Here is a 115343-nt window from a genome sequence, read left to right as displayed (position 1 = left end):
CGTCATATGCACGATCAAAATTGACACCGATCAATTCGCCATGCGCATTCATAATCGGCGATCCTGAATTGCCGCCTGTCGTATCCATATTATACAATATATTGACAGGTACATCATTCATATCTTTCTTCATATAGCTACCAAAGTCTTTGGCCAACCAAGCTTCTTTGATCTTGTGCGGATAACCAAACTCTGGAAGTCCAGAATTTCCTTTTTCCAACAAACCTTTGACGCTAGTAAAGGGATGCATATAGGTAGCATCTGCCGGACTGTAACCCTTAATATTACCAAAGGTCAGACGCAAGGTAGAATTGGCATCGGGCACAAAGTTTTTATCCATAAATTGTTCGCGCACGGCTACATAATCACCCATTAGCTTGTTCAATGCACCTTCGCGACGTTTTTGCTCGGCCGTGAATTGCGCATATTCTTTGGCCAAATCGCGATGCAAAGTCAATACATCGTCTTTATAGCCTAAAATACTGGCCGGTGAGGCAATGATTTGACGGAAGGATGCCTCGTTATTCAATTTGCTGCTGCCCAATAATTGTGCAATCCACGCACCTGTCGTATCACCTTTAGCAAGAGCGGTATTTTGTAAAAATTTCAAAGAATTCGCACCTTGCATTTTTGCGCCTTGTGCGAATAGGTGAGCGGCAATTTGCTGATCTACACCCAAATGATACGCTTCGAACAGTTCGGGAATTCGTTTACTAAAGTTGGTGATATTTTGATCGTATAAAGCTTGCTGTGCTTTTGGCGAAGTTTGCTGCGCCAAAGCATCTTGGAAAGATTGAAAGTAACTGACGATATCAAAGGTCTTCACACCGTGATACACATTATTCATCCAAAGCTCTTTAGGAGCATCTGCAAACACCATATTATAGTGTTGTTCGATGTCGCTCATCAAGGTGCCATAAGCAGATTTTAACGCTGGTTTGCTGTCAATAAATTTGGCTAATGCGGCATCATCATCTATTTTACTCTGAATGAGATTGGTATTGCGCAGGCCTTTCAGCTTGCCCCGGTAGTTCTTCAATACGTTGGCGTTACGTTTGATACGCGTAGCCAAAGCCAATTCCACAGCTTTATCACGCTTGCCAGCAGCCTCCATGCGTTGATTTTCAAAATCATATAAATCCGAAGTGTACGGCAACAAGAATTTCTCTTGATACTCAATGTATTGTGCCGGTCTGTGGCGGAATGTGCGACCTGGATAACCCAAGATAAATACAAAATCATTCTCTTCTACGCCATTCGGATTGACCTTCAAATGTTTCTTTGGTTCATACGGCACATTGTCTGTCGAGTAAGGTGCAGCCGAGCCATCTTTAGCTACATAAGCGCGCAAGAAAGAATAATCGCCGGTATGGCGTGGCCAAACCCAGTTATCTGTTTCGAAGCCAAATTCGCCAATATTTTGCCGCGGTACGTATACCAATCGCACATCTTCGATGGTTTTGTATTTAAACAAGACATAGCTCTTTCCGATAAACATTTCGGAAACTTCGGCTTTTATAGTCGGATCGGCTTGCTCTGCTTGTTTTGCCAATTCGCTTCGCTTTTGATTGATGACTTCGATGCGCTGTAGCGGATCGCTGATGTTTTTTACCGCTTCTAATACTTGTTTGGATACATCTTCGTACGAATCAGTGATACGAATCGTCAAACCTTTTGCTTCGATTTCTTGTTCTCGTTGCTGCGCCACAAAACCATTTTCTAAATAGTTGTGTTGCGGTGTGCTGGCCAATTGGACGGCACTGAAAGCACAGTGGTGATTGGTGATGATAAGGCCTTTGCCAGAAACAAAAGAACCTGAACATCCGCCAACGCGTACCAAGGCGTCGACCAAGCCGATGTTTCCAGGATTGTAAATATCTTTTTCCGAAATTTTTAATCCAGCTTTCTTAAGACCTGCGCGATTGAGATCGCTGAGTGGGAACATGCCTTCGTCGGGAATAGTTGCGGCAAATTGAAAAGCGCTGGCGCCGAGCAGCAGTGCCGTCAATAATACTTTGTGTGAAATCATAAACTTGTAACCATGTGTTGTTGGATTTCAAAAATACGAATTCTTTCTGTAGTAGAGGATTGTCTATAACTAATGCTTTTTTACTTAAATGGAAATATTTTTGGACTAAAAATGATTAACTTAGTATAGTTTAAATTTATAATATGACGCTTGTTCAATTAGAATACATTATAGCAGTAGATACCTATCGCAGCTTTGTGGCGGCAGCTGAAAAGTGTTTTGTGACGCAGCCCACACTCAGTATGCAGATACAGAAATTGGAAGAAAATCTAGGGGCAAAAATCTTTGATCGCAGTCGGCAGCCCGTCGTACCGACCGAGATCGGTGAGCGCATTATCAGACAAGCGCGTATTGTGCTTACGGAAAGCAAAAAAATCGGTGATATTTTGCAGGAAGCATCCGGCCAGCTGGCTGGAGAATTTCGAATAGGCGTTATTCCGACGGTAGCGCCATATTTATTGCCACCAGTAATTGCTTCTTTTGCCAAGAAATACCCAAAGTTGAAAGTACAGATTTGGGAATATACAACCGAAAAGATCGTCCAAGAGCTTAAAAATGGCACCTTGGATTGTGGTATCCTATCGACACCGTTACAAGATTCTGCTATCGCCGAATTACCGCTCTATTATGAAACCTTCGTGGCTTACGTATCTGCCGAAAGTAAATTGTATGGGAAAAAGTTGCTCCAGACGAATGAAATTGCCGATGATAACCTGTGGTTGCTGAACGAAGGCCATTGTATGCGTGGGCAGGTGTTGAATATTTGCAAATACAGACAAAGTCAATCCGCGGATGCTACCTTCGATTATAATACGGGTAGTGTAGAAACGCTGAAACGCATGGTCGACATCAATGGCGGCATTACCATCTTGCCCGAATTGACGATTCTGGATTACGGCGAAGATGAATTGCAGCATGTGCGGTATTTCAAATCTCCAGAACCTGTGCGCGAAATCAGTATCGTGATGACCAAAAACTTCAGTAAGCAAAAAGCAATAGAAGCTCTGAAACAGGAAATATGGCGTGCAGTACCCGAGCGGTTTAGATCCAAACGTCGTATGGATGTGCTCGGATTCCGGCACTAAGCACAAGACTTAATCGCGCAATGACAGCAATTTGCTGACGTACTTCCCAATGATGTCAAATTCGATATTGACCACGGTGCCCACGGCGATGTGCGCGAAATTTGTATGTTCTTTGGTATAAGGAATGATTGCTACCGAAAAGCGATTTGTACGCGAATTTACGACCGTGAGGCTAATCCCGTCCACCGTGATCGAACCCTTCTCAACAGTAATATTGTTTAACGAAGCATCGTACTCAAAGGTGAGGAGTGTGCTTCCGCCCTGGTCTTCGATATCGACGCAAACCGCAGTTTGGTCTACATGTCCTTGTACGATATGACCGTCCAAACGACCACCTGCGATAGTACAACGTTCTAAGTTCACCACGTCATTTTCTTTGAGATTCCCCAAGCTGGATTTCAATAACGTTTCTTGGATCGCGGTGACGCGGTGCGTCTGCTGATCCTGAGCTACCACCGTCAAGCAAACTCCATTGTGAGAGATGCTTTGATCGATCTTCAAATCTTTACTGATGTCGGATTGTACAGTGAAATGAATATTTTGATCTTCCTTCTCGATTTTCAAAATCGTACCTAAGCCTTCGATGATTCCTGTAAACATGATGTTATTTTATACAAAGCTATTCATTTTTAATAGAAGAATAAATGATTTGCCGTCATAAAAACTGTATGAATGATCAGCGCAATCACCTTAAATCTCTTCTATATGCTATCCTGAGTCCGCGCTACAAACATTTTAGATGTCTCATTCGTTTTCTTAGAAATAATCTACCACTATGCGCGCAATCTGGACAGGAGCAATCGGTTTTGGACTGGTAAACATTCCCATCAAAATATTTAGTGCTATTCAAGAAAGTCAACTGGATTTGGATATGCTGGATCGGAAGGATCTATCCAATATTCGGTACAAACGAGTGAACGATAAGACGGGCAAAGAGGTTGCTTGGAAAAATATTGTAAAGGGATATTTGTTGAAGGACAAATATGTAGTGATCGAAGAAGCTGATTTTGAGGAAGCATTACCCGAGAAAAACAAGATGATTAATCTGCAGACTTTCGTCAAGGAGCGCGATATTGATACCATCTACTTCGATACGCCGTATTATTTGGAGCCACAGAAAGGCGGGGAGAAAGCCTATTCTCTTTTGTATAAATCGTTGGAAAAAACAGGCCACGTTGGCTTAAGTACGTTCGTGATGCGTACGACAGAAAACTTGGCTATTGTGCGGCCGTATGAAGGAATGCTGTTGTTGAACAAATTGCGTTTCGAAGAAGAAATCCGCGCGACATCAGATCTTAAAATTCCGAGTACCCGCATTGCCAAAGCAGAGATGGATATGGCAACCAAGCTAATCAAGCAGAACAGCTCGGACTTTGATATATCTGGCTTTCGCAACGAGTATAGCAAAGAATTGCTCAAGATCATCAAGAAGAAAGCGCAAGGAAAGCGCGCTAGCATCCGCAAAATCAACGTCGATAAGGAGAATACCAAAGCTTCTGAATTGTTGGCAAAATTGAAAGCTAGTCTGGCTTAAAAGGAGGCAATGGCTTTCTTCAAGTTGGCTTTCTGCTCAAAAATATCTTTCCAAGGATCTTGTTGCGATTCTATTCTGTTCATTACGGTTTGTATCGTAAATTGTGCAATGCTTAAATCCTCATTCACCTCATCCCATTCCAACGGTGTCGAAACGGTAGCGCCCGGTTTAGGACGTACGGAATAGGGCGCTACGATGGTTTGCGCGCGTTTATTCTGCATAAAGTCCAGATATATTTTCTTTTTTCTTTTGGAGGGTGACCGCTCCACGCTGGTGCTGTCTGGATGTTGTTCGTGTACCAATTCGGCTAGCATTTCCATAAAATCACGAATGACATCAAAACTATATTGCTCGGCCACGTAGATGTAGATGTGCAATCCTGTCGATCCCGATGTTTTGATAAAGTTGGGTACGCCGGCTTGATCCAATATATCGTGCGCGGTATTGGCTACGGCGACGACTTCTGTGAAATCTGCGCCATTTGGATCCAGATCCAATACTGCAAAAACAGGTTTTGTTTTCTTGCGATACGTGGCCAACCAAGGGTTGATCTCGATAGATCCCATATTGGCAATCCATAATAAAGTCGGCAGGTCATTGCATATCAGGTAATTTACCAGGTTGCCGGTGGATTCAGATTCTAGCGCTACGGTTTTTAACCAGTTTGGCCCGGTATTTTTGTCTACGTCTTTTTGAAAAAAACCTGTTTCTTTAATGCCATTGGGAAAGCGATTCATCGAAATAGGCTTATCTTTCAAGTAGGGCAACATCAGCTCGCCGACTTGCTCATAATAGTTCAATAAATCACTTTTTGTGATCCCGTCATCAGGCCAATATATTTTCTTTTGGTTCGATAAGGTTAGTTTCTTTCTACCGAAAGTCAGCTCGCGCTCATTCCGTATTTCTTGTAGCGGTATCACCCTGCTGATATCTTGAATCTTCTTATCGTGACGCAAAGCTTTAAAAACGGGGTGTCGAAGATGATTATCCGTTGTCCACTCACTAAATGTAACCTCCGCTATTAGTTTAGGTTTTACCCAGGTCACTTTATTTTCGTTGGCCACCGCGACCGATGTCGCGAAGGGTTTTCTCGTAGTTTTGATCTTGTTCAGTTGTGCGCTCAACTCTTGCAACTGCACATCCGTGAAGCCCGTTCCTACATTTCCAATGTATTGATATTGCTTATCCTGCATGACCGCCAAGACCAATGCACCAAATCCCAAGCGACTGCCAGCAGCTGCGGTGAATCCGACAATGATGGCTTCCTGCGATTGCAAAAGCTTCAATTTGCGCCAAGCATCGGTTCGTTTGCCCGATAGATAAGTGCTATCGCTCATTTTAGCGACGATACCTTCCCAATTTTTCTCCTTGGCAACTTCCAGAGCATCCTGTTCGTTTTCGGTTTGCATACTGTCCACCAAACGCACATTAGGAATCTTAGCCTTTTTCACCCACCGTTCCAGCAGATCGCGACGTTCTACCAATGGGTATTCTCGTAGATCATTGCCATCTAGCATTAATAGATCGAATACATAATACACCAATCGGTACTTGGCAGGCAGCGGTTCTCCGTGCTGCAATAGCTGAAAGCGCGAATTTCCTTTGGCGTCTTCTGCCACGATTTCGCCATCCAATATGAGCGAGCGTTCATCCGTTTTTAGCGCATTCGCTAATGAAGCAAACTGTTTGTTCAAGCTTTTTCCATTGCGGGAGCGTAGCTGAATATCTTTTTTAGATAGGTGCGCGATGGCACGAAATCCATCTAATTTTTGCTCAAAAATCCAATCGTCATCTTCGGTAGTGGCAGTTGCCAAAACGGCAAGCATTGGTTCGAATGTGGATGAATTGGTGGCGGTTGGGTCTGCTGCTTTTTTGTTCGAATTAGTAGCTTGTTTGCGAAAACGTGTTCCTGCTGCTTTATCCGCTGCGCTGACTTCGTCTTCTGCATCATACGCTTGCTCCACGGCGTATCTGTCCTTATGTTTCAGCAGAAGCCATGCCTTATCATCCTGCGCCTGTTTCATACGTACCAAAGCAAATTCGCCCTTTAACTTTTTGCCATGCAGTACAACTTTAAGACTGCCGCTCTCTAGCTCAGCCAAAAGTTCTTTTTCCCCGTGCGATTTCTCCAAAGGAGTATAGTAACCCTCGTCGAAAATAGTGACCGTTCCAAAACCATAGCTTCCTTTGGGTATTTCGCCTTCAAAGGTGCGGTAACTCAACGGATGGTCTTCGACCATCACAGCCAGTCGTTTGTCTTTCGGGTGGAGTGAAGGTCCTTTGGGAATAGCCCAGCTTTTTAAGACGCCGTCTATTTCCAACCGAAAGTCGTAGTGTAATCGTGAGGCATGGTGGCGCTGCACGACAAAGCGCAATCTCTTTGCCGATCGCTTCCTTGTCTCATCGCCTTTGGGCTCTTTCGTTTTATCAAAATCGCGTTTCTGCTGGTATGTATTGAGCTTCGCCATATCCAAAAAACGTTTGTGCGATTGATTGGTTTGCGATTGATTCTATTCCACTACTTGCTGTCGTAGAGTGCATGATGATTTTGTAATTTGTAAACAATTTTGCCTTTTCATTTTCTACACATTCATTGTGTATTCGTCCTCATTTTCGCATCTTCGCTTACACTGGAAAAGCATGGAAGAAACGGTAGTACATCAGGACAAAACATTTACGGGAGTCGACTATTCTGAGAAGACATTGAGGAATAGAGAATTTGTAAACTGCACTTTCTTGAGCTGTAGTTTTCATAAAAGCGATTTGATGGGCAATGCTTTTGAAGACTGTACATTCCAACAATGTGATCTTACGATGGCGGTGATCGATTCAGTTGGTTTTAGAAATGCGGAATTCATCGGTTGCAAGATGCTGGGTTTGGATTTTACCCGCTGCAATATGTTTGCCTTTTCATTCTCTTTCACCGATTGTTATCTGGACTACAGCAATTTCTTCGGTACAAAATTGCGAAAAACCACTTTTACCAATTGTAAGCTCACGGAGGTAGAATTTACCGAAGCTGATCTGACGAGTTCGGCATTCGTCAACTGTGATCTTTCCGCGACCCGATTTTCCAATACCAATTTAGAAAAAGTGGATTTCAGCACAGCCGTCAACTTTGCGATAGATCCCGATCGCAACAAGATGAAAAAGGCCAAGTTCTCCGCGATGAATTTGAGCGGCTTGCTGTTTAAGTACAATCTCGATATCAATTATGATAATCATTGAGCTAGGCATAACCTATAATTGTTCTACGATTTTAACCGGAATTTTTTTCTATTCCTATTTTTTGGCCAAACAGATAAATACCTGATTTATCTAAGTTTATAACCTCGCTTTGGGTATAAATGTTATATTTACAATGCATTATAAACTAAAAGCCCATTCTTAATAGGTCATATTTTCCTTGCGTGTAGCTTATATTTACTTTTATGAGCGCGAATAGGTAAATCGTTATAGCTAATCGGAATTTTAGCACGACCGGACTGGACGATGATAAAATAAAGGCACTCATGTGCCGCTAACTATAAATTCTACATTATGAAACGCAGCAATTTCTTGCAGGCTCTGGGTATTGGGGCTTTATCGACCACGCTAGGGAAGGACTCCTATGGTCAATCACTTATGGAACGTCTAGCTGATCGCCCAGCTGATGATTTATCCCATCATACCATTCAACGGATACGATTTTCAAACGTGAGGTTACAATACCCAAGATTGGTCGGTAAAAATGCCCGCTTGGATTTACACGGTTATGGTCCGCGCGTAGAGATTTGCATGATCGATACCAATCAAGGCGCGATGGGCTGGGGTTCGCTGCGCGGAAGTCGGCGCGATGCCGAAAAGCTCAGCGCACAGTTGGTAGGTAAGAAGGTGTCTGATTTATTTATACCTGAGTTGGGCATTACGGACCCAAGTCATATTGCCTTCGATTTTGCGTTGCATGATCTTGCTGGAGTCATTCTCAACAAACCCGTTTATGCACTATTGGGACAGGAAAATCCGATTATTACGGATTGTTATAGTGGCATGATTTACTTCGATGACCTAGAACCAGCGCACCAACCCGGTGGCGTTGAGAAGATTTTGGAAGAATGTAGGTATGATTACGACCTTGGCTATCGACAGTTTAAGTTGAAGATTGGTCGTGGTCACCGTTGGATGCCGTTTGAACAAGGGCTGGCGCGAGATATAGAAGTCACCAAAGCAGTGGCTAGCGCATTTCCAGATTGTGGAATCTTGGTGGATGGTAACAATGGGTTTTCGGTCGATGAGTTTATACAGTACCTCGAAGGAATTGCCGGCGTCAAGTTATTTTGGATTGAAGAACCTTTCCACGAAACGGTGCCAGAGTATGAGAAGCTACGCGCTTACCTCAAAGGCCAAAAGCTTAATCCTTTACTCGCAGATGGAGAAGCTGATGCCGATCAACAGTTTCTTAATACCTTAATTGATAAGAAGCTAATCGATGTGCACCTGACCGATATTGAAGAGTTGGGATTTACCAACTGGCGCAAACTGATTCCAGAATTAAAGAAAACCAATACATTGGCTTCACCACATGCATGGGGATCATTGTTAAAATCCTACTACACCGCTCATTTGGCTGGTGGTCTGGGAAATGTCGTCACCATCGAAGGTGTTTCGAGTACGTCTGAAGATGTGGATCTTTCCGGTTACCAGCTAAAAGAGGGCAAATTGATTCCGCCAGCATTGCCAGGTTTTGGAATGCGATTGCTGAAAGAAGTGTAAATGATGAAAGCATAAAAGCCATTCTAGGGTGTGATTATTTGTTTAGAATGATTATAAATAATAGAGTTTTATTTGTACATTTGTTATAAATAATCTACCCTAGACATGCTTGTCAAATCACGAATTGAAGGTCTGGATACTTGGCTTTTCAAAGAAGATATTCCTGATAACTACGTTCCTAACTACAAGTTGGAAGAGAAGGAGATTGCCATTGCTGAAAAACCGATTCACTTGTTGAACAGGCAATTGGCAACCGGAGGATTGTTTATGATGCAATCCGAAATCCGTTTTGATATCCCGACACATATCTACACCGAGGTGGTGGGAGAGACGGTGACGAGTCAGTTTATCTTCTACAAGCATGCTTCGGATAAGCTCAAAGGAAAGCCCAATGCTTTGTATGGACGTAGTCGCCACAATATCCGGTATATCCCGACTACGGCTAACGAGCATGAGATCAAGCAGGATATTGATTACATGTATTTCCTGATTGTGCTGAGTAAGGATTATTACTTCAACCTGATTGACCGGCATTCGCTATTACACGAAGATTTCGTGCGGGAGATTGAACAAGGGCAGTATACCTCATTTTCATCCGAAGATTTTTTCGTGACCCTAGAAATGCGTCGCGTGATTGATGATATGGTCAACTGCCGGCAAGAAGGTGAGTTGAAACGTATCCATACCGAAGCGCGCATACTGGAATTGTTGATGTATCAGCTCGAGCAGTTGAGCGGCAATGGGCAGGAGACCGAGCTGATTCGAGGAGATGATATTCTAAAATTAGAAAATGCCCGAGAAGTATTGCGTTCGCGTTATGTGACGCCACCCACGCAAAAAGAGCTTTCTCGTGAAGTGGGTCTCAATGAATTTAAACTACGTCGTGGCTTTAAAGAATATTTTGGGATTACTGTGTACGATTACGTCACCCGATTGCGTATGGAAGAAGCCAAGCGTTTGTTATTGGTAGAAGGGCAGAGCATTAGTGAGGTATCATCTGGAGTCGGTTTCTCGCATCAAAACAACTTTAGTATCGCTTTCAAGAAGTACTTTGGCCTACCGCCTAGCGAACTGAGAGGATAGTTGCTGGCCTCGGTCAGCAGAAGATACACGCAGTCTTTAGGAGTTAGTCCGGATCACAATAGGTTGTAAGCGTTCATCAGTAGGAGACGCCGCTACTGAATCAGCACTATGAGCAATTCTCCGATTTAGATCTACCTTGATCGCCTTGGGTACGATATACGTATGTAAAGTCCGAGGATTAATCGCTACCTCCGCATCAATTGCAAATACGGTATAAATATTTCGCGAAGTCAATACCTCCGAGGCTGTTCCATCCATTAATTTTCGTCCATTTTTCATCATCAACAAACGATCGGCATATTGCGATGCTAGGTTGATGTCGTGCAAGATGGCCATCACCATCCATCCTTTGTCGGCCAGTGCCCGAGCAATAGATAAGGTTTGGTGTTGAAAACGAATATCCATCGCCGAAACGGGCTCATCCAACAATAAAAGTGCGTTAGGCTGATGCCAAATTTGTGCTAAGATACGCGCCAGCTGCACACGCTGACGCTCTCCACCAGATAAGCTGAGCACCGAACGATCTGCCATATGGCTCACGCCTGTAATTTCCATGGTTTGCGCCACGATTTCCAAATCTTCTTCGCCTGGGCGGTTGCTATAATGCGGATAACGACCCATCAACACCACTTCTTCTACCGTAAAATCCGCACTAATATGCTGCTGTTGCATCATCGTTGCACGCATTCCCGCCAATTGTAGATCGCTATAATCAGACAAAGACTTGCCATGCAGCTTTATACAACCTTCAGAAGGCACATATTCGCCACTCAACAACTTGATCAGCGTCGATTTTCCGGCACCATTCGCGCCCAAAACTGCTAGAAACTCACCCGGTCTGATACTAAAGTTAATACCGCGAAGCAAGGTGTTCTTCTTGATGGAATAATTTAAGTTTTCAGCGAATAGCATATATGTATTGTTCGATTTTTGATGGATGCGTAAAGATTAGCTAACAATTTTTTTCTTATCTCGTATCAAGATATATAGAAATACCGGCGTGCCCAATAGGGAAGTCACTACGCCGATCGGAATCTCTGATGGCATAGCGATCGTACGTGCAATAACATCAGATATCGTAAGCGTCGCCGCACCTAGAATAGCCGAAGCTGGTAGCACAAAGCGGTTATCCGCGCCGCCAAGTATGCGTATGGCATGTGGCACCAGCAGACCAACGAAACCTATTACACCAGCTACAGATACCGAAGCGCCTACGGCCATCGTTGAGAAAATGATGACCAGTAATTTGACTCGATCAGGTCGCTGACCAAGCTGACGCGCTTCCTGCTCGCCTAAGGAAAAAGTATTTAACGAGCGACCCAAAAAAGAAAGACCGATTAAGGCAATGGTGACGAAGGGCAGGAGGGTAAACACGGCTTCCCAGTGCGCACCACCTAAGCTGCCCAACATCCAAAAGGTGATAGTACGCAATTGTTGTTCGTCGGATAAATAACTAATCAATCCAGTGAGCGAACCAGCTAATGCATTAATCGCAATACCCGCCAATAACATGGTGCCGATATGTGGTTTGCCGTCGTGCAACGAGATGTGGTAGACCAACCACGTAGCTGCTGCTGCACCAGTAAATGCACCAATGGCTAAAAGATAATGACCGAAAAGCTGACCTAAGCTCACAAATAAGACGGCCTCAAAAGCAATGATCGCTGCCGCAACTAGGGAAGCTCCTGCAGAAATACCAATTAAGCCCGGCTCTGCCAATGGATTACGAAATACGCCTTGAATAGCAGCACCAGAAACGCCGAGTGCGGCGCCCACTAAGATTCCTAAAATCGTGCGCGGCCAGCGTACTAAATTTATAATGCCCACGTATAACTCTTCGACCTCCTTGCCACTAGAAAAACCAAGTTGACTCCATAAAATGCTACCCAGATCCCGAAAAGGAATTTGTACTGGTCCTAAGCTGAGTGATAGCGCAATACCGATAAAAAGTGCGACGAGGAGAAGAAGGTAGATAACGGGTCTTTTCATGCTATTTACTGCGGTAGCGCATATAGTTTTTTATTCAATTCGCGTATAGCGAGGGGTAGTCGTGTGCTAAAATTCACTAAAAGTGGCCCATCCATGGCGATGATATTTTTCTGTTTTCCAGCTTTAGTTAGGCCAATACCGGGCATGCGTAATACCGCATTGCGGCCGCCTAAACTGCTGATGCCAAAATCAAATAACAAAAGTGCATCTGGATTGGCCTTAATCAATGCCTCGGTACTATAAGGTTTAAAATCAGAGAATTCCTGTACCGCATTGCGTCCACCAGCTAGGCTAATGATGGCGTCGAGCTGGCTTCCTTTGCCGGCCACACTCATTAGACCCACGCCTTGAGCATATATAAACAGTACTTTCGGTTTCTGTGCGCGATTTGCGATTTCCTGCAAAGCTTGGTTGCTTTCCTTACCTACTTTTGTAGCTAATCGTGCGCCTTCTTCCTTGGCACCGATGGCAGCACCTACATCTTGAATAAAGCGCTGTGCACCTTTCACAGAATATTCCTGCGTGACGGTCACCACGCGTACGCCCAATTGCTTGAGTTTTCGTTGTGTTTCTGGGGTCAATTCAGCAGGTGGAGTGAGCACCAAATCGGGTTTGAATGATAGTAAACCTTCTAGCGATACTGTTCTGTCCTTGCTTACGCGCGGTTTTTGTTTGATTTCCAAAGGATATTCACTCGTAACATCTACTGCTACGATTCGCGAACCCATACCCAAGGCATGTACCGTTTCGCTCAGGGCAGCGCTTAGCGTCACGATACGCTTCGCCTGACTCCACGCCGATGGCATGCTTAGCAGCAAGGCCGTACAAAATAGAATGATCCGTCTCATAGGCTACAAAAAAAACACTTCCGATAGGCAAAAGCAAATATCAAACGCCTGAACCAGCAAAGAATACGGATTGCATATAAGAAAATACGGATTGCATATAAGCGCAGCCCAATGAGTAGGAAAAGTAATACGGATTGCATATAAACTAATACGGATTGCATATAATGGTTTTTTAGCAGGATCAACATTTTTGTGATATGGTAAGCAACGAAATCAAAGAGGCCACCAAGGTAGCCCATCAACAATTAGAAAAAACTGTCGTGATGCGATTGAAAGCAATACGTAGTCAGGCAGATTACGCGGATGTGTTAAAACATTTTTATGCCTATTTCCATGCTATTGAGCAGGCAATAAAACCTTTCATCACCGCAGAGGTTCTTCCAGACTATGCCGAACGTAGAAATTCGGATTACATCCGTCAGGATATTGAATCTTTGGGCGGCGATATGAATGATCTTCCTGCTGCGCAGGCGCCAGAGATCCACTCGGTAGCTGCTGCATTCGGCGCATTATATGTGTTGGAAGGCTCAATCATGGGCGGTCCATACATTGTACAGATGCTCCAAAAATATGGTTTGGAGACCGGATTTAGTTTCTTCTCTGGTTACGGCGAAGAGACAAGAGAGAAGTGGGCGACTTTTACGGCACATATGAATAGTGCCGCGACCGATGAAGCCGACAAGCAAACTGTCATTCGTACGGGTGAAGCTACGTTTGCGCAGTTTGAGCAGGTATTTGAACAATCTGCTGCGCGCAAAGCAGCATCTTTGGCGTAGCCAATAGCCCATGAAAAGCAAAACACAAGCTATACAAGCGCTGCTGAGTCAGGAGGGATATCTCCTGAGCCCGCAGCGCTTGTGTATTATTAAAGCCCTTTGTGAGCAAGAGCGTGTGTCGGATTTGGAACGACTCTGGATCGATCTACGCGAATCACACGCAGTGAGTTGGGCGACGGTGCATAACACGGTGCGCCTGCTAGAACGCTTAGGTTGCCTCATCAAAACGCAATATCGACAACAGCAAGGTTATGAGATAGTATTCCCCATCTATCAGCCAAAATTGTATCCTTTAACGGCAATTTTAACTAGTTAGTCGGCGTAAGCCCATGCCAAAGCGATAGGAAAATACGGATCGCATATAAAAAAATACGGATCGCATATAAACAGTTCATCGGATAATCTGGATTTTTGCTGCATGAAATTATTTAGAATCAGTTTAAATAAAATTATGCTGTTTAGTGCTTTGCTAATCAGCTGCGACAAGGATACCGATATGCCCGCTGCGCTTGAAGATGGCCGTAGTACGGTAGTGTATGATCTGGCGGGAGATACCGGTGCATCCGTCGCCGAGGGGATAGCGGGTAAAGACCGACGCACTTTCTACACCTTCTTGTATGATCTGGAAGCCAAGCGACAAATCTGGTTGCGTACAGCAGCAGATTCTGCCCAATGGTTGAAAACAGATAGTTGGGATTTGGCATTTACCGATAACTATAATAGCCGAATCTTCATCAATAATGCGACCGATGCTCTAAATCCCGGTTTTGATGGTGCCGCGACAGGAACTGCTATCGTGATGCTCGAAACGGATTATACAGCAGTAACTGAAGCTCCTTCTGATGCGGTATTTGATCAAAGTAGCTATACCGAGATTGGTATTGCCAACGGTCAAGACTCGCCGGGCTGGTATACCTACAATAGTACAACCCATATTATGCGCAGCTTGCCTAATAGAACGTACGCCTTGCGATTGTCCAACGGCAAGTACGCCAAGTTGCAAATATTAAACGCCTACAAAGGCAATCCACCAGCAGTGACCGATCAGTTTTGGCCAGCACCGTATTTCACTTTCCGCTACTTTGTGCAGCAGGATGGATCTAGAAATCTAAGTACCCGATAGAAAAACAAACCCATGTCTATTAACCAAACCAATAGTCGAAGACGCAAAAGTAGTTTTTTGCTTTTGCTGCCCGTCTTCACGCTATTTTTCAATAGCTGCGGCGAGATTTATGATCTCAACGCATTCATCTGGGAGCCTGAAATCCCGTTGAACGATTCTGTATTTAATCGAGAAATCTATGTCCACAATCTTGCGCTTGAAGGCATAGAAAGCGTTACAGGCCAACCGCCAGATTATTTAGACCCTATTTTGTTCAGTCTGGAGCGTTTCAGTATTGTACATCCTGGCTATAAAATTAGTGATCGATGGGATATCAGTATGGGCGGTTCTTTTGGCGTCACCGTGTCGGGCAATAACGGCGCACGACGGGGCTTGGGCTATGGAAGTTCATCAATCGGAGGATACGCATTACTAGATTCGATGTACAGCCAAATACAAGACTTGCCGGCTACCATGAACATTATGGAGCCAGGGCTAGCCTCGTTGGATGCACAAGGTGCAGCCGGCAGTGGTGTAGGCCCATTTGTGTACACCTTTGGTGGCAATTTTATCCGTCCAGATAAGGTGGTCAATCTAGGTAGTCAGGATCCTGTGCTAGCGCATGAAGCATTTATGTATTCGCATATGATTTATGCCTTGTCAGAAGATCTTGTGACAGCGTTTCCGAATGCACTAGATGCGAGGCGATCCGCCAAATTAAGGCCGCGAACACTTATTGTGCGTACTGCCAAAGGTAATTTTGCCAAGCTAGAATTCTTGTCTTACTACAAAGACACCTTGGATCCTAAGGAAATGAAACGGGATCAGCGTAATACACCATTTGGCTATTTCAGCTTCCGCTATATCCTGATCAAGGCGGATGAAGCGCGCTTTGGATTTGTCAAACGACGCCCAGCGATGACGATTGACGTAAGTCGGAAAACGACCACAGTACATCCTGAAATGTAATGTTTAACCGCTAACAAACAGAACAACCATACCATAACAAGTAATTACTACATATGAATACCATAAGAATCCAAACCGTGTTATTGTGCTTGCTATTGGCCGCCATGTGCGTGCTAAAATCCTGTACAAAGAATGAATTAGTACCCTACGAACGCGAGCCATTAAATAAAATTCAGGAATACAAAGTGGTGAATAACCCACAACACATGATGGGCGCGATCGATCATGAAACTAATACCATCAAAGTGTTTATCCCATATTATACCAACCTCGATTTTCTAATTGCTAATATGAAGCTGGACGAAGGAGCCACACTACTCAGAGCAGATAGTACCGTCATCAACCTATTAGAAGATGAGCTAGATCCAGTGGCTATTGGTGATACGGTGAAATATATTGTGCGTAGCGCCGAGGGACAATATCGTACGTATACGCTTACCCAAGAAGTATTGCCACATACAGATCCACTTGCTATTCTGGGCTATGGTAACCAAGAGCGTATGGGTGCATTTAATTTTGAATTGCATACGATGGAAGATGGCGATTATGATATCAATGCGAACAAAATCTTTTACCTGTTTGGCAACTTCTATTCTAGCAGCAGCTTAGGTAAGTTTATCCTGACGAATCGTGCCACAGGTGCTACACATGAAGATTATGTACGTATCGCTTCCGTCACTCCGCAAGCCGAGAATCGCTACGTAATGACCGCAAGGATAGCCTCTGAAGCCTTGTATGGTACATACGATGTGACACTGGAGCACCAAGGCCGTAGCACGATATTGCCGCCAGTAAACATTTCTTATAAACTCAACTTCGGCCCCTATTATTCTAGCAGTGCCGCTTTTGCACAAGGAGATACGATCGTATTTGACGCAGAGAACGCGACATTTGCGAAGCCAAAGCAGCTGTATGCTCGGGTAAATAAATCCACTAGAGAAGGAGACGTACCTCCAAACTTTCCAGAAGATCTCTACGGGAAAAACTTGGATATGAAGATTGTGAGTGCTACTCGCAGCCAAATTAAAGCCATATTCCCAGACATTCCGGCAGGATTGTACAAGAATTTTCAGTCGAACGTGATCAACCTGTTTGCTATTTACGAAGAAGAAGCAGGATTTGAAGAGGGCACACTTTTCAATACAGAAGTTAAGATAGCACATCCTTCTGGCTTAGGTTTTAGCGTATTGCCAAAGCAACCTTAACTATTTCATCCATCATTCAACCTCGAATTTACAAACATGAAAATAAATAAACTACTCTATCTCATACTTGCTTTGCCAGCTCTATTTGCTGCATGTAGCAAGACGGTATACGATCAAGAAACACGCCCTTATACCGACATCATTAGCTTTTATATCGAAGGTCAAGTAGCTGGCAAGCAGCAATTGCAGGGCGTCATATCCAATGATAGCATCGTGGTGTATTGGAACCCAGAAATCGCACAACCTTCGAATATTGTGCCTACCATTCAGTTAGCCGCTGGCGCGAGCATTAGCCCAGCATCGGGTACATCCGTGGCATTTTCCAACGATACAAAATATACCGTGACGGCAGAAAACGGCGACACCAAAGAATATACGTTGCGTATCAAAACGAATCGCGAACTACCGATTCTGACAGCAGTAGTGGCTTCATTTGATAATATATTTCCTATCGAAGAATACTATTGGCGCATCACACCGAATAGTCAAGCAACGTCGGGTGTATTTTTCAATATGCTGGGTGAATATTTCTTAGCAACAGGCAATAAGGAAGATATCAAAGTGTATATGCAAAGATTGCATGATGGTTATGAGGTCGATTTAGCAATCGACCAAGCATCGATCAGCAATACCAGTCTTAAAGTAGAATTGCCTAAGTTCTCCAATCAGCTGGACACTGGTAGACATCGTATTTGGGTTCAAGTAGGTGATTTGGTATCTGAATCAAAAGATATCTTTATGCGTACACCGAGTTTACAGCAGGTGACTACCGTAGAAGGTCAGCTCAAAGAACGCGGAACACCAGTACATGCTGGCCAGAACGTTACCATTAACTATAAATACGTAGATCAGTTGGAGGGCGCAATTACGCGGTATTATGACGCACACAATTTACATTCCATTTTATTGTCAGCACGTCGCTTAGAACGAATAGATACGACCATCAATCCACGTACAGGACGCCCGCAGTACACCAATGTATTTAAAGATGAAACTTTTCACATTAGCGAATTCGAAGCGACCAATACCGAAATCAAATTTAAACTTCCGGCAGGTTTCGATGGATTTGTAGGTGGTTACATACGACTAGGTCAATTATTATACAACTTCATTAATGCCGAGGGAATCTGGACACACCTGAGTTCGGGAGGAGCCACACAGTATGGACAGGCGATACTATTTGATAATTCTTTCCAATACGCACCAGATCCAGTAACAGGAAGGCTGTCCATACAAACGACTATTGTTTCCGCAAATGCTCAGTAATTACCCGTTTCTAAAAATTATTATGTACAAACATTTCGCAATAAGTGTCGTAATGCTGGCAGCGTTGTTAGGCACGATTTCCTGTACCAAAAACGAACTGATAGGATACGATCGACAACCAGAAAATCGCATTTTATCGTTCCGGATTACCAATAATTCGCAGCCAATTGTAGGCGCTATTGATCAGGTATCCAATAGTATAAAATTGTATATTCCATACTATAGCAATCTGGATTATTTGATTGCAGACGTCACCTTAGATGAAGGTGCGACACTACACCGTGCAGATAGCACCGAGATCAATCTCTTGGAAGATGAATTGGAGCCTATTCCAGTAGGTGATTCGGTGACTTACATCGTGCGAAGCAGCGAAGGACAGTATCGCACGTATGTATTGACGCAGGAAGTATTACCGCATCGCGATGCCTTATCTATCCTAGGTTATGGGAACAATGAGCGACGTACCGCATTTGGGTTTAAATTGCACACGCCGGAAGATGGCACGTATGAAACCATTGCAAATCAGGTTTTTTACACGTTCGGCAACTTTCTGTCGAGCAGCCACCGAGCCACATTTACCCTGACGAATCAGCAAACCGGTGAAGTGCATACGGATTATGTACGTAGTCTATCTGTTGCGCCGCAAGCGCAGGAAATGTATGTGATGACCGCTCGCGTTGTACCAGAAGCACTATTCGGTACGTACAATGTGCAGTTGGAGCATCAAGGTCGTACGACTGTCTTGCCACCGATGAAGATTGCCTACCGATTACCTTATACTGAAAGCTATTCTAGTAGTACCAAGTATGCGGTTGGTGATACGATCAAATTTGAGTCGGCAGATGGCACCTATCCAAAACCAGAGCGTGTGTATATGCGCATTAATCCATCCACGAGAGCAGGCGACGTGCCTGCGGGATTTGCGGAAAGCTTCTATGGCCGAGAAATACCGATGACCGTAGTAAGTAGTGATAGAGCTAGCATTAAAGTGATTTTACCCGAGATTCCGATCGGTGTATATAAAAACTTCCAAGCAAATGTCATCAACCTATTTGCGGTATTCGCACCCGAAGAAGGGTTTGTCGCCAACACGCCATTTCAGCAGGAAGTAAAGCTCGCTATACCGAGCAGCGGTGGATTTCAAATATTAGCTAAAGGCAACATTGATTAAGATCATGAGACACACAAAAATCAGCACAGTCATTTGTGCCATAGTATATACCTTATTAAATATTGGTTGTACAAAAACGGAATACGAAACCGAAATGAAGCCTTACACCGATGTGTTAAGTGTTTACTTATCGGATCAATACCTCGGTAAGGATCAACTGCGTGGCGTAATCTCCAAAGATAGCATCACCGTGTATTGGAACCCCGAATTGCAAACACCTACACAAATTACGCCGATCATTGAGATTGCCGAAGGAGCTACGATCAGCCCTGCCTCTGGCACGCCCATATCTTTCGATGGAAAAACGGTCTACACTGTGACGGCCGAGAATGGACAAACCAAAGAGTATGTTTTTCACGTGAAGAAGACACAGGAAGTGCCGGTTTTTACTGCTGTTGTAGGCACGCTAGACTATTTGAATATATTGGAAGGAAGCAGCTGGTCGGTTACTCCGCTTACACAAGAGCGATCGGGCGTTTACCTCAATTTGTTGGGAGAATACTTTTTGGCTGGAGGCAATGTGTCGGATATTAAAGTGTATGCCCAACGAGTACATGATGGTTTTGAGTTCGACTTGCCATTAGATACAGCAACGGTCACGAATACCAACCTAAGGGTCGAGCTTCCAAAATTTAGCAACCAGCAAGATACGGGTATGCATAAAATCTGGATCAAGGTAGGAGATTTAGTATCTGATTCTAAAAATTTCTTTATGCGTTCACCGAACTTTGCTTCGGGCGGTACGGTCACCTCGGTGCTCAAGCAGCATAATCAAGAAGTATACCCAGGGCAAACGCTTACATTCGACTACAACTATACTGATCGGTACGACGGTGCATTGACACGCTATTACAAGCCAGAACACTTGCATATCGTGCTCTTGGGTCTACGCGCTGTCGAAAGAATCGATACCACCGTAAACCCAAGAACAGGCGTAGAAACGTATCGCACGATTTACAAAAACAAGACGTTCCAGATCCAAGACTTTACGGCCACGGATTCCAAAGTAGATTTCGTATTACCAGCAGAGGCTGAAGAATTCGTCGGCGGTCATATTATGTCTGTGCAATTCTTATACAACTTCATCAATCAGCACGGTATCTGGACGCATTTGAGTGGTGATATGGCCGTTCAATATGGTCAAACCACCGTCATGTATAGTCAACGAGGGACGACATCGTACACCACTATTGGGTCTGCAAAAAATAGAAACTAAATGAAGTGTAAGACAGATTTGAAGAGTGCCTTAATGGTATTGGCCCTGACCCTAATCGGTTTGCAGTCTTGCTACAAACTGGAGGATCTGACACCAGATTTTGAAGATGGCGTGAGTACCGTGATCTACGATCTACCCGGAGATACGCTAGCCACCGATGGTTGGGACCCGAGCTGGGAGAGTGGCGATCTGTACTTGAGACAGCGCTTTTACAATAGCTCTTGGACGGATTCGATCCGTTTTGTTCCTGTGGGCAACGAGGTGATCAATTCTTCACGCGGCGTAGATGTGACACGTGATGGCAAGTCGGCCGACGTTTGGATGCAAGAAGTCTTGGTTCGCGAAAAGAACATACAATGGTTATCTCCAGCAACATCGCACCCTTCGGGCGCCACGGAGAACCAAGCTTATCGTAATTCTGCCGACAATCTGCACTACATCCGCCGATCCAATACCTGGTATCAGATGGAAATAGTGGTGGATAGTATCTCCAATCCAGTAGAATCCGTGACGATTGACTGGCGTGGATTTATGCAGCAAGCGCCACCCAATCCGCAAACCAACTGGGCGTACCGCAATAATCGCAATAATCGCGTTTACCGCTACAATGGCAAAGCTTGGGAACTGTTGACCAGACCGGCGGACTACCGACAGAATATGGACTTTGTAGAAGTGCAGTTTAGCAAAAGTGGTAAAGAAGCGGGCTTGTTCAGTCCCTTTATCTTTCGCTTCGCGGATAAATGGCAACATTTCCTACGAGATAATGCCGACTCCACGCGCTACCTGCGTACCGATGAATGGGATTTAGCATTTACAGGTGATATGAACAGCATGATTTACCTCAATAATGGTTTATCGCCTTTAAGTCCAGGTAACGGTAGTCCGATTCGCAGATCATCCGTCATCATGTACGAATACGGTTACGAATTTATGCATGAGGCGCCCGAAGACGAATTCTTCGACAACCGACCGGTGAATACCATGCAGATCGGTTTTGAATCGCAGTACGGGCCAGGCATCAACTCTTGGTATCAAATCGGAAATACTTTCATCGCGAAGCCATTTCCGTACCGAGCCTATTACATACGATTGGAGAGAATCGACCCGAATACGGGCGAACGTTCATTCCGATACGGAAAATTACAATTGATCAGCATGTATAAGGGCGCGCCAGAGGTATTAACGGATGCCAACTGGCCGTCGCCCTACATCACGATGCGCTATTATATTCAGCCGGATGGCAGTAGAAATCTGCGAACCAACGATTAAAAAGCAAAAAACATGAGATTGTTTACGATTACACTGGCCATTTGGCTGGTATATATGTCAGCGGGTTTTGCGCAAGAACTCACGTTGAAAGGGCGCGTTTTGTCGACGAGCACAAGTAGCGCATCAGAAGCCGTACCCGGAGCCGAAATTTACCTATTAGGTACTAATCAAAGCACCACAGCCGAAGCGGACGGTACGTATCAGTTGCGCGGCGTAAAAGCACAGAGGCTTATCGTACAAGTAAAAGCCATGGGATACCATACCCAGATAGATACATTGAAATGGACTGGTGCAGCTGTGCTTGTCCACGATGTGGTGCTGCAACGCGACAATCAGCAGATTGACGAAGCGGTAGTCACAGGAAGGCGTATCAATGCCAATATGGAAACATTGGTGAAGCTAGAGAATACCATTATGCCAGTCACCGTGATTGATCGCCGTACCATCGAATTGATGGGAAGTCGTCGGTTGGATGAAGTGGTAAAAGAGCAAACTGGTATCGCTATTGTGAATGATATTGCGGGCGGCGCACGCTCTGTCGGTGTGCAGATGCAAGGTTTTGGCAGCGAATACATCATGGTGTTGATTGATGGCCAACCGATGGTCGGTCGTAATGGTGGTAACTTCGATCTTTCACGCATCAGCGTAAGCAATATCGAACGCATCGAAATCACCAAAGGTGCCGCGGCCAATATCTATGGCGGCGATGCACTGGGCGGAACGATCAATGTGATCACCAAACAAGATGTGACCACGGCGCAAGGAATGGCCTTTGTCAATGCCGGCAAAAATGAAACTCTCGATGTCTCCTTAGATGGTGAAGCACCCATTTTAAAACAAAAAGGAACGGTATCTGGAAACCTGAACTATTATCGTACCGGCGGTTTCAATACCAATCAGGGTACCATTATCGGTACTACGGCGCCACCGTACGACAATTATGCGGCACAAAGTAGGTTGCGCTATCGCTTCAATGACAAAAATACCATGTCGGTGAGTGGCCGCTACGGTTTGCGTCGCAGTTTTATGAGTCGCAATTTCCTAGGTGCAGATTACGAAACCAATGATGTGCTGAGTGAGCAAGATCTTAATCTATTTGCTAACTATGATCGGCGCATTAGCGATCGTTGGCGCAGCATGACTCGGTATTATCTCACAAAATACAATGCCGATATGAACGTGAGCCTTTCACAAGGGGATAGCATCAGTCAGACACGCTTCTCCCAATTGTTTCACCGTTTGGAGCAACAAGTATCGTACAGCATCGATGATCACCTCGATGTGATCACAGGTGTGGGCGGTACGATAGAAGGCATCGACCAGAATATCCTGACGGATATTGATCGCATTCGTGCTATTTTCGCCTATTCGCAAGCCAATTGGCAAGTCGACCGCAAATTACACCTCACGCTCGGATTGCGCTATGACCATATTGAGCAATATGGTTGGCGCTTAGATCCCAGCATGGCGGTGCAATATCAAGTGCTGCCATCGTTGAGTGCCAAGTTTGCTTATGGTACGGCCTTCAAAGCGCCAGATATGCGCAAATTGTATCAAGTAGCCTACAATCCAGTGCAGAATAATGTATTAGTTGGGTCTTATGCTTTGCAGGATGTCATCAACCAGTTGCGCCAATCAGGGCGTATGAGCCAGTATGAACTACAGCCCGTTTATGATGAAATTCGCGGTCAAGCATTGAATGCCGAGATGAGCAAATCGTACAACTTTACCTTGATTTGGCAAGGTTTAGACAATCGCCTTCGTGCTGAAGGTTCGGCTTTTCATCACGAAATCACCAATCAGATCAATCCCGTGTTGATCGGGACGGATATTGATGGGCAGTTGATCTATTCTTACCGCAATCATGCACGTGCCTATTTCCGCGGAGCGGAATTATCGGTCAATTTTAAACCAGTACCAGCCCTGCAACTTGCCGCTGGTTACCAGTTCCTAATTGCTAAAGACCGCACCGTGGGCGATGAGATTCGCGAAGGAGGCTTGTACGACAGTCCATTGTATGATCCCAACACCGGGTATGTCAATTATCGTCCGACGGCAAAAGATTATTGGGGTATCGAAAACCGATCCGTGCATATGTACAATGCACAAGTATTTTACACCTATTCGCCCATGGATCTGAGTGCCAATGTTCGGCTCAATTACCGCGGCAAATATCCTTTTGCTGATGTGAATAACAATGGCTACTTAGATCGCTTTGATACTTTCGTGCGTGGCCATTATCTCTTAAATTTTGCGTTGGAGAAGAAGTTTCCATCCAAGCGCATTGCCGTACGTGCAACTACAGAGAACTTATTGAACTTCGTAGATCCAAAGGTGCCATCGCAACCTGGTCGGATGTATTTTGTAGGAATTACGTATCATCTGTATCGGAATGATTAAAGTAGGAAAAGCCTTTTTGCTTGCGCTGATGACTAGCATATCGCTGTGTCAAAGTAGTTTTGCGCAGGACAAAGGTGCGCTATTGGGTAAATTGACCGATGGAGATGGAGCTCCCGTAATCGGAGCGACGCTATCGCTAGAACCCGATCGTCACCAAGTGCAGAGTGGTGCAGGAGGGAAGTACAGTTTTACGGATTTATACGCCGGATTATATCATCTTACGATCTATCATGCGGGATTTAGCGTGCTCACCGATTCGGTGTGGATCGAAGCGAATCAAACCATCAACCGAGATTTTACGCTGCTGCCCGCGCAGCAGGTGATTGGTGAGGTCGATGTGTGGCGTGATGCGCACGCATCGGCTACGCCAGATAATCTCTTGCGCTCAGAACGCGCCGCGATGCCCATGCAAATCATTACCCGACAGGAAATCCAACTCATGGGCAGTCGCCGACTGGATGAGATCCTGAAGGAGCAAACGGGTATTGCTATCGTTAATAATATCGGTGGCGGCAGTCGTTCGGTTGGGGTGCAATTACAAGGCTTCAGCAGCGATTATGTCATGATTCTGATCGACGGACAGCCCATGGTAGGAAGAAATAATGGTAATTTTGATTTGTCGCGCATCAGCGTGAGCAATATCGAACGCATTGAGATCGTTAAGGGCGCTTCTTCCTGTTTGTTTGGCAGTGAAGCCTTGGGTGGTGCGATCAATATTATTACCCGACATGGTGCAGTAGAACCTCAGGCGATGGCCTCCATTCATTATGGAAGCTTGAACATGGTGGATGCTACACTCGACGGTGAAACCTCGTTCGCGCAGCAACGCGGCGTGATCAACGTAGGTGCTAATTATTACCGTACGGATGGATTCAATACCAATCCTTATCTGGAAGAAGGACAAACCAGTCCGCCGTATCAAAATTATAGCTTTCAGACGCGTGGTCGCTATCAGGTAAGTGCCAAAAGCACTGCTGGCGCGAGCATTCGCTATGGTATCCGACAATCGTTCATGCCCAAAAACTGGGGTGATGGATGGATGTCGCGCGACAATCAGCAAGAGAAAGACCTCAATGTTTCGCTCACCTGGGATCAGCGCTTGCGCAATGATTGGCAAACCATGACACGCTATTATTACACCCGATATTCCGCCGATGAGTTTGTGGAATGGCGCGATGTAGGTGCGAGTCGCAACAGTTTGCAATTTGTGCAGCAAGTACACCGATTGGAACAGCAATTTGCCAAGCAATTTGCTAATGGCTTGCAACTGACTGGTGGCGTGGGTGGCAGCACAGAAACCATGCGCGATCAGGCTCTGTTGGGCACGAGAGATTTAGTCACCGGCTTTGCTTATTTGCAGGGTGAGAAAACGATCTTTGGTCGAGCGAACCTCTTAGGTGGTCTGCGTTATGATCATACGTTGGATTACGGTGGTCGTGTAAATCCAAGTTTAGGATTTAATTATGCCCTCACCGACAAGCTTTCGTGGAAAGCAGGCGTAGGAAGTGGCTTCAAAGTGCCAGATTTTCGAACCCGCTACTTGGTATTCTTCAATCCAGCAGCCAGTTATCTCGTAGTAGGTAATGAATTGCTGCAAGAAACCCTAACTCAGTTGCAGGATGAAGGACAGATCAGTGAGATACGCCAGTATTTGGTGTCGCAGTTGGATCAAGACTTGAAAGCGGAGAAAAGTACGTCGTATCACACCGGCTTTACAATGAAATCAGGTACTTCGTTCAGCGCGGAGCTGAATGTATTCTACCATCGGATTCGCAATCAGATCAATCCGGTGTTGGTCGCGACGGGAACGAACATTAGCCAGATCTTTTCCTATCAAAACCTACCCAAAGTAGTAAATAAAGGAATTGAGGCCAATGTGAAATGGTCGCCTGTTTCGGGATTGGATCTGCAACTCGGCTATCAGTACCTCGTATCCAAAGATTTGAGTGTGATCGATAGCATTCGCGCTGGTAATTGGCCTTATAACCAACAATTGCATAATCCGAAGACGGGTGACTCCAGACCTGTACAGCCATCGGATTATTGGGGTATCGAAAATCGCTCCAGACATATGCTCAATATTCGGGCATTTTACACCTACCGACCTTGGGATACCAGCATGTCGGTACGCGTGAATTATCGGGGCAAATATCCTTTTGCAGACTTTAACGGTAATCAATTTATTGATCGTTATGATACCTTTGTTCGTGGACATTATCTGGTGAATGCACATTTGGAAAAGACTTTTCCAAAGCAACGCCTGTCGCTACGCTTTACCGTGGATAATGTATTGGACTTCAAAACGATGTTGATGCCTGGACAGCCCGGTAGATTGTTTATTGCTGGAATCACTTATCGCTTGCAAAGGCGGTAAGGTAGGTGCGGGCAGCTATCTGCCGCACCTACGTTTCATGATTTTTATTGGTGATAAGGAGAGATATTAGCTCCAGCTGCATATTCGAAAATCTTCCACTATATTCAATACATCAAGCCAAATTGCCAAAGTGGAATAGTATTTCTATAGCCGAATTCGATATTGTCTTTAACAACAAAAGCGTTCTTAATGTCATGAACTTGTTTCTGAGATTTGTTTTTTCCTCCAATTTCAAAAAAATGATCATTGATTTGAAAATCAACCGTAGGTGACGCAACCACATCGAAAAACACGCGTGTTTGATTGAGGAAGAAAGTTTCTCTCTCGTTTCCTTTATTGGCATTTTCTCTAGCCAAGCTGTGAATAAGATTTGTATTGTCCAAATAGATTTTGCTTACTTTACCTAAGCCCCTGATGCCTTCTGTCTCATTTCTAAGTTGCGCGATCATACCGGCTTCTTCAATGTATAGGCAGTAATCTGCTACGTTATTTCGGCTAACGGAAAGTATATCAGCTATTTTGGTGAAATTAGGTTTGAACGGAACACTCTTGGCAATAATAGCAAGCAAGTTTTTTAGTTTTCGACCAGTAGCGGCATTCAATCCTGCAAATAAAGGTATATCTGTTTCTAGAGTCTGATTAATTACTTGATTTAGTCGAATGTCAACATCTTCTTCGATTGCAAAAGGGTAATAACCCGTTTTCAGGTATTGGCTAAAAAGTGGTAGGGGATGTAGTAGGTCAGGAATATCTACTTTATGATCCAATATATTTTCAAGAGAATATGTTTCGGTGGAGATGCGATGGAAAAGTTTTAGATACTCTCGAAAAGATAATCCCTGCATACTATACATGACGGCTCTTCGACTCAAATCAGAAGCTCCCTTTTTGATGTCTAAAATGGAGGATCCTGTAAATACGATGCTTAAATCTGGATGATAATCATAGATCAGCTTCAACTCCTTAGACCAATCCGGATACTTGTGAATTTCATCTATAAACAGATGTTTTCCTCCTTCCTTAACGAAGTTTTCTGCTAAATCAACCAATCTATTGTGGGCAAAGTAAAAACCCTCCGCTGTAACGTACAACGTGTCTGAGGTGTTATGGTATTGCTTGATGTGCTGAAGTATTAATGTGGTTTTTCCGACTCCGCGAGGTCCGGTAAGACCTATCATTCTGCTTTTCCAATTGATTTTTTGATGTACGTACCTAACAAACTCTACGTTTGTTCCCTTTAATAATTTATTAAATTGTTCGAATAGTTGATCCATTTTTTCTTCCTCTTAGTCAAAAGTACGAAAAACGCACTCATGTAGTGCAGTTTTTTAATAAAAACGCACTTACATAGTGCGTTTTTATGGTGATAATGTTTAGTACGGTAGCTGTTTTGCTCGTGGGAATTGATAAAGCGACGCTATTCCAAGCAGTACAAGGACGTCTTTAAAGCTAAGACAGATCTACTTTTCTAAGTTTAGAAAGTTGATAGAGTTGAAAAAGTTAAAAGTATTTTGGATTGCCGGAGCCTAGTATCTCGGCTTCGCAAAAACGCAAGTCTTGCCATCGACAAACGCATCAATAAGCGCAATTCATTTGGGACAAAAACGGGACAAAGCATATCCCTCTATGCCATACATGAGCAAAAAGTGTAATTTTGCAGCTCAATTACCAAAGTAGAGAAGTTGCCCACATCGGTTGCTTTGCTAGCAAATATCTACATTGAAATGCGGTTACCTATGCCGCAATACTCCAATGAAACTAACACTGTCAAACTACAATCCTGTAAGAGTTTAGGCACATTATATAAGTAAATATACATGATATTAATTGTACAATTAATCGAAGATTACCTTGTCGGTCATCCAGTGACAAGTCTGTTAGAAGAGAAACATGTTCAAATGCTTCGAAGCGTTTTAACGAGTTTCGCTGTCCAGCATGATCCGGATGATTTAGCGGGCATCGCAGTGCTATTGTCCTATTGTAATCAAGAACTCACGGACTACAAATGGCCTGAACCCGCTATCGCAAGGATCGCAAATAAAGCACTGGAAATGTATTTTGAACGATCACAAAATACTGTAAGCGTGGAAGCTTAAGCCTATACGTTACCATACATCAAGCAACTAGACAGTAGTTGCTTCTTTAAATTCGGCTCGCTAAGTCAATATCCAAATACTGCACTCAATAGCACCTTTACTATTTCGATAGTGGCCTTTGCTGTTTTCGGGTTTTAGATTTATTATAATTGTGACAAGTTTGAGAAAAATCAAACTTAAACATTATGATAAAGCTCATCTGCACCATCCTCAGTTTCACCGTCGCTGTAAGCACGGTATATGCACAAAAAGGCATTAATTTTAATCACTTTTACTTAGCCGGTGGAAGATTAAATATGAATATTGATAGCGCTGCCAAGAATGTGTATTACGCTACTGTTTTTCCAAATCAGCCCAATACTTCCTTTAATTTTCTGCCAGAAGTTGAAAATGTTGCTGTCCAAAATTATTTTAGGAAACAAGATCGTGTAGAAAACTACCGGTATACCATTTTAGTCGATAATAAGCCGATTGTTGTCAATCAGTCGATAAAACAAGAGCAATTGAAAGATGTCATCAGGAAAGATAATGACTTCAAAGACGAATTGCTTACTTCCGCAAATCTTGGTACATTCAAAATAAAAGATAAATCAATCACCATAATCCATTATGATATTGAAAGACCGCTCGCTGCTCAAAAAGCGGTATTTTATGGAAGACCTATCCCGAAAGCGAAAATCAAAGCTCTTGCAAAACGTTTCAAAACTGACCTCGGTGTTGACTACGATCACATCTTTGATCCGAAAGACAGAACAGATCTCACTTTTCGTGAAAAGGATGATGAGTTAACGATTAAAAAGGACTGGTCGGAGATTGACTATGTATACAGTATCTCCATCAGAGATAAGCAGCAAGATAAAATCATTTTCGAATCCACGGCGTGGGAATATGGTGGAACGATTGACGTCATTGATGGCTATGAGGTTTTCCTACCTTATGTAAGAATCGATAAAAGCATTTTCAAAAAATCAGGCGATTACGAGATCATCATTCAGCCATCGATAGACTGGAAAAATTGTCTTGATTGTAATATGACCCCAACAGAAATAGAAAGATATACGACCAGACATACGCTCGCTATTACTTTAGATCAGGAGATCTACAGTCAGAAGGAATTGTTAACGTACACCTTCCTAGTAATTCTAATTTTTGGTATTATCTTTCTCCTTGTGCTTACTATCATAAAGAGAAGAAATAGAAAGGTGCTGGAAGAAAAAGAACAACAAAAGAATACTGTAAAATTGCAACTCAGTTCCATACGTTCGCAATTGAATCCGCATTTTCTATTCAATGCATTGGCTGGTATTCAAAATCTCATGAATAAAAATGAGATAGACCATGCTAACCAATACTTGGCGAAATTTGCCCGACTAACCCGTAATGTGCTCAATGATCGTGAACGGATTACCTTGGCGCAAGAAAAGGCATTGCTCGACGATTACTTGCAGATGGAGCAGTTGCGATTTGGTTTCCAGTACGACATCAAGCTTGGTGATGATGTCGATCTTGCCAATATTGAAATTCCCAGTATGCTGCTACAGCCTTTCGTAGAGAATGCCGTGAAGCATGGTATGGCGCAAAAAGGAGCTGAGGGTATGATCACGATTGAATTTGTACGACGCGCCAATGATTTACTATTCACCGTCACCGATAATGGACATGGCTTCGATACCCAACAGAAAAGTGATGGCTTGGGGCTGCTGTTGAGCCAGCGCAGGGTAGCACTATTAAATAGTATTTATAAAGAAAATCAAGTTATCTTAGACATCCGTTCGACTACCAGCGGAACCGTAGTTAGCATGACCTTAACCGATTGGCTATAGCACAATGAGAGCAGTATTAATTGATGACGAAATTTCTAATCTGGAAAACCTGCGGACTTTACTCGAAAAGCATTGTCCGCAAGTGAGCATCATTGCGACAGCGCAAACGGTATCCGCTGCTCTTGAGGTGGTGCAGAAATACGCACCTGATCTTTTGTTTCTAGATATTCAGCTAGGCGATAAGACAGGCTTTGATGTGTTGCAACAGCTGCCTGCCCGCGATTTCGAAGTGATCTTCGTGACCGCATACGATCACTATGCCATACAAGCAGTCAAATGTGCTGCCTTAGATTATTTGTTGAAGCCAATCGATATCGATGAATTGGTGCTGGCGGTCGCTAAAGCGAGAGCAAAGCTCGCGACGCAAAAACAGACCGCGCAACTTGATTTTTTGCTACAGCAATTGCAAAAACCAGATACCAGCCTAAGCAAAATAGCATTGCAAATGCAGCAAGAGATTCGTTACGTCAGCTTGTCCGACATTGTTCGTTGCGAAGCAGATAATACCTATACACAGTTCTTTCTATCCAATGGTGAGCAGATCATGGTGTCCAAATCGCTGAAAGAGTATGCGGATATGCTCTGTCCGAATGGTTTCCTCAGAACGCATCAAAGTCACCTCATAAATCCGCAATACGTTAAAAGTTGGCTAAAAGAAGACGGAGGTATTTTGCTTCTACTATCCGGCCAAAAAATTCCAATTTCCAAACCAAATAAAGATGCTGTAAGGCAAGCTTTGAGAGGAGGATGTTGATTAGCTTTCGCTGCTTGATGAAAATGGATGAATAAATTTTTAAGTTATGAAGTTAGCTTGTTTATTAATTGCAATTATACTTTTAAGTGCTTGTAACACCGAAGAGAAAGAAATTTCAATCTATTTTTCAACTAGTTTTTTTGATGATGGTCCGAATACATGGCCAGATTTTGGGAGCTATGAGGAATTAGTGCCAGAAACAATAAGGAGTCTAAAGGATATTAATGTAACGCCTGAAAAATTTGATTCGTTAGAAAGAGTCATTTCCTCCAGTTTAACAGACAATTCATCTCTTGGAGTCGCGAAGAATTCTTTAGATGGCTATTCTGAAAATATATTTATAGTTGTAGAAAATCGGGATAGTGTTTATTTCAATGGTAATGATGATTTTTTCAACGCAGGAGGGCAATATTTGTATAATAACGCTCAGCTAGCTTCTGTTATAAAATCGCTGATAAATTATAACTATCATTTTAAAGCCTACGATGCTATTGATGATGTGTTGTATTCAAAGGTGAAACTTAAAGCAAGTGATAAGTTTTAGACATAAGGAAAGTGTAAAGCTAATAATTCACTCTTATTGTATGTAAAAGTATCGATTGCACATCTGTTATATAGAACTTTAATAATATTGCTACAAAATCTGTTTTGATGAAGCTATTCGTATTTATTTGTATCACTTCCATAGTAATAATCGCTTCTTGTATTAATGATAAATCCGCCGCAACGAAGGATAGCAAGGATAATAGTTACGTGAATGAATTATCTGAATTCGCCTATCAGGGTGATAATTCTTCTCTTAGAAAAGCTGTTGATATATTAAAGAAAGAATACGGTATTGGTGACTTAGGATTCGAAGATATCAATATTTTAAATGTCAAAAACAGACAGGATAGCACATTTTTTGACTTTTCAATTGTCGAACCTAGATTCTTTGAATTGCATTCGAAGGATTATAGCGCGGCAAGCATCGGTTTCCTAACATTAGATAGTGTCGAGATTATCGTGTTTGATCAGGTCGGAATATTTGAGAAGATGAACATTTCTAAGGAAATTCATTTTGGTGTGCAAGAGCATGAATATGCTATGGTTTATGAACCGCTACTTTTTAGATTTTACCTAAAGCATAATGGACAACTAAATTTTGTAGAGGAGGAATGGTTGGATTACGGACGTAAAAAATAGTGCGAGAACATTGATTAAAGAAGAAGAGGACAAGCATTACAATGCTTATTCTACTTCTTTCGGCACATCTACTAGCGTAATGGTAAGCGCATTATGTAGTCCATTCACTAGCGGGTAATACGTGCCATCATTCCCTTTCCATTTCTTTTCCTTTGACTTTCCTTTCCTTTCTCGCGTTGTTAATTTAAATAATACCGTATTGTTACTGTAACTACAAACCCCAAGGAAACGCCTATCAAACGTTAATCATTACTGAATTATTGGTGAATGTTGGGGTAAGGGATGGAGGGTTAGCTGTAGTTCTGTCACCATTAAGTGATCACTCCTTTACGCAGATGTTCTAAACCTTTTAAAACCAAAAGACAGATAAATCGTTGTACAACAGAAGAAAAACATTTATAAACATATAAACTTGATAACTATGAAAAATGTAATTTATCCACTGGCAGTTTCTGCGATATTAGCGGCGACCGCCTGTAACAACAGTGCGAACAAGACTGACGGAACTTCTGATACCACAATGGGTGTCGCTACGACACCACCTGCGGTGAACGACGACGCGATGAGTAATGCGCAGGCTGACACTGCTTTTGTACGTAAAGCAGCAATAGGAGGTATGGCTGAGGTAGAGATGAGCAAACTGGCGGTCGACAAAAGCAGCAATGCGAAAGTAAAGGAGTTTGCGACGATGATGGTAAACGATCATACAAAAGTGAATGAGGAATTGAAATCCATCGCCGATCAAAAGAATGTGATGGTACCGACCTCACTAGATGCTGCGCACGAGCAGAAGAAACAAGATTTGATGAAGAAGCAAGGTGCGGACTTCGATAAGGCGTATATAGAAGCAATGGTCAAAGGACACGAGGATGCGCATAATGTGATGGAAGATGGTGCTAAAAACAATCTAGATCAGCAACTGCGTGATTTTGCTGCGAAAACAGAGCCTGTGGTGAAACAACACCTAGAGATGGTGAAGAAGATGCACGCTGATATGAAATAAATCGATCGTATAACACGATGTACTTTAAAGCCTCGCTCTACAGCGGGGCTTTAATAGTTTCCTTTGGTGGGAATGACATGCCGCACACCGCCGCGAGGATTTTCCATATCGCCGTGGTATCTCGGGATGAGGTGACAATGGAAATGGAAAACCGTTTGTCCGGCGCACTCTCCACAGTTCATCCCAATATTGTAGCCATCAGGCTGATAATACAATTCTATCCGTTTTTTTGCTTCTTCAATGGTGTTTGGTAGCTGTGCTTTTTCGGCCTCATTAAGTTCGAAAAAGTCTTTCCGAAGCTGGTTGGATATAATCAGCAAATGACCGGGTGCTACCGGAAATCCATCCTCGATAATAAAGAAATGTGCATCTTTATAAAGTATCTTTTCGGCAGCTATTTCTGTGAAATTCTTCATTAAAATAAAGGGTCAAGTTCTATCGGCGAAGTCCATTTTTGTACCGATAAATTTAGGGATAAATCATATTGCTTTTGCAAGAATGCAATTCTTTCCCTAACCGTTTTTCCTGTCTGATTGATGATGGTTTCACCCAAAGGGTGTTTGCTAGCGATATAAAACTCATTGCGATGGTGAAGCCGCTCTAAATAACGAAGATTAGGGATCTTCGCGCTCTTCGATAGGTTGATATTATTATCTGCCAAGACCAGATTCCAAATTCCGTTGACATTAGCACCTGATTCGCTCAGATGTAATTTGTGAACATGAGGGAAAAAGTGATCGATAACACAAGTTGAACCCCCCTTGCTATTAATCGAAATATCCTGAAAGGAATAAAAGCATTTTCCTTTCTGGTATCCATTTAAGGCTGCTCTTGCCGAACTAATATCTTTCCTTCGCATTAGGTTGTTTTGCAGGAACAGCGTTTGCAGTTCTTCGTCTATCTTTACCTCAAGCATGTTTGGATTGAGATCCAGATTCCAAGCTGTTTCTACCAGATTCCATCGCGCATCCACTTCTTCGTTGAAGTTACTAAACTGTAGACTTTCTTTCAATCGCAATAAGCTATCCGTAATGACTATGTTTTTCTTACTACCAGTGAAATCCTTTTCATAGAATAGGCGCGGGATAGACGCACCATTTACATTTTGAAATGCATCGATGACATTGACAAATCCATATTTCTCCGTGACGTGAAGTAAGTTCTCATAATCCATCTCGTCATTGTGGTATTTACGGCAAGCATGTAGAAAGGTGCTCGACTTCGCGTTCCCTTGCTTGTCGTTTTCCTTGAGATGCGTCAGTATGCTGTTCACATACATTGGTGCAAGCTCCTGCAGCGATATGCTGGTTGTTTCTTCGGAAGACAACTGTAGAAGCGCTTTGGCAAAAGCAAATTTGTAAGTAGCGGAATTCTTACCGAATAGGATAATAGCGCGCCATTGAGACTCTAAACTAGGGTCATTAGCTTGAAAAAGTACAGGCATGAATTTTCACGTCTTAGTAGATTTTGCTAAAATATCTAATAAGATGGAAAAAAACGAAGAGGTAGAAGTTTAGTGTTGATTCTGGTAACCAACCACCGCTACTTTCTCAATGATTTGATCACCAAACCTGCTGCTAGTCCGCCGATGGCATACCAAGCAACCGTCATGTATTTTGTTTTCTTGGTGCGCGTGATAGGTTTGTCATCCAAACCCATAGGCTTCGTTAAAGCCAATGCACCGACTCCGGCTACAAGTCCAGATGCCAAGCCAAGGCCAATGATATTTTTGCGACGTGCCATGCCTATCAGGCTGTAATAAGCGGCATTGCTAATCACATCTGCCGCAAGCGTCGTCAAGAATAATTTCTCCCCTTGCGGTGGCTGTACGCCGACTTTGTCGAGCCCTTTGGAAAGTGCTTCTTCACCCACTTTGTCTACGCGAGGCGCATCCTCGCTAAATTGTGCAACTGCCTGATGTACGATATTAAGAACGGCAGCGCCAACAAGGCCGCCTACGAGATTTCCCAATGTTTTTTTCATAGTATGCGTTTTACGGTGATGACTATTTCTCGAATAGCAGGCGTACGCATAGCACGCTTCTTACGAGGTCATATGTGCTAAGACAACAAGCGTATAGTGCAATTGTTTCTCTATATATCTCCTTGTGAAACTGAATGCCGCTATTGCTCAGTCTATTACATATAGCTGGAAAACAAAACGGGCGTAGATCTCTTTTAAGTAGAAAGAAAGAAACGATGATACATAAAACAAATCAAACAAGTTTGAAGGCTGAGCAAGCCGGCGACACGAGCTACGAATACTATGATGTACATTCTGATTACACGAATCTTAACGGTTCGGGCGTGTATGTAAACGGCGGACAAGAAGTGGGAGCTTGGTGTGAGGTAGACAAAACAGAGGGCAAATTTTTCGTCAACAAATCGTTGCGGATCGACAATGAGCAAATGGTACTGGGTAATTTCGCAGATTATTGCAAAATCCAATATCCAAATGTGACCTTTACCGAATTTGAAAGGGTAGACGTAGCGGCAATCTAGCCACTGCCTCTTTAACACCAAAGCCTCTTGTTGTTCAAGAGGCTTTGGTGTTTTTATGGATTGACGAGCAATTAGCCCAAGCTGAGAAAGGCCGTTAGATATGCATTAACCCGCCAATTTTCCTTTCAATCGGCGAATCATCTGTTGCAGTCGATTCAGATAATCTTCCTGCAACCATTCGCGATAGTTCTTCGTGACGTTGCCTAAGCATTTTGCATATTCTCTAATACGGATATTGATTTCCGCGTGCAAGTATTCTACCAGCTGCAAAGCTTCAGTGGTGTTTTCGCTATTTTCTAGACACATGCTAGCATGCTGCCGGATGGAGTCGCGAATGGCATTCTTCGGTTTTTCGTCTGCTGCGATCAATGCCTGATAGGCGGCAAGCATGTCGAAGGAAGTTTCCAGACTATTGGGAAAGCGTTTACGCATCTCCGGATCAATTTGTCGGATATTGCTCACCGTATGTTTCATGCTCTCATGGTAGATGTCGGGGTTTTCAAACACATGCTGCCAATCAATCTCTGCATCCCAGTTGCCAAATCGATCCGCATTATTCCCTAAATCGACCAAAGTAAAGGTTGCCTTCTTTGGCAAACGCCGCGCTCCACGCCCCACCATTTGATGGTACAGGGTGATGGATGTCGTGGCTCTATACAGGATCACGACTTGGGTTTTTGGTTCATCGAAACCGGTCGTCAAGATCGATACCGAAGTCAGGATGGCGCCCTTTGTTTTGCGATACCATTTTAGAATTTCTTCTCTCTCGGCGCTCGATGTTTTGTTGTCCAAATGGCGTATCGGGTAGCCTGCCGCTTCAAATACTTCTAGTACTCGGCGAGAGGTGAGAATCCCATTATTAAATATCAACGTCTTCTTTTTAAGCGCATGTGCTTCATAGGCTTGCAACAATAAATCGAGCATGGCATCCGAGCCGAAGAGCATGTCGGATGTGTTAATGGTAAAATCTCCATTACTACCTGTTTGGAGGCTGTTTAATTCGACGTCGTAACCATGATACTTGGGCTTGGCTAAAAATCCCTCATTAATCAACTGAGCAATAGGAGCGCCGACCACCAGTTCTTCATAAAAACCGTTCATCGGCAGATTGACATCGGAAGAGAAAGGCGTTGCCGTAACGCCAATAACGGTAGCATTCTCAAATCGATCCAATAGTTTTTGAAAAGAGTTGTGATGTGCTTCATCTACGATGATCAAACCGACTTCGTTGGTATTGATCATCCCTTCATCGATGCGGTTATTCAAGGTTTCGACCATCGCCACAAAACAGTGAAATAGATCCTTTTTGGGAATACGCTTCACTTTACTATTAATCACCTTATTGACTACGCCGCTCTCTTTCAGCGCACGTGTGGTTTGCGCACACAATTCCGTACGGTGCGTGAGTACAACTACTTTCTTTTGATACTGTTCAATATAACGCTTCGCTATTTCGGAAAATATTAGGGTCTTACCGCCACCGGTAGGAAGTTGGTACAGGATGCGGCGTTTAGCGCGGGTATCACGTGCCAGTTTGCCAAATAGCAGATCAATATCATTCTGCTGAAAATAGTAAGGTGTCCTACTTGTAGACTTTTGCTTGGTAGAGGTTTCGCTGCATTCCATAGAAATAGAACCCCGTATGGAGTCCGAATGTTTGGCTATCGCCATAATAAATTACGTCGAAGAAATGCTGTCTGAAAATAATGGTGGGGGATCGTGCAACCGAATTAGGCTGTTTTGTTTTGGTTGCTTAGCGCAGCACTTTTGGTTGCCAAATGATGAATAAAATCCTTAGCCCATTGTAGCCTATCTTTGGCATTGCTGAATTGGCTGATGGATATATCCTTTACGTTACGTAAAGTAAGTGCGATTTTTGCGATTGCCTTAATGATAGCGAGATTACCTAGTTTATCAGGAGCTACGATATGGCAGCGCTCGCTCCACAGCAATTGTATTGCTTCGGTGAAAATCTCTTCTTTCTCCTTTTCACAATAGGAGGTATGGCTAATAAGGCCATAAACAACCGCTGCGTATTCATCAAAAAATAGATCATAAGCTGCCCTGCTTTTAGCATCAACGACTTCATGAGGACTTTTTGACAAATGCATATTGACTAAATTCTTGTAAGCGCTGTTGCATCTATATGTAGACACACAGCATAGTAAGAACTCCGAAGGCGCTGATTTGTTCTTTTCCCCAAGCATATAGCATCTATTTGCTACTACGCGGAGATATTGGTGTTAGATTTCGATTTTACTTATGAAAATGCATTTGACGATGCTGAAGAAATCCATTGATACAAAATCGTATACATTTTGGTCGTATTGCCAGATTTCCTTTTCCAATGTAACAAAAAAATTATAAAATTAAAATATTGTAAATGAATGATTTACGTGTGTTTTTTCACTTAAATGGTAACGAAAATTGCAATGGTTTTTGTTAAATAATTTTTCTTGTAAAAATTATTGCGTTATTTAGCGCACAAATTTTTATGCAACCCGTTGCATAAGAAACTTAAACACATCCTAATACTAAATAATTTATACACATTAACTATGTGGAAAGCCGACAAACTTAAACTAAAATCGAGCAAATCCTGGGTTATCCCTTTGGCTTTGGTCGCGGCAAGTTATGGTCATGTACAAGCGAAACCATTCATTTACGACGAAGTTAGCGCAGTACAAAACCAACAAACTGTCCGGGGAACAATTATTGATGCAACCACAAAGGAGCCAATCCTTGGCGTAACAGTAGGAGTGAAGGGAAGTACCGGAGGTGCCCAGACGGATGCCGAAGGACGTTTCTCCTTACAGGCCTCCAAAGGTCAAGTGCTGATAGTGAGTTTCATCGGTTATGAGAAGAAAGAAGTAACCGTAGGTGACGATGCTACGTTGACCATTTCGCTGGTGAGTGCCGAAAACCAATTGGACAATATCGTCGTAACGGCGCTCGGTATCAAACGCGAGAAAAAATCGTTGGGTTATTCCACTACGACTGTGAAAGGGGATGAGTTTACAACAGCTCGTGATCCTAATCTTGGTAATGCATTATCTGGTAAAGTTGCCGGGGTAAGTGTTGCTGGAAATTCTACCGGTGTTGGTGGTAGTAGCCGTGTCGTAATTCGTGGTGCTGCTTCTATGACTGGGAATAACCAACCCTTGTACGTAGTTGATGGGATTCCTTTGAGCAACAAAAACCAAGGTTCAGCTGGCCAGTATGGCGGTATGGATATGGGTGATGGTATGAATGCTATCAATGCCGACGATATCGAAAGTATACAAGTGTTGAAGGGTGCTGCTGCATCGGCTTTGTACGGTTTCCGTGGTGGTAACGGTGTGATCATGATTACTACTAAATCAGGAAAAGGCCAACAAGGTTTAGGCATTGAAGTAAACAACAACTTTACGGTAAACAGCATTTATGATTACCGTGACTTTCAAACTACCTATGGCCAGGGAAGTCAAGGGCTGAAGCCTACTTCTGCGAGTAGTGCTTTCCAGACATACAACAAGAGCTGGGGTGCTGTGATGGATGGCAGTACGGCTGTAAACAGATTAGGCGATGAATACGCTTATTCTTACGTAGATAACTGGGATAATTTTTACCGTAACGGATTGACCAATCAGTCGTCGGTCGCTATCAGTGGTAGTGACGAGAAGTCTAATTATCGTTTAGGCTTCAATAATATCCATGAAGGCGCGATCTTGCCCAATTCAAACTCTAATCAGCGCGGTGTCAATTTAAATACAACCTATAAAATCACGCCAAAGGTGACTTTAGGAATGAATTTAAACTACATGTTTGAGTTCGTGAAAAACCGTCCTAACTTGTCTGATGGAAATGGTAATACCAATGCGACCCTGCTTTATTTAGCGAATAGTTATGATGTCAGGTGGTTAGAGGCAGCCACAGAGGCTAATGGCAACGAGTTGCGCCCAGGTGAGAGTGTTTATTTCAACAACCCTTATTTCTTACAATACAATAAGTCAAATAACTCGACTAGAAAAAGATTAACGGGTGGTTTTAACTTGCGCTATGATATTACGGACTGGTTGTATGCACAAGGAGCGGCGACGCGTGATGGATTTAACTTGGCCTTCAAGCAAATTCAACCAAAAGGTGCCGCGGCCGATCCTAATGGATTTATCAATGAATACAATAGAGAGTTTGAGGAAACGAATTTCAACTATTTAATCGGTGCAAAAAAGGATATTGGTGATTTTACCATTTCGGCAACGGTAGGTGGAAATACGTTGAAATCTCGTGAAGAAACTTGGGGTACCGATGGTGGTATTCGTCCATTCATCGTAGATGGCGTTTACAATACAGGAAACGTAGCTGCAGGAACACGTACCTTTAAAAAGTTGTACGCAGAGTATCAAGTAAACTCTATTTACGGTACGGCTGACTTTGGTTTCCGCGATTATTTATTCTTGAATTTGTCGGCACGTAACGATTGGTATTCTACCCTTGATCCTCAGAACAATGGATACCTGTATCCAGCAGCAAGTTTGAGTTACGTATTTTCGGACCATCTCAGATTACCTGAATGGATCAATATGGGTAAATTACGTCTTTCGCGCGCAGCCGCGTCTAATGGTACCGATGCATATCAACGTTTGTTGACGTACAGAACCTTGCCTTACGAGCTTTCTGAGCAACCAGTAGGTACGATTAATAATGAAACTGTTCCAAATTCAGATCTAAAACCAGTACGTATTGCGGAATGGGAAGCAGGTTTGAACTTAGAATTCTTCAACAACCGTTTAGGATTGGATCTAGCGGTATACCAAAAAGAAACAAGCGACGATATTGTTAGAGTAACAACAAGTACTGGTTCTGGATATAGCACTGCCATCAAAAACATTGGTGAGCTTAAGAATCGTGGTATAGAAGCATTAATCTATGGCGATATCATCCGTAAAGAAAACTTCAAATGGCACGGATCCATCAACTTTGGCTTCAATGATAGTAAAGTCCTGAATCTTGGTGGTCAGAATAACCTGATTTTCGAAGGAGCGCAATCAAACGGTGGTAATGCATCCATTCAAAATATCATTGGATTAGCCTATGGACAGATCGTGGGTTACAAATACAAGACTGATGATGCTGGAAACAGAATCTTTCAAGACGGTTTGCCAGTTCGTTCGGATAATGTAGAAGTTTTAGGCAATGGTGTTTATCGTTTCACAGGTGGTTTCCGTAATGATTTTAGCTACAAAAACTTCAATGTAGGTTTATTATTTGATGTGAAGCTAGGTGCTAAAATTTATTCTGGAACAAACTACAATTTGTATAGCGCTGGTTTGCATCAAGCAACCATGGAAGGCCGCGAAGGCGGTGTAATCGGTCGTGGAGTACTTGCTAATGGCGAAGTGAATACGGTTTCAGTAGATGCACAGACTTATTATCAAAGTGTGGTAAACCAAAACATCACAGAACAATTTGTGTACGATGCTAGCTTTGTGAAGTTGCGTGAGGTATCTATCGGTTATACACTACCAACCTCTTTATTAACACGATTACCATTTAGAGGAGCGACTTTCTCGTTAGTAGGGCGCAACTTATGGACGGTGCATAAAAATATTCCAAACATCGATCCAGAGTCTGCATTCAGCAGTGGCAATGCACAAGGATTAGAGTTAAATGGTAATCCATACACCCGAAATGTCGGTTTCAACTTAAACCTTAAATTTTAACAGTAGAAACAGTCTTCGGACGTATTAAAAAAAGAAAACAATGAAAAGGAAAATTTTATATATCCTAGCTGCCTGCGGTTTTAGCCTTTCCGCATGTAACGACTTTGGCGATGTCAATGTTGATATCGAAGCGATCGACGCCGATCGTATGGATTTTAAACTGATGTTTACCAACGTACAGCAATACGCTTATGGTACAGAGTATGAAGCTTGGCGTACTGGTCTAATATACATCAGTACCATGCTGCAGCACACTTCGGCAGTACAGAGTTACTGGGCTGGAGATAAATACACGTACAATGCGGACTATAACTCGGCCTATTGGGATCGTATGTATCCTAATGGTGTTCGTGATGCGGTAGATTTGTTGAAAAACTGGGAGGGTAAAGAAGAATTCAAAACAGAATATCAAATGGCTCGTATCCTGAAGGTTGTGCTATTTCACCGGATGACCGATCTTTATGGCGATGTGCCTTACACGGAAGCTGGACTAGGTGCTCACAGTAGCAATGGCTACCCAAAATATGATACGCAGCAAGCGATCTATATGGATATGCTAAACGAACTAAAGGAAGCTGCGGAAGCATTAGAAGGTGCTACCTCTTCGATAGGATCCGCCGATATCATCTATCAAGGTGATGTTGTCCGTTGGCAAAAGTTCGCGTACTCCCTCATGCTACGCTTGGGCATGCGTTTGTCTAAAGTGGATGAGGCTGCAGCAAGAACTTGGGTCAACACGGCTGTTTCTGGCGGTTTGTTTGCTTCGAACGAAGAGAGTGCCTTGGTAAGACACGTAGGCGCAGTTACGGCAAACAATAGTGCGGAGCCTTTCGGTAAGATCTATGTGCATGAAGATCCTAACGCGTATAGAATGAGCAAATTCTTTATCGATATGCTACGCAATACCAGCGATCCACGTTTATCGTTTCTAGCTACGGTGGTCAAGGATCCGACTATTAAAGTAGATGCACAAGGATTCTCTAGAGGAGATACCACCGCTGCTAAACAATTGGGTATGCCTAATGGCTACGATCAATTGGGTGGTGCTACGGATATATCCAACTCTCCGGGTTACCCTGATCCGCAACGTTTGACGAAGGATTCTTTGAATTTCTACTCGGTAGCCAACCGTTATACGTATGGTCGTATCGATGCGCCAACGTTCTTAGTGACTCATGCCGAGAATCAGCTTTTACTTGCTGAGGCGGCATACAGAGGTTGGATTGCAGGTTCTGCTAAAACTTATTATGATGCAGGTGTTACTGCAGCCATGAAACAGTTTGCGCAGTTTAATATTGCGGGTATTAGCGATGGCGCTATTCGTGCTTACCTGACGGCAAATCCGTTTAACGAGGCGACTGCTTTGGAGCAGATCAATACGCAATACTATATCAATACCTTCTCTGATGAGTACGAGTCGTTTGCCAACTGGAGACGTTCTGGATTCCCAGTGCTTACGCCAGTACAATACATCGGAAACGTAACCAATGGTACTATCCCAAGAAGATTTACCTATCCTGTTGCAGAATCTACTGTAAACATGGCTAATTATCAAGAGGCTGTCGGTCGATTGAATAATGGTGACGTGATGACTTCCCGCGTATGGTGGGATACTGCAAACTAGTTTGTAGCTACTCTTAAGTACCTACATGACGTAGGCTTCTTATAAGAAAGCGGACTTCCTTTTACTGGGAAGTCCGCTTTTTGGCTTATATAGCTTTGTACTGAGCGAAGGTGTTTTTATTGGTCGATAAAGCGAAATTATTATATAGATCGTTTGGGAGAATATTTTGTATATTGGTATTGCCAAATCTACCGTAAGTGAAAATTTTAACCAAACACTCTGATTCTAGTAAAACTAGTAGTATCGGTTACCTATATGTTTTTTTCGAAATGTAGAACGAAATACGCAATTATTAGAGACAACCCAAAAAATGAATTACACCACCAAAATGAAAGAGAGTTTGATAAAAATTTTAGGTGCTAAAATCGATAGGAAACTTTTTATTATTTCATTGACCTTAGGTTTCTTATTTACTTCTTTACTCTATATTTTAATAATACCATTGGCTTATTGGGGGCTTTTTGGAGAAGGGGAAGCCGCAGCAAATATAATGGATAGACCTTTGAATTCATTTATACTTGAATTTTGCGCATTGACTTTAACTCTTTGTATTTATGCCGCGCTTGCTTTCATGAGCTTTAGAAATGAAAAATTCAATAAAGCAAAATCATATATATTGGCTGTAATACTAATTTTTGTTATTTATATGTTTCGTTTTGAAGTAGGAAATGCTTTAATTGATTTAAATATTAAATAATGTCTACCTATAACAACATGTTTAAAAAAATGAGTTTTGTGCTAAAGTTCCCAGCTTCGGCAATACCCAAACCTTTAACGGTAGTAACGTGACGACACAACCGAAACATAACATAACTTCTGAAACAGCGACCGACTTATTAAAAGACGGACGACATTTGGCTTATATTTATGTTGATGGAGAACTTAGAATAAAAACATAACAGAATTGGAATCACAAGAAAATGAAATTAGGAAGATGGCACCCGCTAACCTGCGAAACGATAGAAGCCAATGCTAAAATACCTACAACAAATGAGGAGAACTATACTAACTGTATTAACCATCTTAACCGTTAGCTTACTGACTGGCTGCGACTTTATTACTAACTCTTTTCAATATAAAGACAAAACAAAGGAGTTTATTGAAGTACTGTTAACTGAAGATTACAACAAATGCATTAGCCTGATGGCTATGGATCATGAAAATGCTAAAAATGCCAATATTGATTCATTAAAAAGCGGTTTTTCCAGTTTCAGACAACTCATTACGAGTAATTGGGGGACTGAGCTAGAATATTCGTTTATAAAATCAGAAAAGAGATTTTCAACTGTCGAAGATAGCAACACACCGCCCAATACTACACTTGCTTTAATTGAGTTCCATAATGAGAAAGAGTTTGGTGTTCTTGAAGTTTTGTTCGACGACAAATCACAAAAGATTTTAAGTATGAAACCACTTGATGTCAAAGCACCAATTCCGACGATGACCAATTTTTGGTTATTCGGACTTATTGCTATTTGCATTCCATTGTTTAACATCTATGTGATCAGACAAATAAAGCGTAGCGACCTAAAAAAGAAGTGGATAAAATATATTGCCGTAATTTTCTTAAATACTCCTTCCATAACTTATGCTGCTGTTAGCGGATTCTCATTTCAACTTATAAACCTTCAGATTTTTTTAGGTGTGAGTTTTAGCTGGATGGGCTATCTTAATTCCTATTGGACAATTGGAATCCCACTTGGTGGATTGTATTGGTTTTGGAAACTTAGACGCAAAGAAGCTAAATTGACAGAAATTGAAATATCAACTGGACAACATATTGAAACGGAATCAACGACTGATATTGACAAACCAGTTGATTAATAAAACATTGGTGCTAACAGGGATTTGGTAACAGCGAGGCTGAACGGCATCGATTTCCGCACGTTCCCTAAGCTGCCAAACTGTTATTGATAATTATTAACAACACTTATAAACAATGGGAATAGGAAGAAGAGAATTTTTGAAACTAACAAGCTTGGCATTAGTCGGGCTGAATATTGACCCGTTGAAAGCTGTTGTTGTTAATGATAATGTCTATCTGAATAAGAAGCTTGGAATACTATTTCATAAGCCACAAAATTGGGGATTTGTCGCAATCAAAGATTTTGGAAAAATTAAAAGTGAACAAATAATTGGGGAAGGATTGGAAGAATCCGCGGAAGAAATATGGGAAGAATTAGGAGATCCTATCTGTGTTGCAACAAAGTATTATCAAGATGAACCTCAATATAAAGGGATTTTTTCACCAACAATCACACTTAACATTGCTCCAAAAGAAGAAATCGATTATTTGGGTTACGATACATTTGACGAACTGATGGAAATGTCAGCATACGGTACTTCCATGGTTTTAAAGGACTTTCAGGTTACAAAAAAATATGAACCATATTTAATTAGTAATTGCAAGTTTTACGAGTATGATGCTGAATATTTGTTTGAACATACTGAAATAATTGAACCGTTAAAAGTCGAACTTAAAGTCTTAAAAGCTGAACACAATGGATTTTATTACGACTTTAATTGCCATCAATCAAAAACGCAAAAGCAATTTGCTGATAAAGAATTTGAAGAATTTAAACAGACTATAAAATTGATGTAACTGCTCAACAAGCTTGGGTTGGGACTGGGGTCTAGTGAAGCAAGAGAACTGAAGAAATAGCATTTTGATAAAACGATACTAGAAAATAATAACAGAATGAACGATAGTCTTTTTAGACTTCTCTTTGGCGGTGTCTTTGTTATTGTGCCAGGAATTCTGCTTTTTCTCTTTTTTAGAAGAATGGGCAAAAGCCATGACGATAGTTGTTCCTTGTATTTAAGTAGACCTAAATATGTTTTATCTCTAATATCAGCTTTTATACTTGGTCTGGTCGTAATCTTTTACGAAATGTCTTTAAAGTAAACTTGGTGAAAAATATGAATTCCTCACATACAAGATTTGTAACATTAGGTAATAGAATATGGCGTTAAATCACAATCCGGTAATAATAAGACAAAAATAAAAAGTATGGATTTTAAGCTTTTTTTTACTGGCTTTGGCTTTTTAATAGTGGCATATCTGATGCATCGGATTATTAGAAATGAAGAGCCTTCTTCAGAAAAAGCAAATTGGGAAGGTCTTTCACTTACCTCTTACATTGGTTTATGGGGAAGTATTATTATGTGTGCTATGGTTGGTGTAGTATTTATCTTTCAATCCTTACCTGCTCAAATTTAACAGTAAACTACCGCATTTGAAATGATCATCAAGTCGCTCTCATTATCTTAATCAATTGGCCTAAAGGCAAATATTTTATATAGATGATTAGTATGGATATTACAATTTACTTTAATGCTAAGCGGAAATTTTTTTTGGCAGCTGGTCAATTGGTTTTTGTAACTATTGGAGGACGCCTATTTCTTCACCCAGAATTAATGACCTCTGGTTTACATCGTAATGAAACCATTATTCGAGGAATAGGTGCCATTTCATTGCTATATTTTGGCTTTATATTTCTATTTTCTCTTAAAATGTATATTAAGAGAGTGGGATTGATAATTACTCAAACAGAACTCATCGATAATTCTAATTCACTAAGCGTAGGGTCAATCCCTTGGAGTAATGTGGCAGATATTTGTCAGATTCAAGTTGAGGCTGTTGCTATGATTAAGATTAGTTTAATTAATGCTGATCTCATCATTGATCGCGAAGATAATTATATAAAAAAGCTACTTCTGAAACGCCAGAATAAGAGATTAGGTTCGCCAATTATAATTCCAATGGTAGCCTTAAATTCTTATGTAGACACATTAGAAAGGCAATTAAAAGAACAATGGGAAATGTATAAACAGACGAGCTCCGGTTAGTACGGAACGTAAAACAAATAAAGCCCTAACTTTCGTTGAGGTTTTCGTGATCCCGCTGGGAGTGGCTCAGCTGCATAATTCCCGCACGCTAACCCTGAGCCTTCTATGAATCGAACCCTGGGTTCTCATCCCAGCTATAAACGACAAAAACCTCACATTTCTGTGAGGTTTTCGTGATCCCGCTGGGATATTTTGCGTTGCTATGCCCCAAGCTCGAGTCCGCAAAGAATATGTTCGAACCCATCCCGACGCTTCTGTTCGAATCGGGCGGAAACAAAGAAAGCAACTCTTTTGGAGTTGCTTTCTTTGTGATCCCGCTGGGAGTGGCTCAGCCGCACAATTCCCGCCGCTTACCTTGAGCCTTCTTTGAATCGAACCCTAGGTTCTCATCCCAGCTATAAACGACAAAAACCTCACATTTCTGTGAGGTTTTCGTGATCCCGCTGGGATATTTTGCGTTGCTATGCCCCAAGCTCGAGTCCGCAAAGAATATGTTCGAACCCATCCCGACGCTTCTGTTCGAATCGGGCGGAAACAAAGAAAGCAACTCTTTTGGAGTTGCTTTCTTTGTGATCCCGCTGGGAGTGGCTCAGCCGCACAATTCCCGCCGCTTACCTTGAGCCTTCTTTGAATCGAACCCTAGGTTCTCATCCCAGCTATAAACGACAAAAACCTCACATTTCTGTGAGGTTTTCGTGAACCTACTGGTACGAAACTCGAACCTTTTATTGGAGGATTTGAGGCGATTGAATCAATTAAAAGATATTTCAGATCCCAGTTGTTTAGCGGATGGAAAGGCTAAGTTTAAAAAATTGTCTAAGTCCCGGTAAAGTGAGAAAATTCATAAAGGATTGTCTTTCTATCTCATGTTTTTGGGTATAATTTCATTATTTTTATTCATCGAAAAATGACAGCAACTCTTTTTTCGGAGTAGCCTTCCACTTTGGTTAACATATTTAACATAACTTTTCATCCATCCTCATTTTTAATTATCTACGTTACGGTATTACTTTAAAAGTGTAAACAACATTGCATTTTTATTAAGTTTGATTTTCTACTATCTCGGTCATTACTTTGCTCAAAAGAGACGTTAGGCTTTCCAGTTCATTCTTTGTTAGGGATTTTGAGACTTTTTTTGCAACCCGTTCTCTAAAATTTTCGGAACTATCAACAATGAATTTTCCATTATCCGTTGTGCTTAAATTGAAAACTCTACGGTCTAATGAAGACTGCTCCTGTGCAATGAGATTATTTTCAATCAAGAATTTAAGTTGTCTTGAAATTGCAGGTGGACTGATGTTAAAAGCCTTTGCTACCTGTTTTCCGGTACATTTATCGTGTCGATAAATGTACTCAATAATATTGTAGTGGGTAGCGGTGACCCCGTTAACCTCTCCCTTGCTCATATTCGCCAATATAAAGCACTGCAACTCCGTAAATATATCATAGAATTTTTGTTCGCTTTTGTTCATACCTCAAAATTAGTTAACTTTGTTAAATATTACCAAAGTTAATAAATATGCCAGGTATTATCATAGAGAATGCAAGACAAAATAATCTAAAGAATATTTCTGTACAGATACCAAAAAATCAAATTACTGTATTTACTGGTGTTTCCGGTTCGGGAAAATCGTCTTTAGTTTTTGAAACAATAGGAGCCGAAGCACAGAGGCAGTTCAATGAAACGCAAAGTAGTTTTATCAGAAACCGTCTGCAACATATAGGCGTGGCGGATGTGGATAAAATCGATAATCTGAATGTTCCAGTTATTATAAACCAAAAAAGATTGGGAGGAAATGCAAGGTCAACCGTTGGAACTGTAACCGATGTGTATGCTTCTTTAAGACTGCTTTTTTCCCGAATGGGTAAGCCATTTGTGGGATATTCCAATACATTTTCTTTCAATAATCCTTTGGGAATGTGCAAAGAATGTGAGGGGCTTGGTTTTGTACAGACGGTTAAAGTTGACAATCTTATAGACAAACAGCGCTCTTTGAATGAGGGGGCAATTATGTTTCCGACTTTCCAATCCGGTGGTTACCGTTTATTGAGATATACGATGTCCGGCTACTTTGACAATGATAAAAAGTTAGGAGATTATACCGCCGATGAATGGGATTTGCTTTTGAATGCTCCAGAACATAAACCGAAGAACCCCGATAAACACTGGGGAAAGACGGTAAAATATGAGGGTATAATCCCTCGAATAGAGAAAGCATTTCTAAAGAAACAATCAAAAGAGAACACGATCCGTAAAGAGGCTTTAAAAAATATTATCGCAACAAAGTCCTGTCCGGTATGTAAGGGAAAAAGATTGAATGAAAAGATTTTGTCCTGCAAAATAAACGGTAAAAGTATTGCGGATTGCACAGCACTTTCAATAGAAGAACTTTTAGACTTTGTTAGTTCTCTACAATCCAAAACTTATGATGTAATCCTTGCTGAACTCAAAAAAAAACTTCAAAACATCGTAAACATAGGGTTACAATATCTGACGTTGGACAGAAGAACTGATACCCTGTCGGGTGGAGAAAGTCAAAGAATAAAAATGGTAAGAAACCTCGGGAACAACCTGACAGATTTGCTCTATATTTTTGATGAGCCGAGCATCGGACTTCATCCAAAGGATTTACAAAATATTTCTTCAATCATCCAACAAATAAGGGATAAAGGAAATACTGTATTAATTGTTGAACACGACCCCGATTTGATTAAAATTGCCGATTGGGTTATTGATATGGGGCCACAATCGGGAAAGAAAGGTGGAGAAATTGTCTATCAAGGTACGTTTGATGGATTAAAAAAATCAAAAGGGAAAACAGGTTTGTACTTCGCAAAAACACCTACTATAAACAAAGCACCAAGAAGCGTAAAAGGATATTTAGAAATCGAAAACGCTAATCTGTATAATCTTAAAAATGTTAATGTAAAAATTCCCAAAAACGCTATGACCGTAGTAACAGGGGTTGCTGGTTCGGGCAAGAGTACATTGATTAACAAGGTGCTGCCTAATTTCTATAAGGAAATAACGATTATTGACCAGTCTTTATCTGCTATGAGCATACGCTCCAATCTGCTAACCTATCTAAACTTATCGGATGATATAAGAAAACGGTTTTCGATGGCAAACAACGTATCCGATAAGCTTTTTAGTAGAAATAGTGAGGGTGCTTGTGAAAACTGTAAAGGAACTGGCGTTGAAAAAATTGATTTGGCATTTATGGATGATATTGAGCAACCCTGCGAGGTTTGCGGAGGCAGTGGGTTTCAGCCAAAGGTCTTAAAGTATCATTATAACTGCAAAAATATTGTAGAGGTAATGGATATGACCGTTCAAGAAGCTATTGATTTTTTTCCCGATAACTTATATAACAAGCCTTTTGATATGTTGCTCAAATTGGGTTTAGGCTATCTTACCTTAGGACAGCGGTTAGACAGCTTTTCGGGAGGGGAAAGACAACGCCTTAAATTGACAAAAGAATTGAAGAATTCCAATAAAACAATTGTCCTTGACGAACCAAGCACGGGGTTGCATCCAAGCGATACTGAAAAGCTATTGGATTTTATGAATAGTTTAGTTGAAAATAATAATACTTTAATTGTCATAGAACATAATCTTGATGTGATTGCACAGGCGGATTGGGTAATAGATATTGGTCTTGGTGCAGGTAAATACGGCGGAAACGTATTGTTTGCCGGCACAGTTTATGACTTATTGGAAGATAATATTTCAGTAACGGCTGAATATTTACGGAAACATTTGGACAAAGAAAACAATATGAATTAAAAAAAGCCACATGGCAGTATTTGACTGTATGTGGCTTTTTGTGATCCCGCTGGTACAAAACTCGAACTCTTTTTTGGAAGATTTAAGGCGACTGAATCAATTGAAAGAAAGTCTTTACCAGTATGATATGGCGTGCAATCCCCCTAAAAAATCTAAGATTCATACTAAAGTAAGACAACTGAAAAGGTGATAGATAATTCACCAATTCTATGAACCTGTTGATACGAAAGTATTAATAGACCATCATCCTATTTCTTGGTATTTATCTCATTAATTAGTTTCAGCAAAATTGAGTCAACTGTCCCATCTTTAACGAACTTCATTACCGACTCCTTTGAACCTTCGCATAATTCAAACTTATTTTTGTTTAGTTCTTTTGTAACCATTAATATTTCTTGCTTTTTCAATATCGAGATAAATTTGTTGTATTCAATGTTTATCTTGTTTATTCCATTAAATCTGGGAGAAATAACTTTATGTTCCCATTGTCTGCCTAACCTACCGCCACTATAAAACAGCTTAAAAAATGATTGTAAAAATGTGCGTAAAGTTTTTGCTGAGTCTTCTTTCGTACTTTCCCGTAAAGCGAAGGATGAATCAAATAAAGAATCGAACGAACAGTTTATAAAACTATCTTTGGATAAAGATAGGGTAGCTGAATGAAATTCTGTGTTAAGTATAGTACAATCGACAAAGAGAGTCTTTTCGTTAAAAGTACATTTCGAAAAATTACCAAAGTTGTCTATGTATGAATTTTCTATTGTTAGATTAGAAAAGTCGAATCTTGGTGGTTTTTCTGGATTTACATTGATGATACTCAAGTTGCGGATATGTCTTTTTACACCACCGAATAACGAAATTAATAGTTCAGTATTCTTCTCAATACTATTATTAAAATATCTATGATTGATATTCAAACAAAGGTTAAAAATGTTAGCGATAGCTTTTCTTTTTGCTAATATTTCCAATGCCATTGAATCTATCTGTGATAAGATTTCATTAACTAATAATAATTCGTCGTCAGTCCATTTCTCTAAACGGTTTGCTAAATCATGATTAAAAGCGGAACCATACCAGCAACTATCTGTTATAATCTCAATAAATTTCTTTGTTATCTTGATTTCAATATTATTGTAAGTAATAAATTTGGATACATATATAGCCTTGAATTGGTCTACCAGAAAATCATACCTAAACAATAAAGTTTTTCCTACAGCCTTCAAAAATGGATGAGACTTAAATGCCTCAACCTGTGTATTATTTATTCTCTGTCCTAGACTTTTTTCTAATTCATTGTGTAAATCATCTATTTTTAATATTCCTCGATTATTAACCGAAAAATCTATAAAGAATTTTATTTGTTTATCAACCTCAATTTGATCTACCCTAATTTGCTCTCTAGTACAAACTCTGAAAATTATGTAATCTGATTTGACTTTGCTGTTTAGATATATAGAATCCAAAGCAGTATCGATTAAGTCTAGATGCTCGGCATCACTCTGTATCAATGTTCTAACAATATCCAATACATAAGGATGATAAATATATGTCTCTTGATCAGAATCCGTAGGATATCTGAAATCATCGGCAATTTTGATAGCTTTTTCACTTTTTTTTGAATCACCATCGAACGACATATTAAAGAATTCAAGAGCTAAAGTCTTGTCAAATGGTTCTAACTCTATGGTTTTAAAATTCGTGTCTACCAATTCACTTTTGTTCCAAAAAAATGATCTACACGTAATTATCACCTTGCCATTACATAATTCGGAACTGAATTCTTTAATTGAGTTTAGAAACTCTGTTATATTAAAATTAGGAATTTTAGAAATTACCTCATCTAAACCATCTATTATCAATAAAATATTACCTGCGTCAAGATTAATTCTAAAAAGCTCCTCTGACAACATATTTTGAGTGTTGCCATCTGTATCAAATTGGGCTTCGTAAAAATTGAAAATATTTAAAGTGTCAGCTTTTTTACTCTTGAGTAAGCTATCTTTAATCTGAACAGAATCAATAAACAATACTTGTAAGCCGGGATTGCTTTTTGTTAAGTCATCAGCTAAATATTGGGCAAGCGTTGTCTTTCCTATACCACCACTACCTTTGATTACAAAAATTGGTTCTTCGACGGAAATAAACCAATATTTAAATATTTCATTTATTCCAGACGCATTAAATTCGTATTTGAACGGAGGTAATACAAAATTGGAAATGCTTAAGTATTTGGAATCTTCTTCATTTCCAAATTTAGGATTACAATAATCTTTGATAAAATCATCAAGGTAAAATGTATTTACAGGTTTAAACTTATCCTGAATGTTTTTCTTTCGAATATCCCTATTGCGTTGTGTTCGATCTGGTGTAATAAAGATAATTAGGTTTTTATCTGCAAATATTTTTGAGTGTTTCGAACGAAGTAATTCGAACGTTTTGGTTTGATTTGTACCATCATATAGATACAAATAGTATGTAGTCTTTCTTGTTAAGTCTATTTCATTATACAGAACGTAACCTACTCGGTTGGATCTATCTTCTATAGAATCCATATGCGTAAACGAAGCATTTTGCTTGTAGAACCGTAATACTTTTAAAAAGTCATTATAACCTTTGAAAGTTCGTTTGTCAATTCCTTCAATTGGATAAAAAACGAATTCTCCACCTCTATGTCCAGCGACTGCTATAGGCCCGCCTTGAGGCGTTTGAAACTGATTGGTGTAATATTTACTTTTGACATACTCAATTAATTCAGAAACACGGAATTCCCTTTCGGTACTATTAAGATACTCTAGAATATATTCACAAAATAATGTGTTAGTCTCATTATCAGCATCTTTCGCCTCGTTAAAGGCAGATGTTAGTGCCCATCTTGAGCTTTTTTCAAAGTATACTGCTGATTTTTTGAACTTTCCTTGGGTTAATAAACTATTCGAAAAACAACTGTCGGAAATTAAAAAAATGTGTTTGCACTTTATTCGTTCGATGCATCCAACTATGTCCCTATTCGATATAAAGTGAGTAAAATTAGTTGCTTCATATGGAACCCAATATCCCATGTCTTCTTCATCATCTAATTCCCCATGTCCTGAATAATAGATTATTAGATTATCCTCCTCATCTAATTTGCTTGCATATTTTTTTAAAGCCGTTAGAATATTTAAACTTGTTGCTCGCTCATCGTAAACACTATATGTTTTGCTTTCTTCGAAGTTATATTTCTCTATTAGTACATCCTTAAGGTCTTCGCAATCCTTAACACAACTCAAGAGATGATCGTTTTTTAAATACTTATTAATCCCGATCAAAAATAAATGGTTTGCCATACATAATTTTTAATTAAAAAATACTCAACTTTTATATAAAAGTCGTAACTGATCACAATTGACGCTTGTTATTTAATTTTTAAATCGCAACTCTTTTCAATGACGAACTAACCTTGTTAAACTCAATATCTGCAAAATCTCTCTGTGCCTTCTCCTGTACATCAATGTCCTTCGTTTGAAGTAGGTTTGCCATATATTGAAGTTTTCTCTTGACATTTTCGATTAAGTCGGACCATTTCATGATCCATATCTCAATATTCTTATTCTCGTTTCTGAAATAAAAATATGGATTATCCTCACCTTTTTGCCTGCCCTGAATATCGAACGTAGCATCAGAATTAATTTCAGAGCTTAGGAGAAGTATTTTGAAAGAAACATCACGGCTAATTGAATTTAGCTTCTCAATTTCTCGTGCATACTTCATAACCTGAGCAATTTCTTTTGGACTAATTTTAACCTTAGGTGCTTTCAATTCAACTATTAGCACTTCTCGCCTTTTATGATCTAAAATTCTTTGATTATACATGAACAAGTCTGTGATAGATTTGACAGACCGCTCAGTGACTTCATTGATATTGTCATCTTTTTTCGACGCTTTGTATCCCAGACAGTCATCCCGCAACTGAATTAGATTTTTCTCAAGGTTTTTATCTGAAAGCAATTTTGTGGTTTCATTATATTCTTCTCCAAATATCCACAACATACGTTCAAGAAATTTGTGTAATTCTTTTCTCTCCTTTACATTTTTGGCTATATCGCTATATACCAGCTTTTCCAAGAAATCAACTTCTTCAATCTTCGTTGCTACTTTGTCCGAAAATTCTATGATATTTTCTAAATCAGTTTTTTCCAATAAGTCAGAGAACTTCGATATGAGCTTATTGTTTAGTTTCAGTATACTGTATAGAATTTTGTTAAGCTCGCCATTTGAAATAGTTCTGTCTATTAGTGGGTAGATGATTTCTCTAAGCTGGTTGTTGTCTTTTAACAAATGGTATCGATCCTCTACTAGATAAGCCAATTTATCGAACAGTATCACTTTGGATTGTGAACTCGACTTTTCTTTGTAAGGATAATATGTGTCTTTCTTTAAATTATCCGAAAAGTTGTCAAACTCTTTGTTTCTCTCCTTAAAAAAGACATTTAGCTTGTCTTTGATGAACTCTCTAACTTTTCTCCAATCAGGATCCAGATCATCAAGATCGATATTACGATAAATATCGGAAGATAGCGTTGAAGATGATACATAAATAAACCATCCTCCGACTTTAGGACTTAACCAAGTAGCATCGTATTCTAAACTCCCTGCAATTGTATTCAATCCTGCATTTTGAACTGTTAGAAAGACTTTTATTTTTTCAATTTTTTTTATTGGCATAAAGTCAAAGAGCACCTTATGATCTTTCCCCTTACTGTCTGTAAATGTTGAAGCAATTTTGATAGGCTCACTAGTTACAAAATCAGTTGGGTTAATTGGGTGTCCGTTTATGTGAAAGACGATGTCTTTATTAAAGATTTTAAGAGGATATCTTTCGAAAATTGCATCCGATATATTTTGACGCAAAAATTTGTCAATTATCTTTTTCTTTGGTTCTTTTTCTGTAACATACGAAGGATAAAGATTCGTAATAGTTACCTTATAATAGGTGTTATGGTTCTTTCCTTTTAGTAATTCCTCCTCAGTGGGGATATTAATTTCAGATACATTGATATTATTTCCAAAACTATCAAATGAAAGAGGTATTACGGCTTTCGAAAATGTTTTACTTTCGCTACAGTAACCAACCGTTTCAATTTCAATTTCTTTGCCAATCTGAAAGCTTGCAAACCGACCTATCCCTTTTCCACCGTCTTTGTTGGTAGTTCCTATATCTAAGAGTTTAGTTTCTAACTCATTGATATGAACACCCTTTCCATCGTCTTTTATTGAAATTCGTTTGATGTGGGTCGTGCTTAATTCTTCATCAGACGCATAATCTATCTCAATCCAAATATTTTTGCTTTTTGCCTGAATAGAATTATTCATCAATTCGCTAAATGCTACAAATGTGCTGATATAATTCGCAAACAACTCATTGACTAGTCTGGAATTTGTAGTTAATTTTCTCGACATTTCTAATGAAATAAGTAAACTCTATATTATAGAGGATTTTCTTAGCGAATTTATGGAAAAAAGTGTTACGAAACACTTAGATTATCAATCTAATAATAACTTATATCCACACAGTGCTAAATATAGCGATGCGCTGTTTTTTATAAAAATCTTCCCTGACTTCGTCCTGTCTCATGAAAAAAGCTCGGTACTAATACTAAAATTTGTGTAGGAGTAGTGGATTCATTTAATAAACCTTTAGTATTATGAGACATCTATTGCACAAAATAGTTTCCGATATACAGAAACAGGAACATAAATTGTCGGCGGAGGCTTCGAGTTTTATGGACGAGGCATATAGGATGACAATCTATCTGAAATCACTTCTTGGAGACATCAAAGAAGATATTATAAACGAGGGCTTCGCAACATTAGAGGACGAAATTCTTTTCTTTAAACAGATAAAACCAACTGTTCTTGGTAAGCTCATTTATTACAACAAAGTGTTTAGAATTGAAACATCCTGTCCTGCAAGCAATGGAAATATGTATGAAAGCTATTTTGCCATGCACCTACGAGACTTAAAAGAGGAATATACGGAACATGTCTGCAATTCCGATTTTTACCGCTATTACCGTTCCGGCAGAACTGATCGGGATGAGCAATACTTTACACTTGGCAAAATCAACTGCTATGACGGGTTGAACAGCTTTGTATTTGAAATTGACACTAACTTTTCGACCTACTTTGATTACAAACTAGCTAAAATCATCGCCAATGAATTAATCTATAACTATCTGACGACAAAGCTAAGCCCGGAACAAAATCCCGATGTACTGCTACAGCACGAGGAGACCAAAGATGTTTTCTGGACACAATCGAAAAATGCCCTTATCGAATTGATTTATGCACTCTATGCCTGTGATGCCATTTCGCACGGGAAAATAGGCATCCGCAAAATCAGTATGGTTTTCCAAATCCTGTTCCGTATCTCGCTGAACGACATCCATAACAGCTTCCACCGAATGAAAACCCGTGCAGGCTCACGGACATTGTTTTTAGACCAACTCAAATACAGCTTAGAGGAATATATGGACAGGGAAGACAACCTGTAATTTTTGTATTCCTAATTCGATAACAAACTTTGGTTTCAATAAACGAAAAAAAGACGTTATTCTTCTTTACGTTGTTGCACGTTGAACACTGTGCCTGCGGGGTCTTGAATCCAGTGCATATTTTCCGGCAAATCTTCCAGTTCATCACATGTTTCGACGCCGTTAGACAGTAAATAATCTGTCGCCTCAGCCACATTTGGAACGGTGAGTTGTAACCAAGTTTCCGAATGGGTATAGTTGTCAACACAGTCCAGCCAAATTACATTATTTCCGAATTTTACTTCGTGTGTTCTGGAGACGGTGGGATTGTCGATGGGCTTTTCCGAAACTTCAAGTTTCAGTATATCCCTGTAGAAAGAAACTGTCTTTTCGTATTTACCTTTAGGTATTTTAATAGCGATATTAATTCCTGCTTCAAATTTCTGATTCATATAGTCTCTGTTTTAGATAAACGATGGACTTAGCCATTCACGTTTTACACTACAAATATAACGGCTCAATGCTTTAAGTCTACTTACCATAAGGCAAGAAGTTTAATAAACCAATACTTTACACGTACTTGCCTATATGTGTCTATCGGCAAACCCATTGATTTGGACGCCGACCAATTGACCAAAAATGCGGAAAGACCCCAAAAAAAGCACTTTACACGAATTGTAAAAAAATGAAAAAAGTGCCTTTTTGATAGACACCTATCGGAAGACAGCCTGCGCCAATCGCTCCAATTTTGTCGTGTTAGAAATCATTAAAAGTATTTGTTATGAACATCGACAGAATGGAATTTATCGCATGGATGGAACGTATAATGGAGCGTTTCGATATTTTGAAAGAGTACGTCCTAAATATAAAGAAAGAACGGCACAGCATAGACGGCGAGGAATTACTGGACAACCAAGACCTGCTCCTCATGCTGAAAATCAGCCACCGCTCCCTGCAACGATACCGCTCCACGGGCAAGCTACCGTATTATACCATCAGCGGAAAGCTGTACTACAAACTATCGGATGTACACCAGTTCATTAGGGAAAGTTTTAAAGCACCCATACAGCGTACAAAAGAAAACCGATGACAAACCCTACCACGAAAAGACGGGTACGGCTATGCCGTACTTGCTTCGCCTACTTTCGGACAATGTAAACTTTAAAAATCAATATCATGAGCGAACAGACAAATGAAAATCCACAGCAATATCCCGAACAGCTTTCGGATGTGCTGTTGGTGATGGACAAGGAAAAAAAGAAAATCCAAGCCGTCACGGGCGTTGACGAAAACGGCAATCTGAAAACCGTTGATGCCAATAAGAAAAACCAAAGCCAATTTATGCGAGTGGACAGAGCCGGAGATTTGTTTACAAATTTCTTCTCCAACTTTTGGCGACAGCTTAAAGCCCCGACCCATTTATCGTTCTTCAAAGTACCTGCAAAGGAAGCGGTAGAAACCGCCAAAGAAATGCAGAAACAGGTCGATGCCCCCACCAAAGAGGGCGAGGCTGTCATGACAAAGCATGAGGTCAAAGAGCCAAAGGAGCAACAACAGGAAACCAAAAAGGATGTGGAAGCACCACAGGCGACACCGGAAACACAGCAAGCACAGGAGAAAAGCGAATACCGCTATAAGGCGGAAGATGTGGACTGGAATTATTTAGCCCAATTTGGGATAAACAAAGAGAGGCTAGAAAAAGACGGGCAATTGGATTTGCTGTTAAAGGGCTATAAGACCAATAAGGTATATCCCACAAGTGTCAATTTCGGTGCGGTTATCATGCGCTCGGATGCAAGGCTCGGTTTCCAAGACGGTGAAGTCGGGAAACCTGTACTTATGATGTACGGTGTACGCCATGAACCCAACCTCAAAGCCCCTTTCTTTGGTCACGAATTTACCAAAGAGGACAGGGAAAACCTGCTCAAAACCGGAAACATGGGGCGTGTGGTGGAACTGACCAACCGCAAAACAGGCGAAAAGATACCGTCCATTATCAGTATCGACCACCTAACGAATGAGGTTATCGCATTCCGGCAGGACAGGATAAAAGTACCCGATGAGATTAAGGACGTAAAGTTGACCGAAGACCAAAAACGGGATTTAAAAGATGGGAAAGCCATTTATTTAGAGGGGTTGGATTTTAAGAACAGCACGAACAAAAATGCCCATGTGCAGTTCAACGCCGACAAAAAATATACAGAGTTTCTTTTTGGCGATAAAGCCCCCAAACAGACACAGGAAAACGACCCGAAAATGTTCCGCAACAAAGTGTTTTCGGATGAACAGTACAAGCAACTCACCGAGGGCAAGACGATTTACGTTTCGGATTTCAAGGACGGAAAAGGAAACCCGTATAAAGGCTACGTTACGCTGAACAAAGAAACAGGAAATTTTGATTTCAGTTTTAAGAACCCCAATGCGCTGAAAAATAAGGCACAGCCTGCCGAAGCGCACAAAACACAGGTTGCCGTAAACTCCAACGGGAAAACCAACGAAGCAACCAAGCACGTCAACGAACCGCTGAAACCGGAGCAAAAAAGGCCGAAAAACAAAACGCAACAGCAACGGCAGAATGACCCTAACCGTTCGGCTAAATCCAAAGGGGTAAGAAGATAATACCATCAAAAAACATTTTTCTTTGGAAATCCCCTTTTACAGAATACGAAGGGGTTTCTCAAAGAGAAATGTTCACTACATAATCCATTAAAAAGATAATATCATGAAAGCAATCATTGCAGAAAAGCCAAGTGTGGCGAGGGAAATAGCTACCCTGTTGGGAGCGACCGAAAAACGGGATGGCTACCTCACAGGGAACGGCTATGAAGTTACGTGGGCATTGGGGCATTTGATCGGACTGGCGATGCCCGAAGATTACGGGGTATCGGGCTTCCAAAAGGAAGCCCTGCCCATATTGCCCGACCCTTTTTTACTGACGGTACGAAAGATTAAAAAGGACAAAAGCTATGTTCCCGATAACGGGGCATTAAAACAGTTAAATATTATCGAACAGGTCATCGGTAGATGCGATAGTATTATCGTGGCTACCGATGCCGGACGTGAGGGGGAACTCATCTTTAGGTACATCTATGAATACCTAAAGTGCCGGAAACCTTTCGAACGTCTATGGATAAGCTCACTCACGGAAAAGGCGATTAAACAGGGTTTTGACAACCTAAAAGTCGGAAGCGATTTTGACGGGCTATTCAGAGCCGGACAAGGACGGAGCAAAGCCGACTGGCTTGTGGGCATCAATGCCTCGCAGGCATTGAGTATTTCGGCAGGGCGTGGCGTTTACTCGCTTGGTAGAGTACAAACGCCTACGCTTGCCCTTATCTGCAAGCGGTATTTGGAAAACAAAGACTTTGCCGTCAAAAAATATTTTCAAATCCAGTTGGAACACCGTAAAGAATTTACAGACTTTAAGAGCCTTTCAAAGACCAAATGGGATGACAGGAAACTCGTTGACGATACGCTGAAATCCATTCGACGTAACGGAACAGCGACCGTTACGGCGGTGGAAACCAAAACGGTTTCGGAGCAACCGCCTTTGCTGTTCGACCTTACGGGATTGCAGAAAGAAGCAAACAAAAGGGCTTCCTATACTGCCGAGGAAACATTGAACATTGCCCAAAGCCTGTATGAAAAGAAATTTATCACCTATCCCCGTACAGGGAGCAAGTACATCCCCGAAGATATATGGTCGGAAATCCCTGCACTGGTAAGGAATTTGGAAGCCCGTGCTTCCTGCAAAGAGGCGGTCGGAAAAGTGAAATGGGGGCGTTTCAACAAACGTATCGTGAATGACGTAAAGGTCACAGACCACCACGGTCTGCTGATTACCGAAAAAATCCCGTCAGAATTAACGGCACACGAAAATGTTATCTATGATATGATTGCGCACCGCCTGTTGGAAGCCCTTTCGTCTGCCTGTACCAAAGTAATAACAGACATCGGATTGCAGGCTTTTCATTATGATTTTACACTGAAAGGGTGTAAAATCCTCGAAGCTGGCTGGCGAGGCATCAAGAAAAAATTTACAGACGAGGACAGCGAGCCTGTGCAGGAACTGCCGGAATTAAAGGTTGGCGATGAGCTGAAAATCAAAGAGGCATCCGTACTGGAAAAGAAAACCAAACCGCCTGTGCTTTACACCGAGGCAGGTCTGTTGTCCGCAATGGAAAATGCCGGAAAAGAGATTGACAACGAGGACGAACGGAAAGCTTTAAAAGACATCGGCATCGGCACACCTGCCACAAGAGCCTCCATAATCGAAACGCTCTTTAAGAGAGATTATATTCAGCGTGAAAAGAAATCCCTTATTCCTACCCATAAGGGATTGCAGGTTTACAGGGCGGTTAAGGACAAAAAGATTGCCGATATAGCCATGACCGCCGAATGGGAAATGGCATTGCAGAAAATCGAAAACAACGAGGCGGATGCAGGTGCTTTTCAGCGTGAAATGGAAACCTATGCTACTTCCATTACACGGGAACTTTTGGACACGGGTATTGCAGGTGAAAAGCAACCCGAACTGAACTGCCCTAAATGCAAGAGCCGTCAGCTATTGATTTGGAATAAGGTTGTAAAATGCCCCGATGAGGCTTGTGGTTGGCTTCAATTCCGTACCGTGTGCGGAGTCCCGTTGAGCGTTGCCGATATAGAAAGCCTTGTGACAAAAGGAAAGACCAACCTTATCAAGGGCATGAAAAGTAATTCGGGCAATAAATTCAATGCCTATATCGTCATGAACGATAAAGCAGAAACCTCCTTTGAGTTTGAAAACAGGAAACCAAAAAGGAAATAAAATAGATGCTTTGTTTTTTTTGGACGACATACAGCGTGAGGGATAGAAGCGACATCCTTTTGCGGTCGTGCAAGATCCGCAAAAGATATAGCGGATAGCCCGACCCGTCTGCATTTCTTCGATAGCCTGGGCATGGGGGTAAAATGCAGACGGTGTCACGCCCAAACCCTACTTTTCGTCTTGATCGTCCATTTTCTTGATAAGTTCCTCCCGAAGCGCATCAAGGAATTTTGTCCGGTTCATCTTCCGGTTTCTCAACTCCAAATAGGTCTGATAGAAATTGCCTAAATCCACATTAAACGTACTTTCAAAATACTTGGCTATTAATCTTATATCAGCATTACCATGTTCAAAAACACCTTGTGAATATAAAGCGTAAATCAATTCTGTTAATGCTGTTTTGCTGGCTGTCCATTGTAATTTCATTTTTGGCTCATTAACGATGTCAATTTCATTAATAATTCTTAGTTGATTTTCAAGAAAAATTTGAATTAGATCGTTTGCTATAATTTTTGCTACTTTGAAATCATGTGAGGTAGAAAAGTTATGATCTGCTTCGAAATAATATGAATCGAGACCTAGCTTAATCTCATGTTTGCCTCTTACAAAATATTTATGATCTAGGTATGTGCTGTTTGTTCTGTAATATTTATAAAAATCAAGATTGTTATCATAGAATCTTTTGAGCTTTGACAACTCATTATTGATGTATTGTTCGATAACATTTTTTGTACCATAAGGCTTTTTAACCTCTATTTTATAGATAGCATTGTAGAAGATGATTTTTGCAATAAATTTAGGTTTCAGATTTTTGAAAAAATAGATTTCTTCATCTTCGTTTTTAAAATCATTTTTAATAACATACTGCTTTAAAATAGCTAAATGTTTAAATATTAGCGTAATTGCTTTCTCTGAAGACGATATGTCAATGTTTTCGTTTAAGGAGTTTTCATTTATGTCTTCCTCCAATTTATTTAGTTGATCGAAACAAAATCTTTTCATATTTTTTTAATAAATTGAATAAAAAAGCTTCGTAGTAATAGACAAACACTCCTTAATCAATTTAATCCAGCTCTATATTCGCTCGGGCGTTGGTTAGTTTTCTTCTTAAATAATTTACTAAATGACTGAGAATGTTCAAAACCTAATTCATAGGATATTTCACTGATGGTTTTGTTGGTTGTCAGGAGCTTGTCTTTTGCCAAATCTATAATTCTGTCATGGATATATTGCTGCGTGTTTTTACTTGTTAGGCTCTTCAATAAATCACTCAGGTAACTGGGGGTCATGTGTAGCGCTTCTGCCAAGAAACTCACTGTAGGTAAACCCTTTTCTGAAATGTCGTCTTCGTCAAAATATTCATTCAAAATCGAGTCCAGTCTGTCGACCAAATCATGATGGTTCGGCTTACGAGTAAGAAATTGTCGGTTATAAAAACGTTGGGCATACGTCAGTAATAATTCGATTTGTGAGATGACCACATCTTGGCTACTCGCATCGATTCTGCTATTTAGTTCTTCTTCAATATTTCTAAATAGAGAAAGTACCAGCTCTTTTTCTTTGACCGATAGATGAAGGGATTCATGGACCGAATAAGAGAAAAAATGATATTGCCGTATTTTCTTCGCAAGCGGATATCCTACCAAATAATCCGGATCTATCAACAAAATAATCTGAGGTTGCATCAGTTTAGGAGCCGGCATATTGTTTTCTGAGTGAGACTGATCCTTTAGAGACGAAATTAGCTGTTGAGGTGACGCAAAGAACATACCGCCTTCCCGAAAATCGAACTTTGTTCGTCCGTACCGCATACTTCCTCCTGAATGGGGGTGGTAAACGATCTTATAGAAACTTAGCACGTGTGATTTGTTGGGCACATTGCCAACCAAAGGCTTGTCGATACCGTTCAATATGGTCACCAATGGATGTTGTGGTTTAGGCAGTTTTGCATATTCCATTACATCAGACAAGGTGTGGAAATACTGGTGTTTATATTTACTATTCTTCTCTGTCATAACTTTAATGATGAGCTAATTTATAAATTTTATGCTGTCCTGATGTTTTAGAACAGCATAAATGGTAGCAAACTATATTATTTATTGTGCGGATTCCGAGATACTTTCCCATGCTTTCCAGATTTCTAGGCGTTGTTGGTACACCTTTTCTATATATGGTAGATTTCCTTTACCCAAAAGTAAACGTAATGGAGGATGCTCAGCATCGACTACAGCAAAGATAGCTTCAGAAGTAGCGTTGGGATTACCACGTTCCATTGCTTTCATATTGACAGAAATTGTGTCTTTCAGATTGTCGTAGGCCTCTATTTTCTTGCTAGCTATACGTAGGGAATTCTTGCTACCAAATTCTGTCGCATAAGCTCCGGGCTCAATGATCGTTACGTGAATACCAAAGGCTTCGATCTCTTTCTGCAAACTTTCATAAATGGCCTCAAAAGCCCATTTGGAAGAGCTATAATATCCTATTACGGGTAAACTGTAATGCCCGACGGCACTGGATGTTCCCAAAATATGTCCGTATCCTTGTTTGCGAAGAATTGGTATAGTAGACTGTAGAACATTCACTGCTCCAATAATATTAGTCTCATACATCGCACGGACTTCATCAGGTGTACATTCTTCTATAGTGCCAATCAAGGAATAGCCTGCATTATTAAAAACGACATCTAATCTTCCGAAATAATCAACTGCCGCTTGGACAGCCTTTCTGACCTGTTCGGGATTGGTTACATCAACCTCCAACGTCAATATCTGATCTCCATATTTGTCTTTAAGATCACCTAGTGTAACCACATTTCTTGCAGTTGCCACAACTTTATCACCGCGTTTTAGAACCGCTTCTGTCCAGACTCTGCCAAATCCCCTTGAGGTGCCGGTAATGAACCATACTTTGTCCTGTTCTTCTTCCATTATCATATCTTTTAATGTTAAAGGACAAAGGTTCATATTTTCGGCCTTGCTGTCTGTAGCCATTTTCCTTTTAATTGTAGCCAATTCGAAGATGTCTATCCTTCAAGCAAAAGATGGTCTATGGTTTTAGACCTTAACGCTTCCTTTTTTTAGCAGTATATTTTTTTATAAAGCATCTCCGGTCACTATTTTTTGCATTTGATTAAGTAAAAAGGGTAGTTCTCAATGATTGTTTCAATTTGTACGAGTCCATATTCCTCAAATTCGTTTTGAATTGATTTTTCATCGTAAAAAAACATATTGACCCCTCCAAACTGTTCATACCTGTCTATACTGATTAACCTTCCTTGACCATAAGTTTTAGCATCTTTGGTAATGGCTGTGAAAAACATATAACCACCATCCTCCAGTTGGTTATAGCAGTCTTGAATGAACTTATTTCTTTGGTTCTCATCTAATAGATGAATTAATGCGTGAGAAAATACGGCATCATATTTCTTGTTATCAAACGGCATGTCCGTCACCGAACCGTGGTGGATTTCTATTGATTTACCATAATGCTTTATTGCCAATTCTATGGCTTTTCCAGAAATCTCAATACCGGTCACTATCATTCCTTTGCTGAGGAAAGGCTGCGCATTTCGACCATAACCAATCCCGGGTATTAGTATTTTTTGAAACTCCATTTCTGCAAATGCTGTAGCGGATAAAACAGCAGTGGTTGTGGGTTGTAATCCCCACATTTCCTGCTTGCTTTTAAAGGCTTCTTCCCAAAATTCATTCATAGACTTCTTTCATTTAGTTTTAGGTGAGGTAAAATTGTATCTGTCAACTCCTTTACAGCGACAAAAAGTGTTCGTCCGTTAGTTCTTTATTAACCATTGCCCCGGTCATATTTCCTGCTGACACAGCATTAGCCACTGATCGCATCATAGCCGTATTATCTCCACAGGCATAGATTCCTTCTACCGTTGTCTTATAAAAACCATCTACCTTAATGTGACCAAAATCGGTCAGCTCGCATCCCAAAGAGATAGGAAGTTCACAATGCTGTTCAAATGGCACGACCGCATAAAGAGCCTCAAAATCATGCTGACTTCCATCTTTAAATAGAACGGCTTTAATAGCTCCGTTTTCGTGAATAATTTCGTTTACCTCGTTTTCAATAACTGAAATCTGATGCCTTGTTAAGAGATCAAATTGTTCGGTAGTGAAATCCGCTTTACCGTTCGTGATAATCGTGAGATCATCAGTTAGATTACGGATCATCGGTGACAAATGAAAAGCTCGCTCTCCATTTGCCAAAAGGCCTGTTTTCATGTTTCGAACTTCATAGCCGTGGCAATAAGGGCAATGGATGACTGATATTCCCCAACATTCAGAAAAACCTTTAATATCCGGCATGATATCCTTTATCCCTGTAGCAAAAACCAATTTCTTTGCTGTAAACTTTTTACCTCTATCCGTAACCACTTCAAAACCTTTTTCCGTTTTCGTTCCGCTCACGACAAGTGCGTTATGATATTTTACCGTTTCATAGTTCAAAACCTGTGCTTTGCCTTTCGCTGCGATAACGTCGGGTTTCTCTCCGTCCTGCGTTATGAAATTATGAGAATGTGGTGTTTGTTTATTACACGGAGAGCCGCTATCAATGATTAATACGTTTCTTAACGAACGTCCTAATGACATCGCCGCCGATAAACCTGCGTAACTTCCGCCTACAATGATGACGTCGAATGTTGATTGTTGTTCCATAGTATTATTTTTTGTGAATGAAAGAAAAGGAAATAAGAAGATTCCTGCTACAGACAAGCTCCCTAATGAGATAAATTCAGATCTCGTTAATAGTCCCGAATCCTTATGTGAATTAGTTTTTAAATTGTTATCCATCGAGTGACTTTTTATCAGATTCTACTAAAGCTGAAAATTCTTTTTTTGACCCGTTTTGAGGGCCTTTAAACAGTATGAATAGCAAGAGTGCTGCCATAATAACGACACCTGCCCACATCGCTTGTTGCCAACCTGAAACAAAAGATTCTCTTGCAAAACGCACCAATATTTCCTCCTTATCTCCCATACTTGGAGCTATTGCCTGTGCGTGTGCAAGTCCTTCTTTGGCAGTAGCAATTACATCATGGGAAAAATCTTGCAGTTTTGTTGCCACCGACCTACTGTATCCGGCGGTTACCAATGGCCCCAGTAATGCTACTCCCAAGGCTGTTCCTAATTCTCTCGTAATATCGTTCAAAGCAGAAGCGATGCCTTGCCGGTCAGCAGGTAAAGAAGAGGTAATGGCTTCTGTAGAAGGTGTCATAGAGAACCCCATACCCAAGCCCATGATCACTAAACCGGGTAATACGGATAAGTATCCTGTCTCAACAGAAACGAATATAACCATCAGCATCGCTCCGATACCCCCTAACGCAATACCCAAAGCCATCGTGTATTTACTACCTATCCGAAGTGCCAACTTGGGAGCCAGACCCGAACTGATCATCATCAAGATTGCAATCGGCATCATGCCCAATGTAGAACGCAGACCGGACCACCCCAATACACCTTGAAAAAACGGGAACAGTACAATGAACAGACCTGCCTGAACTCCGAATACCGTAAGTAGCGAGATAGATCCACTTGCGAGACTTCTTTCCCTGAATAACCTGATATCCAGCAAGGGTGCACTGTGGTTTATTTCCCAGAGTATAAATCCAACAATACCCGCTATTCCGATAATCAAACTTACCAAGACTATTGGTGCATCCCATCCCAATGATGGAGCTTCATGTAAAGCATAGATGATACCCACAGTAGCTAATATGGAAAGTAGTGACCCTGCAAAATCAAATCGGTGACTGCTTTTTTCTGCCGAATTGGGCACAAAACGAATACTCATCACAATGGACACTATCGCGAGAACGACAGGTAAAAGGAATAACCATCTCCAGTTGGCAACGTCGACCAGCAATGCGGAGAGATACATGCCTAAGATACCACCTCCACCGGCAACACCAGTCCAGATTCCTATGGCTTTGGAGCGCTCTTCTTTTGGAAAAGTGGAGGTAATGACGGCAAGTGTTACAGGCATAATCATTGCCGCTCCAATTCCTGTAAGCAGCCGTGCTGCCAACATCATCGTAGAATTTGTGGATATTCCTGATAATGCGCTGGCTACCCCGAAGATAACCAGTCCGATAAGGAGCATTTTTTTTCGCCCTTTGCGGTCTCCGAGAGCACCCAAAGGCAATAATAAAGCTGCCAGTGTAAGGGTATAGATATTGATCATCCATAATACAGTATTTTGTGAGGCCCCAAATTCAATAGCCAACATAGGTTGCGCTACATTCAGTCCGCTTACAGATGCAATGACTGCCATTAGTGCGATACACACGGCAATCAGTATTTTTCGCAATTGAGCCGGTGTTTTTTTAGTATCTGGTTCAGATGCTGTATTTTCAATTTTGTTGATATTCATTTTTGTTTGTTTTCTGTTGGTTTATTTGTTTTTTCAACCATTTCAATCAGGGGCTGATCCAGATTTACTTCGTTGATTAACCGTTTGACATCTTTCCGTTTGACATCGCCCTTTATCAGATCAACGAGCAGATAGATGGAAGGAACGACGAACAAGGTGAGCAGCATGGAGCTTGTCAAGCCGCCGATCAATACCCAAGCTAAACCGTTCTTCCATTCCGCTCCCGCACCTGACGATAAAGCAATCGGGAGCATCCCGAAGATCATGGCGAGCGTGGTCATCAAAATAGGACGTAACCTTGCTTTGCCGCTCATAATTAATGCTTCGACGGTATTCTTACCGCTGGCTTTTAGCTGATTGGCAAAGTCTACGATCAGTATCCCGTTTTTGGCGACCAAGCCGACCAGCATAATCATGCCCAGTATGGAAAAGAAATTGAGCGTGTGCATCGTTAGCGCTAATGCCAGCAACGCACCGATGATAGCCACCGGAATAGAAAAGAAAACCACGAACGGATAGACAAATGAATTGTATAGCATCACCATAATAAGGTACACCAGCAATATGGAAGCGATCAACGCAAGGCCGAGGTTAGCGAATGTTTCTTTCATGTATTTCATTTCGCCTTCAGCATCGATATGGATGTCTTTGCCAAATTGAGCTTCACCGATAAATTGATCCAGCTCTTCGGTGATCACACTTGGCGTAACCCCCAAAACCTGAGAAGAGACCGTCACAGAAGCCATTCTGTCTTTCCTGTCCAGTTGTTTGGAAGCCATCCCATAGTTGAATAAAGCGAACTGCTCTAATTGTATGGATTGCCCTTCGGTATTGACAAACGAAAGTTTACGGAGACTTTCTTCATTCCTTCTGTCGAATCGGTCGTAGCCGATTTCGATGTCGTATTCCTTTTGCTGATCCCCGAATTTCATATCGGTATTTCCACTGAATGCGATGTTCATCGTCATTCCGACGGCATCCATCGTGAGTCCCAGATTGGCCATTTTGTCCCGATCTATTGTGACCTGCAACTCTGTGCTTCCCCTTTCTACGGACAGTTTTACATCGGATGTTCCTTTAATAGATTTAAGCTTATCGGATATCGCTTCCGCAGCGGCATAGATCTTATCGGGATCATTGCCGGATACGACAACAGAGATCGGGGCTTCGTTGGACGTTCCCATCATATTCATAATGGCGGAATTTACCTTTACACCCGGTAGGATTTTTTCTAATTCCAGTTTGGTATAATGGGCAAATACATCAGACGACACGGCTCTTTCTTCCTTGGAAACTAATTTTACGTTGATTTCGGCTCTGTTTTGTGTATTTCTACTTCCGCCCATAGAACCGGAACTGGTTCCGATACTGGAGTACACGTTTACAACCTCGGGTTTGCTGAATAAGATGGTTTCGACTTTCTTTACCGTTTCATTGGTATTTAGAAGTGTAGCACTTTGGGGTAATTCCAAATTGATCAATACTTCACCTTTGTCGCCGTCGCTGGCAAATTCTCCTCCAATAAAACCCGCACCTACCAGCATAAACGAAGCGATAATCAACCCAAAAGAACCGCCCAGTATCCATCTTTTCTTTGTCAATCCGCTGGCTAACATTTTGCCATAACTGTTGGTCAGTTTTGTTAGTCCTTTCTCGAACGCCTGTAAAATCTTTCCAAATAGTGTTTTACTGGAGGGATGTTCAATTTTCGCCAGTCGGGAAGCCAGTAAGGGCGTGAGCGTAAAGGATACAAATAAGCTCATTAACGTAGCAATAACGATAACCATGGAGTATTGCCCAAGCATATTGGAAATAATGCCGCCCACCATAGTTAATGGTAAGAACACGATCACATCCACAAAGGTGATAGCCATGGCGGTAAATCCAATTTCCTTTCGCCCATCAATAGCGGCACTTACTTTATCCTTGCCTTTTTCAAGATGACGGTATATGTTTTCCAGTACGACGATGCTGTCATCCACCAGAATACCGATGACCAGCGATATCGCCATTAACGTCAGGATATTCATGGTATAACCCAACAAATTCATGGCGATGAACACCGACAGCAACGATGCAGGAATCGATACCATAACGATAAGCGAATTCCGAAGACTGTGGAGGAATAATAACATCACGGCGGCCACGATCACTATGGCCAGAAAAAAATCAAACATGACCAGATCAGCGGCTTCCATGGTAAACTCGGAACTGTCGTTGGCAATGTCAAACTTTATTTCTTGTGCGGCATAGCTCTCTTCTATTTCTTTCAGGATAGCCTTGACGTGGTCAGCGACTTCGACAGCATTGGCATCACGTTGTTTGATTAACTGTATACCAATAGAGTTTTTACCGTCAATTCTGTTAAATGTGGTAATATCTTTCACACCATCCAAAACATCTGCTACGTCCGACAGTCGGATTTTAGACCCTGTAGCTAAATCATTTTTGACCACTAAATTCTTAATCTCATCAATAGACTGATATTTTCCTTTGAGCTTAATGCTTGTTTCCGATTGATCACTCGTTAGTTTTCCGGCAGGAAATTCCAGATTTGCATTAGCGATGGCTTGATTGATCTGTAATAGCGAAATATTATATTGATCTGCTTTCCTTCTGTTTACATTGATTTTTATGGCACGCTCTTCTCCACCAACCAAATCCACACGTGCCACACCGTTTACTTTAGTGATTGCCGGTTGGATTTCGTCCTTTACCAGTGCATACAATTCGGTGGGATCCATCTTGGCCGTTACGCCAAAACGCATGATGGGCATATCCGTCATGGAAAATTTTCCGATAGCAGGCGGTTTTGCCGCAGCAGGGAGATCTTGAAGCACTCCATTAATTTTTCGTTGACCATCCTGCATCGCCTGCTCTACGTCTGAATCCACTTTGAGCTGAACAGTCACCGAGGATACGCCGTCCAGAGAAGTTGATTTTATCGCATCGATATTGTCGATATCTGAAATAGCATCTTCAATTTTCTTGGTAATTGCGGTTTCGACTTCACTTGGTGATGCACCCGGATATACGGTTGTAATGCTGAACATGGACATCGACATGTCCGGTGTCAGTTCGTAGTTTAACTTGGAATAGCTTATGATCCCCAGAAAGGTGAGCGCTATAAAAATGACCAGAATAAAAGATGGCCGTTTTATGGATAGTTCTGTTATATGCATGGTTGTATTATTCTTTTTGTCATATTATTTAATCACTTCTACTGTTGAACCATCACTAATATTTAATTGACCGGTTACTATTATACTGTCCGTTTGGGAAAGTCCTGCCAATACCACAACATGATCTCCCTGTACCTGTCCGGTTGTTATTTTTGTTAGCACGGCTTTTTCTCCTTTGAGAATATATACCTGCGGATCCTGTAAACTGCCCACAATAGCTTTCACGGGTATCATCATAGCTTTTTGAATATCATCGTTGTGAATGATAGCTGTACCACTCATCCCAGCTTTCAAAGGATTATGTACGCTGTTGGGAATCTGAATTTCTACCATAAAACTCCTGTTCGCGTCTGCTTGTGCAGCGATGTAAACCACGGTTCCTGTGATTTTAGTGTTTGGATAGAGATCCGGTACGACCTCTATTTTTTTTCCCATAGATAGTTTGATGACCTCTTTGTCCAATAGAGCGATCTGTAGCTTTAAGGAAGAGTTGTCGACAATGTCTGCCAAGACTGTTCCTGGACTCAGATAGCTTCCAGACTGTACATATGATTTGTGGACTGTTCCTGAGATTGGCGCGTCGATAGCAGTCGACTTTTTTATAGAATTGATGGTGTTTAATCTTGCTTCGGCAGAATTGACGGCTAAGCGTTGCTCTTCCACTTCCCGGCTGGTGACGGCATTTGATGCAAGCATACTTTCCATCTTTGAAAGATCTGATTTTGCTTTTTGAAGCGTTTCTAAAGCCAACTGCCTATCTATTGTATTTTGCTGTCTCTCTATGTTTTCTGTCTCGTTATAAACAGACACTATGTTTTGTCCTTTATGAATCATCGATCCGTCTTTTAATGTAGTGGCTGTTATTCGACCGGAAATATCTGATGTCAATGTCATGGAGTTCACTGGGATAAAAAACCCACTTGAGCTATAAGTTCCTGTTAGTGATTGATATTCTGGGGAGATTATCGTCACTGGAAACACCAATGTTTTGGTACTTCCAATTTCAGCCTTGGCATCCAGTTTATTTTTATTGCTACTGAGTGTAAAAGCGATAACGAGTAGGAATCCTGTAATGATCAGGATAGGAGTGATATATGTTTTTATTCGTTTCATCTGTCTATTGAGTTGATTGCTGTTTTAAAATGTTTTCTATATTTCCGGTTACCTTGAGGAGTTCTAATTCTGCTGACTGAACTTCTAATATGGCTCTTAAAAAAGCAGTCTGCGTTTCTTTAATTTCTGTATTTGCATCCAGTAAATCTTTTAAAGGGGTATAGCCGTTTTTAAACTGTACATAGGTAATCGCATACACTTCCTCTGCTAAGTCCATACTTTCTTTTGTTGTAGCCATGTTAGATTGACTAATGGTCAATTTTGTCGTCGCATTCTTCACATCTTTATCCAGTGCTTGTTGTTGCATTTTGATATCGAGGCTGTTTTGGTGTTGTTCCAGTTGTAACTGTTTTACTCTTGAGGCCTTGTAGTTCCCGTCAAAAATGGGAATAGAGAGGTTGAGGCTTGCCAGTGAGTTGGGATACCAATTGGTGTTGGTGCGGAAGATATTCGGATTATTCTGCTGTGCCAATGTTCCATATCTAAAGTTAAATGAGAGCTTAGGTAGATAAGATTGCTTCATTTGTCTTAGATGTAATGCGGTAAACTCATCTTGTGCAGCAAGCAATTCGAGGTCTATGGATCTCACCATTAAATCTTCTCGGAGTAATCTTCCAGAAGGCAATAATTCGGAACGTATTTCGATGTGGATGGTTTCCTCTAAGGGATAGGCCATTGTATATTTTAGGAGGGTAATACTCTGCTCGTACTCCATTTCAGCATTCTGAAGCCGTGTTTGCAGGTTTGTCCTCTCCAGTTGCAGACGTTTTAAGTCAACAGGAATGGAAAATCCGTTCTGAACCTGTGATTCCATACTGGCAATCAGTGTATCTATTTTTAATATATTTCCCTTAATATCATCCTGTTGCAGAAGAGCAACCTGAGATATGTTGTAAGCAGTAGCAATATCATAGATAATCAGTTCAATTGTTTTCTGCTTATTCAACAGACTGATCCTGCTGTTTTGTCTAGCAATCTTCTGTCCGGTGATCTTTTCGAAATCGATTATCGTCTGGGTCAAATCTATATTAGCGGACGCATTATATTTTGTTCCAAACTGAACTGCCTGATCCCGTCCCGGCTGTCCGATAAATTCTCCGGGAATAATTTGTGTGATGAGTTTCAGATTATTTGTATAGGCGGCATCGGCTATAATTTGGGGTAAGTAACCAGAAAGTTCTTCTCTGAATTTTTGATTGTATATCTCCAACTCATAATCGGATTTCTGAATAATAAGATGATGCTCAACGCCATATTGGACGGCTTCCCTCAGACTAAACTGATTTTCGGTATGCTGAGCGCTAATTATAAATGGAAGCAGATGCAATAGCAGTAAAATGCATGGTATAATACTTAATTTCATTTGTTTATTTTATTCAGTTTTTATTAATTAGTTCAGTTTAAAATGAACTTTTATTGCAAAAAAAATTATTGTCTATTTTCCCACTTGTGAATAGCTAGCATGATTTCCTTGTAGACAAAATCTAAAAATTCAGTAACTTCCTTTAGGTCTTTGTTAAATTGAGGAGTTTTAGAGGTTCTGGCTTTAAGGATTTCTTTTAGGATGATATTCAAATCGTCAAATTTTTCAAAATTCTCTTTTGTCATCTGCGTCCAGTTGTTCATTTTACAACGGAAATAACGTTTCTTATCGCCCAGCTTGGTTATGTATTCGATATGATGGGTCATCATCAACCTGTTCAATGCATTACTTGTGCCGCCCTTACTTAAATTCAGTGTTTCCATAATTTCATCAAAGGTCAATTCCACCTTGTCTGCCACCAAGAAAAGACCCCATACCCGACACTCAGCCGGAGGTAGGCCATACTTCTCGTTTAATACGCCGAATTCTTCTATGAGTTCCTTTTGCTTTTCTGTCAGGACCATCTTAAAAATAATTATGTGTTCATAAATATGTTGCAAAGATAAGTAAGTTTTTTTAGTTCACAAAATACTGAACTTAATTTTTATTATAGACTAGGGTGTTCTCCACTTAGCAACTTAATCTCTCCACATATTCTATCTGCGTATTTCATATCTAGCTTGTATCTTATGTGAATTTTCGTTGTCTAGATCATTATAGTCGATAGGAGTGGATAGAATTGGTACCTTTACAAGGCAATTTTTTTCCTTATCCTACTTAGCGTTTCTGGTTGAATACCCAGATAGCTTGCCAAATAATGTTGCGGAATTTCTGCGATAAGCTGCGGTCGCTCTTTAAACAAGTTCAAATAACGTTCTGTAGGTGTATCATATATAAACGATACTTGACGGGCTATCAGATCATTCAGCATGAATTCAAACATTCTGTAAAAAGCCTTCAGAAGATCTGGGTTTTCAAAAGCTATCTGGACAGCTTCTTCATAATTGGCTTCATAGCATTGCGTTTCCCTAAGTGCTTGCATGTTCATTTTTGTAAGCGTATTATCCTTCACTGTTGGGAGGTCGGTCATGAGGACAGGTCCAAAGTAAAAACTTGTCGTATGTTCCACGCCTTCCTTTGGATAGTAGCCCCGCATCAAACCGTCGTGTATATAGTATAAGCTTTTTATATTGTCCCCCTCCCTATACAAGTGGTCAAGACGTTTGATAGGTACCGGAGTGAAAATTTCTGCAAATTTGTCAAATTGCTCCGCATCTAGCGGAGCAAAATAATTAAGAAAAGCTTTTAAAGTTTCTTTCATAGAGTCATTTGAATTCTGTGTGCAAGTTACTAAAATTGGAATTTATAGCCGAAATCGGGGAAAAAGCCCAGCTGATCTTTCTGGTCAATGTTATTGGTAAGTCTGTTGTACTGTCTTACGAATATATTTTTATTATCCGTAACATTTTGTAGGTCGACATAAAAATGATGAGACATTTTCTTGCGGCTACTGTTTAACTTCATGCCGAATTTGAAATCCATACGAAAATAGGGATCATATTGTTGACTAAACGCCATGTCGTCCTGCAAAACTTGGTATCCAGCATCTCGACTTGCTTCCAGATCGACGGGGGTATAGCGTCTGCCACCTGCTGTGCTAAGACGTGTGTCCATGAATAGTACATTTCCGCTTTTTCCCACCTGAAACTCTTTGCCGGCCAGCACGTTAAATACGTACCCATTGCTGAAAGGTGAATGGCGTTCTATACCGTCACTGCCTTTGTATTTTGCCTGAAATATGGATCCCGTGGCAAGTCCATACCATCCATTGGAAAGAAACTTCTCAATCGTCAATTCGAGTCCTCTTGTATGACCAGTGCCCTTGCTGACCAATCCAAATTTATCAATACTGAAACCAAAATCAGCCCCCTCAGTAAGTGAAGAGTAACTGCTTGGTGAATTCTCTACAGCGGCATTTTTGATGTCCTGATAATAAGCTTCAATTTTGGCTCTCCAACCATTGCCGGGTCGTAGGTCATATCCTACGACATAGTGATCGCTGCGTACTAGATCCAGATTTCGGTTTGGCTGGATAGGACTGCCATTGACATGTTGGGTAAGAAACAAAAGAGGTGCTGCTACATTTTGATGGTGCATGCCGTAACCTGCATTGAAGCTATGTATCGGGGTTAGATTCCATGTTAAGGAAGCACGAGGCTCGAAAACAAATGCCTCATTCAACGAAAAGTACTGCCCATGGATTCCGCCATTCAGCGTGAAACTTTCCGAAAGCCGATATTGTCCTTGTACAAATGGTTGAAAAATAGTGTATCTATCGTCTGTATCCATCAGTTGGACATAATCTGGATATCCGTCTCCATCGGTATCGACCTGTTGGTCTCTTGTATAGAACTCGCCGCGAAGACCATATTGCTCTAACATAATTCCTCCACGTACCGTGAGATTACTGCTGTATCTTGCATTGTAAACTGATGATAAGGTAATTCGCGATTCGTCATTGTCGACATAGCGATACGGGAGAGGGGTTGCATCAGGCGTGCCGTAGTCGAAAACACGTTCTAATTCTACTTTTTCTTTACTTGACGACGTTCCGACAACTGTTTTGATGGAGGAGTAATCGTTCAGTGCTATTAAATGCTTTAAACCCAATACGCCAAATCTTGACGTGATATCCATATCTTCATCTTCTGCTCCGAAAAGATCTTCATTTTTCTCTCTGTCGACCTTTGCACCTCGAAAACTTATTTTTGATGTTCCTGAAATTCCAAAAAGGGAAAAACGCCCAGCTTTGCCTTCTCCAAAATCAAGGTTGAAAGACAGATCTCCATAATTAGGTATGGCACCGCCAGTGCCACCTGCCCCAAATAAGCCAGCTAACCCATAACGGGCATTCAATAGGAATGATCCTTTCTTGCCCATCGGACCTTCTATCATGGCTTCTCCACCACTGAATGCACCTGCTGCAATGGTGTATTCGTAATCTGTATCATTACCTGTTCGCAATCCAATATCAAAAACACCTCCTATAGCATTACCGTATTCCGCAGGAAATGCGGAGGTTATAAAATCGGAATTTGCCATGACATTAGCGTTCAATGCGGATACCGGACTTCCCGTAGTACCCAGTGAACTAAAGTGGTTAGGATTAGATACCGGAATGCCCTCTATACGCCACAATAAGCCGGTAGGGGAATTACCACGGACGACAATATCATTGCGGCTGTCATCTGGTGCTGATACACCTGCAAAATTGGTCGCAAGCCGGGCAACATCACTGCGACCTCCTGCATATCTTGTGATCTCTTCGACACTCACCTGACGGGCACTCACTGCCGCTAGTTTGTTTAAAGCACGATCTTTTCGAGGGCCAACAGAAATAACAACCTCATCCAATGTATTAAAGCTTTCGGTCATGCGTACATCTATTGGTACATCTTTTCCACTGATGACATCAATGTTTGGTAAAATGACCTCATCATAACCTATATAAGAAATGCTTAGGGTTAAGCGGCCAACAGGTAAATTGTTTAATTTGTAGCGTCCATCTTTATCTGATACAGCAGATAAAGTAGTATCTCCCATATAGACGATAGTTGCTCCTTCGAGAGGTCGCTCTGTGATGTTTTCCATAATTCGTCCACGTATAGAACCTTTCTGAGCTGACACATTAAAAGTTGCCAGTAGTAATAATGCTAATAGTATTTTATTCATTTTTTATCGTTATTATTTTACCCTGCAAATCTCGTTAGCTGAATAAAATCTCAACGTTGACTTTAGTCAAGAAAAAAAATGTATTAAAAATTGTAATTATTCATTTTTTAGAACCGACAGAGGAGGAATTCATGAGCTCTTACTGCATCAAATGCTGTAAATCTGGGTCGTTCCTAATCCTCTCCAATTCAATTTCTACAATCTGCACAACATCCGCTTTGACCTGCCTGTAATTGGCTTCGATGACCTGCTTCATATTATCGTTGCCGTGTTCATCGGCAAAGGATAATATATGCGGTATCTGCTACGATAGTACTTGTAAAAATCGATTTTGTTGTCAAAGAACCTCTTTAGCTTTTTCAGTTCTTTGTTAAGATATTTCCTTATGGGCTTTGTTCCATAAGGCTTTTTTGTTTCAATTTTGTAAATCGTATTGTAGTAAATGAGCTTGGCTACGATAACTGGTTTCTGATATTTGAAAAAGCGAATTTCCTCATTAGTATTCTTAAATCCTCTTTTCAGAACATATTCTTTTACTTCGGATAGGTATCCGATAATATAGTGGATTACCGTCTCTAACCGTCGTAAGGAGTTATCGGTATCTACTCCAATTCGGCGATGGCTATCTCTAATTCTGATATTTTCTCATTGTAAAATTTTTCCATTCAACTGTTTGTATGAGTTAATTTCATATCAAAAGCTGACCTGTCATTTCCACAGCTTAAGCTTCAAAAAGTCATAGAATTTATAATACCGACAATATTAATTTTAAACTGATTCGCCATAAATACGAAGGCAACTAATTCTTAAGATTAACCCCAAATCTTTCAAAAAAAGCTTCTTTATATACCTCACCTAATGGAATCTCATCGTCATCATCGAGATATACCGTATGATGATCGAACGAGACGATATGATTCAGGTTGATCACATAAGATTTTCCTATTCGGTGGAAGATACTACTAGGGAGTTTTAGATGTATCGTCTTTAGGTTCATTGCAGTAATTAGTTTGTTATATTTGGTATGTAACACGACATAATCCTTAAGCCCTTCAATAAATTTAATATCTGCATACATTACCTTATGAAATTTTCTATCAGCTTTTATCATCATAAATTCGGAATTGCTGGATGCCAATACGTTTTTTTGTTGATCGTTTGTGAGTAGATGATGGTATAATTTTGCTTTCGAAATAGCCTTTGATAACCTCGTCTTTATAATCGGTTTTAACAAATAATCAATCGCTTCCAATTCGTAGCTTTTTAAAGCATATTGGGGATAAGATGTAGTAAAAATAACTAGTGTATCCTTTGGAAGGCTTTCTGCAAACTCTATCCCAGATACCAAGGGCATTTCAATATCCAAAAATATCAGGTCAACTTTATGATCTTTCAGGAATAATTGCGCTGTAGGTACATTGGAAAAAGTTCCTGACAGCTCTAGGTCGGACACTTCGAGTATCAAGGTTTCCATTTCAGTTCTTGCCAAAGGCTCGTCTTCTATTACTATACAGTTCATAAGGGTATATTTAGTTTGACAGTATGGATAAATTCATCGCCAATGATTTGAAGTTGGCAATGATCACCGTAGAGGAGTTCCAGTCGGCGCCGTATGTTCGCTAGTCCGATGCCACCCGGTTTTTTGTTCATTCTATTGCTGTATACGGTATCCTTTGAATTGGTACACGTAAAGCATAACCTGTTATTTGCTTTTTCAAAATGCACGTTTACATAAGAATCTTCCAGTCCTATAGATACACTGTGTTTAATTGCATTCTCTACGAAAATGGTAAATAAATTAGGCGGTATTAGCAGGCTATTGATTTCCTTTTGAGGAATATCTGTAGTAATGGATGTAGAAAAATTTTCACGTCTGGTCTTTTCCAGTTCGATCAGATTAGTGAGGAAATCAATTTCTGACTTAAAAAAAGTTTTATCCGCCGTGTTCTCGTACAATTGGTAGCGTAAAAAATCGGATAATTTGAATATCATACTCTCAGCCTTTTCTGTGTCTGTTCGCATCGTGACTTTGATTCCATTAAGCATATTGAAAAGGAAATGCGGTGATATCTGATTGCGTAGGATATCCATCTCGATGGCTACAGAAGTGTCTTTTAATTCATTGATTTCCGTATTGTCCAACGTCCATCGCTGAAAAAGTTTAATCATCGTGGTAACTAGGATAATGGGGATCAAGGACATCAGCGCGTCATAAAACCCTGTATGGGAAGAATCTACTGACTTTTCGAAAGCTATGTCAGAGGGTACTTGCCTTAATACCCAAGAGATTGCAAGCAAGAAAACAAAGACCAGTAAGAACAGCAGAATGAAATAACCAATATAATGTCCCCTAAAAAATAGTCGAGGTACAAGGATATAAATATTTGCGTAGCTCATCATCATCATACCTGCGTACACGGTGGCAAGATGATAATATTTATGCGGACTCGGAATATCCCGTATCAAACTGGAAAACGCCAGCAACATCAATACGCCTGTCAAAAGAAACAGGTGCCTTGCCAACCTGTATCGGTTATCAACGATGAAGTGGCTTACTTTTATGTCCTGAATTCTGGGCTTGTTGCTCATCTGAAAACATTATGGATTACCTATGACAAATATAGGCTGAAAGCTTGCCATATACTTTCATTATTATACAAAATGACTTCATTTTTATACCAATAGGGTTTTCAAAAGCATTTTGTATAATTTCTAGTTGGGTTGGTATAATTTAAAAAATCGCTGTCCCGCTTATTGTTTTCTTTGTAGAAAGGTATCGAAATAAAGGATTAAATGAGCCACTCCCACATTTCGAAAAGCACCTCGAGCATATGAAGAAAATAGAAAAAATGATATGGATAGCAGTGCTGTGTTTTTTATCCTCAAATGGACGATCACAAACAGCGGATACACTATCGCAAAAGCAGAAATTTCAGGACACAACAAATATGAGACGTAATGCTTTGGATTATGCCTCTCGGCAATTCGCAATGGTTCGCCCTTTCAATGTTGAATTCAGTCAAGTGGCTCCATATAGATATACGCCAAAAAAAGATGGGAGCTCTCTTCCGGAGAGCAAGGTTTCATCCTATCATCATATAAAAGCCAATGCAAACTTGTATTTTTTAGCAAAGAAGAAGTTGATACTCGGCGCAACCTTTTCCTATCGATACACAAGTGCGGATAATGACTTTACCGTACCCTCAAGTGGTCTTGTACAAGCAGTAAAGAATGATTTTACTTACCATTCCACGTCGCTCAACTTCACGTATATTTCCAAAATATTTACTAAACCCTTCTTCGTAAATACCAGCCTCATCGTTGACGGTAGCGAAAAACATTTTGAAAGACTAAAAGGATTGGCCATTGGCACTATTGTGCTTAAAGCGGATACGCGAACGAAATTTATGGCAGGCATCTTAGTGAACGTTGACCCTAGTACTCAGCTACCTTTGTTGCCAATGATAACGTATGAGCGTAAATTTAATAATGGAATGATGCTCGATTTGATCATGCCTAGGCAGTTGCTCGTTCGGAAGCATGTGTTTGAGCGAGGCAGAATTTCGATGGGAACAGAACTAGACCGAAACGGCTTTTATCTATACAATATTAATGAGCATTTGCCTTCACAGAAATATGAATATAGACAGATTGAGCTTGATAATGGTGTGATATATGAACATCTGATTGGAGATTATCTAATTTTGACCGCCCGAACAGGTCTAAAATGGATAGCTATAAGCCGATTGTTCGAAAAAGAGAAAACGTTTAGTGCACAATGGCTAGAAACCTCTGCGAAACCGACTGCTTATTTTAATGTAGGAATTTCCTTCAATCCCTTTGCAAAGAAAATGTTAGGTAAATAGTATATTAATTGATTTAGAATGCAAAACGTAAAGATTTTCAGTACAGATATAGAAAACAGAACACAGGTAAATGATGTAAGGTCAGCCATCTGCTCGCTAGATCCCCATAGCATCGTGACCGTTGATCTTGAAGATTGCGATAAGGTGCTCAGGGTGGAGGGGAATATTACAAATTGTGAACATATAATAAGTTTACTCTCAAAGCTAGGGTTCCGTTGCGATGAGCTAGAATGAAGTGCAACATATTTGTGCTTTTATTGGATGAAAAAAGTCAATTATATTTTTCACTATAATCGTTTTTGATATTTTGTGTAGAAGTTCTAGATCTATGTAGACTAATTACGCTATATAATGACGTTATTTATTTTCCTTGCAGTAGATGCTGTAAATCAGGGTCGTTCTTAATCCGCTCCATTTCGCTTTCCACAATCTGCAAAACGTCCGCTTTGACCTGCCTGTAATTGGCTTCAATGACCTGTTTCATATTATCGTTGCCGAGTTCATCAGTAAAGGATAATATCTGCGGTATCTTCTTATAGGCTTTGGTTTCGGCAGAAACCTTTTCGTTATCCACAACAATTTCAGCATGAAATATTTTCTGTTCGATGCGTTCATCGAAGTTGTCTGAAACAGCCCCAACGAACATTCCTTGTGTGAGCGTGGATATTTTGGATGCAGGTATAAGCGTGTCCAATTGGGTGGATATAGATGTGGATTTATCATTACGGTTTATGGTCATGCTTTGGCGTTTCTGCAACACTTTTCCAAAGCGTTCACTTAGATTTTTGGCTGTTTCGCCCACTACCTGACCGGAGAAAATATTGCCCACGGTATTTTGGATAACTTTGCTCTCCTTATCGCCATAATCCCTTATTAACTGTGAATAGTCTTGAAAACCCAAGCATACGGATACTTTATTACTACGTGCAGTTGCAATAAGATTATCCAAACCACGAAAATATATCGTAGGTAACTCGTCTATGATAACTGAACTCTTTGACTTATGTTTTTTATTGATGAGTTTTACAATCCTCGAATTGTACAATCCCAAAGCGGAGGAGTAGATATTTTGACGGTCGGGGTTATTCCCGACACATAGTATCTTCGGCTCTTTAGGGTTATTGATGTCCAGTGAAAAATCATCTCCTGTCATTACCCAATAAAGCTTTGGCGAAATCATCCGTGACAATGGAATTTTTGCCGATGCTATCTGCCCCTGTAACTGGTCTTGCGCTCCGCCCTGCCACGCATCCATGAAAGCTGAAAGATAGTTTTCGAGTTCGGGATATGAGGTGAGTATCGTAAAAACGTCTGCATATTTTTTATTCAGCAATTCAATAGCATGGGGAAACGTACAATACTTTCCGTCTTCATAGATTTTCAGAAACCAAATGATTGAGGCAAGCAATATAATTGGACTTTCAACGAAAAAATCCCCTTGCTTCAAAATCCACGACCTGTTAAGGTTAAGCATAATGGTATAAGAGGCTTCGTAGGCATCGGATATATCCGTCATAAAGGCAGGGCTTAGCGGATTGCATCGGTGGCTTCGGCGTGGGTCGTCAAAATTGATTACATAAAATTTAGGCTTTACCTTATACTTATCGGAGTGTTTCAGCAAATGGTTATAGGCAATCGTGGAAAGGTCGTCAAACTTAAAATCGTAGATATACATCGCGAACCCCTTTTCGATATGTTGCTTGATGTAGTTGTTTACGATGGCGTAGGATTTTCCGGAGCCGGGAGTACCAAGTACAATCGAGGCTCGAAAAGGGTTGACGATATTAATCCATCCATTGTTCCACTTGCCTTTGTAAAAAAACTTTGTCGGAAGATTGACCGAGTATTCATTTTCTATCAGACTGGTTTCCTGTTGGAAACTCTCGTTTTCATTATTGAAAACATCGTCCATCAGATTGTTGCGGACCAGTCTGCTCATCCATACCCCTGCCATGAGCAAGACTATGTATCCCAAACTTGTTGTAAGGATGTAAAGCGATGTGGCAACCCCTGCCGACAGCTTTAACAATGGCGTGTTCATAAAGAACAGCACAAAGCCGATGACTAAGGCGGTGTAAATCTTAGCCCACGTTATCTTTTCATTCTTTACGCCCTTAGTGCCGAGACAGCTTAACGCCAACAACAGCAATGCAAAAATCTTGGTGTAAAGCGTGTGTGAAAAAAGCCCTGCGGTACGGTTGAAATTGGTCAGTATCTTGCCGATAATTTCCAGTGTCCACCCACGTTCGGCAAAGAACCCGTAACAGAACCAATAAAAGTGCATCAGTACCAAAAGAATACTTACGGCACGCATAAAAGCCATGATTTTGGCTAATCCTCTCAAATCGTCTTCTCCCTGCATAACGAAAAATTTTAGTGATGCAGGAAATTTAGAGGCTATTTAAAAGGGCATATCCAAAGCGGTTTAGGATGGCTTTTGGTGGCTTAGTTTGACAGTAACTTTAAAAACCACAAAGACCAAGATGTTAATCCTGGTCATTGATGGTTAAAAAAAGCTATTTTTGTCTTCCCCGTTTTCGGTGTTTCTTCTTTTTCTTCATACGGTTGGCAAATGCCTGTTCCTCGTAGTCTTCACCCTGTACCTCCGGCAATAGTCCACCCAATCCGTCTATCCATAAATCATCGGTCGGCTGTTCTTTATTAAGGAAGTTAAAAAGTGCGTGGGCTTCCTCTTTCTCTACGGTGTTGCCTGTGGTCGATGACTGATTTTGTGCGGATGTTTTTTCAGCTTCTTGACGTTGCCCGACCGCTTGCTCGTTCCACCAATCATTGAAGACATTAGCCGAAAGGTTTTTACCTAAAGCTGAACCGTTCCAAACGGTACGGCTTTCGTGGTCGATAAAGGTCATACCATATATACGCCCCTCATCGTTGCGCCGTACCACGGCATTGATGCCCTGCTCCAACAGTTGCTTTTTAAAATCGACTTCATTAGTGGCGGTGTGCATCGCTACTTCAATGGTGCTTTTCAGTACGGCTCTTGTGGGGTCGGCTTTCATTTTCTCCTTAGCCTGTGCGAATTGGTTTTGCAATTCGTCCAGTCCCGCCTGTTTGCCGAAAAGGGATGCTTTAAAAGGATTGCTCGCTTTTTCTCCCTGTTCGTTCAATGCAAAATAGACAAGCCCGTTTTTAGGCTGTCCGTGCAATTCCCCTTTGACTTCCTCGGCGGTAATATTGAAAAGTGAAAGCAAGGCGTTGTATGCGCCGAGGCTTGCGTACCCGTAATACTTCGGCAGGTGTCGCACCACCGATGCGATTTGGCTCTTAACGTCTCCGGCTCTGTAATCCACCAGACGGAATACCTGCTCATTTCCCGTTCGCTGTTTTTCTGTGGCAGGTATAAGATTGTACGTTTGTTCCAAATCCCGACAGATTGCCATCGAACGTGGATGGTCGTAGCTGTCCGGTAGCTTCTTGCCGTCCAAACCCACACAGACCGTTACGATGTGGATATGGGTGCGTTCAATATCGGTATGCTTGAAAACGATATAAGGTTGGTTGCCATACCCCATGCGCTCCATATATTCCTGCGCCATTTTTACGAACTGCCCATCGCTGACCCTATCCGCAGGATCAGGGTTCAGCGATATGTGGCGCACTGGCTTTTCAGTTTTGATATTTGCGGACAGATACGGCTCAAAACACTGGTGCAGGTAGCTTGTCGAATAGGTATTATCCAACGTTTCGGGTATTCTGTTCAATAACAAAACCTGCCCGTTTTCACTATCAATCTTCTTTTGATTATAGGAAATAGCACCGTACAAATTCTCACCCTTTCCCATCTTTGCTATCATCTTATCTGTGTTTTTGCAGGTGTTCTTTTTCAAATTCCTGTGTGAGCTCAATAACTTTCCGGCACAATTCCGCCATTTCTGCCGTCTGCTTTTCCAGTTTAAAGAGGTAAGCCGATGCCTTTTTCTCCGAGAAATTACGGTAAAGTATCTTCACGATTTGGTTGTAATTCACTCCAACCGTTCTGAACTGGCTGTAAAAATTGGTCAGCCTCGTATGAAAATCGACTGCATCCATGTCAATTTTTACGGTCTTGACTGGCTTCTGAAAGATGCACGCTGTAATAAAATGTGCCATTACTTTCATTCCCGATTGCTCGAACAACGTAAGGAACTGTGCATTTTCCATGTCGTTGAGACTAATCGAATAACGGTGGATGGCAGGGTCTTTCTTAGGCTTACGACCAACTTTGTTTGTTCGGTTTCTTCTGTTGTCTTCCATATCTAAATCCATTAATAACCGAGCTTCAGCGAGCTCAACTTTAGTTAATTACTATAAACTGCGACTTCGGAGCGGTTTTCAGCCCCCTGCAAGGGCAAGTGGTTTTGAGGTGCGGAATTTATTTCGAGCATCTCAAAACATAACTTGCTCTGTTCGGGTGAACAGAAAATCCGCCCTGCGGGTCGGATTGGGTAAAGCGGAAAAAAACGGCTTTGCGCCGTTCCGCCCATAACTTCCATTCTCCAATGATTTCTCCATTCACCCCTTGCATTTAAGCCCTTACAAAGTAAGGGTAGCTTTCTCAAAGCATTGACCTATCCGCCACGACCAAACATTGCCAAAAAATGCCGTGGATTACCGCTTTAAATCAATGGAGCGGAATAACCTGCTTCTTTGCGCTATCAGTCACGCAAGCCTGTTTGCAGGCATCCGCTCCCGATGGGAGTTCTGAAAGACGGAGCGCAGGAATGCCGGAACACATGACGGCGTTCCGCTCGGCAGGCAGGAATACCGGACGGCATGAAAACTATCCGGTAGCCATTCCATCGGGCAGGACGACAGGCAAGCCATCGGTCTTGCCCGTGTGAAAGCCGGAATGACGGCACGGCTGATTGAACGAACGATGGCAAGCCCGACAGACGGGATTGTATCAAGACTGCCGGAGAGTGTGCAGGGATGACAGCCCTGTTCCATGCAGGACGGCAGGCAGTCCACGGAAAAAGAAACTTAAAAATAGAATAGAAATGGAAGCAACAAACAGGACAAAATTCATTGCTTTTTCAAGCCAAAAAGGGGGCGTTGGGAAAAGCACGTTTACAACGGTTACGGCAAGCATACTCCATTACCAAATGGGCTATAACGTAGCCGTCTTTGACTGCGATTATCCACAGCACAGCATCTGCCAAATGAGGGAACGGGATTTGAAAGCGGTCATGCAAAACGAGGTGCTGAAAAAACTGGCACACCGCCAATTTTCCACCATCAACAAAAAAGCCTATCCGGTACTGCAAAGCAAGGCTGACAATGCCCTAACGGATGCGGAAGCATTCATACAGTCCTCGACCGTTCCCGTGGATGTGGTTTTCTTTGATTTGACCGGAACGGTAAACACTTCGGGCTTGCTGAACACACTGGCAGGAATGAACCACATCTTTTCGCCCATCACGGCAGACCGTGTGGTCATGGAAAGCACATTGAGCTTTACCGATGTACTGACCAACGTCCTTATGAAACACGGGCAAACCTCCATCGAAACCATACGGCTGTTTTGGAACATGGTCGATGGCAGGGAAAAATCGCAACTGTACGAAATCTACGGCAACGTTATTAACGAGGTCGGACTACAAGCAATGGAAACACGCATTGCCGATAGCAAACGCTTCCGCAAGGAAAGCGAGGCAACGGCAAAGACCGTCTTCCGCTCCACGCTGTTACCTCCAGACAAAAGATTGATGAAAGCCTCCGGCTTGGATTTGTTCATCAGTGAATTTTTAAGAACCGTCAAACTGTAACCGCTATGGAAAATGAAAACAAGAAAAAGCCGAATGCCCCGATTGACGAGGCATATCTCATGTCCATCATGGCAGGTGAAACAAAGAAGCCCCAACAGGCGGTAGCCCCCCAAGAGCCGAGCGCAGAGCCAACAAAGGAAATGGCAACGGAAAAGCCCGTAGCCAAAGAGCGTACCCGACAAAAGAGGGCTTCCGATACGGGCTATGGCGAGCGTTTCCTCAACAGCCACACCATGACACGCCGTGGCGATAAGAGCATCTACATCCGGCAGGAATACCACGAACGGCTTTCCCGTATCGTGCAGGTTATCGGCGAGGATAAAATACCCCTGTACGCTTATTTGGACAATATTCTCGAACATCATTTTGAACAGTTCGAGAAAGCCATCACCGATGATTTCAACAATAAGTTTAAACCCATTTTTTAAAGTATTCGATTATGAACAAGACACAGCAAAAACAACCAGAAAAGGTATTGCGCAAAGCGCATTACAAATCGGCATTTTTAAGACCGACAGGGGTCGTGGCAAGATGCGGAAAATCAGTCTACATAAGCCCCGATTTCCATAAGAAATTATCCCGTATCGTCTTTCTGCTCGGCGAGGGAGAAATTACGCTTACCGATTACCTGCACAGTTTACTGAAACACCACTTTGAGGAGTTCGGAGACGAAATAAAGATTATCTATGCCGACAAGCAAAAGCCAATCTTATAGCTATGGAAACATTGATTGTAATATGCCTTATCATCGTCATCATCCTTTTGCTGAAAGATAAGGTGGTCATCCATAAGAATGTCCGCAAGGAAATAAAGCCGGAAAAGAAAAGCCCCGACCTGCCGGATATTATGGGGCTTCCCAAGCCTGTGGAACGCCACACCTTGCCACTGAATGCCACAAAGAGACAATCGGGCGAACGTGACGGGAAAGCTGATAATTTTGGAACAGAAACCTACGGGATAGGTTTTGGATTGGAAAATCCGCAGATTGAGGGAGAGCCGGATGAAGTTTTCGGGAGTATGTCCGATTTTGAAAATGAGGAAGACGAATGGGATGAGTACGGGTTTGAGGACAGCGACAATGAGTTTGCCACAGGGGTTACCTTTGATGAACTGACAACCGTAGGGGCATGGTTGGAGCAAGATACACTTGAACCTGCCCAGCAACAGAAAGCGGTGGACATAGTTCAGCGATTACAGGGAACGGAATTGTTAAATCTGCTCGAAAACTCAATGGATGGGGCTTCACGGAAGATTGCAGAGTTGTTGGACAAAAGCCTCTCCGCCGGAACGGATTTCAGTTCTCCCGATTTGCGGAAAAGTGATTTTGAGGATTTCGACATTGGGGAGTTTGTCTGAAAAGACAGCTCCCCTTTGTTTATCAACTTAAAATAATCTATCAATCTAATCATCAAATTCAATAGTAGAATACCCATAATTATATTCAAGCAAATGAGGTGTTGGACTTTTGCCATTCGGATTATAGCGATTTACCCCCCTTGATGTTTCTGAAATCAAATGCAAATTTTTTCTGGCTCTGGACGCTAAAACGTAAAGTAACTTTTTTGAATTTTCATAGCCATTTGCATCATTGAAATGTGGTACATAGTCATCGAGAAGAGCAAAACCGATAACTGTATCATATTCTTCTCCTTTTACGCCGTGAATAGTTGAGACTGTAATTCCATCTCTTTGTTTGAAAACTTTTCTGAAATTTTCAATCTCTCCAATAAAGGGATTCCCTTCATCAATAAGCCTTTGTATTCTACTTTCAGAACTCGCAAAAAAAGATGTATGATGTTCTTCAAGCAATGGGAAATTCTGAATTTGTATTTTTAGGTTTTCACAAATTCGTTCAAAGAAAGACCGTAAGTAGGTCAAACCATCACTTTCATCCACTTCAATAGAATTGCAGATTTTCAAAAATTCTTTATTTGATAAGTTTGATACATCTACCCCCGCAGCTTCAAGTTCATTCAAAACTTCTTTACTCCAACGCAAACGACGAACGTACATATAAGGCGATGGTTCTGTCAAAACAATTCTTGAAACTTTAAACCAAAAATTCTCAATATCCCGGGAAAACGGAGCCATTCCCGGTCCATCAAAACTAAAATCTGGAAGCCTAATCATAAGTTTCCTTGTAATACTTGCAATCTGTATCCATTGAGGTGCTGCGATACAAATTTCGTTAGGACTTATTCCTGCCTCTTGTACATTGAACAAAATCAATTTTGCAATTTCTTCTATCAAGTTATCTAAAGAAACTGATAAATTATACGTAATTAAACTGCTATATTCTTTCTCGTTACCGAATGCTACAATGGGGGTAGCAAATGTTTTATAATAATCAAAGTAATTTATTATAGCTTCAGAAGACCTGTAATTTTTGTCTAAACTCAATTGTGTCAAGTTAAACCCTAAAAGCTTTTCCAATTCATCCTTTGGCATCGGAAAACCACCTAAAGAGTGATAAATAGATTGGTTAGGGTCACCCACAATTAATGTTTTCGAACATCCGTTGTTTGCACTTAATATTTTGGAAATTATATGATATTGTATCTCTTTAGTGTCTTGGTATTCATCAATCAAAATAAATGGAAACAATTTGCACAGGATGGTACAAATGATTGGTTTTGATTTCAACAATTCATAGGCATAAAAAAGTATCTGCTCAAAATCCAGTTGATTATTTGCTTTTAATATCCCAAAATACTCTTGGAGAATAGCTTTTATATGCTCATTCTGATTACTATTTTTTGATGTAAACTTGTATGTGCCATTTATGGTAGCATAGTATTTGAAATCATAGAAAGTAACTTTTGGATTGCTATATTTTTTACATAATTCGGTCAAGAGCTTTTCAGTATCAAAAGAATTACAAACTTTAAATCCGTTTTTCAACCTATCAGAATACAGGTGGTAAGGTTTTAATATCCATTCCATACAGAACGAATGAATGGTTCCAATCCACAATTGTGTAGTATCAACCCCCAATAATTCCACTCGTTCTTTAATTTCATCAGCGGCATTATTCGTGTATGTAATAGCAATAACGAACTCTTTATTGGAATTTAACCTGCTTAATTCATAGGCGATTTTGTATGTAAGTGTTCTCGTTTTTCCACTACCAGGGCAGGCAATCAAGAGTACACTGTCGTTCTCTAAGATTGCAGTTTCTTGTTCCTCATTCAGACTTCCTTTTTCCCAAATGAACATAGCCTATTTCAATTTATCTATGAATGTTAATAGTTGGTCATCTGATATTATCAAGTCCAAGTCAAAAGCAAGGTCATTTAAAGTTGCTTCTTCGGCTCTATACTTTGTAAGGGTCTCCCTGCAAGATGAAAAATCCAAAGTATTATCATCATCGAAATGCTTGTTCATCCTATATTCAATGATATCGGCAACGATATTGTTAGCGTATGTTTCTTTGGCAAAAAGAATAGCATCAACGATATAATTCGGAATTTCTGTTTTAAAAGAAATATGTTTACCTAACATTATGGCAAACCAACCTTTACCTTCCTGCTTAGCCATTGTAAGGACACGCTTTCCGTAAATTGCAACATCACCATCTTCAATATCTGTTTTGGCTTGTACTCTTGTTGGTTGGTCTGTATATACTTGGTCAATTATAGCAATTACTTCATCCTCGTTACCTTCGGTTATAAAATCGACTTCAAAGGTGTAATCAGCATAAAATGCCTTTATCCAATCATTCCCTGCTTCAAAAGCATCTAATTTAGCCTTACGTCCCAATCCCTTTTGTTTAGATGCCTCGACTTTTCTTTTGTATTTTTTTAATCGGTCACTGTCGCCCTCATTAATTGTTGTATCACAAATCGCATCATCTAAATCTGTTAGAATTGCACATTTTCTTTTTATCCGGTTATCATGGAAAAGTTGGGCTACATTTTCAAACCCTGTACTTCGTATATTAATGAGGCTAATCCCAAGCTCGTCAAGACTTACACCAAATACTTTCTTGGCCATTATGGGTATTAAAATCTCCTCTGCATCTCCTTCAACCAATATTATTCCCTTTGCAAACAATAGATTGGTTCTTACAGCATCCAAATAACGCTGTATTTGATTGATGCTTTCAGGTGTTAAACCAGTTGATGGTTGATATACTTCCGCAAAATTTAATTTCTTTGCAAGGATGTTTATATTCTCAACATTACTTACTTCGGAAATTTGTGTAGAATGAGTAGAATAGATAATTTGAGTATCTCCATAATCCAATTTGTCAAATAAGGTCTTTTGAATATGGTTATGTATATGGGCTTCCGGTTCCTCAATAATAAGGAAATTGGCAAATGTGTCTTTTGATTTTCTATACTTAAACTCAAGTAATTTCAGGGTTAAAAATATTAGATTAGCACCTCCCAAACTTAATTCGTGAATACCGCCCTCATATTCCTCTCCGGGTTCTCCGATAAAAAGTTTCAATGATTGTAACAATTTTTCGGCTTCATTAGGAACACTCGATTTAATAGACAATGAAGATGGAGAATAGGTAAGACCGACAGCATCCTGAATGGTTGATTTTATATCTGACCTTATATTTTGTACATCGGGCAAATCTTCGATATTTTCATTTAATTGCTCAACCAAATCGCTGATAGGTTGGTAATCTTCCTCTTTGATTTCTCCACTTTTATTTTTCAAAAGAGTTAGTAAAGGATTAGTTCTATTGTTATGAAAATCACTTACTACATCCCTTAATGCTTGTATAAACGTGAAAGATATTTCTTTGGAAACAGATAACTGATGTGGAATTTTAGAGCCAAATTTGGAAGTATCAATTGTAGATGGAAAAATAACATTTTCAAAATCGCCTACAAGTTCTTTATATACATCAGGGTCATTAAAATCGGCAGTGCTTTTGCCAGTGAAGAAAGTTTCGTAATTATCCTGAATTGTGATGCTATCGAGTATCGCTTGTAATCCGGCAGTATCTCCTTCAGCTAATTCGGAAAGTTTTTGTCTGATGTCCGCTTTAGGACGAAAGAAAAGGTTGTAAGTAGCTTTTTTTACATAATCTTCTGCGGCAATTCCAACACCGTGAATGAACAAGGATTGTATTGCTTCTTCATCGTTAAGCTCATCAAATTCAACACTGATAATAATCCAATGACCTTTCCATTTTCCCTTATCCAAAGACCTATTAAAATCTCCATCCGTCAATTTATAAGCATATTGCAGGGAAGCATCTTCTAATAACAACCTTATTGCCCTAAAGACATTTGTCTTTCCAGAACCGTTTTCTCCGATTATGGTATTTATTCCTTTATTGAATTGAAAACTTGCATTTGCAAAATTTCTATAATTTACCAAGCTGACTTTAGAGATATGCATTAAATATAAGGTTTAAATTATCAAGTGTTTTCAAATGTACTAATATAAGACATTTTCTTTGCTCTATGCCATCCACTGCCAATTCATTCCGCTGATTTCCAGTTTCCCATAACGCTTCGATTTCCATAAGACTTTTGTTGCGAAAGCCCGCACGAGGTGGGAATTAGTAACAATTTAATTCAGTTTAATCATGGAAAAACAAAGCAAAAAAGTGTTGCTGACAGGCGTTGCGATCCTGTCGGCATTCGGCGTGTTCGCACAGGGCAACGGCTCGGCAGGTATCACCGAAGCCACGCAGATGGTGACATCCTATTTCGACCCTGCAACCCAATTAATTTATGCGATTGGGGCTGTGGTCGGGTTAATCGGTGGCGTAAAGGTGTACAACAAATTCAGTAGCGGTGACCCCGATACAAGCAAGACCGCGGCATCGTGGTTTGGGGCTTGTATCTTCCTCATCGTAGCGGCGACCATTCTCCGCTCATTCTTCCTTTAAACTGGCGTATTATGAGCAATTACAATATCAATAAAGGTATCGGCAGAACGGTCGAGTTCAAAGGACTGAAAGCACAGTACTTGTTCATCTTCGCAGGTGGTCTACTCGGTGTGCTTATCCTCGTCATGGTCATGTACATGGCAGGTGTGAACTCTTACATCTGCCTGTTCATCGGGGCAGGTGGTGCATCGCTCATCGTTTGGCAAACATTCGCATTGAACGGCAAATACGGCGAACATGGATTGATGAAAGTCGGGGCAAAGAAAAGGCATCCGAAATACATCATCTGTCGCAGAGCCGTACACCGCTATTTAAAATTCACTTCTAAATCCAGTCATTTATGAGAAATACAGGAAAAGCCACAACGTTGGAAAGCAAGTTTCCATTACTGGCGGTGGAACACAACTGCATCATTTCAAAGGATGCAGACATCACGGCTTGCTTTCGGGTACACCTGCCGGAACTGTTTACGGTAGCTTCGGCGGAATACGATGCCATTCATTCGGCTTGGCATAAGGCTATCAAGACCTTGCCGGACTATACCATTGTCCACAAACAGGACTGGTACATCAAGGAAAGCTATGCGCCGGATATTGCACAGGACGGGTTGAGTTTCCTTGCAAAGTCCTATCAACAGCATTTCAACGAACGTCCATTTTTAAACCATTACTGCTACCTGTTCCTAACCAAGACCACCAAAGAACGGATGCGGATGCAGAGCAACTTTAGTTCGCTCTGCAAAGGTGTACTTATCCCGAAAGAAATAAGGGATAAAGAAACCGTCCGAAAGTTCATGGAAGCGGTGGCACAGTTTGAGCGCATTGTCAACGATAGCGGTTTTGTGAAACTGGAACGCTTGACCGAGGATGACATCATCGGCACAGGCGACAAACAGGGATTGCTCGAACAGTACCTTACCCTGTCGAGGGAAGCCGGAACGCCCATGCAGGATATAGCTTTGGGAAGCGAGGATGTGCGCATCGGCAACAAAAGACTGTGCCTGCACACCCTGTCCGATACGGACGATTTGCCCAACACGGTATCGGCAAATACGAGGTATGAAAAGCTGTCCACGGACAGGAGCGATTGCCTGTTGTCCTTTGCCTCTCCGGTGGGCTTGCTCCTTAGCTGTAACCATATCTATAACCAATACCTGTTTTTGGATAACAGCGATGAGAACCTGCGCAAGTTTGAAAAGTCAGCCCGTAACATGCATTCACTGGCAAGGTACAGCCGTGCCAATCAGATTAACAAAGAGTGGATTGAAAGGTATCTGAACGAAGCGCACAGCTTCGGGCTATCCTCCATCCGTGCGCACTTCAATGTGATGGCGTGGTCGGATGACGCAAGCGAACTAAAACAGCTAAAGAACGATACGGGCAGTGCGCTCGCTTTGATGGAATGCAAGCCGAGGCATAACACGGTGGATGTTGCGACACTGTATTGGGCAGGCATGGCAGGAAATGCAGGCGACTTTCCGGCAGAGGAAAGTTTTTATACGTTCATTGAACCTGCGCTGTGTTTCTTCACCGAGGAAACCAACTACCAAAATTCGCCATCGCCTTTCGGTATCAAGATGGCAGACCGATTGACGGGAAAGCCCATCCATTTGGACATGTCAGATTTGCCTATGAAGCGGGGCATTATCACAAATCGCAATCGCTTCGTGTTAGGCCCATCTGGGGGTTGGCGGGCTATTCTTAATTGAGTAGCCCGCCAACCCTCCAAACTGGAAGTGGAAAATCATTCTTCACCAATCACATGGTGAGGCAGTATTATGAGCAAGGCTCTCATGTACTATTGGTCGATACGGGCAACTCTTATCAAGGGCTGTGCGAACTGATTAAGGGCAAGACAAAAGGAAAAGACGGAGTGTATTTTACCTACACCGAAAACAACCCGATAGCATTCAATCCATTTTATACGGATGACGGCGTATTCGACATTGAGAAAAGGGAAAGTATCAAAACGCTCATCCTTACGCTTTGGAAGCGTGACGATGAACCGCCGACCCGTTCAGAGGAAGTGGCGTTGTCCAATGCCGTGAGCGGTTATATCGACCGTATCAAGCAAAGCGGTGAATATCCCTCTTTCAATGGATTTTACGAGTATGTACGGGGCGACTATAAAAAGGTACTGGAAGACAAACAGGTAAGGGAAAAAGACTTTGACCTCGCCAATTTTCTGAACGTGCTTGAACCCTATTACAAGGGCGGAGAGTACGACTATCTGCTGAACTCGGACAAGCAACTTGACCTGCTTTCCAAACGCTTTATCGTGTTTGAAATTGATGCGATTAAAGACCACAAAATCCTCTTTCCCATAGTAACCATCATCATTATGGAAGTATTCATCAATAAGATGCGCAGGCTCAAAGGTGTGCGAAAAATGATACTGATTGAGGAAGCGTGGAAAGCCATCGCCAAAGAGGGAATGGCGGAGTACATCAAATACCTTTTTAAGACTGTAAGGAAGTTTTTCGGAGAGGCGATAGTCGTCACACAAGAGGTCGATGACATCATCCAATCACCTGTGGTCAAGGAAAGTATCATCAATAATTCCGACTGTAAAATCCTGCTTGACCAACGCAAGTACATGAACAAATTTGATGCGATACAGGAAATGTTGGGGCTTACAGAAAAGGAAAAATCCCAAATCCTTTCCATCAATCAAAACAATGACCCGTCAAGGCTTTACAAAGAGGTATGGATTGGGCTTGGCGGTACGCACTCCGCCGTGTATGCCACAGAGGTTTCGCTCGAAGAATATTTGGCATACACCACAGAGGAAACCGAAAAAATGGAAGTCATGCAACTGGCATCCGAACTGGACGGCAATGTGGAACTGGCGATAAAACGCATTGCCCAACAACGGCGTGAGAACGCAAATAATTACTAATCATTTAAAAAAATCAGAGACAATGAAGAAAACAATGTTACTGGTGTGTACGGCATTTATGCTTGCCGTTGCACCGTCCGCAAAAGCACAATGGGTCGTTGTTGACCCCTCAAATTTGGCATCGGGTATTATCAACTCCGCCAATGAAATCGTGCAGACCTCATCCACCGTGTCCAACGTGGTTAAGAATTTCAACGAGGTCAAAAAAGTGTATGAACAGGGCAAGGAATATTACGACAAACTGCAAGCCGTAAACAACCTTGTCAAAGATGCCCGTAAAGTTCAGCAAACGGTGTTGCTCGTGGGCGATGTGTCCGAAATGTACGTGAACAATTTCGGCAAGATGTTGAACGACCCGAATTTCAGTCCGCAGGAACTCACGGCAATCGCCAACGGTTATTCTGCTCTGCTCAACGAAAGCACCGAGTTGCTGAAAGAACTGAAACAGATTGTCACTTCTTCCTCGCTTTCGCTGAACGACAAAGAGCGTATGGACATCATCGACAGGGTTTATAAAGAGGTCAAGGATTACCATAGCCTTGTCCGCTATTACACCAACAAAAACATTTCCGTAAGCATTTTGAGGGCTAAAAAACAGAACAACACCAAAAGGGTGCTTGAACTGTACGGAACTGCTGAACAAAAATACTGGTAAGCTATGGAATGGAACAATCTTCACGAACTCCTGCGCTCGCTTTACGATGAGATGCTCCCACTGTCCGCCGATATGGCGACAGTGGCTAAGGGCATCGCCGGATTGGGCGCACTGTTCTACGTTGCACTGAAAGTGTGGCAGGCATTGAGCCGTGCAGAACCGATAGACGTGTTTCCGCTCCTGCGACCTTTCGCCATCGGGCTTTGCATTATGTTCTTCCCTACCATCGTATTGGGAACTATCAATGCGGTGCTAAGTCCGGTAGTAAAAGGCACAAATGCCATGCTCGAAAACCAAGTGCTTGACCTCAACAAATTGCAGGAACAAAAAGACCTGTTGGAGAGAGAGGCGATGCTCCGCAATCCCGAAACCGCTTACCTCGTAAGCGATGAGGAATTTGATAAGAAACTGGACGAATTGGGATGGTCGCCGTCCGATTTGGTTGCCATATCCGGTATGTACATGGAGCGTGGAATGTACGATTTAAAGAAAAGCATCCGTGACTGGTTTCGGGAACTACTGGAAGTCCTTTTCCAAGCATCCGCTTTGGTCATAGACACCATACGGACATTCTTTCTTATCGTGCTGTCCATACTCGGGCCGATAGCCTTTGCGATAAGTGTATGGGATGGTTTTCAATCCACACTTACGCAATGGCTGACCCGATATATCAGCGTGTACCTGTGGTTGCCCATCGCCGATATGTTCAGCTCCATGCTCGCCAAGATACAATCCCTCATCATCGAACGGGATATTGATATGCTTGCCGACCCGACCTACATCCCCGACACATCCAACACCGTGTATATCATCTTCATGATAATTGGCATCGTGGGCTACTTCACCGTTCCAACGGTGGCAGGTTGGGTAATACAGGCAGGGGGCGCAGGGAACTTCATGCGCAACGTAAACTCTACGGCATCAAAGACCGGAAACATCGCCGGAGCGGGAACAGGGGCTGTTGCAGGAAATATCGGTGGCAGGTTAATGAACAAATAAAAATCAAGAAGCAATGGAATTTAAGACACTAAGAAATATCGAAAACAGCTTTAGGCAAATACGGCTGTATGCCATTGTATTTGCGGTACTCTGCATTGCTGTGGTAGGTTATGCCGTATGGCAGTCCTACCAGTTTGCAGAGGCACAACGCCAAAAAATATATGTACTGGACAAAGGCAAATCATTGATGCTGGCACTGTCACAGGATGCAAGCATCAACAGACCTGTTGAGGCAAGGGAACACGTTAAGCGTTTCCATGAACTGTTCTTTACGCTCGCACCGGATAAAAATGCCATCGAAAGCAACATGAAAAGGGCTTTTAACCTTGCGGACAAATCGGCATTTGACTATTACAAAGACCTTTCGGAAAAAGGGTACTACAACCGTATCATTTCGGGCAATGTGCAACAGCGTATCGAGGTGGACAGCGTGGTCTGCAACTTCGACACCTATCCCTATGCCGTAAGAACGTATGCCAAACAGTATATCATCCGTCCAAGCAACGTGACCAAACGGAATTTGGTCACTTCATGCCTATTGTTGAACTCGGTCAAGTCTGACAACAACCCACAGGGCTTCAATATCGAAAAGTTTGCCGTGTTGGAAAACAGGGATATAGAAGTCGTAGACCGTTAAAGCCAAGATTATGGAAGCAATATCAGATTTGAACACGTTCGCCAAAATCCTTACCGCAAAAGGGTATGACGGCTATTTCCATACGCAGGGTGCGTATGCCGGAAAACTGAAAGCAAGCATCAGTGAATATCTCGCAGGTTGCCCCAAAGGTGTAGCTAAACAGGAGTTGTTGCTGACCTGCTTTCTGCAATGGGCAGGCGAAGACCTGCCCAGGGTAGAATGCCTTATGAGGGTGAAGTACCTAAACGGCAAATTCTTCCTTAACAGCATGGAAGTTGCGAAAAAAGACCGTTACGGGCAAGTGCTGAAACAATCGGAACTGACCGACCTGTCGGTCGTGACCGCTCCCAAAGCAAAGGAAGCAATCGCTATGGTCAGCCATGCACCTGCACAAAAGGCGACTTCCCAAAACAGGCGTTTCAAGCACTAAAAATGGTCAAGGCATGAAAAATCTAAGAACAACAATCAATAATTGGTTTGACAGGCTCGATGGACAGTGGCGGACGATGCCTGTTAAAAAACAGCACCGCTATATGCTACTGCTCTTTTTGGGCTATGCGCTATTGTCCGTTGCCGTGCTGTTGAAAGTGTGCTACGATGTAGCACGTTCCGATAATACCATGACGATAGAGCATATCGAGAACCCGATTAACGGGCAAAACAAATCCTCGGTTTCTCCGCAGGACAGTATTAACAAAATCTTAAAACGTAAAATGTATGAAAGACAGTGAAAACCTGCCTACCGGACAGGCAGGCAAAAGAGTAAGTTTTTTGGTCGAAGATGACGACCCGAAAAACGGAATGGATGCACCGCAGGACGGTGCGCAGAACAAAGCCGAAAAGCTGAAAAAGCCCATCATTTTTACCCTCATGGGCGTGGTATTCTTCGGCTGTATGTACCTCATCTTCAAACCGTCCTCCGATAAGAAAGCGGTTGAGGATATTGGTCTGAACGATGCCGTACCACAGGCGACCGATGCAGGGCTTCAATCCGATAAGCAAAAGGCTTATGAACAGGAAATGCTCGAACAGAAAATGCAGGAAAAGCGCAATGCGCTCCTGTCACTGTCCGACTATTGGAGCGAGGACAGTACCGCCGATCCGGAAGCGGAGCAACCGGATGAGGGCTACGAAGACGGCTACGCTTACGGCGGTGTTACACGCCGGAACAGCAACCCTGCTCTGAACAGTTACCGCAGTGCGCAAAGTACGCTGACCTCGTTCTACGACAACAGCGATTACGAAACGCAGGAACTCCGCAGACAGGTTGAGGAACTGAAAGAGCAACTGGCGGAAAAGGACGTACCGCCTGTAACGACCGTGGAAGACCAACTGGCTTTGATGGAAAAGTCATACGAAATGGCATCCCGTTACCTGCCGTCAAATCCGGCACAGACAGGTAATGTGGACACCACGTTTTCAGCAAAGAGTGCCTCGCAAAAAGAACATTTCGTGGCGTTCACCCCCGTAAGGAAAAATACGGTTTCCGCCTTGTACCGTGAACCGACCGACAGTGCTTTTTTGGCAAACTGGAACGAAACCCGAAACCGTGGCTTTTATACGGCAGGTGTTTCGGAACAGGTCATACAACCGAAAAACAGCATTAGGGCGGTGGTGCAGGAAACACAAACCGTGACAGGCGAAAGCGGAGTACGGTTGCGTTTGTTGGAAACGGCACAAACTCCCGCCCGTTCCATTCCGGCAGGAACGGTACTGACGGCTAATGCCAAGTTTCAAAGTGGCAGGTTGCAGTTAAAGGTAACATCAATCGAATTTGAGGGCAACATTATTCCGGTAGATATAACCGTGTATGACGTGGACGGACAACAAGGGCTATATGTGCCTTACTCTCCCGAAATGAATGCCCTTACCGAGATAGCCTCCAACATGAGCCAAACGGGGGGAACAAGTATCATGATGACACGCTCGGCAGGGCAACAGATGGCAGGCGACCTTTCCCGTGGCGTGGTGCAAGGGGTATCGGGGTACTTCTCCAAGAAAGTGAGGACACCGAAAGTAACCGTCAAAGCCGGTCATCAGCTATTCCTCGTTTCAAAAAATTAATGTTTAACTAAAATCAAAAAGAAAATGAAATGTTCATGTTTCCAAAAAGACAAACACACATGAACATTCCATATCTCCATTAAAAATCAAATAATATCGATATGAACGCAATATTTAAAAGCCTCATGGCAATGGTCTGTTTAACGGTCTTTATCACAGGCGCAAATGCACAACAAATTGCATCCAGTACAACAAAATTGAGCATGGGCAAGGTTGACCCTTACGAAATGCAGGTGACGTACAGCAAGACTTCGCACCTCATATTCCCGTCCGCAATCCGCTACGTGGATTTGGGCAGTGAATACCTGATTGCAGGCAAAGCCGAAGATGCGGAAAACGTACTGCGCATTAAGGCAAGCATAAGGGATTTTGACGAGGAAACCAATTTTTCGGTCATTACGGGCGATGGTCGGTTTTACAATTTCAATGTTTTTTACAGCCCCTATCCTGCAACGCTGAATTATGATTTGCTGACCATGCAAAAGTCATCGGACAGGGAAAACGGCAACGATGTTCTGTTTGAGGAATTGGGGGGCAATTCGCCGTCACTGGCAGGCTTGCTCATGGAAACGATTTACAAAAAGAATAAAAGGATTGTAAAGCATATCGGGGCAAAAAGCTACGGCATACAATTCCTGCTAAAAGGTATCTACGTCCATAACGGAAAATTCTATTTCCATACGGAACTGCGCAACAAAAGCAATGTTCCGTTCAACATTGACTTTGTGAATTTCAAGGTCGTGGACAAGAAAGTCGCCAAGCGTACTGTGGTACAGGAAAAGGCAATGAACCCGTTGCGTATGTACAAAACGCTCGGTGAAATAACGGGCAATACAACTGACCAAAACGTGTTCCTGCTTGACCAGTTTACCATCACGGATGACAAGGTTCTGATTATCGAAATCTTTGAAAAGAACGGGGGCAGACAACAGGTATTGCAGGTGGAAAACTCCGACCTCGTAAATGCTAAGCTGATAAACGATATGCACCTAAAGATTAATTAACCCAAAAAGAACGAATAATGATAAGATACATTTTTGCCGTGGTGCTTGCCATGCTAAGCATGACGGCGGTACAGGCACAGCGAATGCTCCCCAAACAAAAGGGATTGGAAATAAACGCAGGTATGCTGTCCAAAGAAATAAGAGAGAATTACTATCTGAATTTGACATTGACCGTGAACGGAAAGAACGGCAATTACTGGATATGGGGTGCGGAGTACACCCATCAGTTTTCCGGTTACAGGGATGTACAGATACCGCTCGAAGCCTATACGGGCGAGGTGGGTTACAGTCTTCAGCTATTGGGCGATGCGAGAAAGACCGTCACACTGAATGCAGGGCTTACAGCTATGGCAGGTTATGAAACCATCAACCGGAGCGAAGACATGCTACCCGACGGCTCGACTATCCTCGACAAAGACAATTTTGTTTACGGCACAGGCGGACGGCTCACGCTCGAAACGTACCTGTCCGACCGTTTTGTCCTGCTCCTGCAAGGGCGGACAAAAGTATTATGGGGTACGGATTTGAAACAGTTCCGTCCATCGGCAGGGGTTGGACTAAGGTTTAACTTTTAAAATTGATTTACGATGAAAATATTAATCAGAAAGTACGGGCTACATTTGCAGGCAATGTTCATGCTCTTGGCGATGTTGGTCTGCGCCGTGGTGCTGACCTCGTGTGAAAAAGACGAACTCGACATCAGGCAGAATTACCCTTTTGAGGTAAAGGTGATGCCTGTACCCAAAGAGGTAGCGAACGGACAGACCGTTGAAATACGGATTACCGTTCAACGGTCGGGCAATTTCAATGATGCGAAATACTACATCCGCTATTTCCAGTTTGACGGACAGGGAGCATTGCGCTATTACAGCGAACCGCCGTATATGCCCAATGACGTGTACCTGTTGCCACAGACACAGTTTAGGATGTATTACACCTCGCAATCCACCGTATCACAGTCGTTTGATATTTGGATTTCGGACAACTTCGGGAACGAAAAGCAAATAAGTTTCCAGTTTAACAGCCGTGATTAAAGACAGAAAATCCCGTCCAAAGTGACGGGATTTTTTCATTTTTTAAGCCTGCTATTCGTTGCTTTTTCGTAAATTCAAAGTGTCGAATTATAATAGCTATCGTTATGGGTGCATCACTGGTTTTAGGCATAATAGCATTGGTTTTGGGATTAGGTCTGCGTTACTGGATTAACCGCAGGAAGTTTTACAGACGTTGCCCGACCGGAGCGGAAGGCTTTTCATCGTATGAGAAATCCGTTATTATTAAAAGCTCTGAACGTTTGGGCAAATGGATAGCTTATGCTTTGATTATATTCGGTGTGCTTTTCCTGTGGAGTTATTCGAGACAGAAAAAGGCAAAAGAAAAAGCATCCCAAAATATGGAGATACAAAACCCACGATAAGTAACGATACAGTTTTTAAGGAACGGTATAGGTCTTTGCGGTCTGTGCCGTTTTTGTTTTACAATCTTCCCATGTTAAACCCAAATTGAAAAGGCGGATGGCTGTTGTATAAGAAAATCCACATTGTTATCTTTGTTATCAGAAAATATAAAAATCTTAAAGTGTTTTTGCTTTAAGTCTCGACATTTAAAACTGGTAATTTTAAACAATTCTCCGAGACAAATAAGTAAGAACGCTCATGCTATGGCGTGGGCGCTCGCTTATTCGGAGAGAGGCGTACCAGTGCCTTAATGTCGATAAGTGTAGTTGCCTGCGCTTTTTTATTATAGGCTTCGCTACTTTTAAAAACAGATATTATGGATACTGGAAAAGAAAACAAAAACAATGTCTGTGTAGCGGTCATAGATGACAATGCACAGCTTCGGGAAATGCCTGTAAAGCAACTTGAAAATTCGGGTTATACGGTATTATTCCAAACAGGTGATGGGCAGGATGCCCTCCAAAAACTAAAAGAGAACAACAGATTGCCAGATGTCTGTCTCATTGAGGAAGATTTTGCCACGGCTAAAGTTTTGCTCGAAAAGCATCCCGATTTGAAAGTCCTAATTTCAAGCACGGAAGACGACACCGAAAGCGTAACGGATATGCTAAAGGCAGGTGTTTCGGGATATATTCTGAAATTTGCAGACCCCGATGAATTGCGGACTGCCGTTAAGGCATTGAGCGAAAACAAAAAATATTTCAGTGTTGGGGTTAGTAGGATAGCAACGGAATATTTTAATGGAAATACCGGAGAGCATTATTGATGTAATTCCTAATCCCCATTTTCCTAATCATAATATTTCTTCTTTAGCCATAAACTTGCCCTCACCAATAGTATCAGTATAGGCACTTCTACAAGTGGGCCGATAACGCCCACAAATGCCTGTGGTGAATGGATGCCGAATACAGCAATGGACACGGCTATTGCCAACTCAAAATTATTCCCTGTGGCTGTAAAGGCGATGGATGCGTTTTTGTCGTAAGGAACATTCAATGACTTGTTGATAAAAAAACTCACGAAAAACATCAGCACAAAATAAATGATTAACGGAACAGCTATTTTTACCACATCCATTGGCAGTTCCAATATCTTATCGCCTTTCAGACTGAACATCAACACGATGGTAAACAGTAAAGCATACAATGTAATATGTGATATTTTAGGTACAAATTTTCGATTATACCATTCTATGCCTTTTGATTTTACAAGCGCATAACGGCTTATAAATCCTGCGAAAAAAGGAATACCCAAATATATCAGCACACTTTCGGTTACATCTTTCATGGATACGCTTACGTTGAAATCGGCTAAGCCTAATCTATTCGGTAATACGTTGATGAACAGCCAAACAAAGAAGCTGTACGTTATTATCTGAAAGATACTGTTCAATGCCACCAATAATGCCGTGTATTCCCTGTTCCCCTTTGCCAAATCACTCCATACGATGACCATTGCGATACATCTTGCCAAACCAATCAATATCAGACCTGTCATATAATCGGGTTCGTTCCGTAAGAACAGAACGGCTAAACCGAACATCAGTACCGTACCGATAACCCAATTCAGCAATAAAGATATGCCGATTACTTTGGTGTCTTTAAGTGCTTTGGGCAACAATGAATAGTCCACCTTAGCCAATGGTGGGTACATCATCAATATAAGCCCTATCGCCAAAGGGATATTGGTCGTGCCTACGGATAGGGCATCGGTAGCATTGGAAATGTTCGGAAAGAAATATCCCAAGCCTACGCCTGTCGCCATCGCAAGGAATATCCAAAGGGTAAGATAACGGTCAAGGAATTTTAATTTGGGTTGCATCGGCTAACTCTTAATCATTGAAAAAACATAGAACATTTCTGTTGCTATCTGTAAACTTCTTTCTGCATATACCTGTGCCTGTTCGGGTGAACCATCCGAAATCTTGGGGTCTTCAAATGTGATGGGTATTCTCTTTTCCGCACCTGCAATGAACGGGCATCCGCCGTCTGCCTGCGAACAGGTCATAATGGAGACAAATGCCGATGCAGGGTTGAAAGGGCTATCATATTTTTTGGAAAACCCGATGACTGGCAAGGCATTATCGCTGTATTTTAGGGCATATACAGGATTATCGGTTTCTGCAATCTTGAAAATAGTAAAACCTTGATTGGTCAATGTTTCTGCCACTTTCGGGAATAGTGCAGTTTCCTCTGTGCCACCCGAATAACAATGTACGCTCGGAATATTGAAATACGCACTTGCAACCTGCGCCCATATCTGTGCTAAATGGCTTCTGCGTGAATTATGGGTACAGATGAAATTGAGGTTTATATCCGCACCGCTGTTTGCTTTCTGCTGTACAAAATCTATCAGCGGTTGCAGTATCGTTTTGCGTTCCTCGCTTACGTTTTGGATGTCAATAATCCCCTTTATGGTTTCGACTAATTTCTTATACATGACGATTGGTCTTTAGTGTTTAGCAACATCCCGAATTAGGTGTACAGCACGTGCTGTTCAGCTCTGATAATTTTACTTTTTGTTTCTCCGCAGGAATACCGCAGGCATCACTTGCCAAGCAAGCTGTCTGCTTGTTCTTTAGGATGAAATGCTTACCGTCAAAGTCCAAGTCAAATTTGCCAATCGTTTCACTTTGGTATTCAACTTCGATTTCGGCATCTTCAATGCCCAATTTTTCTTCTGATAGCTTGATAATGTTCAATAGCTTGGTCGGCTTTAACCTGTGGTTGTAGTCGTTGGCATCCCACAATTGGAAGTTTACCGCTTTCTCTGTACGGATTACACCACCACAGTCAATAAAATGTTTGGTGATTTGTCCTATTTCCGTAACATGGAAATGTTCGGGAACAAAAGTTCCGTTCTCTAATTGGAATTCAACATTGTCCAATGTTGGCAGGATTTCTTTGATTTTTGAGAGTTTCATAACAGTACGATTTGAAAATTTACATTAAACTATATATTGCAATATAACGATAATAAGGGTCAAAAAATATTATGGACAGCAACTGTTTACTTTTACCTCTTGATTGAAAAACACATTAAATTCCGCTTGAATTTGTTTCCAAAGTTTCTCATCAATACAATAGCATACAGATTTGCCCTCGATTGTTCCCTGTATGATACCCATGTTCTTTAGCTCTTTTAAGTGCTGTGAAATGGTTGCCTGCGCCAAACCCAATTCATCAACCAAATCATTACAGATACAGGCTTTCTGATTGATGATGTATTGAAGAATGGCAACCCTTGCAGGATGTCCTAAAACTTTAAACAAAGAAGCCAATCTGTTCTGTTCGTTCGTAAATATTTCTGATTTTGTAAGTCCCATTATTCTTTTCTTTACATCGCAATATTACGATAATAATTTTAAACTTAAAAAAAATTCAGTGATTTTTTTAAAAGCAATCATAAACTTAGGTTTCTTTGCTACTTTCTTTTTCGTCTCAACTCATGAAAGAAAGTAGTCTATCTCGAATGCAATAAATGGAATAATAATTACATATTATCCCATTCTCTTTCAGTTTATTTTAATTTTAGTTTCATCATTATATCGGTCTGCTTGTCATCGCCCAATTTGAAAATATGTTTATCAAACTCAACAAAACCGTTTTTCTTGTAGAAACTAATCGCTCTGGGGTTTTCTTCCCAAACGCCTAACCAGACGTAGTCGGCATTCTTCTGTTTAGCGATGTTTATAGCTTTCTCATAAAGCACCTGCCCAACTTTTTTACCATGAAATTCTTTTAAAACATAAATACGTTCAATTTCAAGTGCCTTGTCGTCCTGTAATTCTGTTTGTGATTGCCCGAAGTTAAGCTTGAGGTAGCCGACTACGTTTTTGTCGACTATGGCAAAATAAAATTCTGCATATTTATCGCTCAATTCAGCCGTTAATTTTTCTATGGAAAATCCCTCGTTTAAATAATTAGTCATATTTTCTTCGGTATTTCCTGCCGAAAAGGTTTCATGAAATGTCTGCCTGCCTATTTGTTGCAGTTCCTCAATATGGTTTAATGTTACTTGTTCGATTTCTATTTGTTCCATTGATTTTCTTTATAAATTCAATTCAAAATTCAGCCAGTCGCTGTTTTCTTTTGCCCCTAATCTTTCATAAAATGTTATTCCTGCTTCATTCCACGGGGCAACTGTCCATTTTATCTGTTTGCAGTTATTGAGTTCAGCTTCTTTTTTCAAAGCGTTCATCAACTGTTTGCCAATTTTTTGCCCTCGATAATTTTCATCCACATACAGCTCTTTCATATAAATTGCAGGTCTATTTTGGGCGGTATAAGGGATAAAGTAATACACTAATATTCCTGCAATTTTATCATTGTCTTCTGCCACAATACAATAAAAATCGGGTGGATTTTTACGGAAACCTTTTTCTTTAACAATGTGAGGTGTAATTGCAAAAACATCAATATACTCTTCAAAAATTGCTAATTCTTTCATGAGTACCCAAACCTGCTCACTGTCTGCTTCAACTGCTTTACGGATTTTTATTATCGTATCAGCCATATACTTTGAATTTTTTTATCTAAAGGTCGGAATTTAGATTGACGAAGAATTTTACAAATGATAAAAAACATTTATGTCCGAAAAATTCTCGACAAATACTGGCAACCTATTTGAAAATGCAGGTAAGGAATAGCGGAGCGGAAGCATTTAACAAAGAAGTTGTTCCGCTTTCTGCAAAAAAGACTGTTACGGATCTGTCTTTTTTGCCCAACCGAATTTTAATAAAAATGGGAACGGCGCACCGTTCCCGAAAATTCAAGAATTATAAAATACATGACCGCTATCGCTCCAATAGTCACCGCTAAACAGGTCACGGGCATAAGCCTCATAATCGAAGTACGTTTTTGCAAATTCGGGTAAGTCCATTTGCTCTACCTGTTCATAGGCAAAATCTTCCTCGTCCTTGTATTCCCCTATATAGTCATTGTCAAAGTCGATTATTAGGTCATCAATATCGCCCTCGGATAGCTTATGGTGTCCGTTGTCGCACCATATTAGGAATGCCTCTTTTCGGGTTTCGTCCATATCTTCCAAAGCCTCCAAAACCTCAAATATGCTATCGCTTATCCAACATTCGCCGATTAAGCCGTTTGGGATGTTCTCGTAATCTTGAAACATAAATTCGGGGTCTTCCTCGTCATCGTGCAACTCCCTGCAAGCGTCGTAAAATTCGTCTTTGTCAGCATAGTCGGATAGCGTTAGCCACTCCCCGAAGATTGAACCGTCATTATATTTTGCGTATGTGCCGACATATACCCTTGCTTCCGATGTGTTTATTTGATGTATCATTTCTTTACTGTTTTGAATTAATTTTTTTGATTTATTCGGCAATGAGAGGTGGTGCTGTTGTTTTGTTTCAATACCATTTCCAATGCTTATATTCCTCATGCCTGACATTTTTTTTATTCGTGTAAAGAGCCGGAGTATGCTGTGTTTCGTTTCGGGAGCAGTTTAGGTTAGTGTTTAGGATGCACAAGGTTTTGGAAAACAAATACAACCCAACGGGTGGAGATTTTTTTTCAAACTTGCATGACCTTTTGCCTCCGTTAAGAACACGTCCAACCTTTGCTCCATGAAACGTGAACAACAGGCATACCCGCTTTTAGGCATAACCAAACGTGGAAGTAATGAGAATAGCATTGCCGAAATGGTTCTAAACAGGCATACTATGCCAAATAATTCAGCCAAACGACATAAACCGATAGTCACCCTATCTACGCAATAAGTTTGCTTGTAGCGGATTAAAACCGCTCTGTTTAACAAGCAAAATGAGTGAAGATGGAGAAAGAAAAAACGAATGATTTAACTCCCGAAAGAGTGATGCAAATCTTGAAAAAGAAAGGAACGGAAGTCGATTTAGAGGAAGCACAAGCTATTTTGGAGTTTGTCAAGAAGATAGCTCACATTGCAGTTAACCAGTATCTAAGAGGAAAACTTTAATCTAATGAACAAGGAAAACTGTTGTGATGAGAAAGGCAGATTTATACATACGTGTATCGACAGACGAGCAAGCGGACAAGGGATATTCGCAACGTGACCAAGAAGACCGATTAAGAAAATATTGTGAGATAAAAGGCATTCTGGTAAGGGATGTTTACATAGAAGACCATTCGGCAAAATCGTTCAAACGTCCGGAGTGGCAGAAATATTTATCCAACCTGCGTAAAACAAAGAACAACAAAGCGGGGTCAATAATATTATTTACCAAATGGGATAGGTTCAGTAGGAACGCAGGGGATGCGTACCAAATGATTAACCAGTTACGGACACATGGCGTTGAGCCTGTTGCGATAGAACAGCCCTTAGACCTTAGCATTCCCGAAAATAAAATCATGCTTGCGTTCTATCTTGCTTCACCGGAAGTTGAGAACGACAGGCGTGCATTAAACGTCTTTCACGGAATGCGCAGGGCAAAAAAAGAGGGGCGGTATATGGGTACTGCTCCATTGGGATATGCCAATAAGATAACAGAGGGCAAAAAAAAGTTTATTGCACCCCATGATTTTGAAGCACCGCTTTTAAAATGGGCGTTTGAACAAATCGTTTCCAATAACTTCAATACCGAACAGATATGGAAAATGGTTCGGGAGAAAGCCGATGGAAAAGGTCGGTTCAGCAAAAATAACTTTTGGGTAGCCATCCGAAACCCCTTGTACTGTGGCAAAATATTCATTCCTCCCTACAAAGAGGAAAAGGGATATTTTGTCAAAGGACAGCATGAGCCATTAATCAGCGAAAAGACGTTTGCGGATGTACAGGATATTCTCGATGGGAGAAAGAGGGCTGTAAAGCCTAAAATCGTGGCTATGGACAATCTACCGCTTAGAGGGTTTATTAAATGCCCTAACCCTAATTGTAATAGGATGCTCACAGGAAGTGCCTCAAAAGGCAAGATGGGCAATTACTATTACTACTATCATTGCACTTCCTCCTGCGGAGTACGGTTCAAAGCCGAAACCGCCAATGAGGCTTTCTTAAAACAGTTACGGTATATGTCGCCAAAAGAGGGCATGGTCGATGTTTTTATCGAAGCCTTTATAAAAGATTTCAATAACAAAACCAAAGCCCAAAATACCGAACGGGCAAATATCATAGGTGAGATTGATGCGTTGAACAAACGCTATCAAAATGCGCTTTTAAAAAATGCCGATGGAGAAATGGCCGATGACGATTTCCAAGAAGTAAAGAAATTGACCAAAGGAAAGATAGAGGTTTTGGAAAGAAGATTAAACGACTTGGCAGTAGTCGGAACGGAGATAAAAGATTTGGTAGCTTCTACCTTAAAAAAGGTTGCAAACATTGATAGACGCTATGAAAACGGCGATATTGAGGAAAAAAGGCTTATAGTGAGTTCGATGTTCCCCGAATTTTTGGAATTTGACGGAACACAACATCGAACTCCGAGGCTAAATTCTGCAATTGCTCTTATCTATCAGAATACCAGTAAATTACAAGGCAAAAAAAATGGGACAAGTCTATCTTTTTTAGACTTGTCCCAAGAAGTGATCCCGCTGGGATTCGAACCCAGGACCACTACATTAAAAGTGTAATGCTCTACCAGCTGAGCTACGGAATCAAACTTCTTATTTTCGAAGTATCCTTCGTTGTTTGAAGTGATGCAAAAGTAGAAAAATCATGCATTCAGTCCAAATTATTAACATAAAATTTATGTAGATCAGTAATAAATCATTGTTTATCAGTGAAAAAAAATATCAATTATTTTGAGCTTCATGGTTCTTGATGTCGAAAATAAGCTATCTACGGCAGTACAACATCCTTTTGGCTCCATTAATATCTTCCAAAATCTGTACTTGAGAGAATCCTTGCGCTTCTACAATCGCTTTTGTCTCGACGGCGAGGTATTGATTGATCTCAAAATACAGCGCGCCATCTGCCGCTAAGCATCTTGCTGCAAAAGCAGCAATCTCTCGGTAGAAAATCAAGGGATCGGATTCCTCCACAAACAAGGCGCTATGCGGTTCATGCTCGAGCACTTGGTTACTCATCTCCGATTTCTCTGTAGGCGTGATGTAGGGCGGATTGCTCACAATTACGTCATAAATTCTGCTTTCACCTTCCCACTTGCGCCAGTTTAGTATGTCAAACTGCGTGAAACGAACAGCTGCATCCAATTTCTCCGCATTGCGTTGCGCGACGGCCAAGGCTTCGGTCGAAATATCCATAGCTTCAACATTAGCATGTGGGAGTTTCTTTGCTAAGCTAATCGCAATACATCCGCTACCTGTGCCGATGTCTAGTACTTGCGCTTGCTTTCTGTATTTTTCTTGAGTGATGATGAGATGCACTAATTCTTCGGTCTCTGGGCGCGGAATCAAAGTGTGTTCATTTACCTCAAACTCAAATCCATAAAAAGGCGCATGACCTAAGATATGTTGTATAGGCATTTGCCCCTGTAACGCATTCAGCACACGCTGAAACTCGGCAAGTTGTAGATCATTCACCACTAGGTGCAAATTCATCTTCACCTGAAGTCTCGAGATAGACAATGTCTCAGCGGCGACGATATAGAAAAGACTGTCTATTTCCTCCGCCGGATAAATCTCAGCGAGATGTTGACCAAAAGTAGTGCGTAAAGAGTGAAGCGTTTGCATATGCAAACTTACGAAAGCCGATTCTTTTATTATTTATTGATGCGTATTTGATAGATTTGCTAGATGATACTGGATGAGTTATACATGCGTCGCTGTTTGCAATTGGCCGAAATGGGCGCCGGCACGGTAAGTCCGAATCCGATGGTGGGCGCTGTGGTTGTGCATAATCAGCAGATTATTGGTGAAGGCTATACTTCGCCTTACGGTGGTCCGCACGCGGAGGTAAATGCCGTTCAGGAAGTAATTGCAAAGTACGGCGAGGCTGATGCGGCACAGATGCTTAAAAACAGTACGATTTATGTGAGTCTGGAGCCATGTGCGCATTTTGGTAAAACACCACCCTGTGCTGATATGCTGGTGCGTTATCAGTTGCAAAAGGTCGTTATAGCATGTCAAGATCCATTTGCTAAAGTGAATGGGGCAGGAGTACAGCGCTTGCAAGATGCCGGAATAGAAGTTGTATTAGGTGTTTTGGAGCAGGAAGCTCAATGGTTGAATAGGCGATTCTTCACACGCTTGTCGCAACATCGACCGTATGTTATTCTTAAATGGGCGCAGACAAATAATGGTTTTTTGGCTTCGCTCGAACCCAAACAACAGTGGATCTCCAATAGCGCCAGTCAACAATTGGTGCACAAATGGCGTGCAGAAGAAGATGCCATCTTGGTCGGCACGCGAACTGCGCTGATCGATAATCCGGCTTTGACCGTGCGTGATTGGGAGGGAAGCCATCCGAAGAGAGTATTGATCGATAAAGATCTTTCGGTGGCGGCTGATTCTGCGATTCTTAATGCTGATGTCGAGACGTTTGTCTTTAATGCGCAGAAAACCGATTGGAGCACGCATGTCAAGTACATCGAATTAGAGAATTTTGACCTTTATTTGCCACAAAATATCCTATATCAGTTGCATCTGATGGATGTGCAATCCATAATTATCGAAGGTGGCTCGAAGACCCTCCAAATGTTTATCGATGCAGGATTGTGGGATGAGGCACGGATATTTTCGGCTGATTTCGCATGGGAAAACGGCTTACCTGCACCAATCGTAAATGGCAGACTCATAGAGAGATTGCAGGTCGGGAGCGACAAACTAGAGATTATAAGTAGATCTTGATTTCTTTTTGATTAATTTGTTTAATTTTAAAGGTGAAATATCCGGAGGAATTAATACAAGTTTTGTGGAAATGCCGTCTTTATGCCAATGCAGCGATTCGGTGCGTTGGCGGTGAACAGGTGCAGGTTCTCTCTCCGGGAATCTATAATCGGGATGCGGGTCCTGACTTTCTACAAGCAAAACTTCGCATCAATAATCTTTTGTGGGTGGGACATGTGGAGATTCACTGGGATGCAAAAAGTTGGTTTGCACATCGGCATCAAGATGATCTACGCTACGACAATGTGATCCTTCACGTTGTTTGGGAAAATGAATGTGAAATACGACGGAAAGATGGCACGATCATTCCCACGCTTCAACTGAAAGATTATGTTTCTGCAGATATTTTAAAGCAACATCACCACCTTCAGCAATCGCGTGCATGGATACCTTGCGCCGATCAACTACAAGATGTTCCATTGCATATAAAGCTCCAAATGCTGGATCGCATGGCGAAGAGCCGTCTTGAAGCGAAAGCAGCTGAAATATCGCTGCTATTAGTGCACTACAAAAACGATTGGGAGAAAGTGACGCAACAGTTATTCGCGGAGTCATTCGGTATGCGGGTGAATAAGCATGCATTTTCACAATTAATTGCTTCGTTGCCGGCAAATATCTTGGATCGCTATCAAGGAAAGCGAAAAAAGTTGGAAGCATTACTATTTGGGCAAGCTGGTTTGCTTTCGCAAGATCCTTCAGACAATTATGCCGCCGAGCTGCATGATCAATATGTATATTTGCAGCAGCTTTATCAGCTCAGGCCAATGTCTTCGCATGAGTGGCGCTTCTTGCGCATGCGACCCGCCAACTTTCCGACAGTTCGTATAGCACAGTTAGCTTCCGTTTTCTCGGAAATGACGCGCATCTGCCAGTTGATCGTATCCACTGAAAATCTTCGGGCTTTGCAACATTATTTCGTAGATATATCCACCTCTGAGTATTGGTCTACGCATTATATCTTTGGAAAAGTCGTAAAAAAGCATGCTGTGCGCATCACGTCGACTTTTCTAGACCACATTGCTATTAATTGCTTCGTTCCGATTCTCTATGCTTATGGACATCGCCATGGCGATGAATCGTTGCTAATGCGCGCGATAGACTGGCTCAACCAAATACCGGTGGAGCAAAACACCATTACTTCTCATTTTGCGAAAATCGGCCTATCGGCGCAGCATGCCGCGGATAGCCAAGCATTGATCCAGTTGCATCGTGCGTATTGTGAACCCAAGCAATGTTTATCCTGTGCTATTGGCATACATTTGTTGGGACGGACAAGATCATAAGGTCAAGATTTCTCCTAATTCTTTAAAACCCTTATCAAAAGCGATATCTGCTGCAGTTAAACCCTGACCTGTGCGCGATGCCACATCTGCACCTTGCTCCAACAGGATGATTATGATCTCGATATTGCCATGCTGCGCCGCCAGATGTAATGGCGTAATGCCACCTTGTTGTACCACGTTTACCTCTGTGCCTGCTTCCATAAGGAGTTTTGCGATGGCTGTATTGTTGGCACTCAGTGCGGCATGTATTGGAAATACGTTGAAACCGTTTTGCGAGGAAATATTGGGATCGGCATGATGCCTTAAAAGAAGTCGTACTATAGTTTCGTGCCCAAAATGTGCCGCAATACCTAATGGTGAAAAACCATTTGTGGATATCTCATTGACGACATCAGGTTTTTGAGCGATCATTAATTCTAATTGTTCGGCATAGCCTAATGCACATACTTCGTGGATGTTGATATTCTTGAGGTATTTGAGAATGACTTGAATGATCTGGTTTTTGCGGTAATAACAGGCCAGTAAAAGAGCCGAAACCTGATGACTCGTTAACACATCGAGCAGTTCAGGCTGCCG

Annotated in this window: 102 protein-coding genes, 1 tRNA gene and 1 pseudogene (2 of these 104 cut by a window edge); 58 read left to right on the top strand and 46 right to left on the bottom strand. The window is 41.5% G+C overall.

Features of this window, described 5'->3' with window-relative positions; all coding sequences use genetic code 11:
• Positions 1-2029, bottom strand: the 5' portion of a protein-coding gene (locus DC487_RS13635) for a S46 family peptidase (RefSeq protein ID WP_116776517.1). The gene continues 131 nt to the left of window position 1, outside the view; 2029 of the gene's 2160 nt are visible here — the first part of the coding sequence; its start codon is at positions 2027-2029; its stop codon lies beyond the left edge, outside the window.
• Positions 2030-2172: 143 nt separating this feature from the next.
• Here DC487_RS13635 and DC487_RS13630 point away from each other — a divergent pair, with 143 nt between their 5' ends.
• Positions 2173-3114: a hydrogen peroxide-inducible genes activator gene (locus DC487_RS13630; protein WP_116776516.1), complete on the top strand. Its 942-nt coding sequence runs from the start codon at positions 2173-2175 to the stop codon at positions 3112-3114.
• Between the two features lie 9 nt (positions 3115-3123).
• Here DC487_RS13630 and DC487_RS13625 read toward each other — a convergent pair whose 3' ends face one another.
• Entirely contained in the window at positions 3124-3714 is a 591-nt protein-coding gene (locus DC487_RS13625; protein ID WP_116776515.1) for a riboflavin synthase, read from the bottom strand.
• Between the two features lie 175 nt (positions 3715-3889).
• Here DC487_RS13625 and ku point away from each other — a divergent pair, with 175 nt between their 5' ends.
• Positions 3890-4648, top strand: a complete 759-nt coding sequence (ku, locus tag DC487_RS13620; protein ID WP_116776514.1) for a non-homologous end joining protein Ku — start codon at positions 3890-3892, stop codon at positions 4646-4648.
• Here the strand turns inward: ku and ligD are convergent.
• Positions 4645-7116, bottom strand: a complete 2472-nt coding sequence (gene ligD / locus DC487_RS13615; RefSeq protein WP_116776513.1) for a DNA ligase D — start codon at positions 7114-7116, stop codon at positions 4645-4647. The two genes, ku and ligD, sit on opposite strands and share 4 nt — an antisense overlap.
• A 172-nt stretch (positions 7117-7288) precedes the next feature.
• On the opposite strand from ligD, the gene DC487_RS13610 reads away from it, so the two are divergent.
• From DC487_RS13610 to DC487_RS13600, 3 genes are all read left to right on the top strand, one after another.
• On the top strand, positions 7289-7876 hold the full coding sequence (locus tag DC487_RS13610) for a pentapeptide repeat-containing protein (RefSeq protein ID WP_116776512.1): 588 nt from the start codon (positions 7289-7291) through the stop codon (positions 7874-7876).
• Between the two features lie 312 nt (positions 7877-8188).
• On the top strand, positions 8189-9400 hold the full coding sequence (locus tag DC487_RS13605) for an enolase C-terminal domain-like protein (protein WP_116776511.1): 1212 nt from the start codon (positions 8189-8191) through the stop codon (positions 9398-9400).
• Positions 9401-9505: 105 nt separating this feature from the next.
• Positions 9506-10483: a helix-turn-helix transcriptional regulator gene (locus DC487_RS13600; RefSeq protein ID WP_116776510.1), complete on the top strand. Its 978-nt coding sequence runs from the start codon at positions 9506-9508 to the stop codon at positions 10481-10483.
• A gap of 36 nt (positions 10484-10519) precedes the next feature.
• Here the strand turns inward: DC487_RS13600 and DC487_RS13595 are convergent, their stop codons facing one another.
• From DC487_RS13595 to DC487_RS13585, 3 genes are read right to left on the bottom strand one after another with little or no spacing between them, the layout of a single operon-like run.
• Positions 10520-11395 carry a heme ABC transporter ATP-binding protein gene (locus tag DC487_RS13595; protein WP_116776509.1) on the bottom strand — a complete coding sequence of 292 codons (876 nt, stop codon included), beginning with the start codon at positions 11393-11395 and terminating at the stop codon, positions 10520-10522.
• A 36-nt stretch (positions 11396-11431) separates the two neighbouring features.
• Complete coding sequence (locus DC487_RS13590) at positions 11432-12472, bottom strand: FecCD family ABC transporter permease (protein ID WP_116776508.1); 1041 nt, start codon at positions 12470-12472, stop codon at positions 11432-11434.
• 5 nt (positions 12473-12477) lie between these two features.
• Positions 12478-13320 (bottom strand): heme/hemin ABC transporter substrate-binding protein, encoded by an 843-nt coding sequence (locus tag DC487_RS13585; protein ID WP_116776507.1) that lies wholly within the window; start codon positions 13318-13320, stop codon positions 12478-12480.
• Positions 13321-13517: 197 nt separating this feature from the next.
• Here DC487_RS13585 and DC487_RS13580 point away from each other — a divergent pair, with 197 nt between their 5' ends.
• The 11 genes from DC487_RS13580 to DC487_RS13530 all read left to right on the top strand — a co-directional run bounded on the left by DC487_RS13580 (position 13518) and on the right by DC487_RS13530 (position 27068).
• Positions 13518-14096 (top strand): biliverdin-producing heme oxygenase, encoded by a 579-nt coding sequence (locus tag DC487_RS13580; protein ID WP_116776506.1) that lies wholly within the window; start codon positions 13518-13520, stop codon positions 14094-14096.
• 10 nt (positions 14097-14106) lie between these two features.
• A complete protein-coding gene (locus DC487_RS13575; protein ID WP_116776505.1) occupies positions 14107-14412 on the top strand; it encodes a transcriptional repressor in 306 nt (101 codons plus the stop codon).
• A 102-nt stretch (positions 14413-14514) separates the two neighbouring features.
• A complete protein-coding gene (locus tag DC487_RS13570; RefSeq protein WP_116776504.1) occupies positions 14515-15219 on the top strand; it encodes an HmuY family protein in 705 nt (234 codons plus the stop codon).
• 12 nt (positions 15220-15231) lie between these two features.
• Positions 15232-16167, top strand: coding sequence for an HmuY family protein (locus DC487_RS13565; protein ID WP_116776503.1), 936 nt, complete (start codon positions 15232-15234; stop codon positions 16165-16167).
• A 53-nt stretch (positions 16168-16220) separates the two neighbouring features.
• The gene (locus DC487_RS13560) at positions 16221-17372 is read left to right on the top strand and encodes a hypothetical protein (protein WP_116776502.1); all 1152 of its coding nucleotides are present in this window, start codon (positions 16221-16223) and stop codon (positions 17370-17372) included.
• Between the two features lie 36 nt (positions 17373-17408).
• Complete coding sequence (locus DC487_RS13555; RefSeq protein WP_116776501.1) at positions 17409-18638, top strand: DUF5018 domain-containing protein; 1230 nt, start codon at positions 17409-17411, stop codon at positions 18636-18638.
• 22 nt (positions 18639-18660) lie between these two features.
• Entirely contained in the window at positions 18661-19809 is a 1149-nt protein-coding gene (locus tag DC487_RS13550) for a hypothetical protein (protein WP_133228586.1), read from the top strand.
• A 4-nt stretch (positions 19810-19813) separates the two neighbouring features.
• Positions 19814-21025, top strand: coding sequence for a hypothetical protein (locus DC487_RS13545; RefSeq protein ID WP_116776499.1), 1212 nt, complete (start codon positions 19814-19816; stop codon positions 21023-21025).
• Positions 21026-22294 (top strand): hypothetical protein, encoded by a 1269-nt coding sequence (locus DC487_RS13540; RefSeq protein WP_116776498.1) that lies wholly within the window; start codon positions 21026-21028, stop codon positions 22292-22294. It begins immediately after the preceding gene.
• 12 nt (positions 22295-22306) lie between these two features.
• Positions 22307-24694: a TonB-dependent receptor gene (locus tag DC487_RS13535; protein ID WP_116776497.1), complete on the top strand. Its 2388-nt coding sequence runs from the start codon at positions 22307-22309 to the stop codon at positions 24692-24694.
• Complete coding sequence (locus DC487_RS13530; RefSeq protein ID WP_239016386.1) at positions 24687-27068, top strand: TonB-dependent receptor; 2382 nt, start codon at positions 24687-24689, stop codon at positions 27066-27068. Before DC487_RS13535 ends, DC487_RS13530 begins: the two co-directional genes overlap by 8 nt.
• Positions 27069-27172: 104 nt before the next feature.
• Here the strand turns inward: DC487_RS13530 and DC487_RS13525 are convergent, their stop codons facing one another.
• Positions 27173-28342 carry an ATP-binding protein gene (locus DC487_RS13525; protein WP_116776496.1) on the bottom strand — a complete coding sequence of 390 codons (1170 nt, stop codon included), beginning with the start codon at positions 28340-28342 and terminating at the stop codon, positions 27173-27175.
• Positions 28343-28885: 543 nt separating this feature from the next.
• Here DC487_RS13525 and DC487_RS13520 point away from each other — a divergent pair.
• The 6 genes from DC487_RS13520 to DC487_RS13495 all read left to right on the top strand — a co-directional run bounded on the left by DC487_RS13520 (position 28886) and on the right by DC487_RS13495 (position 33929).
• Positions 28886-29164: a hypothetical protein gene (locus DC487_RS13520; RefSeq protein WP_116776495.1), complete on the top strand. Its 279-nt coding sequence runs from the start codon at positions 28886-28888 to the stop codon at positions 29162-29164.
• A gap of 185 nt (positions 29165-29349) precedes the next feature.
• The gene (locus DC487_RS13515; protein WP_116776494.1) at positions 29350-30987 is read left to right on the top strand and encodes a sensor histidine kinase; all 1638 of its coding nucleotides are present in this window, start codon (positions 29350-29352) and stop codon (positions 30985-30987) included.
• A 4-nt stretch (positions 30988-30991) separates the two neighbouring features.
• Positions 30992-31741: a LytR/AlgR family response regulator transcription factor gene (locus tag DC487_RS13510; protein WP_116776493.1), complete on the top strand. Its 750-nt coding sequence runs from the start codon at positions 30992-30994 to the stop codon at positions 31739-31741.
• A gap of 46 nt (positions 31742-31787) precedes the next feature.
• Positions 31788-32285 carry a hypothetical protein gene (locus DC487_RS13505; protein WP_116776492.1) on the top strand — a complete coding sequence of 166 codons (498 nt, stop codon included), beginning with the start codon at positions 31788-31790 and terminating at the stop codon, positions 32283-32285.
• A 107-nt stretch (positions 32286-32392) separates the two neighbouring features.
• Positions 32393-32926 (top strand): hypothetical protein, encoded by a 534-nt coding sequence (locus DC487_RS13500; protein WP_116776491.1) that lies wholly within the window; start codon positions 32393-32395, stop codon positions 32924-32926.
• Positions 32927-33347: 421 nt separating this feature from the next.
• Positions 33348-33929, top strand: coding sequence for a DUF4142 domain-containing protein (locus tag DC487_RS13495; RefSeq protein WP_116776490.1), 582 nt, complete (start codon positions 33348-33350; stop codon positions 33927-33929).
• Positions 33930-33979: 50 nt separating this feature from the next.
• Here the strand turns inward: DC487_RS13495 and DC487_RS13490 are convergent, their stop codons facing one another.
• From DC487_RS13490 to DC487_RS13480, 3 genes are all read right to left on the bottom strand, one after another.
• On the bottom strand, positions 33980-34345 hold the full coding sequence (locus DC487_RS13490; RefSeq protein WP_116776489.1) for an HIT family protein: 366 nt from the start codon (positions 34343-34345) through the stop codon (positions 33980-33982).
• Positions 34345-35373, bottom strand: coding sequence for an HNH endonuclease family protein (locus DC487_RS13485; protein ID WP_116776488.1), 1029 nt, complete (start codon positions 35371-35373; stop codon positions 34345-34347). Before DC487_RS13485 ends, DC487_RS13490 begins: the two co-directional genes overlap by 1 nt.
• Positions 35374-35471: 98 nt before the next feature.
• The gene (locus tag DC487_RS13480; RefSeq protein ID WP_116776487.1) at positions 35472-35912 is read right to left on the bottom strand and encodes a hypothetical protein; all 441 of its coding nucleotides are present in this window, start codon (positions 35910-35912) and stop codon (positions 35472-35474) included.
• A gap of 215 nt (positions 35913-36127) precedes the next feature.
• On the opposite strand from DC487_RS13480, the gene DC487_RS13475 reads away from it, so the two are divergent.
• Positions 36128-36430: a hypothetical protein gene (locus tag DC487_RS13475; protein WP_133228583.1), complete on the top strand. Its 303-nt coding sequence runs from the start codon at positions 36128-36130 to the stop codon at positions 36428-36430.
• A 105-nt stretch (positions 36431-36535) separates the two neighbouring features.
• Here the strand turns inward: DC487_RS13475 and DC487_RS13470 are convergent, their stop codons facing one another.
• Both DC487_RS13470 and DC487_RS13465 read right to left on the bottom strand, forming a co-directional pair.
• Positions 36536-38101, bottom strand: coding sequence for a DEAD/DEAH box helicase (locus DC487_RS13470; protein ID WP_239016385.1), 1566 nt, complete (start codon positions 38099-38101; stop codon positions 36536-36538).
• A 59-nt stretch (positions 38102-38160) separates the two neighbouring features.
• Positions 38161-38541, bottom strand: coding sequence for a hypothetical protein (locus tag DC487_RS13465; protein WP_116776485.1), 381 nt, complete (start codon positions 38539-38541; stop codon positions 38161-38163).
• A 447-nt stretch (positions 38542-38988) separates the two neighbouring features.
• On the opposite strand from DC487_RS13465, the gene DC487_RS13460 reads away from it, so the two are divergent.
• From DC487_RS13460 to DC487_RS13430, 7 genes are all read left to right on the top strand, one after another.
• Positions 38989-42132, top strand: coding sequence for a SusC/RagA family TonB-linked outer membrane protein (locus DC487_RS13460; protein ID WP_116776484.1), 3144 nt, complete (start codon positions 38989-38991; stop codon positions 42130-42132).
• A 40-nt stretch (positions 42133-42172) separates the two neighbouring features.
• Entirely contained in the window at positions 42173-43756 is a 1584-nt protein-coding gene (locus DC487_RS13455) for a SusD/RagB family nutrient-binding outer membrane lipoprotein (RefSeq protein WP_116776483.1), read from the top strand.
• 328 nt (positions 43757-44084) lie between these two features.
• Positions 44085-44453 (top strand): hypothetical protein, encoded by a 369-nt coding sequence (locus tag DC487_RS13450; protein WP_133228580.1) that lies wholly within the window; start codon positions 44085-44087, stop codon positions 44451-44453.
• Positions 44454-44746: 293 nt separating this feature from the next.
• On the top strand, positions 44747-45580 hold the full coding sequence (locus DC487_RS13445) for a hypothetical protein (protein ID WP_207774424.1): 834 nt from the start codon (positions 44747-44749) through the stop codon (positions 45578-45580).
• A gap of 115 nt (positions 45581-45695) precedes the next feature.
• Complete coding sequence (locus DC487_RS13440; RefSeq protein WP_116776480.1) at positions 45696-46358, top strand: hypothetical protein; 663 nt, start codon at positions 45696-45698, stop codon at positions 46356-46358.
• Between the two features lie 408 nt (positions 46359-46766).
• Positions 46767-46976, top strand: a complete 210-nt coding sequence (locus DC487_RS13435) for a hypothetical protein (protein WP_116776479.1) — start codon at positions 46767-46769, stop codon at positions 46974-46976.
• 92 nt (positions 46977-47068) lie between these two features.
• Entirely contained in the window at positions 47069-47605 is a 537-nt protein-coding gene (locus tag DC487_RS13430; RefSeq protein WP_133228577.1) for an STM3941 family protein, read from the top strand.
• A gap of 1040 nt (positions 47606-48645) precedes the next feature.
• Here the strand turns inward: DC487_RS13430 and DC487_RS13425 are convergent.
• Positions 48646-49077 carry a MarR family winged helix-turn-helix transcriptional regulator gene (locus DC487_RS13425; RefSeq protein WP_116776477.1) on the bottom strand — a complete coding sequence of 144 codons (432 nt, stop codon included), beginning with the start codon at positions 49075-49077 and terminating at the stop codon, positions 48646-48648.
• Positions 49078-49124: 47 nt separating this feature from the next.
• Between DC487_RS13425 and DC487_RS13420 the strand changes: the two genes are divergently transcribed.
• Positions 49125-51392: an ATP-binding cassette domain-containing protein gene (locus DC487_RS13420; protein WP_116776476.1), complete on the top strand. Its 2268-nt coding sequence runs from the start codon at positions 49125-49127 to the stop codon at positions 51390-51392.
• Between the two features lie 248 nt (positions 51393-51640).
• Here DC487_RS13420 and DC487_RS13410 read toward each other — a convergent pair whose 3' ends face one another.
• On the bottom strand, positions 51641-54718 hold the full coding sequence (locus tag DC487_RS13410; RefSeq protein WP_116776474.1) for a caspase family protein: 3078 nt from the start codon (positions 54716-54718) through the stop codon (positions 51641-51643).
• A 79-nt stretch (positions 54719-54797) separates the two neighbouring features.
• Positions 54798-56831, bottom strand: a complete 2034-nt coding sequence (locus tag DC487_RS13405; RefSeq protein ID WP_116776473.1) for an ATP-binding protein — start codon at positions 56829-56831, stop codon at positions 54798-54800.
• A 245-nt stretch (positions 56832-57076) separates the two neighbouring features.
• On the opposite strand from DC487_RS13405, the gene DC487_RS13400 reads away from it, so the two are divergent.
• Positions 57077-57925, top strand: a complete 849-nt coding sequence (locus tag DC487_RS13400) for an RteC domain-containing protein (protein ID WP_116776472.1) — start codon at positions 57077-57079, stop codon at positions 57923-57925.
• Positions 57926-57981: 56 nt separating this feature from the next.
• On the opposite strand, the gene DC487_RS13395 is transcribed toward DC487_RS13400, so the two are convergent.
• Positions 57982-58356, bottom strand: a complete 375-nt coding sequence (locus DC487_RS13395) for a VOC family protein (RefSeq protein WP_116776471.1) — start codon at positions 58354-58356, stop codon at positions 57982-57984.
• A 329-nt stretch (positions 58357-58685) separates the two neighbouring features.
• Here DC487_RS13395 and DC487_RS13390 point away from each other — a divergent pair, with 329 nt between their 5' ends.
• From DC487_RS13390 to DC487_RS13380, 3 genes are all read left to right on the top strand, one after another.
• Positions 58686-58994: a helix-turn-helix domain-containing protein gene (locus DC487_RS13390; protein WP_116776470.1), complete on the top strand. Its 309-nt coding sequence runs from the start codon at positions 58686-58688 to the stop codon at positions 58992-58994.
• An 86-nt stretch (positions 58995-59080) separates the two neighbouring features.
• Positions 59081-60523 carry a DUF4099 domain-containing protein gene (locus DC487_RS13385; protein WP_116776469.1) on the top strand — a complete coding sequence of 481 codons (1443 nt, stop codon included), beginning with the start codon at positions 59081-59083 and terminating at the stop codon, positions 60521-60523.
• Positions 60524-60626: 103 nt separating this feature from the next.
• Positions 60627-62711, top strand: coding sequence for a type IA DNA topoisomerase (locus tag DC487_RS13380; RefSeq protein ID WP_116776468.1), 2085 nt, complete (start codon positions 60627-60629; stop codon positions 62709-62711).
• 168 nt (positions 62712-62879) lie between these two features.
• Here DC487_RS13380 and DC487_RS13375 read toward each other — a convergent pair whose 3' ends face one another.
• The 15 genes from DC487_RS13375 to DC487_RS13305 form a co-directional block, all read right to left on the bottom strand.
• Positions 62880-63713, bottom strand: coding sequence for an RteC domain-containing protein (locus DC487_RS13375; RefSeq protein WP_116776467.1), 834 nt, complete (start codon positions 63711-63713; stop codon positions 62880-62882).
• Between the two features lie 56 nt (positions 63714-63769).
• Positions 63770-64726: a helix-turn-helix domain-containing protein gene (locus DC487_RS13370; RefSeq protein ID WP_116776466.1), complete on the bottom strand. Its 957-nt coding sequence runs from the start codon at positions 64724-64726 to the stop codon at positions 63770-63772.
• An 81-nt stretch (positions 64727-64807) separates the two neighbouring features.
• Entirely contained in the window at positions 64808-65638 is an 831-nt protein-coding gene (locus DC487_RS13365) for an SDR family NAD(P)-dependent oxidoreductase (RefSeq protein WP_116776465.1), read from the bottom strand.
• A 185-nt stretch (positions 65639-65823) separates the two neighbouring features.
• Positions 65824-66423 carry a class I SAM-dependent methyltransferase gene (locus DC487_RS13360; protein WP_116776464.1) on the bottom strand — a complete coding sequence of 200 codons (600 nt, stop codon included), beginning with the start codon at positions 66421-66423 and terminating at the stop codon, positions 65824-65826.
• Positions 66424-66475: 52 nt separating this feature from the next.
• A complete protein-coding gene (locus tag DC487_RS13355) occupies positions 66476-67528 on the bottom strand; it encodes an NAD(P)/FAD-dependent oxidoreductase (RefSeq protein ID WP_116776463.1) in 1053 nt (350 codons plus the stop codon).
• Complete coding sequence (locus DC487_RS13350; protein WP_116776462.1) at positions 67521-69110, bottom strand: MFS transporter; 1590 nt, start codon at positions 69108-69110, stop codon at positions 67521-67523. Before DC487_RS13350 ends, DC487_RS13355 begins: the two co-directional genes overlap by 8 nt.
• Positions 69107-72292, bottom strand: coding sequence for an efflux RND transporter permease subunit (locus DC487_RS13345; protein ID WP_116776461.1), 3186 nt, complete (start codon positions 72290-72292; stop codon positions 69107-69109). The genes DC487_RS13350 and DC487_RS13345 overlap by 4 nt, the downstream gene beginning before the upstream one ends.
• Before the next feature lie 24 nt (positions 72293-72316).
• Positions 72317-73405, bottom strand: coding sequence for an efflux RND transporter periplasmic adaptor subunit (locus DC487_RS13340; RefSeq protein WP_116776460.1), 1089 nt, complete (start codon positions 73403-73405; stop codon positions 72317-72319).
• A gap of 4 nt (positions 73406-73409) precedes the next feature.
• Entirely contained in the window at positions 73410-74768 is a 1359-nt protein-coding gene (locus tag DC487_RS13335) for a TolC family protein (RefSeq protein ID WP_116776459.1), read from the bottom strand.
• Positions 74769-74833: 65 nt separating this feature from the next.
• Entirely contained in the window at positions 74834-75292 is a 459-nt protein-coding gene (locus DC487_RS13330; protein ID WP_116776458.1) for a GbsR/MarR family transcriptional regulator, read from the bottom strand.
• A gap of 224 nt (positions 75293-75516) precedes the next feature.
• On the bottom strand, positions 75517-76089 hold the full coding sequence (locus DC487_RS13325) for a Crp/Fnr family transcriptional regulator (protein WP_116776457.1): 573 nt from the start codon (positions 76087-76089) through the stop codon (positions 75517-75519).
• A 29-nt stretch (positions 76090-76118) separates the two neighbouring features.
• On the bottom strand, positions 76119-78500 hold the full coding sequence (locus DC487_RS13320) for a TonB-dependent receptor (RefSeq protein WP_116776456.1): 2382 nt from the start codon (positions 78498-78500) through the stop codon (positions 76119-76121).
• Positions 78501-78752: 252 nt separating this feature from the next.
• Positions 78753-78929, bottom strand: coding sequence for an RteC domain-containing protein (locus tag DC487_RS17460; protein ID WP_449441376.1), 177 nt, complete (start codon positions 78927-78929; stop codon positions 78753-78755).
• A gap of 370 nt (positions 78930-79299) precedes the next feature.
• The gene (locus tag DC487_RS13310; protein ID WP_116776455.1) at positions 79300-80019 is read right to left on the bottom strand and encodes a LytR/AlgR family response regulator transcription factor; all 720 of its coding nucleotides are present in this window, start codon (positions 80017-80019) and stop codon (positions 79300-79302) included.
• Positions 80016-81089, bottom strand: a complete 1074-nt coding sequence (locus DC487_RS13305) for a sensor histidine kinase (RefSeq protein ID WP_116776454.1) — start codon at positions 81087-81089, stop codon at positions 80016-80018. The genes DC487_RS13310 and DC487_RS13305 overlap by 4 nt, the downstream gene beginning before the upstream one ends.
• 242 nt (positions 81090-81331) lie before the next feature.
• Here DC487_RS13305 and DC487_RS13300 point away from each other — a divergent pair, with 242 nt between their 5' ends.
• Positions 81332-82366 (top strand): hypothetical protein, encoded by a 1035-nt coding sequence (locus DC487_RS13300; RefSeq protein WP_116776453.1) that lies wholly within the window; start codon positions 81332-81334, stop codon positions 82364-82366.
• A 361-nt stretch (positions 82367-82727) separates the two neighbouring features.
• On the opposite strand, the gene mobC is transcribed toward DC487_RS13300, so the two are convergent.
• The 3 genes from mobC to mobA form a co-directional block, all read right to left on the bottom strand.
• Positions 82728-84728 (bottom strand): conjugal transfer protein MobC, encoded by a 2001-nt coding sequence (mobC, locus tag DC487_RS13295; protein ID WP_116776452.1) that lies wholly within the window; start codon positions 84726-84728, stop codon positions 82728-82730.
• Positions 84729-84882: 154 nt separating this feature from the next.
• Positions 84883-86181: a conjugal transfer protein MobB gene (gene mobB, locus DC487_RS13290; protein ID WP_116776451.1), complete on the bottom strand. Its 1299-nt coding sequence runs from the start codon at positions 86179-86181 to the stop codon at positions 84883-84885.
• A 1-nt stretch (position 86182) separates the two neighbouring features.
• Complete coding sequence (gene mobA, locus DC487_RS13285; protein WP_116776450.1) at positions 86183-86620, bottom strand: conjugal transfer protein MobA; 438 nt, start codon at positions 86618-86620, stop codon at positions 86183-86185.
• A gap of 743 nt (positions 86621-87363) precedes the next feature.
• Between mobA and DC487_RS13280 the strand changes: the two genes are divergently transcribed.
• From DC487_RS13280 to DC487_RS13265, 4 genes are all read left to right on the top strand, one after another.
• Positions 87364-88131 (top strand): ParA family protein, encoded by a 768-nt coding sequence (locus DC487_RS13280; protein ID WP_116776449.1) that lies wholly within the window; start codon positions 87364-87366, stop codon positions 88129-88131.
• Between the two features lie 5 nt (positions 88132-88136).
• On the top strand, positions 88137-88559 hold the full coding sequence (locus DC487_RS13275; RefSeq protein ID WP_116776448.1) for a DUF3408 domain-containing protein: 423 nt from the start codon (positions 88137-88139) through the stop codon (positions 88557-88559).
• 11 nt (positions 88560-88570) lie between these two features.
• On the top strand, positions 88571-88846 hold the full coding sequence (locus DC487_RS13270) for a DUF3408 domain-containing protein (RefSeq protein ID WP_116776447.1): 276 nt from the start codon (positions 88571-88573) through the stop codon (positions 88844-88846).
• A gap of 131 nt (positions 88847-88977) precedes the next feature.
• Complete coding sequence (locus DC487_RS13265) at positions 88978-89487, top strand: conjugal transfer protein TraD (RefSeq protein WP_317046328.1); 510 nt, start codon at positions 88978-88980, stop codon at positions 89485-89487.
• Between the two features lie 45 nt (positions 89488-89532).
• Here DC487_RS13265 and DC487_RS13260 read toward each other — a convergent pair whose 3' ends face one another.
• Positions 89533-91347 (bottom strand): UvrD-helicase domain-containing protein, encoded by a 1815-nt coding sequence (locus DC487_RS13260; protein ID WP_116776445.1) that lies wholly within the window; start codon positions 91345-91347, stop codon positions 89533-89535.
• Between the two features lie 3 nt (positions 91348-91350).
• Positions 91351-93492, bottom strand: a complete 2142-nt coding sequence (locus DC487_RS13255) for an ATP-dependent nuclease (protein WP_116776444.1) — start codon at positions 93490-93492, stop codon at positions 91351-91353.
• A 190-nt stretch (positions 93493-93682) separates the two neighbouring features.
• Between DC487_RS13255 and DC487_RS13250 the strand changes: the two genes are divergently transcribed.
• From DC487_RS13250 to DC487_RS13185, 14 genes and pseudogenes are all read left to right on the top strand, one after another.
• The gene (locus DC487_RS13250; RefSeq protein WP_116776443.1) at positions 93683-93988 is read left to right on the top strand and encodes a DUF4134 domain-containing protein; all 306 of its coding nucleotides are present in this window, start codon (positions 93683-93685) and stop codon (positions 93986-93988) included.
• An 11-nt stretch (positions 93989-93999) separates the two neighbouring features.
• Positions 94000-94332 carry a DUF4133 domain-containing protein gene (locus tag DC487_RS13245; protein WP_116776442.1) on the top strand — a complete coding sequence of 111 codons (333 nt, stop codon included), beginning with the start codon at positions 94000-94002 and terminating at the stop codon, positions 94330-94332.
• A pseudogene (locus DC487_RS13240) lies at positions 94329-96886 on the top strand (TraG family conjugative transposon ATPase). Before DC487_RS13245 ends, DC487_RS13240 begins: the two are co-directional and overlap by 4 nt.
• A gap of 22 nt (positions 96887-96908) precedes the next feature.
• Positions 96909-97541, top strand: a complete 633-nt coding sequence (locus tag DC487_RS13235) for a DUF4141 domain-containing protein (RefSeq protein WP_116776441.1) — start codon at positions 96909-96911, stop codon at positions 97539-97541.
• A gap of 3 nt (positions 97542-97544) precedes the next feature.
• Positions 97545-98540, top strand: a complete 996-nt coding sequence (gene traJ, locus DC487_RS13230) for a conjugative transposon protein TraJ (protein ID WP_090603238.1) — start codon at positions 97545-97547, stop codon at positions 98538-98540.
• Positions 98541-98553: 13 nt separating this feature from the next.
• Positions 98554-99177, top strand: a complete 624-nt coding sequence (gene traK / locus DC487_RS13225; RefSeq protein ID WP_116776440.1) for a conjugative transposon protein TraK — start codon at positions 98554-98556, stop codon at positions 99175-99177.
• A 10-nt stretch (positions 99178-99187) separates the two neighbouring features.
• Positions 99188-99607, top strand: a complete 420-nt coding sequence (locus DC487_RS13220; protein ID WP_116776439.1) for a hypothetical protein — start codon at positions 99188-99190, stop codon at positions 99605-99607.
• Positions 99608-99620: 13 nt separating this feature from the next.
• Positions 99621-99908, top strand: a complete 288-nt coding sequence (locus DC487_RS13215; protein ID WP_116776438.1) for a nitrogen regulatory IIA protein — start codon at positions 99621-99623, stop codon at positions 99906-99908.
• Complete coding sequence (gene traM, locus DC487_RS13210; protein ID WP_116776437.1) at positions 99895-101241, top strand: conjugative transposon protein TraM; 1347 nt, start codon at positions 99895-99897, stop codon at positions 101239-101241. The genes DC487_RS13215 and traM overlap by 14 nt, the downstream gene beginning before the upstream one ends.
• A 101-nt stretch (positions 101242-101342) precedes the next feature.
• Entirely contained in the window at positions 101343-102245 is a 903-nt protein-coding gene (gene traN, locus DC487_RS13205) for a conjugative transposon protein TraN (RefSeq protein WP_207774422.1), read from the top strand.
• Between the two features lie 17 nt (positions 102246-102262).
• The gene (locus tag DC487_RS13200; RefSeq protein WP_116776435.1) at positions 102263-102820 is read left to right on the top strand and encodes a conjugal transfer protein TraO; all 558 of its coding nucleotides are present in this window, start codon (positions 102263-102265) and stop codon (positions 102818-102820) included.
• A gap of 54 nt (positions 102821-102874) precedes the next feature.
• Positions 102875-103279 (top strand): DUF3872 domain-containing protein, encoded by a 405-nt coding sequence (locus DC487_RS13195; RefSeq protein ID WP_394341842.1) that lies wholly within the window; start codon positions 102875-102877, stop codon positions 103277-103279.
• Positions 103280-103383: 104 nt separating this feature from the next.
• On the top strand, positions 103384-103662 hold the full coding sequence (locus DC487_RS13190) for a molybdenum ABC transporter permease (protein WP_116776433.1): 279 nt from the start codon (positions 103384-103386) through the stop codon (positions 103660-103662).
• A 356-nt stretch (positions 103663-104018) separates the two neighbouring features.
• On the top strand, positions 104019-104468 hold the full coding sequence (locus DC487_RS13185; protein WP_116776432.1) for a response regulator: 450 nt from the start codon (positions 104019-104021) through the stop codon (positions 104466-104468).
• A 23-nt stretch (positions 104469-104491) separates the two neighbouring features.
• Here DC487_RS13185 and arsB read toward each other — a convergent pair whose 3' ends face one another.
• The 7 genes from arsB to DC487_RS13150 form a co-directional block, all read right to left on the bottom strand.
• A complete protein-coding gene (gene arsB, locus DC487_RS13180; RefSeq protein ID WP_116776431.1) occupies positions 104492-105523 on the bottom strand; it encodes an ACR3 family arsenite efflux transporter in 1032 nt (343 codons plus the stop codon).
• 3 nt (positions 105524-105526) lie between these two features.
• On the bottom strand, positions 105527-106141 hold the full coding sequence (locus DC487_RS13175; RefSeq protein ID WP_116776430.1) for an arsenate-mycothiol transferase ArsC: 615 nt from the start codon (positions 106139-106141) through the stop codon (positions 105527-105529).
• Between the two features lie 19 nt (positions 106142-106160).
• Positions 106161-106625: a DUF6428 family protein gene (locus DC487_RS13170; protein ID WP_116776429.1), complete on the bottom strand. Its 465-nt coding sequence runs from the start codon at positions 106623-106625 to the stop codon at positions 106161-106163.
• A gap of 69 nt (positions 106626-106694) precedes the next feature.
• Entirely contained in the window at positions 106695-107027 is a 333-nt protein-coding gene (locus tag DC487_RS13165) for an ArsR/SmtB family transcription factor (protein WP_116776428.1), read from the bottom strand.
• Positions 107028-107221: 194 nt separating this feature from the next.
• Positions 107222-107743 carry a GNAT family N-acetyltransferase gene (locus DC487_RS13160; RefSeq protein WP_116776427.1) on the bottom strand — a complete coding sequence of 174 codons (522 nt, stop codon included), beginning with the start codon at positions 107741-107743 and terminating at the stop codon, positions 107222-107224.
• A 9-nt stretch (positions 107744-107752) separates the two neighbouring features.
• Entirely contained in the window at positions 107753-108217 is a 465-nt protein-coding gene (locus DC487_RS13155; protein WP_116776426.1) for a GNAT family N-acetyltransferase, read from the bottom strand.
• Positions 108218-108472: 255 nt separating this feature from the next.
• Positions 108473-109006: an antirestriction protein ArdA gene (locus tag DC487_RS13150; protein WP_165799090.1), complete on the bottom strand. Its 534-nt coding sequence runs from the start codon at positions 109004-109006 to the stop codon at positions 108473-108475.
• A 489-nt stretch (positions 109007-109495) separates the two neighbouring features.
• Here DC487_RS13150 and DC487_RS17265 point away from each other — a divergent pair, with 489 nt between their 5' ends.
• Together DC487_RS17265 and DC487_RS13145 are read left to right on the top strand one after the other, a co-directional pair.
• Positions 109496-109657: a hypothetical protein gene (locus DC487_RS17265; RefSeq protein WP_165799089.1), complete on the top strand. Its 162-nt coding sequence runs from the start codon at positions 109496-109498 to the stop codon at positions 109655-109657.
• A gap of 26 nt (positions 109658-109683) precedes the next feature.
• The gene (locus tag DC487_RS13145) at positions 109684-111267 is read left to right on the top strand and encodes a recombinase family protein (RefSeq protein WP_116776618.1); all 1584 of its coding nucleotides are present in this window, start codon (positions 109684-109686) and stop codon (positions 111265-111267) included.
• Here the strand turns inward: DC487_RS13145 and DC487_RS13140 are convergent.
• A tRNA-Lys gene (locus DC487_RS13140) sits at positions 111221-111293 on the bottom strand. The genes DC487_RS13145 and DC487_RS13140 overlap by 47 nt on opposite strands.
• 178 nt (positions 111294-111471) lie before the next feature.
• The gene (prmC, locus tag DC487_RS13135; RefSeq protein WP_116776425.1) at positions 111472-112329 is read right to left on the bottom strand and encodes a peptide chain release factor N(5)-glutamine methyltransferase; all 858 of its coding nucleotides are present in this window, start codon (positions 112327-112329) and stop codon (positions 111472-111474) included.
• A gap of 63 nt (positions 112330-112392) precedes the next feature.
• Between prmC and ribD the strand changes: the two genes are divergently transcribed.
• Complete coding sequence (ribD, locus tag DC487_RS13130; RefSeq protein WP_116776424.1) at positions 112393-113445, top strand: bifunctional diaminohydroxyphosphoribosylaminopyrimidine deaminase/5-amino-6-(5-phosphoribosylamino)uracil reductase RibD; 1053 nt, start codon at positions 112393-112395, stop codon at positions 113443-113445.
• Between the two features lie 32 nt (positions 113446-113477).
• On the top strand, positions 113478-114767 hold the full coding sequence (locus DC487_RS13125; RefSeq protein ID WP_165799088.1) for a DUF2851 family protein: 1290 nt from the start codon (positions 113478-113480) through the stop codon (positions 114765-114767).
• On the opposite strand, the gene DC487_RS13120 is transcribed toward DC487_RS13125, so the two are convergent.
• On the bottom strand, positions 114762-115343 hold the 3' portion of the coding sequence (locus DC487_RS13120; RefSeq protein WP_116776422.1) for an ankyrin repeat domain-containing protein. 69 nt of this gene lie beyond the right edge of the window; 582 of the gene's 651 nt are visible here — the last part of the coding sequence; the start codon falls outside the window, past its right edge; its stop codon occupies positions 114762-114764. The genes DC487_RS13125 and DC487_RS13120 overlap by 6 nt on opposite strands.

Origin of the sequence: Sphingobacterium corticibacter (genome assembly GCF_003076635.1) — a bacterium.
GTDB classification, from domain to species: domain Bacteria; phylum Bacteroidota; class Bacteroidia; order Sphingobacteriales; family Sphingobacteriaceae; genus Sphingobacterium; species Sphingobacterium corticibacter.
This window is presented reverse-complemented; position numbering and strand designations above follow the sequence as displayed.

What these genes read in the sequence shown, in the direction of transcription:
- DC487_RS13545 (WP_116776499.1), top strand. Translation starts at nt 19,814, where the DNA reads ATGAGACACACAAAAATCAGCACAGTCATTTGTGCCATAGTATATACC.
- DC487_RS13170 (WP_116776429.1), bottom strand. Translation starts at nt 106,625, where the DNA reads ATGAAACTCTCAAAAATCAAAGAAATCCTGCCAACATTGGACAATGTT.
- DC487_RS13455 (WP_116776483.1), top strand. Translation starts at nt 42,173, where the DNA reads ATGAAAAGGAAAATTTTATATATCCTAGCTGCCTGCGGTTTTAGCCTT.
- DC487_RS13630 (WP_116776516.1), top strand. Translation starts at nt 2,173, where the DNA reads ATGACGCTTGTTCAATTAGAATACATTATAGCAGTAGATACCTATCGC.
- DC487_RS13445 (WP_207774424.1), top strand. Translation starts at nt 44,747, where the DNA reads ATGAGGAGAACTATACTAACTGTATTAACCATCTTAACCGTTAGCTTA.
- DC487_RS13185 (WP_116776432.1), top strand. Translation starts at nt 104,019, where the DNA reads ATGGATACTGGAAAAGAAAACAAAAACAATGTCTGTGTAGCGGTCATA.
- DC487_RS13190 (WP_116776433.1), top strand. Translation starts at nt 103,384, where the DNA reads ATGGGTGCATCACTGGTTTTAGGCATAATAGCATTGGTTTTGGGATTA.
- DC487_RS13570 (WP_116776504.1), top strand. Translation starts at nt 14,515, where the DNA reads ATGAAATTATTTAGAATCAGTTTAAATAAAATTATGCTGTTTAGTGCT.
- DC487_RS13565 (WP_116776503.1), top strand. Translation starts at nt 15,232, where the DNA reads ATGTCTATTAACCAAACCAATAGTCGAAGACGCAAAAGTAGTTTTTTG.
- mobA (WP_116776450.1), bottom strand. Translation starts at nt 86,620, where the DNA reads ATGGAAGACAACAGAAGAAACCGAACAAACAAAGTTGGTCGTAAGCCT.
- DC487_RS13360 (WP_116776464.1), bottom strand. Translation starts at nt 66,423, where the DNA reads ATGAATGAATTTTGGGAAGAAGCCTTTAAAAGCAAGCAGGAAATGTGG.
- DC487_RS13460 (WP_116776484.1), top strand. Translation starts at nt 38,989, where the DNA reads ATGTGGAAAGCCGACAAACTTAAACTAAAATCGAGCAAATCCTGGGTT.
- DC487_RS13310 (WP_116776455.1), bottom strand. Translation starts at nt 80,019, where the DNA reads ATGAACTGTATAGTAATAGAAGACGAGCCTTTGGCAAGAACTGAAATG.
- DC487_RS13155 (WP_116776426.1), bottom strand. Translation starts at nt 108,217, where the DNA reads ATGGCTGATACGATAATAAAAATCCGTAAAGCAGTTGAAGCAGACAGT.
- DC487_RS13275 (WP_116776448.1), top strand. Translation starts at nt 88,137, where the DNA reads ATGGAAAATGAAAACAAGAAAAAGCCGAATGCCCCGATTGACGAGGCA.
- DC487_RS13355 (WP_116776463.1), bottom strand. Translation starts at nt 67,528, where the DNA reads ATGGATAACAATTTAAAAACTAATTCACATAAGGATTCGGGACTATTA.
- DC487_RS13390 (WP_116776470.1), top strand. Translation starts at nt 58,686, where the DNA reads ATGAACATCGACAGAATGGAATTTATCGCATGGATGGAACGTATAATG.
- DC487_RS13260 (WP_116776445.1), bottom strand. Translation starts at nt 91,347, where the DNA reads ATGTTCATTTGGGAAAAAGGAAGTCTGAATGAGGAACAAGAAACTGCA.
- DC487_RS13405 (WP_116776473.1), bottom strand. Translation starts at nt 56,831, where the DNA reads ATGTCGAGAAAATTAACTACAAATTCCAGACTAGTCAATGAGTTGTTT.
- DC487_RS13400 (WP_116776472.1), top strand. Translation starts at nt 57,077, where the DNA reads ATGAGACATCTATTGCACAAAATAGTTTCCGATATACAGAAACAGGAA.
- DC487_RS13335 (WP_116776459.1), bottom strand. Translation starts at nt 74,768, where the DNA reads ATGAAATTAAGTATTATACCATGCATTTTACTGCTATTGCATCTGCTT.
- DC487_RS13425 (WP_116776477.1), bottom strand. Translation starts at nt 49,077, where the DNA reads ATGAACAAAAGCGAACAAAAATTCTATGATATATTTACGGAGTTGCAG.
- DC487_RS13540 (WP_116776498.1), top strand. Translation starts at nt 21,026, where the DNA reads ATGAAGTGTAAGACAGATTTGAAGAGTGCCTTAATGGTATTGGCCCTG.
- DC487_RS13450 (WP_133228580.1), top strand. Translation starts at nt 44,085, where the DNA reads ATGAAAGAGAGTTTGATAAAAATTTTAGGTGCTAAAATCGATAGGAAA.
- DC487_RS13475 (WP_133228583.1), top strand. Translation starts at nt 36,128, where the DNA reads ATGATACATAAAACAAATCAAACAAGTTTGAAGGCTGAGCAAGCCGGC.
- ku (WP_116776514.1), top strand. Translation starts at nt 3,890, where the DNA reads ATGCGCGCAATCTGGACAGGAGCAATCGGTTTTGGACTGGTAAACATT.
- DC487_RS13195 (WP_394341842.1), top strand. Translation starts at nt 102,875, where the DNA reads ATGTTCATGCTCTTGGCGATGTTGGTCTGCGCCGTGGTGCTGACCTCG.
- ribD (WP_116776424.1), top strand. Translation starts at nt 112,393, where the DNA reads ATGATACTGGATGAGTTATACATGCGTCGCTGTTTGCAATTGGCCGAA.
- DC487_RS13340 (WP_116776460.1), bottom strand. Translation starts at nt 73,405, where the DNA reads ATGAAACGAATAAAAACATATATCACTCCTATCCTGATCATTACAGGA.
- DC487_RS13325 (WP_116776457.1), bottom strand. Translation starts at nt 76,089, where the DNA reads ATGAAAGAAACTTTAAAAGCTTTTCTTAATTATTTTGCTCCGCTAGAT.
- DC487_RS13480 (WP_116776487.1), bottom strand. Translation starts at nt 35,912, where the DNA reads ATGAAAAAAACATTGGGAAATCTCGTAGGCGGCCTTGTTGGCGCTGCC.
- DC487_RS13235 (WP_116776441.1), top strand. Translation starts at nt 96,909, where the DNA reads ATGAAGAAAACAATGTTACTGGTGTGTACGGCATTTATGCTTGCCGTT.
- DC487_RS13490 (WP_116776489.1), bottom strand. Translation starts at nt 34,345, where the DNA reads ATGAAGAATTTCACAGAAATAGCTGCCGAAAAGATACTTTATAAAGAT.
- traK (WP_116776440.1), top strand. Translation starts at nt 98,554, where the DNA reads ATGGAATTTAAGACACTAAGAAATATCGAAAACAGCTTTAGGCAAATA.
- DC487_RS13495 (WP_116776490.1), top strand. Translation starts at nt 33,348, where the DNA reads ATGAAAAATGTAATTTATCCACTGGCAGTTTCTGCGATATTAGCGGCG.
- DC487_RS13535 (WP_116776497.1), top strand. Translation starts at nt 22,307, where the DNA reads ATGAGATTGTTTACGATTACACTGGCCATTTGGCTGGTATATATGTCA.
- DC487_RS13270 (WP_116776447.1), top strand. Translation starts at nt 88,571, where the DNA reads ATGAACAAGACACAGCAAAAACAACCAGAAAAGGTATTGCGCAAAGCG.
- DC487_RS13350 (WP_116776462.1), bottom strand. Translation starts at nt 69,110, where the DNA reads ATGAATATCAACAAAATTGAAAATACAGCATCTGAACCAGATACTAAA.
- DC487_RS13575 (WP_116776505.1), top strand. Translation starts at nt 14,107, where the DNA reads ATGAAAAGCAAAACACAAGCTATACAAGCGCTGCTGAGTCAGGAGGGA.
- DC487_RS13505 (WP_116776492.1), top strand. Translation starts at nt 31,788, where the DNA reads ATGAAGTTAGCTTGTTTATTAATTGCAATTATACTTTTAAGTGCTTGT.
- DC487_RS13595 (WP_116776509.1), bottom strand. Translation starts at nt 11,395, where the DNA reads ATGCTATTCGCTGAAAACTTAAATTATTCCATCAAGAAGAACACCTTG.
- DC487_RS13600 (WP_116776510.1), top strand. Translation starts at nt 9,506, where the DNA reads ATGCTTGTCAAATCACGAATTGAAGGTCTGGATACTTGGCTTTTCAAA.
- DC487_RS13485 (WP_116776488.1), bottom strand. Translation starts at nt 35,373, where the DNA reads ATGCCTGTACTTTTTCAAGCTAATGACCCTAGTTTAGAGTCTCAATGG.
- DC487_RS13175 (WP_116776430.1), bottom strand. Translation starts at nt 106,141, where the DNA reads ATGTATAAGAAATTAGTCGAAACCATAAAGGGGATTATTGACATCCAA.
- DC487_RS13200 (WP_116776435.1), top strand. Translation starts at nt 102,263, where the DNA reads ATGATAAGATACATTTTTGCCGTGGTGCTTGCCATGCTAAGCATGACG.
- DC487_RS13395 (WP_116776471.1), bottom strand. Translation starts at nt 58,356, where the DNA reads ATGAATCAGAAATTTGAAGCAGGAATTAATATCGCTATTAAAATACCT.
- DC487_RS13305 (WP_116776454.1), bottom strand. Translation starts at nt 81,089, where the DNA reads ATGAGCAACAAGCCCAGAATTCAGGACATAAAAGTAAGCCACTTCATC.
- DC487_RS13410 (WP_116776474.1), bottom strand. Translation starts at nt 54,718, where the DNA reads ATGGCAAACCATTTATTTTTGATCGGGATTAATAAGTATTTAAAAAAC.
- traJ (WP_090603238.1), top strand. Translation starts at nt 97,545, where the DNA reads ATGGAATGGAACAATCTTCACGAACTCCTGCGCTCGCTTTACGATGAG.
- DC487_RS13550 (WP_133228586.1), top strand. Translation starts at nt 18,661, where the DNA reads ATGTACAAACATTTCGCAATAAGTGTCGTAATGCTGGCAGCGTTGTTA.
- DC487_RS13385 (WP_116776469.1), top strand. Translation starts at nt 59,081, where the DNA reads ATGAGCGAACAGACAAATGAAAATCCACAGCAATATCCCGAACAGCTT.
- DC487_RS13520 (WP_116776495.1), top strand. Translation starts at nt 28,886, where the DNA reads ATGATATTAATTGTACAATTAATCGAAGATTACCTTGTCGGTCATCCA.
- DC487_RS13345 (WP_116776461.1), bottom strand. Translation starts at nt 72,292, where the DNA reads ATGCATATAACAGAACTATCCATAAAACGGCCATCTTTTATTCTGGTC.
- traM (WP_116776437.1), top strand. Translation starts at nt 99,895, where the DNA reads ATGAAAGACAGTGAAAACCTGCCTACCGGACAGGCAGGCAAAAGAGTA.
- DC487_RS13515 (WP_116776494.1), top strand. Translation starts at nt 29,350, where the DNA reads ATGATAAAGCTCATCTGCACCATCCTCAGTTTCACCGTCGCTGTAAGC.
- DC487_RS13320 (WP_116776456.1), bottom strand. Translation starts at nt 78,500, where the DNA reads ATGAATAAAATACTATTAGCATTATTACTACTGGCAACTTTTAATGTG.
- DC487_RS13165 (WP_116776428.1), bottom strand. Translation starts at nt 107,027, where the DNA reads ATGGGACTTACAAAATCAGAAATATTTACGAACGAACAGAACAGATTG.
- DC487_RS13510 (WP_116776493.1), top strand. Translation starts at nt 30,992, where the DNA reads ATGAGAGCAGTATTAATTGATGACGAAATTTCTAATCTGGAAAACCTG.
- DC487_RS13530 (WP_239016386.1), top strand. Translation starts at nt 24,687, where the DNA reads ATGATTAAAGTAGGAAAAGCCTTTTTGCTTGCGCTGATGACTAGCATA.
- mobC (WP_116776452.1), bottom strand. Translation starts at nt 84,728, where the DNA reads ATGCAGGGAGAAGACGATTTGAGAGGATTAGCCAAAATCATGGCTTTT.
- DC487_RS13590 (WP_116776508.1), bottom strand. Translation starts at nt 12,472, where the DNA reads ATGAAAAGACCCGTTATCTACCTTCTTCTCCTCGTCGCACTTTTTATC.
- DC487_RS13585 (WP_116776507.1), bottom strand. Translation starts at nt 13,320, where the DNA reads ATGAGACGGATCATTCTATTTTGTACGGCCTTGCTGCTAAGCATGCCA.
- DC487_RS13555 (WP_116776501.1), top strand. Translation starts at nt 17,409, where the DNA reads ATGAAAATAAATAAACTACTCTATCTCATACTTGCTTTGCCAGCTCTA.
- DC487_RS13560 (WP_116776502.1), top strand. Translation starts at nt 16,221, where the DNA reads ATGAATACCATAAGAATCCAAACCGTGTTATTGTGCTTGCTATTGGCC.
- DC487_RS13380 (WP_116776468.1), top strand. Translation starts at nt 60,627, where the DNA reads ATGAAAGCAATCATTGCAGAAAAGCCAAGTGTGGCGAGGGAAATAGCT.
- DC487_RS13430 (WP_133228577.1), top strand. Translation starts at nt 47,069, where the DNA reads ATGGATATTACAATTTACTTTAATGCTAAGCGGAAATTTTTTTTGGCA.
- DC487_RS13610 (WP_116776512.1), top strand. Translation starts at nt 7,289, where the DNA reads ATGGAAGAAACGGTAGTACATCAGGACAAAACATTTACGGGAGTCGAC.
- DC487_RS13440 (WP_116776480.1), top strand. Translation starts at nt 45,696, where the DNA reads ATGGGAATAGGAAGAAGAGAATTTTTGAAACTAACAAGCTTGGCATTA.
- DC487_RS13250 (WP_116776443.1), top strand. Translation starts at nt 93,683, where the DNA reads ATGGAAAAACAAAGCAAAAAAGTGTTGCTGACAGGCGTTGCGATCCTG.
- mobB (WP_116776451.1), bottom strand. Translation starts at nt 86,181, where the DNA reads ATGATAGCAAAGATGGGAAAGGGTGAGAATTTGTACGGTGCTATTTCC.
- DC487_RS13625 (WP_116776515.1), bottom strand. Translation starts at nt 3,714, where the DNA reads ATGTTTACAGGAATCATCGAAGGCTTAGGTACGATTTTGAAAATCGAG.
- DC487_RS13370 (WP_116776466.1), bottom strand. Translation starts at nt 64,726, where the DNA reads ATGACAGAGAAGAATAGTAAATATAAACACCAGTATTTCCACACCTTG.
- DC487_RS13150 (WP_165799090.1), bottom strand. Translation starts at nt 109,006, where the DNA reads ATGATACATCAAATAAACACATCGGAAGCAAGGGTATATGTCGGCACA.
- DC487_RS13265 (WP_317046328.1), top strand. Translation starts at nt 88,978, where the DNA reads ATGGGGCTTCCCAAGCCTGTGGAACGCCACACCTTGCCACTGAATGCC.
- DC487_RS13300 (WP_116776453.1), top strand. Translation starts at nt 81,332, where the DNA reads ATGAAGAAAATAGAAAAAATGATATGGATAGCAGTGCTGTGTTTTTTA.
- DC487_RS13220 (WP_116776439.1), top strand. Translation starts at nt 99,188, where the DNA reads ATGGAAGCAATATCAGATTTGAACACGTTCGCCAAAATCCTTACCGCA.
- DC487_RS13280 (WP_116776449.1), top strand. Translation starts at nt 87,364, where the DNA reads ATGGAAGCAACAAACAGGACAAAATTCATTGCTTTTTCAAGCCAAAAA.
- DC487_RS13525 (WP_116776496.1), bottom strand. Translation starts at nt 28,342, where the DNA reads ATGGATCAACTATTCGAACAATTTAATAAATTATTAAAGGGAACAAAC.
- DC487_RS13375 (WP_116776467.1), bottom strand. Translation starts at nt 63,713, where the DNA reads ATGAAAAGATTTTGTTTCGATCAACTAAATAAATTGGAGGAAGACATA.
- ligD (WP_116776513.1), bottom strand. Translation starts at nt 7,116, where the DNA reads ATGGCGAAGCTCAATACATACCAGCAGAAACGCGATTTTGATAAAACG.
- DC487_RS17265 (WP_165799089.1), top strand. Translation starts at nt 109,496, where the DNA reads ATGGAGAAAGAAAAAACGAATGATTTAACTCCCGAAAGAGTGATGCAA.
- DC487_RS13255 (WP_116776444.1), bottom strand. Translation starts at nt 93,492, where the DNA reads ATGCATATCTCTAAAGTCAGCTTGGTAAATTATAGAAATTTTGCAAAT.
- arsB (WP_116776431.1), bottom strand. Translation starts at nt 105,523, where the DNA reads ATGCAACCCAAATTAAAATTCCTTGACCGTTATCTTACCCTTTGGATA.
- prmC (WP_116776425.1), bottom strand. Translation starts at nt 112,329, where the DNA reads ATGCAAACGCTTCACTCTTTACGCACTACTTTTGGTCAACATCTCGCT.
- DC487_RS13330 (WP_116776458.1), bottom strand. Translation starts at nt 75,292, where the DNA reads ATGGTCCTGACAGAAAAGCAAAAGGAACTCATAGAAGAATTCGGCGTA.
- DC487_RS13580 (WP_116776506.1), top strand. Translation starts at nt 13,518, where the DNA reads ATGGTAAGCAACGAAATCAAAGAGGCCACCAAGGTAGCCCATCAACAA.
- DC487_RS13470 (WP_239016385.1), bottom strand. Translation starts at nt 38,101, where the DNA reads ATGGCGATAGCCAAACATTCGGACTCCATACGGGGTTCTATTTCTATG.
- DC487_RS13160 (WP_116776427.1), bottom strand. Translation starts at nt 107,743, where the DNA reads ATGGAACAAATAGAAATCGAACAAGTAACATTAAACCATATTGAGGAA.
- DC487_RS13365 (WP_116776465.1), bottom strand. Translation starts at nt 65,638, where the DNA reads ATGGAAGAAGAACAGGACAAAGTATGGTTCATTACCGGCACCTCAAGG.
- DC487_RS13420 (WP_116776476.1), top strand. Translation starts at nt 49,125, where the DNA reads ATGCCAGGTATTATCATAGAGAATGCAAGACAAAATAATCTAAAGAAT.
- traN (WP_207774422.1), top strand. Translation starts at nt 101,343, where the DNA reads ATGAACGCAATATTTAAAAGCCTCATGGCAATGGTCTGTTTAACGGTC.
- DC487_RS13245 (WP_116776442.1), top strand. Translation starts at nt 94,000, where the DNA reads ATGAGCAATTACAATATCAATAAAGGTATCGGCAGAACGGTCGAGTTC.
- DC487_RS13500 (WP_116776491.1), top strand. Translation starts at nt 32,393, where the DNA reads ATGAAGCTATTCGTATTTATTTGTATCACTTCCATAGTAATAATCGCT.
- DC487_RS13145 (WP_116776618.1), top strand. Translation starts at nt 109,684, where the DNA reads ATGAGAAAGGCAGATTTATACATACGTGTATCGACAGACGAGCAAGCG.
- DC487_RS13465 (WP_116776485.1), bottom strand. Translation starts at nt 38,541, where the DNA reads ATGCATTTGTCAAAAAGTCCTCATGAAGTCGTTGATGCTAAAAGCAGG.
- DC487_RS13605 (WP_116776511.1), top strand. Translation starts at nt 8,189, where the DNA reads ATGAAACGCAGCAATTTCTTGCAGGCTCTGGGTATTGGGGCTTTATCG.
- DC487_RS13215 (WP_116776438.1), top strand. Translation starts at nt 99,621, where the DNA reads ATGAAAAATCTAAGAACAACAATCAATAATTGGTTTGACAGGCTCGAT.
- DC487_RS13435 (WP_116776479.1), top strand. Translation starts at nt 46,767, where the DNA reads ATGGATTTTAAGCTTTTTTTTACTGGCTTTGGCTTTTTAATAGTGGCA.